Annotated in this window: 99 protein-coding genes, 11 tRNA genes, 6 rRNA genes, 1 other RNA gene and 2 riboswitches (2 of these 119 cut by a window edge); of the genes, 103 read left to right on the forward strand and 14 right to left on the reverse strand. The window is 46.3% G+C overall.

The window, feature by feature from the left end:
• The 45 genes from MKZ16_RS00265 to MKZ16_RS00485 all read left to right on the forward strand — a co-directional run.
• Positions 1-707 carry the 3' portion of a peptidylprolyl isomerase gene (locus MKZ16_RS00265; protein WP_036678785.1) on the forward strand. Its footprint begins 334 nt before the window's first position, so 707 of the gene's 1,041 nt are visible here — the last part of the coding sequence; its start codon lies off the left edge, out of view; its stop codon occupies positions 705-707.
• 255 nt (positions 708-962) lie between these two features.
• The gene (gene spoVT, locus MKZ16_RS00270; RefSeq protein ID WP_036678783.1) at positions 963-1,505 is read left to right on the forward strand and encodes a stage V sporulation protein T; all 543 of its coding nucleotides are present in this window, start codon (positions 963-965) and stop codon (positions 1,503-1,505) included.
• Between the two features lie 147 nt (positions 1,506-1,652).
• Positions 1,653-3,335 carry a polysaccharide biosynthesis protein gene (locus MKZ16_RS00275; protein WP_036678782.1) on the forward strand — a complete coding sequence of 561 codons (1,683 nt, stop codon included), beginning with the start codon at positions 1,653-1,655 and terminating at the stop codon, positions 3,333-3,335.
• 27 nt (positions 3,336-3,362) lie between these two features.
• Positions 3,363-4,862, forward strand: coding sequence for a nucleoside triphosphate pyrophosphohydrolase (gene mazG, locus MKZ16_RS00280; protein ID WP_076105838.1), 1,500 nt, complete (start codon positions 3,363-3,365; stop codon positions 4,860-4,862).
• Positions 4,863-5,151: 289 nt separating this feature from the next.
• On the forward strand, positions 5,152-5,424 hold the full coding sequence (locus MKZ16_RS00285; protein ID WP_036678778.1) for an HU family DNA-binding protein: 273 nt from the start codon (positions 5,152-5,154) through the stop codon (positions 5,422-5,424).
• Entirely contained in the window at positions 5,424-5,702 is a 279-nt protein-coding gene (locus tag MKZ16_RS00290; RefSeq protein WP_036678775.1) for an RNA-binding S4 domain-containing protein, read from the forward strand. Before MKZ16_RS00285 ends, MKZ16_RS00290 begins: the two co-directional genes overlap by 1 nt.
• A 158-nt stretch (positions 5,703-5,860) precedes the next feature.
• Complete coding sequence (yabP, locus tag MKZ16_RS00295; RefSeq protein WP_036678773.1) at positions 5,861-6,145, forward strand: sporulation protein YabP; 285 nt, start codon at positions 5,861-5,863, stop codon at positions 6,143-6,145.
• Positions 6,142-6,705, forward strand: coding sequence for a spore cortex biosynthesis protein YabQ (yabQ, locus tag MKZ16_RS00300; RefSeq protein WP_036678771.1), 564 nt, complete (start codon positions 6,142-6,144; stop codon positions 6,703-6,705). Before yabP ends, yabQ begins: the two co-directional genes overlap by 4 nt.
• A gap of 24 nt (positions 6,706-6,729) precedes the next feature.
• Positions 6,730-7,065: a septum formation initiator family protein gene (locus MKZ16_RS00305; protein ID WP_036678769.1), complete on the forward strand. Its 336-nt coding sequence runs from the start codon at positions 6,730-6,732 to the stop codon at positions 7,063-7,065.
• Between the two features lie 124 nt (positions 7,066-7,189).
• Entirely contained in the window at positions 7,190-7,690 is a 501-nt protein-coding gene (locus MKZ16_RS00310; RefSeq protein ID WP_036678766.1) for a S1 domain-containing RNA-binding protein, read from the forward strand.
• Positions 7,691-8,033: 343 nt separating this feature from the next.
• Positions 8,034-10,541 (forward strand): stage II sporulation protein E, encoded by a 2,508-nt coding sequence (gene spoIIE / locus MKZ16_RS00315; RefSeq protein ID WP_076105840.1) that lies wholly within the window; start codon positions 8,034-8,036, stop codon positions 10,539-10,541.
• Positions 10,542-11,149: 608 nt separating this feature from the next.
• Entirely contained in the window at positions 11,150-11,896 is a 747-nt protein-coding gene (locus MKZ16_RS00320; protein ID WP_038568031.1) for a VWA domain-containing protein, read from the forward strand.
• The gene (locus MKZ16_RS00325) at positions 11,880-12,824 is read left to right on the forward strand and encodes a serine/threonine protein kinase (RefSeq protein WP_094902328.1); all 945 of its coding nucleotides are present in this window, start codon (positions 11,880-11,882) and stop codon (positions 12,822-12,824) included. The genes MKZ16_RS00320 and MKZ16_RS00325 overlap by 17 nt, the downstream gene beginning before the upstream one ends.
• 45 nt (positions 12,825-12,869) lie before the next feature.
• Positions 12,870-14,303, forward strand: a complete 1,434-nt coding sequence (tilS, locus tag MKZ16_RS00330) for a tRNA lysidine(34) synthetase TilS (protein ID WP_076105862.1) — start codon at positions 12,870-12,872, stop codon at positions 14,301-14,303.
• A gap of 46 nt (positions 14,304-14,349) precedes the next feature.
• Entirely contained in the window at positions 14,350-14,889 is a 540-nt protein-coding gene (gene hpt, locus MKZ16_RS00335) for a hypoxanthine phosphoribosyltransferase (RefSeq protein WP_036678757.1), read from the forward strand.
• Positions 14,890-14,998: 109 nt separating this feature from the next.
• On the forward strand, positions 14,999-17,053 hold the full coding sequence (gene ftsH / locus MKZ16_RS00340; RefSeq protein WP_036678755.1) for an ATP-dependent zinc metalloprotease FtsH: 2,055 nt from the start codon (positions 14,999-15,001) through the stop codon (positions 17,051-17,053).
• 259 nt (positions 17,054-17,312) lie between these two features.
• Positions 17,313-18,251 (forward strand): quinolinate synthase NadA, encoded by a 939-nt coding sequence (gene nadA / locus MKZ16_RS00345; protein WP_036678753.1) that lies wholly within the window; start codon positions 17,313-17,315, stop codon positions 18,249-18,251.
• Between the two features lie 39 nt (positions 18,252-18,290).
• Positions 18,291-19,907 (forward strand): L-aspartate oxidase, encoded by a 1,617-nt coding sequence (gene nadB / locus MKZ16_RS00350; RefSeq protein WP_076105842.1) that lies wholly within the window; start codon positions 18,291-18,293, stop codon positions 19,905-19,907.
• Entirely contained in the window at positions 19,897-20,772 is an 876-nt protein-coding gene (gene nadC / locus MKZ16_RS00355) for a carboxylating nicotinate-nucleotide diphosphorylase (protein ID WP_076105844.1), read from the forward strand. The genes nadB and nadC overlap by 11 nt, the downstream gene beginning before the upstream one ends.
• A complete protein-coding gene (locus MKZ16_RS00360; protein ID WP_076105846.1) occupies positions 20,769-21,536 on the forward strand; it encodes a type III pantothenate kinase in 768 nt (255 codons plus the stop codon). Before nadC ends, MKZ16_RS00360 begins: the two co-directional genes overlap by 4 nt.
• Before the next feature lie 48 nt (positions 21,537-21,584).
• A complete protein-coding gene (gene hslO, locus MKZ16_RS00365) occupies positions 21,585-22,469 on the forward strand; it encodes an Hsp33 family molecular chaperone HslO (protein ID WP_036678742.1) in 885 nt (294 codons plus the stop codon).
• 9 nt (positions 22,470-22,478) lie between these two features.
• Entirely contained in the window at positions 22,479-23,423 is a 945-nt protein-coding gene (locus MKZ16_RS00370; RefSeq protein WP_081393440.1) for a peptidylprolyl isomerase, read from the forward strand.
• A 141-nt stretch (positions 23,424-23,564) separates the two neighbouring features.
• Complete coding sequence (gene cysK / locus MKZ16_RS00375) at positions 23,565-24,503, forward strand: cysteine synthase A (protein ID WP_036678737.1); 939 nt, start codon at positions 23,565-23,567, stop codon at positions 24,501-24,503.
• Between the two features lie 338 nt (positions 24,504-24,841).
• Complete coding sequence (locus MKZ16_RS00380; RefSeq protein ID WP_076105851.1) at positions 24,842-26,455, forward strand: anthranilate synthase component I family protein; 1,614 nt, start codon at positions 24,842-24,844, stop codon at positions 26,453-26,455.
• Positions 26,452-27,033, forward strand: a complete 582-nt coding sequence (pabA, locus tag MKZ16_RS00385; protein ID WP_036678733.1) for an aminodeoxychorismate/anthranilate synthase component II — start codon at positions 26,452-26,454, stop codon at positions 27,031-27,033. The genes MKZ16_RS00380 and pabA overlap by 4 nt, the downstream gene beginning before the upstream one ends.
• Positions 27,030-27,911 (forward strand): aminotransferase class IV, encoded by an 882-nt coding sequence (locus tag MKZ16_RS00390; RefSeq protein ID WP_076105853.1) that lies wholly within the window; start codon positions 27,030-27,032, stop codon positions 27,909-27,911. Before pabA ends, MKZ16_RS00390 begins: the two co-directional genes overlap by 4 nt.
• Complete coding sequence (gene folP, locus MKZ16_RS00395; protein ID WP_076105856.1) at positions 27,908-28,765, forward strand: dihydropteroate synthase; 858 nt, start codon at positions 27,908-27,910, stop codon at positions 28,763-28,765. Before MKZ16_RS00390 ends, folP begins: the two co-directional genes overlap by 4 nt.
• Positions 28,766-28,795: 30 nt before the next feature.
• Complete coding sequence (folB, locus tag MKZ16_RS00400; RefSeq protein ID WP_036678726.1) at positions 28,796-29,158, forward strand: dihydroneopterin aldolase; 363 nt, start codon at positions 28,796-28,798, stop codon at positions 29,156-29,158.
• A gap of 11 nt (positions 29,159-29,169) precedes the next feature.
• Entirely contained in the window at positions 29,170-29,721 is a 552-nt protein-coding gene (gene folK, locus MKZ16_RS00405; protein ID WP_076105858.1) for a 2-amino-4-hydroxy-6-hydroxymethyldihydropteridine diphosphokinase, read from the forward strand.
• Positions 29,673-29,882: a helix-turn-helix transcriptional regulator gene (locus MKZ16_RS00410; RefSeq protein ID WP_076099929.1), complete on the forward strand. Its 210-nt coding sequence runs from the start codon at positions 29,673-29,675 to the stop codon at positions 29,880-29,882. Before folK ends, MKZ16_RS00410 begins: the two co-directional genes overlap by 49 nt.
• A gap of 33 nt (positions 29,883-29,915) precedes the next feature.
• Complete coding sequence (gene dusB / locus MKZ16_RS00415; protein WP_036678722.1) at positions 29,916-30,932, forward strand: tRNA dihydrouridine synthase DusB; 1,017 nt, start codon at positions 29,916-29,918, stop codon at positions 30,930-30,932.
• A gap of 201 nt (positions 30,933-31,133) precedes the next feature.
• Complete coding sequence (gene greA, locus MKZ16_RS00420; RefSeq protein WP_036678719.1) at positions 31,134-31,613, forward strand: transcription elongation factor GreA; 480 nt, start codon at positions 31,134-31,136, stop codon at positions 31,611-31,613.
• 248 nt (positions 31,614-31,861) lie between these two features.
• Entirely contained in the window at positions 31,862-33,379 is a 1,518-nt protein-coding gene (lysS, locus tag MKZ16_RS00425; protein WP_038573979.1) for a lysine--tRNA ligase, read from the forward strand.
• A 406-nt stretch (positions 33,380-33,785) separates the two neighbouring features.
• A 16S ribosomal RNA gene (locus tag MKZ16_RS00430) occupies positions 33,786-35,343 on the forward strand.
• A 257-nt stretch (positions 35,344-35,600) separates the two neighbouring features.
• Positions 35,601-38,527: ribosomal RNA gene (locus MKZ16_RS00435) — 23S ribosomal RNA — on the forward strand.
• A 128-nt stretch (positions 38,528-38,655) separates the two neighbouring features.
• Positions 38,656-38,772 (forward strand): 5S ribosomal RNA (rrf, locus tag MKZ16_RS00440).
• Together the 16S, 23S and 5S rRNA genes form the textbook arrangement of a ribosomal RNA operon.
• 431 nt (positions 38,773-39,203) lie before the next feature.
• Positions 39,204-40,661: an IMP dehydrogenase gene (guaB, locus tag MKZ16_RS00445; protein WP_036679982.1), complete on the forward strand. Its 1,458-nt coding sequence runs from the start codon at positions 39,204-39,206 to the stop codon at positions 40,659-40,661.
• A 125-nt stretch (positions 40,662-40,786) separates the two neighbouring features.
• Positions 40,787-42,181, forward strand: a complete 1,395-nt coding sequence (locus MKZ16_RS00450) for a D-alanyl-D-alanine carboxypeptidase family protein (protein ID WP_036679981.1) — start codon at positions 40,787-40,789, stop codon at positions 42,179-42,181.
• A 112-nt stretch (positions 42,182-42,293) separates the two neighbouring features.
• Entirely contained in the window at positions 42,294-43,175 is an 882-nt protein-coding gene (gene pdxS, locus MKZ16_RS00455) for a pyridoxal 5'-phosphate synthase lyase subunit PdxS (protein WP_036679980.1), read from the forward strand.
• 18 nt (positions 43,176-43,193) lie between these two features.
• Complete coding sequence (gene pdxT / locus MKZ16_RS00460; protein WP_036679979.1) at positions 43,194-43,790, forward strand: pyridoxal 5'-phosphate synthase glutaminase subunit PdxT; 597 nt, start codon at positions 43,194-43,196, stop codon at positions 43,788-43,790.
• A gap of 74 nt (positions 43,791-43,864) precedes the next feature.
• Positions 43,865-45,151, forward strand: a complete 1,287-nt coding sequence (gene serS, locus MKZ16_RS00465; protein WP_076100088.1) for a serine--tRNA ligase — start codon at positions 43,865-43,867, stop codon at positions 45,149-45,151.
• A gap of 67 nt (positions 45,152-45,218) precedes the next feature.
• Positions 45,219-45,307 (forward strand) — tRNA-Ser (locus tag MKZ16_RS00470).
• 146 nt (positions 45,308-45,453) lie between these two features.
• Positions 45,454-45,795 (forward strand): hypothetical protein, encoded by a 342-nt coding sequence (locus MKZ16_RS00475; RefSeq protein WP_036679977.1) that lies wholly within the window; start codon positions 45,454-45,456, stop codon positions 45,793-45,795.
• 11 nt (positions 45,796-45,806) lie between these two features.
• Positions 45,807-45,959 carry a small acid-soluble spore protein P gene (locus MKZ16_RS00480; protein WP_036679976.1) on the forward strand — a complete coding sequence of 51 codons (153 nt, stop codon included), beginning with the start codon at positions 45,807-45,809 and terminating at the stop codon, positions 45,957-45,959.
• Positions 45,960-46,064: 105 nt separating this feature from the next.
• Positions 46,065-47,156, forward strand: a complete 1,092-nt coding sequence (locus MKZ16_RS00485) for a hypothetical protein (RefSeq protein WP_038568046.1) — start codon at positions 46,065-46,067, stop codon at positions 47,154-47,156.
• A 105-nt stretch (positions 47,157-47,261) separates the two neighbouring features.
• Here the strand turns inward: MKZ16_RS00485 and MKZ16_RS00490 are convergent, their stop codons facing one another.
• Entirely contained in the window at positions 47,262-47,831 is a 570-nt protein-coding gene (locus MKZ16_RS00490; RefSeq protein WP_036679973.1) for a GNAT family protein, read from the reverse strand.
• Complete coding sequence (gene tadA / locus MKZ16_RS00495) at positions 47,832-48,353, reverse strand: tRNA adenosine(34) deaminase TadA (protein WP_051491099.1); 522 nt, start codon at positions 48,351-48,353, stop codon at positions 47,832-47,834.
• 304 nt (positions 48,354-48,657) lie between these two features.
• Between tadA and MKZ16_RS00500 the strand changes: the two genes are divergently transcribed.
• Positions 48,658-50,985, forward strand: a complete 2,328-nt coding sequence (locus MKZ16_RS00500) for a sensor histidine kinase (RefSeq protein ID WP_076106040.1) — start codon at positions 48,658-48,660, stop codon at positions 50,983-50,985.
• Positions 50,975-51,676 (forward strand): 23S rRNA pseudouridine(2604) synthase RluF, encoded by a 702-nt coding sequence (gene rluF, locus MKZ16_RS00505; RefSeq protein WP_036679985.1) that lies wholly within the window; start codon positions 50,975-50,977, stop codon positions 51,674-51,676. Before MKZ16_RS00500 ends, rluF begins: the two co-directional genes overlap by 11 nt.
• Before the next feature lie 112 nt (positions 51,677-51,788).
• Here the strand turns inward: rluF and motB are convergent, their stop codons facing one another.
• Positions 51,789-52,604: a flagellar motor protein MotB gene (motB, locus tag MKZ16_RS00510; RefSeq protein ID WP_036679969.1), complete on the reverse strand. Its 816-nt coding sequence runs from the start codon at positions 52,602-52,604 to the stop codon at positions 51,789-51,791.
• A complete protein-coding gene (gene motA, locus MKZ16_RS00515; RefSeq protein ID WP_036679967.1) occupies positions 52,588-53,388 on the reverse strand; it encodes a flagellar motor stator protein MotA in 801 nt (266 codons plus the stop codon). Before motA ends, motB begins: the two co-directional genes overlap by 17 nt.
• A 206-nt stretch (positions 53,389-53,594) precedes the next feature.
• Between motA and MKZ16_RS00520 the strand changes: the two genes are divergently transcribed.
• Both MKZ16_RS00520 and MKZ16_RS00525 read left to right on the forward strand, forming a co-directional pair.
• On the forward strand, positions 53,595-53,888 hold the full coding sequence (locus MKZ16_RS00520; RefSeq protein WP_036679966.1) for a hypothetical protein: 294 nt from the start codon (positions 53,595-53,597) through the stop codon (positions 53,886-53,888).
• Positions 53,889-54,116: 228 nt separating this feature from the next.
• Positions 54,117-54,404: a 4a-hydroxytetrahydrobiopterin dehydratase gene (locus tag MKZ16_RS00525; protein ID WP_036679964.1), complete on the forward strand. Its 288-nt coding sequence runs from the start codon at positions 54,117-54,119 to the stop codon at positions 54,402-54,404.
• A gap of 81 nt (positions 54,405-54,485) precedes the next feature.
• Here MKZ16_RS00525 and MKZ16_RS00530 read toward each other — a convergent pair whose 3' ends face one another.
• The 6 genes from MKZ16_RS00530 to MKZ16_RS00555 form a co-directional block, all read right to left on the reverse strand.
• Entirely contained in the window at positions 54,486-54,842 is a 357-nt protein-coding gene (locus tag MKZ16_RS00530) for a cytochrome c (RefSeq protein ID WP_036679962.1), read from the reverse strand.
• Between the two features lie 127 nt (positions 54,843-54,969).
• Positions 54,970-55,455 (reverse strand): GNAT family N-acetyltransferase, encoded by a 486-nt coding sequence (locus tag MKZ16_RS00535; protein WP_036679960.1) that lies wholly within the window; start codon positions 55,453-55,455, stop codon positions 54,970-54,972.
• A 189-nt stretch (positions 55,456-55,644) separates the two neighbouring features.
• Positions 55,645-56,097, reverse strand: coding sequence for a C40 family peptidase (locus MKZ16_RS00540; RefSeq protein WP_232061490.1), 453 nt, complete (start codon positions 56,095-56,097; stop codon positions 55,645-55,647).
• A 44-nt stretch (positions 56,098-56,141) separates the two neighbouring features.
• Positions 56,142-56,284: riboswitch (cyclic di-AMP (ydaO/yuaA leader) on the reverse strand.
• 362 nt (positions 56,285-56,646) lie between these two features.
• A complete protein-coding gene (locus MKZ16_RS00545; protein ID WP_052097401.1) occupies positions 56,647-57,075 on the reverse strand; it encodes a C40 family peptidase in 429 nt (142 codons plus the stop codon).
• Positions 57,076-57,132: 57 nt separating this feature from the next.
• Positions 57,133-57,271, reverse strand: a riboswitch (cyclic di-AMP (ydaO/yuaA leader).
• Positions 57,272-57,488: 217 nt separating this feature from the next.
• Entirely contained in the window at positions 57,489-58,319 is an 831-nt protein-coding gene (locus tag MKZ16_RS00550; RefSeq protein ID WP_036679984.1) for a hypothetical protein, read from the reverse strand.
• Between the two features lie 11 nt (positions 58,320-58,330).
• Complete coding sequence (locus MKZ16_RS00555; protein ID WP_076106039.1) at positions 58,331-60,337, reverse strand: M1 family aminopeptidase; 2,007 nt, start codon at positions 60,335-60,337, stop codon at positions 58,331-58,333.
• Positions 60,338-60,440: 103 nt separating this feature from the next.
• On the opposite strand from MKZ16_RS00555, the gene MKZ16_RS00560 reads away from it, so the two are divergent.
• Complete coding sequence (locus MKZ16_RS00560; protein WP_036679953.1) at positions 60,441-60,947, forward strand: YwhD family protein; 507 nt, start codon at positions 60,441-60,443, stop codon at positions 60,945-60,947.
• Positions 60,948-61,025: 78 nt separating this feature from the next.
• Here MKZ16_RS00560 and MKZ16_RS00565 read toward each other — a convergent pair whose 3' ends face one another.
• Both MKZ16_RS00565 and MKZ16_RS00570 read right to left on the reverse strand, forming a co-directional pair.
• Positions 61,026-61,499, reverse strand: a complete 474-nt coding sequence (locus MKZ16_RS00565; protein WP_076106037.1) for an AbrB/MazE/SpoVT family DNA-binding domain-containing protein — start codon at positions 61,497-61,499, stop codon at positions 61,026-61,028.
• 205 nt (positions 61,500-61,704) lie between these two features.
• Positions 61,705-63,771 (reverse strand): PBP1A family penicillin-binding protein, encoded by a 2,067-nt coding sequence (locus MKZ16_RS00570; protein ID WP_076106035.1) that lies wholly within the window; start codon positions 63,769-63,771, stop codon positions 61,705-61,707.
• A gap of 181 nt (positions 63,772-63,952) precedes the next feature.
• Between MKZ16_RS00570 and MKZ16_RS00575 the strand changes: the two genes are divergently transcribed.
• The 3 genes from MKZ16_RS00575 (at position 63,953) to argS (ending at position 67,892) form a co-directional block, all read left to right on the forward strand.
• On the forward strand, positions 63,953-65,137 hold the full coding sequence (locus MKZ16_RS00575) for a YCF48-related protein (RefSeq protein WP_076106033.1): 1,185 nt from the start codon (positions 63,953-63,955) through the stop codon (positions 65,135-65,137).
• A gap of 629 nt (positions 65,138-65,766) precedes the next feature.
• Positions 65,767-66,210: a DUF1934 domain-containing protein gene (locus tag MKZ16_RS00580; RefSeq protein ID WP_036679946.1), complete on the forward strand. Its 444-nt coding sequence runs from the start codon at positions 65,767-65,769 to the stop codon at positions 66,208-66,210.
• Positions 66,207-67,892: an arginine--tRNA ligase gene (gene argS, locus MKZ16_RS00585; RefSeq protein ID WP_076106030.1), complete on the forward strand. Its 1,686-nt coding sequence runs from the start codon at positions 66,207-66,209 to the stop codon at positions 67,890-67,892. The genes MKZ16_RS00580 and argS overlap by 4 nt, the downstream gene beginning before the upstream one ends.
• A 127-nt stretch (positions 67,893-68,019) precedes the next feature.
• Here the strand turns inward: argS and MKZ16_RS00590 are convergent, their stop codons facing one another.
• Complete coding sequence (locus tag MKZ16_RS00590) at positions 68,020-69,186, reverse strand: S8 family peptidase (RefSeq protein WP_038568071.1); 1,167 nt, start codon at positions 69,184-69,186, stop codon at positions 68,020-68,022.
• A gap of 460 nt (positions 69,187-69,646) precedes the next feature.
• Here MKZ16_RS00590 and rpoE point away from each other — a divergent pair, with 460 nt between their 5' ends.
• From rpoE to MKZ16_RS00765, 35 genes are all read left to right on the forward strand, one after another.
• Complete coding sequence (gene rpoE / locus MKZ16_RS00595) at positions 69,647-70,195, forward strand: DNA-directed RNA polymerase subunit delta (protein WP_038568074.1); 549 nt, start codon at positions 69,647-69,649, stop codon at positions 70,193-70,195.
• A gap of 325 nt (positions 70,196-70,520) precedes the next feature.
• The gene (locus tag MKZ16_RS00600; protein ID WP_036679937.1) at positions 70,521-72,128 is read left to right on the forward strand and encodes a CTP synthase; all 1,608 of its coding nucleotides are present in this window, start codon (positions 70,521-70,523) and stop codon (positions 72,126-72,128) included.
• A 271-nt stretch (positions 72,129-72,399) separates the two neighbouring features.
• Positions 72,400-72,786: a response regulator gene (locus MKZ16_RS00605; RefSeq protein WP_036679935.1), complete on the forward strand. Its 387-nt coding sequence runs from the start codon at positions 72,400-72,402 to the stop codon at positions 72,784-72,786.
• 207 nt (positions 72,787-72,993) lie between these two features.
• Positions 72,994-73,848 carry a class II fructose-1,6-bisphosphate aldolase gene (fba, locus tag MKZ16_RS00610; RefSeq protein ID WP_036679934.1) on the forward strand — a complete coding sequence of 285 codons (855 nt, stop codon included), beginning with the start codon at positions 72,994-72,996 and terminating at the stop codon, positions 73,846-73,848.
• 188 nt (positions 73,849-74,036) lie between these two features.
• Entirely contained in the window at positions 74,037-75,290 is a 1,254-nt protein-coding gene (locus MKZ16_RS00615; RefSeq protein WP_036679932.1) for a UDP-N-acetylglucosamine 1-carboxyvinyltransferase, read from the forward strand.
• A 164-nt stretch (positions 75,291-75,454) separates the two neighbouring features.
• The gene (gene rho / locus MKZ16_RS00620; protein WP_036679930.1) at positions 75,455-76,807 is read left to right on the forward strand and encodes a transcription termination factor Rho; all 1,353 of its coding nucleotides are present in this window, start codon (positions 75,455-75,457) and stop codon (positions 76,805-76,807) included.
• Positions 76,808-76,832: 25 nt separating this feature from the next.
• A complete protein-coding gene (locus MKZ16_RS00625; protein ID WP_038568079.1) occupies positions 76,833-78,110 on the forward strand; it encodes a radical SAM protein in 1,278 nt (425 codons plus the stop codon).
• A gap of 121 nt (positions 78,111-78,231) precedes the next feature.
• Entirely contained in the window at positions 78,232-78,429 is a 198-nt protein-coding gene (rpmE, locus tag MKZ16_RS00630) for a 50S ribosomal protein L31 (RefSeq protein ID WP_076106028.1), read from the forward strand.
• A gap of 118 nt (positions 78,430-78,547) precedes the next feature.
• An RNA gene (gene ffs, locus MKZ16_RS00635) (signal recognition particle sRNA large type) lies at positions 78,548-78,816 on the forward strand.
• Between the two features lie 137 nt (positions 78,817-78,953).
• Positions 78,954-80,723, forward strand: a complete 1,770-nt coding sequence (dnaX, locus tag MKZ16_RS00640) for a DNA polymerase III subunit gamma/tau (protein WP_036679925.1) — start codon at positions 78,954-78,956, stop codon at positions 80,721-80,723.
• A 47-nt stretch (positions 80,724-80,770) separates the two neighbouring features.
• Complete coding sequence (locus MKZ16_RS00645) at positions 80,771-81,082, forward strand: YbaB/EbfC family nucleoid-associated protein (RefSeq protein ID WP_036679924.1); 312 nt, start codon at positions 80,771-80,773, stop codon at positions 81,080-81,082.
• 38 nt (positions 81,083-81,120) lie between these two features.
• The gene (gene recR, locus MKZ16_RS00650; RefSeq protein WP_036679922.1) at positions 81,121-81,720 is read left to right on the forward strand and encodes a recombination mediator RecR; all 600 of its coding nucleotides are present in this window, start codon (positions 81,121-81,123) and stop codon (positions 81,718-81,720) included.
• Positions 81,721-81,857: 137 nt separating this feature from the next.
• On the forward strand, positions 81,858-82,109 hold the full coding sequence (locus MKZ16_RS00655; RefSeq protein ID WP_036679920.1) for a DUF2508 family protein: 252 nt from the start codon (positions 81,858-81,860) through the stop codon (positions 82,107-82,109).
• A gap of 33 nt (positions 82,110-82,142) precedes the next feature.
• Positions 82,143-82,409 carry a pro-sigmaK processing inhibitor BofA family protein gene (locus MKZ16_RS00660; protein ID WP_038568084.1) on the forward strand — a complete coding sequence of 89 codons (267 nt, stop codon included), beginning with the start codon at positions 82,143-82,145 and terminating at the stop codon, positions 82,407-82,409.
• Positions 82,410-82,711: 302 nt separating this feature from the next.
• Positions 82,712-84,269 (forward strand): 16S ribosomal RNA (locus tag MKZ16_RS00665).
• 124 nt (positions 84,270-84,393) lie between these two features.
• A 5S ribosomal RNA gene (gene rrf, locus MKZ16_RS00670) occupies positions 84,394-84,510 on the forward strand.
• 46 nt (positions 84,511-84,556) lie between these two features.
• A tRNA-Ile gene (locus tag MKZ16_RS00675) sits at positions 84,557-84,633 on the forward strand.
• 24 nt (positions 84,634-84,657) lie between these two features.
• A tRNA-Ala gene (locus tag MKZ16_RS00680) sits at positions 84,658-84,733 on the forward strand.
• A gap of 138 nt (positions 84,734-84,871) precedes the next feature.
• Positions 84,872-87,798 (forward strand): 23S ribosomal RNA (locus tag MKZ16_RS00685).
• Positions 87,799-87,880: 82 nt separating this feature from the next.
• Positions 87,881-87,972, forward strand: a tRNA-Ser gene (locus tag MKZ16_RS00690).
• A gap of 30 nt (positions 87,973-88,002) precedes the next feature.
• Positions 88,003-88,079 (forward strand) — tRNA-Met (locus MKZ16_RS00695).
• Positions 88,080-88,087: 8 nt separating this feature from the next.
• A tRNA-Val gene (locus MKZ16_RS00700) sits at positions 88,088-88,163 on the forward strand.
• 32 nt (positions 88,164-88,195) lie between these two features.
• Positions 88,196-88,271, forward strand: a tRNA-Thr gene (locus MKZ16_RS00705).
• A 14-nt stretch (positions 88,272-88,285) separates the two neighbouring features.
• Positions 88,286-88,363 (forward strand) — tRNA-Asp (locus tag MKZ16_RS00710).
• A 62-nt stretch (positions 88,364-88,425) separates the two neighbouring features.
• Positions 88,426-88,498: transfer RNA gene (locus MKZ16_RS00715), tRNA-Phe, on the forward strand.
• Between the two features lie 8 nt (positions 88,499-88,506).
• Positions 88,507-88,592 (forward strand) — tRNA-Tyr (locus MKZ16_RS00720).
• Positions 88,593-88,597: 5 nt separating this feature from the next.
• A tRNA-Lys gene (locus MKZ16_RS00725) sits at positions 88,598-88,670 on the forward strand.
• A gap of 149 nt (positions 88,671-88,819) precedes the next feature.
• Complete coding sequence (locus MKZ16_RS00730) at positions 88,820-89,914, forward strand: helix-turn-helix domain-containing protein (RefSeq protein WP_076105195.1); 1,095 nt, start codon at positions 88,820-88,822, stop codon at positions 89,912-89,914.
• Positions 89,915-90,025: 111 nt separating this feature from the next.
• Positions 90,026-91,147, forward strand: coding sequence for a sn-glycerol-3-phosphate ABC transporter ATP-binding protein UgpC (gene ugpC / locus MKZ16_RS00735; RefSeq protein ID WP_036687044.1), 1,122 nt, complete (start codon positions 90,026-90,028; stop codon positions 91,145-91,147).
• A gap of 210 nt (positions 91,148-91,357) precedes the next feature.
• Complete coding sequence (gene hprK, locus MKZ16_RS00740; RefSeq protein WP_036687047.1) at positions 91,358-92,296, forward strand: HPr(Ser) kinase/phosphatase; 939 nt, start codon at positions 91,358-91,360, stop codon at positions 92,294-92,296.
• A gap of 12 nt (positions 92,297-92,308) precedes the next feature.
• The gene (lgt, locus tag MKZ16_RS00745) at positions 92,309-93,340 is read left to right on the forward strand and encodes a prolipoprotein diacylglyceryl transferase (protein ID WP_076105196.1); all 1,032 of its coding nucleotides are present in this window, start codon (positions 92,309-92,311) and stop codon (positions 93,338-93,340) included.
• 5 nt (positions 93,341-93,345) lie between these two features.
• Positions 93,346-94,002, forward strand: a complete 657-nt coding sequence (gene ppaX / locus MKZ16_RS00750; protein WP_036687051.1) for a pyrophosphatase PpaX — start codon at positions 93,346-93,348, stop codon at positions 94,000-94,002.
• A complete protein-coding gene (locus tag MKZ16_RS00755; RefSeq protein WP_170914218.1) occupies positions 93,999-94,508 on the forward strand; it encodes an acyltransferase in 510 nt (169 codons plus the stop codon). Before ppaX ends, MKZ16_RS00755 begins: the two co-directional genes overlap by 4 nt.
• A 293-nt stretch (positions 94,509-94,801) precedes the next feature.
• Positions 94,802-96,010, forward strand: coding sequence for an acyltransferase (locus MKZ16_RS00760; RefSeq protein WP_038568095.1), 1,209 nt, complete (start codon positions 94,802-94,804; stop codon positions 96,008-96,010).
• A gap of 111 nt (positions 96,011-96,121) precedes the next feature.
• The gene (locus MKZ16_RS00765; RefSeq protein WP_076105197.1) at positions 96,122-97,279 is read left to right on the forward strand and encodes an acyltransferase; all 1,158 of its coding nucleotides are present in this window, start codon (positions 96,122-96,124) and stop codon (positions 97,277-97,279) included.
• Between the two features lie 72 nt (positions 97,280-97,351).
• On the opposite strand, the gene gntK is transcribed toward MKZ16_RS00765, so the two are convergent.
• On the reverse strand, positions 97,352-98,881 hold the full coding sequence (gntK, locus tag MKZ16_RS00770) for a gluconokinase (RefSeq protein ID WP_076105220.1): 1,530 nt from the start codon (positions 98,879-98,881) through the stop codon (positions 97,352-97,354).
• Between the two features lie 280 nt (positions 98,882-99,161).
• Between gntK and MKZ16_RS00775 the strand changes: the two genes are divergently transcribed.
• From MKZ16_RS00775 to MKZ16_RS00845, 15 genes are all read left to right on the forward strand, one after another.
• Complete coding sequence (locus tag MKZ16_RS00775; RefSeq protein ID WP_036687060.1) at positions 99,162-100,379, forward strand: ATP phosphoribosyltransferase regulatory subunit; 1,218 nt, start codon at positions 99,162-99,164, stop codon at positions 100,377-100,379.
• A gap of 69 nt (positions 100,380-100,448) precedes the next feature.
• The gene (gene hisG / locus MKZ16_RS00780; RefSeq protein ID WP_036687062.1) at positions 100,449-101,087 is read left to right on the forward strand and encodes an ATP phosphoribosyltransferase; all 639 of its coding nucleotides are present in this window, start codon (positions 100,449-100,451) and stop codon (positions 101,085-101,087) included.
• Positions 101,088-101,125: 38 nt separating this feature from the next.
• Complete coding sequence (hisD, locus tag MKZ16_RS00785) at positions 101,126-102,436, forward strand: histidinol dehydrogenase (protein WP_036687064.1); 1,311 nt, start codon at positions 101,126-101,128, stop codon at positions 102,434-102,436.
• Positions 102,423-103,031, forward strand: coding sequence for an imidazoleglycerol-phosphate dehydratase HisB (gene hisB, locus MKZ16_RS00790; RefSeq protein ID WP_036687073.1), 609 nt, complete (start codon positions 102,423-102,425; stop codon positions 103,029-103,031). Before hisD ends, hisB begins: the two co-directional genes overlap by 14 nt.
• Before the next feature lies 1 nt (position 103,032).
• Positions 103,033-103,650, forward strand: a complete 618-nt coding sequence (gene hisH / locus MKZ16_RS00795) for an imidazole glycerol phosphate synthase subunit HisH (RefSeq protein WP_038568103.1) — start codon at positions 103,033-103,035, stop codon at positions 103,648-103,650.
• 147 nt (positions 103,651-103,797) lie between these two features.
• Positions 103,798-104,535 (forward strand): 1-(5-phosphoribosyl)-5-[(5-phosphoribosylamino)methylideneamino]imidazole-4-carboxamide isomerase, encoded by a 738-nt coding sequence (gene hisA / locus MKZ16_RS00800; RefSeq protein ID WP_076105198.1) that lies wholly within the window; start codon positions 103,798-103,800, stop codon positions 104,533-104,535.
• 1,120 nt (positions 104,536-105,655) lie between these two features.
• Entirely contained in the window at positions 105,656-106,414 is a 759-nt protein-coding gene (hisF, locus tag MKZ16_RS00805) for an imidazole glycerol phosphate synthase subunit HisF (RefSeq protein ID WP_076101059.1), read from the forward strand.
• A complete protein-coding gene (gene hisIE, locus MKZ16_RS00810; RefSeq protein WP_076101061.1) occupies positions 106,411-107,124 on the forward strand; it encodes a bifunctional phosphoribosyl-AMP cyclohydrolase/phosphoribosyl-ATP diphosphatase HisIE in 714 nt (237 codons plus the stop codon). The genes hisF and hisIE overlap by 4 nt, the downstream gene beginning before the upstream one ends.
• Positions 107,125-107,137: 13 nt before the next feature.
• Positions 107,138-107,965: a histidinol-phosphatase HisJ gene (gene hisJ, locus MKZ16_RS00815; RefSeq protein ID WP_076101063.1), complete on the forward strand. Its 828-nt coding sequence runs from the start codon at positions 107,138-107,140 to the stop codon at positions 107,963-107,965.
• A 26-nt stretch (positions 107,966-107,991) separates the two neighbouring features.
• Complete coding sequence (locus MKZ16_RS00820) at positions 107,992-108,942, forward strand: ribose-phosphate pyrophosphokinase (protein WP_036687083.1); 951 nt, start codon at positions 107,992-107,994, stop codon at positions 108,940-108,942.
• A 232-nt stretch (positions 108,943-109,174) separates the two neighbouring features.
• A complete protein-coding gene (locus MKZ16_RS00825) occupies positions 109,175-110,914 on the forward strand; it encodes a tetratricopeptide repeat protein (protein ID WP_076105199.1) in 1,740 nt (579 codons plus the stop codon).
• Between the two features lie 151 nt (positions 110,915-111,065).
• Positions 111,066-112,019 (forward strand): thioredoxin-disulfide reductase, encoded by a 954-nt coding sequence (gene trxB / locus MKZ16_RS00830; RefSeq protein ID WP_036687084.1) that lies wholly within the window; start codon positions 111,066-111,068, stop codon positions 112,017-112,019.
• Positions 112,020-112,370: 351 nt separating this feature from the next.
• Complete coding sequence (uxaC, locus tag MKZ16_RS00835) at positions 112,371-113,798, forward strand: glucuronate isomerase (RefSeq protein ID WP_076105200.1); 1,428 nt, start codon at positions 112,371-112,373, stop codon at positions 113,796-113,798.
• A gap of 57 nt (positions 113,799-113,855) precedes the next feature.
• On the forward strand, positions 113,856-114,860 hold the full coding sequence (locus MKZ16_RS00840) for a LacI family DNA-binding transcriptional regulator (protein WP_076105201.1): 1,005 nt from the start codon (positions 113,856-113,858) through the stop codon (positions 114,858-114,860).
• A 157-nt stretch (positions 114,861-115,017) separates the two neighbouring features.
• Positions 115,018-115,343, forward strand: partial view of a tagaturonate reductase gene (locus tag MKZ16_RS00845; RefSeq protein WP_076105202.1) — the 5' portion only. It continues 1,144 nt past the right edge of the window; only the first 326 of its 1,470 coding nucleotides appear in the window; the start codon lies at positions 115,018-115,020; the stop codon falls past the right edge of the window.

Below are 115,343 nucleotides of genomic sequence, written 5' to 3' on the forward strand. Positions count from 1 at the left end.
AGGAACAATTGGGCGATACCTATAAGAAGACACTGAAAGATGCTGACGTTACAGAGAAAGATATTCGTACTTATATGGAGCGTGTGCTGTCAGTTTATCAGGATATGCTGCTTAAAGTGACTGATGATCAAGTTGTCAAAGAATTCGAAGCGACTAAAGGCGACTTTACGGTTGCCACACTGCGTCATGTGCTAATTGGTCTGACAGATGCAGACAACAAAGAGCGTACCAGCGAAGAAGCGCTTAAAATAGCGAAAGAAGTTAAGGCGAAGCTGGATGGCGGTGCTGATTTCGCAGCCATCGCTAAGGAATATTCTGACGATACTGGCTCTAAAGAGGCAGGCGGAGAATATAAAGATAAAGCTGTAGGCACTTATGTGGATGAATTTAAGAAGGCTGCACAGACCTTGCCTCTAAATACCATCAGTGATCCTGTAGAAACTTCTTACGGTTACCACATCATCAAGGTGGAGTCCCGTACAGACAAGACTTTCGACCAGTTAACGGATGAGCAAAAAGAAGGCATTAAGAGCTCAATTGTATCCAAGAACCTAGAAACGTTCATGGAAAAGGATCTGGAAGGCATTATTGAGAACATCAATCTGCCAAAAAGCTCTGCTTCCGCAGATGAAACCGGAACAAATAGTGGAACAGAAGCCACTACAGCTCCAAGCGCATCCCCAAGTGCTACAGATGCCGCTGAATAAACATCGGTAAATATGGACAAGCTTACCTTAGAAAAGCCATCTTCACTTAAAGTGAAGATGGCTTTTTATTTCGCAGAAACGGTTGTAGAACTACCTTTATCTTGATGCAGATATTAATACATGTCAGCTTATGTATAAGGATCTGGGAAGAGATGAATACTATGGTCAGATATTACGATAAATCACTGGGATTATCCTTTCCCATAATGGACAGTAGTAAGACCATACTTCTTAAGAAAGCGGGGCACATGTGAAATGAAAGCTACTGGAATTGTTCGCCGTATTGATGACCTCGGACGCGTGGTTATTCCCAAAGAAATTAGACGTACTCTTCGTATTAGAGAAGGAGACCCACTGGAAATATTCGTCGATCGGGACGGTGAAGTCATTCTCAAGAAATATTCTCCGATTGGTGAGTTGGGTGACTTTGCAAAAGAGTACGCGGAGTCATTGTTCGAAGGTACTGGGCACATTACGATGATTGCTGATCGTGACACCTTCATTGCCCTTGCAGGCGGCTCCAAAAAAGATTATTTGGAGAAACAGGTGGGAGTGCTGTTGGAGAAAGTCATGGACAGCCGTAAGACTGTGTTAGAAACCAATGAAGGCAGTTATGAAATCGCTAAAGATCATCCGGATTTGGTGTCCTCATATGTAGCCTCACCGATCATTTCCGGTGGAGATCCTATTGGTTGTGTAGTGATGGTGAGCAAGGATGATTCGGCGAAGATGGCGCAAATGGAAATAAAAATGGCCGAAACGGCTGCCGCTTTCCTGGGCAAACAAATGGAGCAGTAATCTTAATTTAGACCCCGGTTTCCTTTTGGTAAGATATACAAAGGGCAAACGGGGTTTTGTTGTTTACACAAACCGTTTCTACTTGTGGGCATACATAAGTTATAATATAGAAATTCATCCCATCAAAGTTGTAGAAGCAGGTATTATATGAAATCCAATACACAAACATCACGATTGCTGCAAGGCGCATTTATCCTTAGTGCCGCGGCCATTATCTCAAAGCTTATTGGCACACTCCAAAAAATTCCGCTGCAAAATCTAGGCGGAGATGCTGTATTTGGTATATACAACACAGTGTATCCCTTGTATACAATGCTGTTAACGGTAGCTATGCTAGGTCTGCCTGCGGCGATCTCCAAATTTGTCGCCGAAGCTTCGGCTGGGAGACGCGATGAAGAAGGCCGGCGGATTCTACTATTATCCGCGCTAATTACAGGCATCAGCGGCTTGATTATCGGCGCCATCACCTATGCAGGTGCACCCATCATTGCCGAATGGGTAGGTAACTCACATGTAATGCCTGCCTTGCGGACAAGCGCCTGGGGTTTGGCAGTTGTCCCTGTCATGTCGGCCATACGCGGGTATTTTCAGGGGCTGCATAATATGGTTCCTACTGCCGTGTCACAGATTGTAGAGCAGTCTGTACGGGTTACAGTGATGATTGTTCTTCTTTTATATCTCACTTCGCAGGGAGCAGGAGCTGAGAGCATCGCTGCTGGCGCGCTGCTTGGTTCTGCCGGAGGGGGAGCCGCAGGGCTTGTAATTATGCTGCTGTACTTGAGACGTCACCGCCGGAGGGTAAAACAGGAAGCTGCTGCTGAAGTAGCTGCTGCTGTCGAAAGTCAGCGTGTAAGAGCGCTGGATGCAGGACATGGACTAGGTTCCAAGCAAGGGTTTATGGGCATTAAAGCAGGTACACTGCTGGCTTATGGAATTCCCGTAATGCTAGGTGCACTGGCTATGCCTCTTATCGGTCTTGTAGATGTATTCACTGTGCCTCGACTGCTGTCGTCTGACGGAAGTGAAGTAGCTGCGATGGCCCAGTTTGGTGTGTACAATCGGGGTTTGCCACTTGTGCAGATTATAACGATGATTGCCACCTCACTGTCTGTTGTGTTCATTCCCGCTTTGGCGGAAGCGAAGTACAAGGGAGATATGAAGCTGATTGAGACCCGCTGCAGCTTGTCGCTGCGTTGGTTCTGGCTGTTAGGTCTAGCGGCCTCAGCGGGCCTTGCAGTGCTTGCTGAGCCGATTAATATGGCTCTTTACGGCGATACCGCTGGCAGCAGCACAATGACTTGGCTGGCTTTTACCGCTGTTGGCGGTACAGTCAGCATCATCTCTGCTGCGCTCCTGCAGGGCCTCGGCTACGTGCGCGCCCCGGCCCTGCACCTTTTGGCCGCCGCGCTGCTCAAGGCGGCCCTGAACCTGCTGCTGGTTCCGCAGCAGGGCATTACCGGCGCGGCCATCGCTGGCGTGGCCGCGCATTCGTTGGCAGCAGCGCTTAACGTGCTGCTGCTGTACCGCCAGGGCCATCTGCGGCTTCGCCTCGCAGATGCCCTGGCACGGCCCGCGCTGCTCACAGCGGGCCTGGCTCTTGCCGCCGCAGCTGCCAGCTGGGGCACTGGCGCCGCGGCTACGGCCGCTGGCATCGGCGGCGGACGCACCGCCAGCTTGGCGCAGAGCCTGCTTGGGGTGCTCGCAGGCTGCGTTGTCTTTGCCGTAGGCGCGGTGGTGCTGCGGCTGCTCAGCGAAAGCGAACTTCGCCAGCTTCCGGGCATCGGCCCGTCTCTGGCGGACAAGTTCAAAAAGCTGCGGTTATTTCCATAATTAACTCGCTTAAAAGGAGGAACACATATGAGTGCAACATTAACAGTTGTTGGTCTCGGGTCAGGTAATCCCGATCGGCTGACACTAGGAATTATAAAAAAACTGAAGGCAGCATCCGTTGTCTACGTTCGTACCCAAGAGCATCCAGTCATGGCTGCTCTCACCGAGCTTGAAATCGCCACGCAATCCTTTGATGGACTGTATGAAGCATTAGCTTCGTTTCCTGAGGTCTATGCGGCAATTACTTCAAAATTGATTGAAGAGGCTCGCTCTGCCGCAGACGGTACAGATATTGTCTATGCGGTTCCGGGGCATCCCATGGTTGCAGAGTCAGCTGTTTCACAGCTGCGTCAGCGTTGCCCGGAAGAAGGAATAGAACTGCAAATATTAGGCGGGGAGAGTTTTCTGGACGAGGCGTTTGTACGACTGGGGTTTGACCCTATTGAAGGGTTCCAGTTATTAGATGCTTCAGGCATTCGCAGCGCTCAGCTTCAACCTGAATTGCATACTCTGATTGGCCAGGTTTATGACAGCTTTACAGCTTCAGAGACAAAGTTATGTCTGATGGAGCTGTATCCGCCGGAATATGAAGTGGTGGTGGGTCATGCCCTTGGCGTGGAGAACGAAGAAAGCATTGTGACTGTTCCTCTATACGAATTGGACCGGCTTGAGGGTTATGGAAATTTGTCTCTGGTCTATGTACCTGCGAATCGTGATGAGAAGCTAAGAAGTCGTACTTTCGCTCGCTTGCATGAGATTGTCGATATTTTGCGCAGTCCGGACGGTTGTCCATGGGATCGGGAGCAGACTCATGAATCTTTGCGTAAAAATCTAATCGAAGAAACCTATGAAGTGCTTGAAACGATTGATGAGGATGACCCAGACCATATGAAAGAGGAGCTGGGCGACCTTTTGCTGCAGATCATGCTGCACTCCCAAATGGAAGAGGAGCTTGGCACGTTTAACGTTTTTGACGTCATAGAAGGACTGAATGATAAGCTTATCTTCCGCCATCCTCATGTATTTGGTGACAAGAATGCGAATGACGCTGAAGAAGCTCTGATCAATTGGGAGGGCATGAAGGCAGAGGAGAAGCGGCGGAAAGGCGTAAAGCCCGAGGAACTATCCGTACTCAGTGGAGTTCCGCGTGATTTGCCTGCTCTTATGAAGGCGTACAAGCTTCAGAAAAAAGCATCCAAGGTGGGCTTTGATTGGGACAACGCTACGGATTGCTTAGCTAAGGTTCGTGAAGAAATAGAAGAGCTGCAAGAAGCCATCGATACTGACGCAGCCGCGGAGGATCAAATCCTGGAGCTGGGCGATCTATTATTTGCTGTTACCAATGTTGCCCGATTTATTGGTGCAGATCCGGAAGAAGCTTTAACCCGGACCAACCGCAAATTTGTGCGTCGGTTTCAGTATATCGAGCAAAGTTTGCGAGCCAAGGGTGTGAGTGTAGAGGATAGCAGCTTGGAAGAGATGGAAGAGTTGTGGCAGGAGGCAAAGACTGAGGAACGAAAAGTATAGTGATTTTCTCAGACTATGTACGGTATACGGACCTTAAGATGAGGCAATGCTGTGAAAGTAGCATTCATCTCTGATTTAGATTATGGCGAGTAGTTTAATAGTGCTATAGAATAGATTCTGCGACGATTTCTGAGAAATAACTGTTTCTTTTTTAAAAAAACGACGATTCGTGGCAGGATTTTAAGATGACATCAAGAATATCATAAAGACGAAATGACGACTTGCCCCATAATATGGCGGTGAATCTCGTTTCATTTATTTTTTCGTATCCTAGGAGGAACTTTAAATTATGAACAAGACAGATTTGGTAAACAACATTTCCGAGAAAAACGGATTGGCAAAAAAAGATGTAGAAGCAGTATTGAACGGATTCTTGGGTGAGATCACAGAAGCTTTGGCAAAAGGCGATAAAGTCCAACTGATCGGTTTCGGTACATTCGAAACTCGTAAACGTGCAGGACGTACTGGTCGCAACCCGCAAACGGGCACAACGATTGAAATTCCAGAATCAACTGTACCGGCATTCAAAGCTGGTAACAAGCTTAAAGAAGCCGTTAACTAATGCGTCTTGACAAATTCCTGAAAGTGTCCCGATTAATCAAGCGCCGGACAGTGGCCAAGGATGTGTCCGAACAAGGCCGGGTGCTGATTAACGGGCGGGAATCTAAACCAAGTAGTGCAGTTAAGATCGGTGACGAGATTACTGTGCAATTTGGACAAAAGCTTGTAACGGTCAAAGTCGAAAAGCTAGTCGAAACGACGCGCAAGGACGAAGCCGCTGGTATGTATACTCTACTTCGGGAAGAGCCTGTTGCCAAAAGCAGCGGATTGGACTGGTAGGAGTAACATAATGAATAGTAAATAAGAAGGTGCAACTTTACATATTGTAGAGTTGCACCTTCTTTTTTTCTTTTTGTCTCTCTTATTTTAGTGGATTGGAATGTTCTATAACTTCTTCTACTGCCATAGATTAGAGGTAAGAAGGAGGGGTACATGCTATGATCGAGCCAGGAAAGGTAAATAAACAGCATGATCTGCACATGCGCAGTCGTAAACAGCTAGAGTTGACGGGCGTGCAAAATGTGGAGAGCTTTGATAGCGAGGAATTTTTGCTTCGTACAGAACTCGGCCATCTCACCATTCGCGGGAATCATTTACATATCAAAAATTTAAGTCTGGAGAATGGACTGTTGTCCTTGGAGGGCAATGTACATTCCCTGATTTATCTAGATCCCGGATCGCAGGGCAAAAATAAAGGTCTACTCGGTAAGCTATTTAAATGAATCCTGCAGTTCAGTGGCTGACGCTGTTCTACATGATATTGGCCGGGGTGACAATGGGACTGGCCTATGACAGCTACCGGGTGCTGTCGCTCAAGTTCAATTTTCCCAAATGGTTGAATGCCATGCTTGACCTGCTGTATTGGCTTTGTGCTGCTTTGTTTGTTTTTAGAATGCTCTATGCCGGAAATCAGGGGCAATTGCGATTTTATGTCTTTTTAGGTTTATTTCTAGGAATATGGATCTATTTTTTGATCTTCAGTGTTACGGTGCGGCGTTTTGTGTTAATGTTAATTCAATCGGTTCAGTATATGTGCAGATTGCTATGGAGACTTATGGAGATTATGATAGGTAAACCTCTTCGCTGGCTTTGGCGCCTTATTATAGGGTTGCTAGTGCTGCTAGGTCGTATTCTATTATTCATCCTTAAGCTTCTGCTGCGTCTAACGAAGCCAATTTGGGTATTACCTGTAAGGTGGATTTCTCCATGGTTATCACGGCTTAAGCATAGCGCCTGGATCGTGAAGATCACTGGATGGATTACCAAATGGCGGAAACGCTGACCTTTGAATTAGGGGGTACGCTGCATGAACAGATTCACTGCGGAAGAGAAAAGTAATCCTAGCAAAAATTCGGCCGCAGGCGCGAAGAGAAGAAGATTCATGTGGATTCTCTTTGTGGCAGTATTTTTTGGCTGGGCGGGTTATACTTACTTCAATCAAAGTGCAGTTATTGCGGACAAGGGCGAGCAACTCGCCAAGAAACAAAAGACTAGCGAGAGTGTCACGTCATCTTTGAATCAACTGAAATATGAAGTGTCCAGACTTAATGATGATGAGTATATTGGCCAATTAGCGCGTAAATGGTACAATATCTATCCTCAAGGGGAAACTCCTATTCGAACAGAGCAATCAGAGCAATAATACTGGCTAAAAGAGGCTTTTACTCTGTTGCCTTGCTTTGCTCTTTACTGTATAATCAAATCACCGCAGACAGGATGACCTTAATATTCGTCTGTATATTTTTAAGGGAGGATCATTTTATTCTATGGCAATTGAAGTGGGCACCAAGTTAGAAGGCAAAGTGACAGGCATCACGCATTTCGGAGCATTTGTGGATCTGTCAGGAGGTGTCACAGGTCTCGTTCACATCTCGGAAATCGCCGATAATTACGTCAAGGATGTTAACGATCATCTGAAGATTAGTGATGTAGTAACCGTCAAGGTGATCAACGTCGATAAGGACGGCAAGATCGGACTTTCCATTAAGCAGGCTGTTGACAAGCCAGCATCGGAAGTACGTCCGCCTAGAGCTCCAAGACCAGAACGTCCTAGCGGCGGAGACCGTTTCGGCGGCGGTGGCGGCAGTGGTGGAGGCGGCGGTGGATTCAATCGTGAACGGGGTGGGCGTCCATTTAAGCCTGCAGCCGGTAAACCTTCATTCGAGGATAAAATGTCGCGATTCCTGAAAGACAGCGAAGAACGGATATCTTCGATTAAGAAGAACACAGAAGGAAAGCGCGGAGGCCGTGGAGCCAAACGCGTATAATCCAATACCTGTACATCATAAATAACCGCAAGGGCATTTCGCCCTTGCGGTTTTTTTGTCGTGTCATATAAACTTGCCGACAGCATCCATGTCATTTTCACATAACTCTAGGGCAATCGCTGGCGAATGACCGCCAGGCTTGCGCCTAAAACTGCACTGGAATCAAGCTTGAGGAGAAGCAAACTACTGCGCCGCAAGGGATCGCTCTATTTTTTTAGGAATAATGAACAAAGGCTTTTTTGTCGGAAATTTCTTATGACTGTCCCTCCATTTCTGACAAACTTTCTCAAATGACCCGCTATATAATGAGAACCATAAATTCTTAAACGGGTGGTGTAGGGTAATGAGTAAAAGCAATGTGGTGAATTTGCCAGAGTGGACAAGAGTGGGAAGCGAAGATAAGAAGCAGAGACAAGCCTTAGGCACGCGTATTATAGCTTGGGGTCAGAAGCAGCGTTATATTCAGCTTATAACAGCGAAGAAGTGGATGCTTCTGTTAAGCTTTATGGGGTTTCTGCTAGGTAGAGCTATGATTCTGGACGAGCTGTCCCCTTTTGCTGTCGCATATTTTGCCGTCATTGTGTTTATGCGTCGAGACTCTATGTTACCTGTAGCAGGTGCTATTATAGCTGGAAGTCTCTTCACTCCGTTTCCGGGTGCCTTGGTTACTACGGCTGAACTGATTATCTTCTTTCTTGTTTATAGAGGGCTTGAAAGTTTCGAACGAATAGATTTGTCCTATGCACCCCTTATGGTATTCGTATCCTCGTTTATGGTTGGCCTGTTCAAGATTGTTCTCGGACCTTCTCTTTCCTGGTACCCCTTTATGATGACAACTCTGGATGCTTTACTTGGGTTTGTACTTACTCTTGTGTTCATTCAGGCACTTCCTCTACTAACTTACAAACAAAAGAGCAGATCGCTGAGGAACGAGGAGGTTTTATGCCTTATTATTCTGTTAGCCTCCGTAATGACAGGCCTTGTGGGATGGACCCTTAATGGTTTGTCATTAGAGCATATATTGTCTCGTTATTTAATTCTGCTCTTTGCCATGGCAGGGGGCGCTCCCCTCGGTGCAGCTGTTGGGGTGGTGACGGGGTTGATCCTTAGTCTAGCCGATATCAGTGCTATCTATCAGATGAGTCTGCTTGCTTTTTCCGGAATGCTAGCGGGAATGATGCAAGGTGGGCGAAAGGGTGCGGTATCTATTGGCATGCTGCTAGGATCAACGATCCTTTCCGTCTATTTTACGGGTCCGGGTGATATGATGGCCTCAACATGGGAGACCTGCGCAGCAGTAGTGCTGTTTCTAATAACACCTAAGGCGATGATATCAGCGATTGCAAAATATGTACCGGGCACGTCAGATCATAGCCGATCTCAACATGAATATGCCCGCAGGGTCAGGGATCTGACTGCAGAACGGGTCACTCAATTCTCACAGGTATTCCAACAGCTCTCCAGTAGCTTTGGTCAGATTCCACGTGCCGGAGAAGTGGGCAAATCGGATCGTGAAATGGAAGATTTTATGAATACGGTCACAGAAGGAGCCTGCGCTGGCTGCATTCGCCGTACTCACTGCTGGGATGCAAAATTCTATCAGACATATAGATACATGACAGATATGATGACAACTGTTGAGGAGTGCCCTGATATTACGGCTGCTCAGCTGCCACCGGAATGGAGCCGTATTTGTGGCAAAACCGGTGAAGTGCTTGAGGTCATGAAGGGACAATATGATCTCTACCAACATGATATGCGGTGGAAAAGACAAATATACGATAGTCGGCAATTTGTTGCCGAGCAGCTGTCCGGCGTGTCACAGGTTATGGAAGACTTGGCCAAGGAAATTAAGCGTGAGGGGCAGGCCATGTATCGGCAGGAAGCGCAAATCCGCGAGGCTCTTGAGAAATTGGGACTGTCTATTCATGGCATTGAAATTTTAAGTCTGGACCCCGGGCGCGTAGAAATAGAAGTAGTGCACGCTTATAATCGCGGTTTTGATGAATGCCGTAAAATGATCGCCCCACTCCTCTCCGACATTCTGGATGAGAATATTGCTGTCATGAGTGAGACGGCGGTTCATCCCCGGGAAGGACTCTCGATGGTTACCTTTGGTTCAGCCAAAGCCTTTGAGGTAAATACGGGTGTGGCAGTTGTTTCTAAAGGTGGAGATATGCTATCTGGCGATAGCTTCAGCACCGTAGAGCTTGGAAATGGCACCTTTGCAGTTTCCATCAGTGATGGAATGGGGAATGGTGAACGGGCAAGGATGGAGAGCAGTGCCGCACTCGGCATGTTAGAAAAGCTGCTGCAATCCGGAATGGATGAGAAGCTGGCTGTAAAGTCGGTCAACTCAATTCTTTTATTACGCTCCCCTGATGAATTCTATGCTACTGTCGACATGGCTTTAATCGATCAATATTCTGCGCAGACAACGTTTATGAAGATTGCTTCAGCACCAAGCTTCATCCGGAGGGGGAGTGAGGTCATTCCAATAACCTCTAGTAATCTGCCGATAGGAATCATTAAAGATATTGATGTGGATTTAATCAGTATGCAGCTTCGCCCCGGCGATATTTTAATTATGATGACCGATGGTATTTATGATGCGCCTGGATATGCCGTTAATAAGGAGATATGGATGAAACGGATGATCCAAGAGCTTGAGGGTGATGATCCTCAAGATTTAGCGGACAGCCTGTTGGAGAAAGTGATCCGTTACCAGGGCAATGAGATCCTTGATGACATGACTATTGTCGTCAGCCGTCTTGATCATTTCCATCCGGAATGGTCCAGTCTGCATATGCCGGGCATCGGCCGTATGGAGCGCCCGCGTACGGTAAGTTAGTTATTTTAGGTTTAGGTTTAGGTTTAGTAGGTTTTAATGTTGGGTACGCGCGAAGCGTCGTACTGCTTGTATAGTTTAAGGCACGCGTAAGATATCGTGCTGCTTGGGAGGCACGCGCGAAGCGTCGTGTTGCTTGTATAGTTTAAGGTACGTGCAAGATATCGTGCTGTTTGGGGGCATGCGTGAAGCGTCGTGTTGCTTGTGAGTTTGTAGCACGCGTAAGGCGTCGTGCTAATGGAGGCAGTCAAGGCGAGTCCGTGATGTGTAACTCGCCGGCCTCTACTATTCTCGTTTCAATGGTCGGCTGACTTGGGACGGAATCTGTAGATCTAAACTGTTTACTAGTGAAGGTATGGAACGGAGAGAAAGTTTGGAGCTGTAGAAGCGGAGCGTTCGCCTTTGTCCTCGGATTCCAACCGCGAGAGGCGGTTCTAATCAAGGAATCTGAGGACAACAGCGATCGAAAGCCCAAACATTTCTCGTAGTTCCCCTATTCACTAACCCCCTCTGTTTTGATCTAGACTCCTCACTTAACATCGACCGTTTGAAATCTCTCATTTCTGGATATGCTAGAAACAGAGGTTCAAACAAAGGGGGAGTTGAGGGTTATGAAGCAAATTATGCTCATTACTGACGGTTGTTCGAATGTAGGAGAAAGTCCGGTGTTGGCAGCGGCGCATGCCCTGCAGGAGGGAATCACCGTAAATGTGGTCGGTGTAGTTGATTATGGTACGATCGGTGAAATCGGCAGCCGGGAGATTGCCGACATTGCCAAGGCCGGGGGAGGCCTTAGCCGCATAGTCGGAACACCACAACTGGCGCAGACGATTCAGATGATGACACGCAAGACCGTGGTTCAGACGATCCAGCAGGCGGTTAATAAAGAGGTAAAAAAGATACTAGGCGACGGCTCACTGGATCAGCTGCCTCCTGTTCAACGTTCACAGGTTGTTACAGTTGTAGATGAACTGACAGAAACAACGCCGCTGCGCATTGCACTTCTTATCGATGCCAGTGCCAGTATGAAGCCTAAACTGGGTGCTGTGGAAGATGCAATCCGCGATTTGGCACTCAGTTTAGAAGCACGGGAAGGCAAGAGTGAGATCGCTGTGTTTCATTTTCCCGGAAATAACAGCAGTGAAGATGCCAAGCTTGATCTAGATTGGACGCATGACATGTCAGGTATTCGTACGCTATTCTCTAAATTACACATGAGAGGCGCAACACCGACTGGCCCAGCTATTTTCAAGGTGCTTGAACATTATCGTTATGATACACTGGATGAACATCGTGGACGCCGACTAAGCGATGACCACGACGAAAGAGAAGGGATGATTGGTGGGTATGTCGTCTAATCCGTCCTATCCTACTGGTACCTTAATTAACGGCAAATGGCGGGGTAACCGTTATGTCGTTGAGCGGATGCTGGGAAGGGGCGCGAACGGAACCGTATATCTTGTGCAAAGAGAAGGCAGACGGGAAAGGTACGCGCTAAAAATCGGATACGATACACTTGAACTTCAATCGGAGATCAATGTGCTGACCTCGCTGCAATCGCGACGAAAGCGGAATGAACATCGGGCTCGTCGTGAGAATCCATTGTCTTCTTATTTTTTGGAAGCGGATGATTTCGCGAATGGGGATAATATCCCCTTCTATGTGATGAGGTATGTTGAAGGCAAACCGCTGCATCATTTTTTATCGAAAAACGGTCCCGATTGGTTAGGCCTGGTAGGTCTTGGTCTGCTTGAAAAGCTGCGCACACTGCATGAATGTGGATTTGTGTTCGGTGATTTGAAGCCCGAGAACGTCATGGTATCGAAATACGGTGAAGTGGAACTGATCGACTTTGGGGGCACAAGCCCTATTGGTCGTAGTGTGAAGCAGTTTACCGAATGGCATGATCGTGGTTTCTGGAATGCGGGCAGTCGAATCAGCGATGAGGGTTACGATCTTTTCGCATTTGCTGTGCTGTGTCTTCGTTTGCTCAATGAAGAAGGGCTCAAAAAGGCAGCCTTACAGCTGCCGCAGACGAGAAGTGTGGACGAATTATTTAAGCTGGCTAGAAATTTACCCAATAAGAAACTATCCTCCTGGATTTGTATGGCGTTAAAAGGGGGGTTCTCAGGCTCTGCGGATGCTACTGAGGTCTGGCGAAACCATATTTATAACTCGCGCAGAAAGCGCCCGGATAGTATGGACACCCCCCGGTGGTTAAAAAATGCATTCGCATTGTCTTTGTTTTTGCTCGCCTTTACGATTTATTGGGTATTCCGTTTTTGAACTCATACATATAGTTGGAGAGAGAGGGGGGCGCATGTGGAGCAAATGAATGGACTGGTGGAGTCTGTATTGGAGTCAGCAGCCGAGCATGAGCTGTGGGCGCCCCATGACACCATTGTAGTCGCAGTTTCCGGCGGCCCGGATTCTGTGGCTCTTTTGCATGTTTTACATGAAATATCTTTAAAATTTATTCCGCTTACCTTAATATGTGCTCATGTGAATCATGGATTTAGACCGGAGTCGAAGGAAGAGGCAGAGCTCGTACGTGGTATGGCTGAAGAACTGGGACTGCCCTTTGAGTTTGCGGAATTCGATATTCCCTCCTTGGCTAAAGAGAGTGGACTTGGTCCTGAGGGTACTGCACGTGAGAAGCGGTACGAATTTCTGATTGATACGGCACACCGATATGGGGCGCGTTCTGTTGCTCTGGCTCATCATGCTGATGATCAGGCAGAAACTGTAGTTATGCGTCTATTACGCGGAAGTGGCTTATCTGGACTGTCGGGTATCAAGTGGAAAAGAACAGAAAAAAAGGTGGAACTCATTCGCCCATTCCTACGTATTAACAAAACAGCACTTTTAGGGTTATGCCAAAATGAAGGTTTCACTTATGCTGAGGATGCCACCAATCTGCTGACGAAATACAAGCGGAATGCCATTCGTTTGGAAGTTCTTCCTTTTCTGGAAAAGTATAATGGCAGAGTGAGGCAATCCCTCGTACAGCTTGCGGAAATTGCCGGAGCTGAAGATGAGTATATGGAGACGTCTGCGGCAAAATGCTTTGAAGAGCTAGTTTCGGAAGGGGATGGGAAATACACCTTTAACAGAGCTTCATTTGCTGCCATACCCTCCGCTTTACAACGGCGTTTGATTAAACTAATATTAAATTATCTGTCGGCGGATTTATCTGCCCTTGATTTCCCCAAGATCGAAACTGTACGTCGGGGAACGCTGCAGAGCTATCCCACCACCTGGAGCTTGGATTTGGGTGGAGGCCTGACTTGTGTGCGGCAATATGATAGTATCTTGTTCTCGTCCAAGCCCACGACGCCACAGGCAAGCTATACATATCGTCTGTTTTTACCGGACTCTGAGCTTAAATTGGAGGAAATAGGTAAGGTGATGTCGATGGCGGTACTGGAGAGAGAAAACTTTTTTGTACAGGGGGAGGATTATGGGAAGATGTCGGCTTGGTTTGACCGTGATGAACTGGTCTTTCCACTGACGATACGATCCCGATTGCCTGGAGATACCATAAGGATCATGGGATTAAACGGAAGCAAAAAGGTAAAAGATATTTATATTGATGATAAAATACCTGCTTCCGAACGGTCATTGATTCCCCTCGTTTGTGATGGTTTGGGCAATATCGTCTGGATTCCGGGCGTAAGACGCTCGATGCATGCCGCAGTAGGGCGGCACACGACCTCCGTACTTCTATTGTCTCTGGCAGAGCTGGATGACCGCGAAGAAACGTAATGGTCGAAGTAAGTCTTTCATAGTATAACTTAGGAGGTTTCGCAAGTTGCAAAACGATATTCAAGAAGTATTGATCACCGAAGAGGAACTTCAGCAGAAAATTAAGGAGCTCGGTCGAACACTGAGCGAAGAATACGCAGGTCGTACCCCTTTAGTCATTTGTGTACTAAAAGGTGCGTTTATATTTATGGCAGATTTGGTTAAAGCCATTACAGTACCTGTTGAGATGGATTTCATGGCAGTGTCCAGCTATGGAGCATCCACCAAGTCCTCTGGAGTAGTCAAAATTATTAAGGATTTGGATGTATCGGTAGAAGGCCGCGATATCTTGATCGTTGAAGATATTATTGACAGTGGTCTTACACTCAGCTATTTAATTGAGTTGCTCCGCAACCGGAATGCTGCTACTATCTCTGTGGTTACCTTGTTTGATAAACCATCAGGCCGCACTGTTAATCTTGAAGCCAGCTACACAGGCTTCGTGTTACCTGACGAATTTGTAGTAGGCTACGGATTGGATTACGCCGAGCGGTATCGGAACCTCCCATATGTTGGAGTACTGAAACCTGAGATTTATTCCAATTGAACTAAGGACTGCCTCGATCATACGGATCGGATACCCACAACTTCCTTTATTTGAGGTGTCCCAAGAGGCTATGGTACAATAACTTGAGTGTTGTGAGAGGAGGTAGGGGATGAATCGGTTCATCCGGAATTCTGGTTTTTATTTGATTTTATTTTTAGTCGTGGTGGGTATTGTCCAGTTTGTGAGCAATGGAAATGAAGCCGCCGATTTCCCTAGATACGACGAGTTACGGCAGGAGATCAAGAACAACAATGTGAAGGATTTGACGGTTCAGTTTGAGGGTAATGCCTTTCTGGTCACAGGCGAGTATAGAGAGCTGCCTGCCGATACTAAATCGAAAAGCTTCTCCACATATATTCCTCCTACAGATGCCGCTATCAATGAACTGATTCAAGCCAGTGATGTTAATGGGATTGAATTAACTCAGAAGAAAATGGAAGGTACCAGCATTTGGCTGACATTCCTTTCTTCAATTATCCCACTGGTAATTATGTTCATCTTGTTCTTCTTCCTGTTTAATCAGGCGCAAGGTGGCGGCGGTAAAGTCATGAATTTCGGCAAGAGCAAGGCTCGGTTATATAATGAAGAGAAGAAGAAAATCAGCTTTGAGGATGTTGCAGGGGCGGACGAAGAGAAGCAAGAGCTTGTCGAAGTCGTTGAGTTCCTGAAAGATCCACGCAAATTTGCAGCTGTCGGCGCACGTATTCCTAAGGGCGTATTGCTTGTAGGTCCTCCGGGAACAGGTAAAACATTGCTTGCCCGTGCGGTAGCAGGTGAAGCTGGCGTTCCTTTCTTTAGTATTTCCGGTTCTGACTTTGTGGAAATGTTCGTGGGTGTTGGTGCTTCTCGGGTACGTGATTTGTTCGAGAATGCTAAGAAGAATGCTCCATGTATTATCTTCATTGATGAAATTGATGCTGTGGGTCGTCAGCGTGGTGCCGGTCTTGGTGGCGGACATGACGAGCGTGAGCAGACGCTTAACCAATTGCTGGTTGAGATGGATGGATTCGGTGGTAACGAAGGCATTATTATTGTAGCGGCGACTAACCGCGCTGATATACTTGATCCGGCATTGCTTCGTCCAGGACGTTTTGACCGTCAAATTACGGTTGACCGTCCTGATGTGAAAGGCCGTGAAGCTGTACTTAAGGTGCACGCTCGTAACAAACCGCTTACGAAAGATGTAAGACTGGATGTTGTTGCTAAACGCACAACCGGATTCACAGGTGCTGATTTGGAGAATCTGCTGAATGAGGCAGCTTTGCTAGCTGCACGCCGTAACCGTAAAGATATTTCCATGATTGAAGTGGATGAAGCTATCGACCGTGTTATCGTAGGTACTGAGAAACGCAGCCGTGTGATCAGTGACCGCGAGAAACGTATTGTAGCTTATCATGAAGCAGGCCATACTATTGCTGGTTACTTCCTTGAGCACGCCGATATGGTGCATAAAGTTACTATTATCCCACGCGGACGTGCAGGCGGATACGTTATTATGCTTCCGAAGGAAGATCGGATGATCGTTACCAAGCAGGAGCTTTTAGATAAGGTTACTGGATTACTTGGTGGACGTGTTGCCGAAGAATTGTTTATTGGTGAGATCGGTACGGGTGCATACAGTGACTTCCAACAGGCTACGCGCATCGTGCGTGCCATGATTATGGAGTACGGTATGAGCGATAAGCTTGGACCTATGCAGTTCGGATCTTCTCAAGGTCAAGTATTCTTAGGTCGTGATATTGGGCATGAACAGAATTACAGTGACTCCATTGCTTATGAGATTGATCAGGAAATGCAGAACTTTATTACTTCGAGTTACGAACGTTGTAAAGATCTGTTGATCAAACACTCCAAAGAAATGCACTTGATTGCCAATACATTACTTGAGAAAGAAACACTTGAGCTTGATCAGATCACACAACTGATTGAACAAGGATTCCTTTCCGAGGATGGTAAACCAGAGGGTGGCGAAGGTGTTGCCCATGAAGTTGGCGAGCCTGTCATCGACAATATCGGTGATGTGCGAGTTCGCATTCAAGGCAAGCCTGAGGACGAACAGTCCACACTTCCTGACTTATCAAAGGATATCCCGAATAACCCTGATTCTGAGGGTAATGACGGTTCCGGTGATGACAACAAAGGTGGGGGCACTAGCCTTACCTAATTGGGTCCACCATTCATATGATGTAAATTTATCCGGAGAACGTAACTGTTCTCCGGATTTTTTATTTTAATTTTTAAGGGATTCTATGCCTTAAAGCCTGTCCAGTTACATTGACAGGGGCTGGAACGTTGTGTACATTAGTGATTAATATTACTTACTATTTATATCAGCATGTTCATTTTTTCACCATGATGGCGCATGCCATTTGATAACATCATGTCGGCGAAAAGCCGCGAGGATTTAAGGGGGAGAACAATCGGTGGAAGCTCTGGCGCTTGAGCGCAAGCAGGAACAGAATCGAGAACTTCGTATACGTCTTGAACAGCTTAAAAAGGAACGAAACGCAATCATTTTAGCTCATTATTATCAGCGTGATGAAATTCAGGAGGTTGCCGATTTCCGGGGCGACTCTTTTTTACTCGCTCAGAAGGCTGCAGAGACAGATGCGGAAGTTATTGTATTCTGCGGTGTTCATTTCATGGGGGAAAGTGCAAAAATTCTAGCCCCGAACAAAACCGTTCTTATTCCTGATGAACGTGCAGGCTGTCCAATGGCAGATATGGTCAATGTAGACGGTTTGCGTAAGCTTAAAGCTCAACATCCAAATGCTAAAGTAGTCACTTATATCAACTCGTCTGCCGAGATTAAAGCAGAAACCGATATTTGTTGTACCTCAGCTAATGCTGTGAAAGTAATCGAATCCCTTGATGCTGAAGAGATTATTTGGGTCCCAGATAAGAATCTTGGTCAATATGTACAAGATCAGACGGGCAAGAAGCTGATTATTTGGGAAGGCTATTGCAACACTCACGACATGTTGACCGTCAAAGATGTAGTAGAAATGAGAGCAAAATATCCAGATGCGGAATTTGTAGTTCATCCAGAGTGCCGTCCTGAAGTAGTGGCCATGGGTGACTATGTAGGCAGCACTACATCAATTCTGGAGTATTGCCGGAAATCGGATCGTAAGCAATTTATCGTTGGAACGGAAGATGGTACCGGATATCAGCTTCGTAAGGATAGTCCAGATAAAGAATTCCATTTTGCTACCAAATTTCTTGTTTGTCCTAATATGAAAGTTAATAATCTAAAAAAACTGGTGAAATGCCTGGAGACGATGAAGCCACAAATCTATGTACCGCCTGCTGTCGCCGACAAAGCCAGAACATCCCTAGAGCGCATGCTACAAGTCCGGTAGCATGCGCTACTCTTTCGTTGAAACAGGTGAAAAGCGGTCATGATTCCACAATATTTGGTTGATTTTGATCTTCGGGATATTCCTACGGTAAAGACAGATTGTATTGTTATTGGTTCAGGGATTGCCGGACTATTCACGGCTATTAAAGCCAGTGAAGATCGGCGTGTCATAATGATCACAAAGAAATCAGTAATGGAAAGTAATACTCGCTATGCACAGGGGGGGATCGCAGCTGTTATAGCTGAGGATGATTCCCCTGCATACCACCGGCAGGATACCTTAATGGCCGGTGCAGGTCTTTGCTCCTCAACAGCTGTCGATGCACTTGTTAATGAAGGGCCGGAAGGCGTTCATGAGTTAATTCGCTTAGGAACCCTGTTTGATAAGGAAGATGGGGTACTGGCTTTGACTCAGGAAGGAGCGCACAGCCACCGCCGTATTTTGCATGCTAATGGGGATGCTACTGGTTATGAGATTGTTCGTGCATTGGCGGAACAGGTAGCGGAACATGAGAATATTGAGGTCTGGGATGATCATTATGTTATCGATCTCATCACTGAAGGTGGCGAATGTGTAGGCGCATTATTGCAGCGGCCCGGTGGTGGACGGTTGTTCCTGCAAGGGGATGCGACCATTTTGTGCTCTGGTGGAGCAGGACAATTATATCGATACACTACCAACCCTGAGGTAGCTACAGGAGATGGTGTAGCGATCGCCTATCGCGCTGGTGCTCATATACGAGATATGGAATTTATTCAATTTCATCCTACAGCACTTAGTTACCCAGGAGCTCCTAGATTTTTAATCTCCGAAGCTGTGCGTGGGGAAGGAGCAGTCTTGCGCAATATTAATGGAGAGCGGTTCATGGAGCGTTATCATAACCTGCTTGAACTAGCCCCGCGGGATATTGTAGCGCGAGCTATTGTAAGTGAAATGGAACTTACTAAATCAACGTTCGTTTATTTGGATATTACACATGAATCTCCAGAGATGGTGAAGCATCGGTTTCCCACAATATATGAGACATGTATGGGCTATGGACTGGATATTACAAGTGATTGGATTCCAGTGGCTCCTGCTGCGCATTATATGATGGGGGGGATTAAGACCGATCTGAATGGAGAGAGTACCGTCCCGCGTCTGTTTGCTTGCGGAGAGGTTTCCTCCACAGGCCTGCATGGCGCTAACCGTTTAGCTAGTAATTCTTTATCTGAGGCCATTGTATTTGGACAGCGTATTATTGATCGGATTCATGAGCTTTCCCCGCTGGACCGTGATGTTTTATCGGTTATCAGTAACGAGGGCCGTGTAGATTCGCCAACTCAAGCTATTGTGGAACGTCGTTTGAAGCTACAGAAGGTAATGGTTCGATATGCCGGACTACGTCGTAACGAAGAGATGTTACTTAAAGGATTAGATGAATTAAAACGACAGCTGCCAATCTTTGGATCAGCTTTGTCCAAACGTGAGGAATATGAATTTGCTAATATGCTGACCTGCTGTTTGCTTGTGACAGAGTCTGCTCTGGCACGGGAAGAGAGCCGTGGGGCGCATTACCGTGAGGATTATCCGCAGCGGGATGATGATCAGTGGCGTAAGCACCTGCTTCAAATTCGCGAACTGGGAATAGTGGAGGAATTAAGCGATGATGTTTAATGGTTACAATGAAGAACTAGTACAATCTATCAAGGCTTGGTTGCGGGAAGATGTTGGTTCCGGAGATGTAACCACGCAGATGACGATTCCAGTGGGCCATGAGTCCAAAGGGATTATTCATGCCAAGGAAGACGGGATAATTTGTGGCATCCCAATTGCAGAGCTGGTCTTTGAAATTGTGGATCCGGCGCTTAGTTTTACAGCTCTTGTCGAGGAAGGTCAAGCTGTAACCAAAGGGACTGTAATTATTGAGGTTGAGGGCAGCACACATGCGATTCTAACAGGTGAGCGGCTTGCGCTTAACTTGATGCAGCGTCTTTCGGGTGTGGCATCACGTACAGCTTCTTTCGTGCAGGTGCTGGAGGGATTACCGACTCGCTTAGTGGATACACGTAAGACAACACCAGGTCACCGGATGCTGGAGAAATATGCTGTTCGTATTGGTGGAGGCTTTAATCACCGTTTTGGCTTATATGATGCAGTTATGATCAAGGATAATCATATCAAAGGCGCGGGTGGTATTCGGCAGGCTGTAGGTCGTGCCCGGAAGAACATCCCGCATACGATGAGCATCGAAGTGGAGACCGAAAATTTAGAGCAAGTCGAAGAGGCGCTGGCAGCAGGTGCCGACATTATAATGCTCGATAACATGTCTAACGATATGATGAAGCAAGCCGTGGTTAGGATTAAATCCCAAGCTCCGCATGTTAAGACAGAGGCTTCTGGAAATGTATCGTTAGAAACCGTACGCGGGATTGCTGAAACGGGTGTGGATGTGATTTCTGTCGGGCGCCTTACGTACTCCTTCTCCAGTCTGGATATCAGTCTAGACCTTAATGCTAAGAAGGAAGGGCCTTTGTCATGATGCTTGCTGTCGATATCGGTAATACCAATATTGTTCTCGGTGTATATAGAAAACGCGAATTGCTGCATCATTTTCGGCTAAGCACTGCGCGCCAATCGACCGTGGATGAATATGGAGTAATGATACACAATCTTTTTCACATGTCAGGTATATCTGTCAAAGAGGTTGAAGGTGTAATTATATCTTCGGTTGTTCCGCCACTGGTTAAGACTATTGAGGATATGTGTATTAAATATATAGGGAAAGACCCATTAATTGTAGGACCAGGGATTAAGACGGGGCTTAACTTACGTTATGAGAATCCGCGTGAAATTGGCGCAGACCGGATTGTTAATGCAGTTGCTGCGATTGAACAATACAAATGTCCACTTGTGGTTGTTGATTTTGGTACGGCTACGACTTTTGATTGCATTGATGCAGGTGCTAATTATCTTGGTGGCGCGATAGTTCCTGGTCTAGGCATTTCAACAGAGGCATTATACCAGCGGGCATCTAAGCTGCCGCGAATTGAATTGGAGAAGCCTAAAAAGGTCATCGGGCGTAATACGGTGCATGCGATGCAGGCCGGAATTATTTTTGGCTATGCGGGTCAGGTTGAGGGCATCGTTAAACGAATTAAAGTCGAGATGAACGCTCCCGAACTGAAGGTTATTTCGACCGGAGGCCTCGCCTCGCTAATTGCGGGTGAAACGGACTGTATTGATGAAGTAAATCCTATGTTAACGCTAGAAGGATTAAGAATTATTTACGATCGTAACCAATAAAGATAAAGAAGCCTAAAAAGGCGAAGAGATAGGAGGGCTATGCACCCAATGGAAAAAAAGAAGGATCGACTAATCCGCGGCACGGCTCTTAATGGTAAAGTGAGAGCGTTTGCTGTCCGCACAACTGAATTGGTTGAAGAACTGAGACGCAGACACGATACGTATCCAACGGCTACAGCCGCAATGGGACGTACAGTTACCGCTGCAGCCATGATGGGCGCTATGCTCAAGGGTAGTGAGAAGCTGAGTATTATGGTTAAAGGGAATGGACCGATCGGACAAATCGTTGCAGAATCCAATGCATTGGGAGAAGTGCGTGGTTATGTGCATAATCCACACATTCATTTACCGAGCAATAGTATGGGGAAACTGGATGTAGCTGGAGCGGTGGGAACTGAAGGGTTCATTGATGTTATAAAAGATTTAGGCATGAAAGAGCCGTACCGAGGTAGTATTCCTATTATCTCCGGGGAGCTTGGCGATGATTTTACTTATTATTTTGCGGTTTCTGAGCAAACTCCAGCTGCGGTTGGCCTAGGTGTATTGGTAGATACCGATGAGTCGGTAATTGTGGCTGGAGGGTTTATTGTTCAACTTCTTCCTGGTCTGACAGATGCGGAGATTACTGAGATTGAAAAAGCTGTAGGGGCGATGCCTTCTGTAACAGCACTTCTCGATCAGGGGCTGGAGCCAGAAGAAATGCTGCGCTACCTGTTGCCGGATGCAGTGGTTATGGATGAACTGGATATTAACTTTGCTTGTCAGTGTTCGCGTGAGCGGGTAGAGCAGACATTGGTTAGCTTAGGGCGGGATGAACTGGAGAGATTAATTGCAGAAGATGAACAGGCTGAAGTCGTATGCCATTTTTGCAATGAGGCTTATGTTTTCAATAAGGACGATTTACAGGTCATTTTAGAACAAGCGAATTCGTAGGGCATTGGGATGATGACGAGACAGGAACGTGCACTTCGCAATACGGTTATTATTCTAGCTGTTGCAACTTTAATGCTCGGGGGTCTATTATTCTGGAGTTTGCGCGCCATGGCCCTACTTAAAGGAGATACAACAGACAATGAATCACCGGATGTAGCGACTGCAGGCGGACAACCGATAACGGATCAGCAGTGGATGGATGAGCTCAAAAAAAAGCATGGAGAAGAAGTGTTAATCAGTATGCTTAACCATATTGTCGTGGACATGGAAGCTAAGGCTTTAGGAATTACCGTGACAGACGATGAGGTTAAGCAGGAACTGGCACGCACTATAGTTGGATACGAATCAGAAGCGCAATATTATGCTCAAATGCAATCTCAGCTGGGATTATCTCGTCAGGAAGTGTTCGCAGAGACAGCTTATCGTCTGTCCTTACAAGCGATAGCCACGGTGGGCATTACAATCAGTGATGCCGATATAGATGCTTATTTAGAGCAAAATGCCGAGCGCTTCGTTCCAAAAAAGGAAATGCAGCTTTCTATGATCAAGGTTTCATCCTATGAGGAAGGTCAGCAGCTAATGGATCGCTTGGAACAGGGTGAGGATTTCGCTGATTTGGCTAGGGAAGTGTCTATTGATGAAGAGAGTCGGCAGCATGGAGGCAGTTTAGGCAAAGTAGAGGAAGACGACCCTTTTTGGCCAGAGGGAATGTTAAAGACTGCGGCTGGATTGGATGTGGGTGATATAGCCGGTCCGATCGAGACAGGGGAAGACTTCGCCATTATTCGCTTGGAGAGTATTCACTCTCCAGAAATGCCAGATCAGAAAGAAATTCGGGCGCTTGTACGTCAAGAGCTGGCTTTGGAGCAAGCCCCTCCCTTGCAGCAGGTGGAAAGCAATTTACGCAATAAATATGAGGTGTCAATAAATATTGACAACAGCCTGCAAGATTGATAATATGATATTAACGTAAACCCTACCGTTTTAGTCGGAAATAACTGACGGTGGTCAACAATTTAAACTCCACACACAGAAGCATAAAGTCACAATTTACGTTCTTATATCGCATTTATCATTCTAAGGAGGTTTTTGCTCATGGCTAAAGTCGTTAACAACGTAACAGAATTGATCGGAGGTACTCCGCTCGTTCGTTTGAATCGTCTGGCACAGGAAGGCTCCGCAGATATTTATTTGAAATTGGAATATCAGAACCCGGGATCAAGCGTAAAAGACCGGATTGCAATCAGCATCGTGGAAGAAGCTGAGCGTGAAGGTCTACTGAAACCAGGAGGTACGATTGTAGAAGCTACTAGTGGTAACACTGGTATCGGCCTGGCACTTGTAGCTGCTGCTAAAGGTTATAAGGCAGTTATCGTAATGCCGGAAACAATGAGCTTGGAGCGCCGTAATCTCCTTCGCGCATATGGAGCGGAATTGGTGCTGACCCCAGGATCGGAAGGTATGAATGGTGCGGTTAAGAAAGCAGACGAAATTCTGAAAGAGAACCCAAGCTATTTCCCATCCGAGCAATTCAAGAATAAAGCGAACGTGAAGATTCACCGTGAGACTACTGGACCTGAAATCATTGACGCTATTGAATCCATCGGCGGTCCTTTGGATGCTTTTATTGCAGGTATCGGAACAGGCGGAACGATCACTGGTGCGGGTGAAGTGCTGAAAAGCCAATATCCTGATATTAAGATCTATGCTGTGGAGCCTGCTGCTTCCCCAATCTTGGCTGGAGGCAAACCAGGCCCTCACAAAATCCAAGGTATCGGAGCTAACTTTATCCCTGAGATTCTGAACCAAGATATCTATGATGAAATCATCCACGTTGAGAATGATGAAGCTTTCGAAACTGCACGTCGTGTAGCTAAAGAAGAAGGCGTCTTGTCTGGTATTTCTTCAGGTGCTGCTGTATTTGCCGCACTTAAAGTAGCCAAAGATTTAGGCCCTGGCAAAAAAGTAGTAGTCATTATCCCAAGTAACGGCGAACGTTACCTGAGCACACCACTTTACAATTTCGAAGCGTAATTGTTTGCAATAACGTAAATCTATAAGAGTCTTCATACCACTTTTTTGGTGGTGATGGAGACTCTTTTCGTTGATTTAAAAGGCATTAGGTACTGTGCATATATGGCAGGCTAGACGTGGTAATTTTATTATTGTTGAAAAAAGCTCTGGTTTTTGCAGAAAACGAAAAAATCATAATAATTTCCTATCGCTGAGGGCTTTTCAATAATGCCTTAAGTACAGTATACTGACAGGCAATATACTACTGATGATTGGACAAAACTAAGCAAATGCTTACGAAGCGAGTTTTGTCTCGAAGATTAAACTGTAAGATGATGCTAGACAAAACTTTTAGGAGGATGGCTTTGGAAATCATAACAACCTGGAACGAGTGGGAACAATGGGCTGCAGAAGACTGGAGCATGTTTCCCTTGATTATAAAATCTCCCCGGTGCACAAACGAATTACCCGCGTCCTGGGAGAAAGCCTGGGAGTTAGCTTCCCAGTATTCTGTAGTTTTAGAAAGTGGTAAGGGTGGCCGTTATACGTACTTGGGCTTGAACCCTGTTTCGATATTGAAGGGCAAGGAGGATAATGCGGAAGTATTTAGCTTCCCTACTGAATCTTTGGAATCAGCATCAGTGGACGAGGAGAGGATACCTGAGGCAACAACACTGCATGGACAACCGCTGGAGCTACTGCAGCAATGGATGTCGGATTTTACGTCGCCTAAGTTAAAGGATGAAGATGTTCCTCCTTTTTCTGGTGGATGTATTGGTTTCCTTGGTTATGATGTGGTTCGTTCTTTGGAACGATTGCCGTCTCTTGCCCAAGATGATCCTGGTTTTCCTGATTTTCTTTTTATGAGGTTTGACGAGATATGGATCTATGATCACGAAGAGCATGTGCTTTATTGTGCTGTTCACGTTCCAGTTCCAGCAGACTGTGGGATGGAAGAGCTGCAAAATCTTTATCTTGGCAGTATAGAACAGGCTGGACAAATGGTAGAGCAGTGGCAGCTGATATCTTCAGCCGCAGGATTGGATGATGAGGCTGTGGGCAGCATTGAGGCCCTTACAGTTTCATCAGGAGAGTGGCCGGGCATGGCTTCCGCTTTTTCGCCTGAGAAGTTTCAGCAGGCAGTGCTGGACGTTCAGGAATACATCCGCCAAGGTGATGTCTTCCAAGTGAACCTCTCGCTGCGCCAGGAGGCGCAGCTGAAGTCCCCGCCGGAGGATGTTTACGAGTGGCTGCGCAAGCTCAACCCGTCCCCGTACATGGGGCTCTTGCGGTCGCCCGGCTTCGCGCTGTCCAGCGCTTCACCGGAGCTGCTCGTCAAGCTGCACGGGGACAAAGTGAGCGCCCGGCCAATCGCCGGCACCCGGCGCCGGGGACTCACTCCCGCGGAGGATGCCGCCATGGAGGCGGAGCTTCGCGGGAGCGAAAAAGAGATCGCCGAGCATATCATGCTTGTCGATCTGGAACGCAACGACATCGGGCGTGTCGCTGCATACGGTTCCGTCAGCGTGCCGGAGCTGATGACGGTGGAGCGCTACTCTCATGTGATGCATCTGGTTTCGCAGGTAGAGGGCCAGATTGCGCCGGATAAAGACGCGTATGCGGTTATTGCAGCTTTATTCCCCGGGGGGACTATTACAGGGGCTCCCAAGGTAAGGACAATGGAGATTATTGAAGAATTGGAGCCGGTTCGACGTGGACCCTATACAGGATCGATGGGTTTTATTGACTATAACGGCAATATGGAATTAAATATTATTATAAGAACGCTGGCTGTAAAAGACGGGGTCGGATATATTCAGACAGGTGCCGGCATAGTGATCGATTCCGATCCCTACCGTGAATACCGTGAATGCCATAATAAAGCCAAAGCGGTAGTGAAGGCAGTACTCTGTAGTGAACTGCAGCAGGAATTGCCAGCTACCAGCGGAGCCGAAGGGGGAGTAGCACTGTGATCTTGGTCATCGATAATTATGATTCCTTTACGTATAACCTCGTACAGTATTTAGGTGAGCTTGGGGAAGAGGTTAAAGTGCACCGCAATGATGAAATTACCATCGAAGAGATTGAAAAGCTGGCACCTGACCATATTCTAATTTCACCAGGCCCATGTACGCCAAATGAAGCGGGAATTAGTCTGGAATTGTTGCATCATTTCAAGGGGATCATTCCGATCTTCGGCGTATGCCTTGGACATCAAGCGATTGGACAAGCATTTGGTGGCAATGTCATCCGTGCTGAGCGTTTGATGCATGGGAAGACATCGCCTATTTACCATAACGGGACCTCAGTTTTTGAAGGTCTGGAGTCTCCATTTACAGCTACCCGATATCATTCACTGATTGTAGAGCGGGAGAGTCTCCCAGATTGCTTGGAGATTACGGCTGAGACTGAAGAAGGGGAGATTATGGCATTGCGCCATAAAGAATACCCTATTGAAGGTGTGCAGTTCCACCCGGAATCTATTATTACGGATCATGGTCATACGATGCTGCGTAATTTCTTGAAACGGAGAGCCGGAGAAACGGCATGAAATATATAGGATTTAACAATGGTGTCATTGACGCCCGAGAAACCGTGGTTTCTACCTTGGATCACGGCTTTTTGTACGGCATTGGCTTGTTCGAAACCTTTAGGACCTATGGGGGAGTTCCCTTTTTGCTGGAGCGTCATTTGAAGCGTATGGCAGAGGGTTGCAAGGCACTGGGCATTCCATTTGAAGCAGAAGCGGCACATCTACTTGACTGGATTAAGCGCGTTATGGACAAAAATGAATTAAAAGAAGCTTATATACGCTATACCGTAACAGCCGGTGAGGATATTCTCGGATTACCTGCTGGTGATTATCAAAAGCCTAATCATTTGTTGTACATCAAAGCGCTGCCGAAAGTACCAGATAAACTCTATAGTGAAGGCAAAGAGCTGCAGCTGTTGTCCTTGCGGCGTAATACTCCTGAGGGAACAGTGCGATTCAAGTCGCTGCATTATATGAATAACATTCTGGCTAAGCGAGAGCTTAGAGGGTATACTTCTGCGGCAAATGGTGCTGAAGGACTAATGCTGACGGCAGAAGAATTTATTGCCGAGGGCATTGTCAGCAACATCTTTTTTGTAAAAAACAACAGGCTCTATACCCCAGATCTTACAACAGGGATACTTCCGGGAATTACCCGGGAAATGGTAATGGAGCTGGCTCTTAGTGCAGGCCTTAGTGTTGAAGAAGGAACATATCACTGGGAGCAGTTAAAAGCTGCTGATGAAGTGTTTCTTACCAATTCCGTACAAGAAATCGTTCCTGTTACCGGGATGTGGCATGGAGATGCAAGATTTACTATAGGTACTGGCCAGTGTGGAACAATTACTGCTGGCTTGATTTCATCATATAGAGATAGGACGGCGATTGCGAAATGAGACCAGTCCTCTTTAAGCGGACATACCGTTGTGGAAATACAGACTTGGAGTTAGGAAATCGAACATTGATTATGGGCATCCTTAATGTGACCCCTGATTCTTTTTCAGATGGAGGACTTTGGGATCATCCGGACAAAGCAGTTGAGCATGCGCTGCGTATGGCTGCAGAGGGTGCTGATATTATTGATATCGGCGGTGAATCTACTCGTCCTGGTCATCAACCGGTGGGAATTGAAGAGGAGTTAGCTCGTGTATTGCCTGTGATCGAGAGTATTCATAAGGCGGCACCTCACCTTCCGTTATCTATCGATACCTATAAAGCTGAAGTAGCCCGCCAAGCTATAGCTGCGGGTGCCCATATCATTAATGACATATGGGGTTGTAAGGCCGATCCGGAAATGGCGGCAGTGGCCGCTGCTGCTGACTGTCCTATTATTTTGATGCATAACCGGCAGGACCGTAATTATACGAATCTGAGTGCGGATATGTCGGCTGACCTTAAGGAAAGTATTGATCTTGCGGTAGCCGCAGGTGTTAAGCCGGCCAATATCATATTGGATCCAGGTATCGGCTTTGCTAAGGATTATAATGAAAACCTGCAGGCAATGACGCTTTTAGACGGGTTGACTGAGTTAGGTTATCCGTTGTTACTGGCGACTTCCCGCAAAAAATTCATCCGCACGGTACTTGATTTGCCGTCTGATGATGTTGTGGAAGGCACCGCAGCTACAGTAGCTTTTGGGATAGCTCAGGGTTGCCAGATCGTACGTGTACATGATGTATCTCTGATTAAACGAACGGTTAAGATGTGTGATGCGATGTTGTATGCTGCACCTCCAGTGGTGCGTGAATAGCTATATTTTACGAAAAAGGGCGGATTAATCATGGATAAAATGACAATGCATCGCATGGAATATTACGGATACCACGGTGTATTTGAGGAAGAACGTAAGCTGGGACAACGTTTTTACATTGATTTAGAGCTGGAGCTTGATTTGCAGGGTGCGGGCTTGAATGATGATTTGAGTCAAACCGTGAATTATGCTGAAGTTCATGAATTAGTCAAAAACATTGTCGAAATAAAGTCTTTTAAGTTGATCGAAGCTTTGGCAGAATATATTGCATCCTCCGTACTGGACACTTATACTGTTATCAATGCAGTAACGGTTAAGGTAACTAAACCCCATCCGCCTTTCGACATTCATTTTCAGGGAGTGACTGTAGAGCTGCGCAGAACTAGAAAGTGAGAACAAGGTCCATGAATATACATTCCACCTCTGAAGAATCAGAGGCTTATATTGCTTTAGGGGCTAATTTAGGTGACCGCGAGGGCACGCTGTCAGAGGCTTTGAACAGACTGGACGCTCATGATGAAATATCGGTGGTCCGCTGCTCCAAAGTTTACGAGACAGAGCCAGTAGGTTATTTAGATCAGCCGCAGTTTCTCAATATGGCAGCAGCTTTGCGAACGACACTTGCGCCCGAGTCCTTGCTGGAAGTGATGTTGGGGATTGAAACGCAGTTGGGTCGTATCCGGGATATCCGCTATGGACCGAGAACGGTAGATTTGGATTTGTTGTGGGTTGAGGGTCAGGTGCTCGATACACCACATTTAACGTTACCGCATCCACGCATGTTAGAGCGTGCTTTTGTATTGTTTCCGCTCAGTGACATCGTTCCACAGAATGAACAATCTTCCGGACTTCGCAAGCTGATTACAGCAGTGCTTCAAGACATAGATGGGAAGGAAGGAATTCGGTTGTGGACAACAAGCGTTTGGGACGGAGGGTCAGGGCATTCCGTAAGCTAAAAGGGTATACTCAACAGGATCTTGCGGATCTTGCCGGAATTTCCTTGGCTGTGCTTGGTGCAGTCGAGAGGGGTAACAGACGATTAGAAGATCAAATTTTAGATAAAATTGCGAATGTCCTAGGGGTTACAACAGAAGAGCTTGTGGATCCCAACTCATAATTTTTAAGAATTAAAAGGCAGGAAGTGATACGAATGCTGAAGATTGGCGATATCGAGATGAAAAATCAGGTTGTTCTGGCACCTATGGCTGGCGTGTGCAATCCGGCTTTTCGTCTGATCGCTAAGGAATTTGGTACAGGTCTGGTCTGTGCGGAAATGGTAAGCGATAAGGCCATTATTCACGGAAATACACGTACTCGCGAAATGTTGTTTGTAGATGAACGGGAGAAACCGCTTAGTTTGCAGATTTTTGGCGGGGATAGAGAATCACTGGTGCAAGCAGCAAAAGTGGTTGATAAAGAAACCAATGCTGATATTATCGATATCAATATGGGATGCCCAGTGCCTAAAGTAACTAAATGTGATGCGGGAGCCCGCTGGCTTTTGAATCCCGACAAAATCTATGAAATGGTCTCTGCGGTTGTCGATGTTGTCGATAAACCCGTAACCGTGAAAATGCGGATTGGCTGGGATAGCGAGCATATTTTTGTCGAAGATAATGCGCGTGCGGTTGAACGTGCCGGGGGTAAGGCTGTCAGCGTACACGGTCGTACCCGGGAGCAGCTTTACACAGGCCATGCGGACTGGAACTATATCAAGATGGCAAAAGAAGCAGTTTCTATTCCTGTTATTGGCAACGGGGATGTTAATACACCTGAAGATGCTCGGGCTATGTTGGATCAGACTGGCTGCGATGGCGTAATGATCGGGCGTGGAGCACTCGGCAATCCTTGGATGTTGTATCGTACGATTCAATATTTGAGCACCGGCGAGCTTATGCCTGAACCTGGCTTGGATGAGAAGATTAAGGTTGCTATTCTTCATATGGATCGACTGGTAGCTCTTAAGGGAGAAGCTGTAGCTGTCCGTGAGATGCGTAAGCATATGGCCTGGTACTTAAAAGGCTTGAAGGCTGCCGCTAGAGTGAAGGATGTTCTCATGACAGAAACAAAACGCGATGGAATGGTGAGGATATTGAATGATTTTGTCGTTCAATTAAAGCATGAAGAAGAGAGCAAGGGCATTGAAATGTCTTCTTCTGCTGTATAATCACCTTTTTTCTGCTGATATTTGAACACATCTGACTTTATATGTGGTGTCATTGACATTTTGTAGCGGTTCCAATATAATTTCACAGTATAAAATCGCCGTTACAGTAAGAGCAATGCAGCAGGGAGGGTTCTTATCCTTCTAGATTAGCATATAGTATGGTGTTTTCAATAATTGTATACGACAGGAGAATCGGTTGAGATGAGCGATAAAGAAGTCATCCTTACGCCGGACGGGCTAAAACGTCTGGAAGATGAGCTGGAGACCCTCAAATCCGTAAAACGCCGTGAGGTTGCTGAACGGATTAAGGTAGCGATTGGCTACGGAGATATCAGTGAGAACTCGGAGTATGAAGACGCGAAGAATGAGCAAGCTTTTATCGAAGGACGCGTTCTAACTTTGGAGAAGATGCTTCGCAACGCGCGTATCATCAATAGCGACGAGATCGTTACTGACGTAGTAAGTATTGGTGTTACTGTAAGTGTCGAGGATTTGGAATATGGGGACACTATGGAGTATACGATCGTAGGTACAGCAGAGTCTGATCCACTGAATAACAAGATTTCCAATGAAAGTCCGGTAGGCAAAGCTATTATCGGGAAAAAAATAGGTACGGTTGTTGATGTTTCTACACCTGCAGGAGTTATTCAATATAAAATTCTCGATATCAGAATGAAGTAATATACAGACCTTAATGTCTGTAAATAGATGTGCTGCCGTATGTATTAGTCATTTCACTGTACATAGGTAGATAAGGGAACATGTTTGGGAAAGCTTCCTTAGGGAAGCTTTTTTCAAATCATCCAGAAACGATAGGTAAAACAAACTGCTTATATTTTGAGCTGGAACGGGACTGTCCTCTAACTATGGAGACGGAGCCGTTTCTTCTTGTGTATATGATATTACTGAGTTATAAGGGGATGAATCGCATGACCGAGGAAATGAACAATGTGGACAATGCAGAGAACGAACTTAGTGAGCTTTTGCAGATCCGCCGTGCCAAACTGGACGAGCTAAGAGGACTTGGTATTGATCCTTTTGGCAAAAAATACGAGCGCACAGCTAACGCTGGCGATATCGTAGCTAAGTATGATGGACTTTCCAAAGAGGAATTGGACGAGCTTTCTGTTGAAGTGAGCATTGCTGGACGTATTATGGCAAAACGCGTTATGGGTAAAGCCAGCTTTGCGCATATCCAGGACCTTAGTGGAAGAATTCAGCTTTATGTTCGTCAAGACAGCATTCCTGAAACTCAATACGCGGCGTTTAATGTTCTCGATCTGGGAGATATTATTGGCGTTCGTGGAACAGTATTCAAAACCAAAACAGGCGAGACCTCCATCAAAGTGCATAATCTCGAAGTCTTGTCCAAATCCCTGCTGCCACTTCCTGAGAAATATCATGGTCTTAAAGATGTAGAACTGCGTTATCGCCAGCGCTATGTTGATTTGATTATTAATCCGGAAGTTCAACAGACCTTTATTGCCCGTTCAAGAATTATTCAATCGATGCGTCGCTATTTGGATTCACTTGGTTATCTTGAAGTTGAAACACCTACACTTCATACGATCGCCGGCGGAGCAGCTGCGCGTCCGTTTATTACTTACCACAACACACTTGAAATGCAGCTGTATATGCGGATTGCTATCGAGCTTCACTTGAAACGCCTTATTGTTGGCGGTTTGGAAAAAGTGTACGAAATCGGCCGTGTATACCGTAACGAGGGAATGTCGACTCGTCATAATCCAGAGTTTACTATGATTGAGTTGTACGAAGCATATGCTGACTACAAGGACATCATGAATCTCACGGAGAATATGATTGCACATATTGCCCAAGAGGTATTAGGTACACAACTGCTGGATTACCAAGGCAAAGAGGTAAATCTGTCTCCAGGATGGCGTCGTGTAACTATGGTTGATGCTGTTAAAGAAGTAACCGGTGTTGATTTCAGTGTTCACATGACAGATGACGAAGCACAAGCTTTGGCAAAAGAACATCGTGTGCCTGTTGAGAAACATATGACGTTCGGTCATATCCTTAACGCTTTCTTCGAGCAATTTGTAGAGGAAACTCTAATTCAGCCAACCTTTGTAATGGGACACCCTGTTGAAATTTCACCACTTGCGAAGAAAAACGATGAGGATCCACGCTTTACCGATCGTTTTGAGCTGTTTATTGTGGGTCGTGAGCACGCTAATGCATTTAGTGAATTGAATGATCCGATTGACCAACGTCAACGCTTTGAGGCACAGATCCAGGAGAAAGAGCAAGGTAATGACGAAGCTCATGAGATGGACGATGATTTCATCCGCGCCCTGGAATATGGTATGCCACCTACTGGCGGACTGGGAATCGGCGTAGACCGTCTGATCATGCTGCTTACCAATTCTGCATCGATTCGCGATGTATTGCTGTTTCCACATATGCGTAACCGTACTGAATAGTATCTATACAACACAGGGCTTAAGGGAGCTGTCTAAGGACAGTTCTCTTGGCTACTGTTGATTAGAAGCGGTGCTTTCACTTCATTGCTCCTATAGAATGTAGAGATTTAATATTAGTTTCAAAAAAACTCTTGCAATGAATCTCTATACATGATATATTCTAAGTCCGGCCAAGAAATACACATGCCGAGCTCGAAAATGAGGTTAAAAAAAGAGCTTGACATTAAATAGCCGAACATGATATAGTATAAGAGTTGCTGCTGAGACATTAAACGGCGCCAACGAGAACTTGATCTTTGAAAACTGAACAACGAGTGAGTAGGAAATCACGTAAGTGAAATCCAAAATTAGAGAATTAATTTTCTCGTCAGATGTTTCAAAATGAGCATATCGCTCTTTTCAATACTAATTGGAGAGTTTGATCCTGGCTCAGGACGAACGCTGGCGGCGTGCCTAATACATGCAAGTCGAGCGGAGTTACTTTGAAAGCTTGCTTTCAAAGTAACTTAGCGGCGGACGGGTGAGTAACACGTAGGCAACCTGCCCTTCAGACTGGGATAACTACCGGAAACGGTAGCTAATACCGGATAATTTCTTTTTTCTCCTGAGAGAAGAATGAAAGACGGAGCAATCTGTCACTGAGGGATGGGCCTGCGGCGCATTAGCTAGTTGGTGGGGTAACGGCCCACCAAGGCGACGATGCGTAGCCGACCTGAGAGGGTGAACGGCCACACTGGGACTGAGACACGGCCCAGACTCCTACGGGAGGCAGCAGTAGGGAATCTTCCGCAATGGGCGAAAGCCTGACGGAGCAACGCCGCGTGAGTGATGAAGGTTTTCGGATCGTAAAGCTCTGTTGCCAGGGAAGAACGTCCGGTAGAGTAACTGCTACCGGAGTGACGGTACCTGAGAAGAAAGCCCCGGCTAACTACGTGCCAGCAGCCGCGGTAATACGTAGGGGGCAAGCGTTGTCCGGAATTATTGGGCGTAAAGCGCGCGCAGGCGGCTATTTAAGTCTGGTGTTTAAACCTTGGGCTCAACCTGAGGTCGCACTGGAAACTGGGTGGCTTGAGTACAGAAGAGGAAAGTGGAATTCCACGTGTAGCGGTGAAATGCGTAGATATGTGGAGGAACACCAGTGGCGAAGGCGACTTTCTGGGCTGTAACTGACGCTGAGGCGCGAAAGCGTGGGGAGCAAACAGGATTAGATACCCTGGTAGTCCACGCCGTAAACGATGAGTGCTAGGTGTTAGGGGTTTCGATACCCTTGGTGCCGAAGTTAACACAGTAAGCACTCCGCCTGGGGAGTACGGTCGCAAGACTGAAACTCAAAGGAATTGACGGGGACCCGCACAAGCAGTGGAGTATGTGGTTTAATTCGAAGCAACGCGAAGAACCTTACCAGGTCTTGACATCCCTCTGAATCTGCTAGAGATAGCAGCGGCCTTCGGGACAGAGGAGACAGGTGGTGCATGGTTGTCGTCAGCTCGTGTCGTGAGATGTTGGGTTAAGTCCCGCAACGAGCGCAACCCTTAACTTTAGTTGCCAGCAAGTAATGTTGGGCACTCTAGAGTGACTGCCGGTGACAAACCGGAGGAAGGTGGGGATGACGTCAAATCATCATGCCCCTTATGACCTGGGCTACACACGTACTACAATGGCCGGTACAACGGGAAGCGAAGCCGCGAGGTGGAGCCAATCCCATCAAAGCCGGTCTCAGTTCGGATTGCAGGCTGCAACTCGCCTGCATGAAGTCGGAATTGCTAGTAATCGCGGATCAGCATGCCGCGGTGAATACGTTCCCGGGTCTTGTACACACCGCCCGTCACACCACGAGAGTTTACAACACCCGAAGTCGGTGGGGTAACCCGCAAGGGAGCCAGCCGCCGAAGGTGGGGTAGATGATTGGGGTGAAGTCGTAACAAGGTAGCCGTATCGGAAGGTGCGGCTGGATCACCTCCTTTCTATGGAGAATCGTCTTCTGCAATGAAGACATTCAAATCGGAAGCTCAGCTTCCAAAACTCAGGTTTAGGCCTGTTACTCACTCGTTGCTCAGTTTTGAGAGTTTAAGCTCTCAGTAAGACTTGATCCTTGAAAACTGGATACCGAAACGAATTTGCGTTTTAGAACATCTTTTAGCAACTTGTGCAAACAAGTAAATGTTATTAGTGAGATTTTTCAAAGAAGATATCGTTCGATATTTTCCTACGGAAAAATCAAGGTTAAGCTAATAAGAGCACACGGAGGATGCCTAGGCGCCAGGAGCCGACGAAGGACGTGGCGAACAACGAAACTGCCTCGGGGAGCTGTAAGCAAGCTTTGATCCGGGGGTGTCCGAATGGGGAAACCCAGCTGTGGTAATTCGCAGTTACTCATACCTGAATACATAGGGTGTGTAGAGGCAGACCAGGGGAACTGAAACATCTAAGTACCCTGAGGAAGAGAAAACAATAGTGATTCCGTCAGTAGCGGCGAGCGAACGCGGAACAGCCTAAACCTAAGAGCTTGCTCTTAGGGGTTGTGGGACGTCTCACATGGAGTTACAAAGGAATATGGTAGGTGAAGAGGTCTGGAAAGGCCCGCGATAGAGGTAAAAGCCCTGTAACCTAAACTGTGTTCTCTCCGAGACGGATCCCGAGTAGTGCGGGGCACGTGAAACCCCGTATGAATCCAGCAGGACCATCTGCTAAGGCTAAATACTACCTGGCGACCGATAGTGAAACAGTACCGTGAGGGAAAGGTGAAAAGCACCCCGGAAGGGGAGTGAAATAGAACCTGAAACCGTGTGCTTACAAAAAGTCAGAGCCCGATCTATGGGTGATGGCGTGCCTTTTGTAGAATGAACCGGCGAGTTACGTTTAACATGCAAGGTTAAGCCGAGAAGGTGGAGCCGCAGCGAAAGCGAGTCTGAATAGGGCGATTGAGTATGTGGACGTAGACCCGAAACCGTGTGATCTACCCCTGTCCAGGGTGAAGGTGCGGTAACACGCACTGGAGGCCCGAACCCACGTACGTTGAAAAGTGCGGGGATGAGGTGGGGGTAGCGGAGAAATTCCAATCGAACTCGGAGATAGCTGGTTCTCCCCGAAATAGCTTTAGGGCTAGCCTCGGTATAAGAGTAGTGGAGGTAGAGCACTGATTGGGTGCGGGGTCCGCAAGGATTACCAAGCTCAGTCAAACTCCGAATGCCATATACTTATTGCCGGGAGTCAGACAGTGAGTGCTAAGATCCATTGTCAAAAGGGAAACAGCCCAGACCATCAGCTAAGGTCCCCAAGTGTGTGTTAAGTGGGAAAGGATGTGGAGTTGCACAGACAACCAGGATGTTGGCTTAGAAGCAGCCACCATTGAAAGAGTGCGTAATAGCTCACTGGTCGAGTGACTCTGCGCCGAAAATGTAACGGGGCTAAACACACCACCGAAGCTATGGCTAGATACGTATGTATCTGGGGTAGGGGAGCGTTGTGTAGGGGTTGAAGGTGTACTGAAAAGAGCGCTGGACACTACACAAGTGAGAATGCCGGTATGAGTAACGAAAAGATCAGTGAGAATCTGATCCGCCGAAAGCCCAAGGTTTCCTGAGGAAGGCTCGTCCGCTCAGGGTAAGTCGGGACCTAAGGCGAGGCCGAAAGGCGTAGTCGAAGGACAACAGTTTGAAATTACTGTACCACCGTAATCCGCTATGAGCGATGGGGTGACGCAGGAGGGTAGTGACGCGGACTGATGGATGTCCGTCTAAGCAGTGAGGCTGATGTGTAGGCAAATCCGCACATCATTAAGGCTGGGCTGTGATGGGGAGCGAAAATTATAGTAGCGAAGGTCATGATCTCACACTGCCAAGAAAAGCCTCTAGCCAGGAGAAGGTGCCCGTACCGCAAACCGACACAGGTAGGCGAGAAGAGAATTCTAAGGCGCGCGGAAGAACTCTCGTTAAGGAACTCGGCAAAATGACCCCGTAACTTCGGGAGAAGGGGTGCCCCGGTAGTGTGAATAGCACGAGGGGGCCGCAGTGAAAAGGCCCAAGCGACTGTTTAGCAAAAACACAGGTCTGTGCGAAGCCGCAAGGCGAAGTATACGGGCTGACGCCTGCCCGGTGCTGGAAGGTTAAGGGGAGTGGTTAGGGGTAACCCGAAGCTATGAACCGAAGCCCCAGTAAACGGCGGCCGTAACTATAACGGTCCTAAGGTAGCGAAATTCCTTGTCAGGTAAATTCTGACCCGCACGAATGGCGTAACGACTTGGGCGCTGTCTCAACGAGAGATCCGGTGAAATTTTAATACCTGTGAAGATGCAGGTTACCCGCGACAAGACGGAAAGACCCCATGGAGCTTTACTGCAGCTTGATATTGAATTTGGGTACGATCTGTACAGGATAGGTGGGAGCCGTAGAAATCGGAGCGCAAGCTTCGGTGGAGGCGCCGTTGGGATACCACCCTGATCGTATCTAGGTTCTAACCTAGTACCCTTACCGGGTACGGGGACCGTGTCAGGCGGGCAGTTTGACTGGGGCGGTCGCCTCCTAAAGAGTAACGGAGGCGTTCCAAGGTTCCCTCAGAATGGTTGGAAATCATTCGCAGAGTGCAAAGGCATAAGGGAGCTTGACTGCGAGACCTACAAGTCGAGCAGGGACGAAAGTCGGACTTAGTGATCCGGTGGTACCGCATGGAAGGGCCATCGCTCAACGGATAAAAGCTACCCTGGGGATAACAGGCTTATCTCCCCCAAGAGTCCACATCGACGGGGAGGTTTGGCACCTCGATGTCGGCTCATCGCATCCTGGGGCTGAAGTAGGTCCCAAGGGTTGGGCTGTTCGCCCATTAAAGCGGTACGCGAGCTGGGTTCAGAACGTCGTGAGACAGTTCGGTCCCTATCTGTCGTGGGCGCAGGAAATTTGAGAGGAGCTGTCCTTAGTACGAGAGGACCGGGATGGACGTACCGCTGGTGCACCAGTTGTTCCGCCAGGAGCATGGCTGGGTAGCTACGTACGGACGGGATAAGCGCTGAAAGCATCTAAGCGTGAAGCCCCCCTCAAGATGAGATTTCCCAATTAGTAAGACCCCTTGAAGACGACGAGGTAGATAGGTTGGAGGTGGAAGTGCAGCAATGCATGGAGCTGACCAATACTAATCGGTCGAGGGCTTATCCTATACTTAGAATGCAAATTCGTTTCGGATTCAGTTTTCAGGCATCAAGCCTGTAATACGCTTAGAAATTCATTGTCACTTCTGGTGATGAACTGAATTTCACGCGGCAGCGTCTGTTTCACAGACGCATGTTTGGTGGCGATAGCGGAGGGGTTCCACGCGTACCCATCCCGAACACGACCGTTAAGCCCTCCAGCGCCGATGGTACTTGGACCGAAGGGTCCTGGGAGAGTAGGACGTTGCCAAGCACACAAGACCACTGTTGAGTAATAGACAGTGGTCTTTTTGTTATGTAAATAGAGAATTCATTAGGCTATATTTTGAAATACTATGATGGAGATAAGCGTGGGTAATAAGATGAGCAGAAATGCATTGTGGATTTTTTATACACTATATGTCCACTGAGCACGGACTAACGTCCAATAATTCGCTTACTCGGGGGCCGTTTTTTGAATACCTACTCTGATGATGTAATGTTCTTGACAGTCCAAATGCCCTTTGCTAAGATGGCAATAATATATTTTTGGATAAGCATCTCAAACCTTAATTGAAGATCTACACTTGTTCAGCCCCCAGATGTACAGAATTGTCTGTCGTGAATGGACTGGAGTCAAAGGTTCTTCTTTCATAAAGTTTGTAGGCGGGTATAATTTAAAACAACCGAGGAGGAATGACCCAGGTGTGGAAAGATAAGTTTGGTAAAGAAGGTCTAACTTTTGATGATGTGCTGCTGGTTCCGCGTAAATCTGAGGTACTGCCTAAAGAAGTGGATTTGACCACAGTTCTAAGTAAGAATGTGAAGTTGAATATTCCACTTATGAGTGCAGGTATGGACACAGTCACAGAAGCAGCCATGGCCATTGCAATTGCTCGTGAGGGTGGCATCGGGATTATACACAAGAATATGCCTGTAGAGCAGCAAGCGGAAGAAGTAGATCGTGTGAAGCGTTCCGAGAGCGGAGTTATTACGAATCCATTCTCACTTACGGCAGAACACATGGTATCTGATGCAGAGCTTTTAATGGGTAAATATCGCATTTCCGGAGTGCCGATTGTAGACAGTGACAATAAACTTGTCGGTATTCTAACTAATAGAGACTTACGCTTTATTCATGATTTCAATATTCAGATTAAAGAAGTTATGACACATGAGAATCTTGTAACAGCTGCTGTGGGTACAACCCTTCAGGAAGCAGAAGGTATCCTGCAACGTCATAAGATCGAGAAGCTTCCCCTTGTGGACGAGAATAATATTCTTAAGGGTCTCATCACCATTAAGGATATTGAAAAAGCTATTCAATTCCCTAACGGAGCCAAAGATGCACATGGCCGTCTACTTGTTGGAGCAGCTGTTGGTATCTCTAAAGACACGTTCGAACGTACTGCAGCATTAGTAAAAGCTGGTGTGGATCTGATCGTCGTCGATTCTGCACATGGTCACCACATTAATATTATTGAAGCGGTTCGCCAAATTCGTGAGTTGTATCCTGATCTTACGATTGTTGCTGGTAACGTAGCTACAGGCGAAGCAACCCGTGAACTTATTGAAGCTGGTGCATCTGTAGTTAAAGTAGGTATTGGACCAGGATCGATCTGTACAACACGCGTTATCGCTGGTATCGGCGTACCTCAGGTTACAGCCATTTATGATTGTGCGACAGTTGCTCGTGAGTATGGAATTCCTATTATCGCTGATGGCGGTATTAAGTATTCTGGGGAGATCACAAAGGCTATCGCAGCTGGTGCTCATGCTGTAATGATGGGAAGTATGTTTGCGGGTACAGAAGAAAGCCCAGGGGAATCTGAGCTTTATCAAGGCCGTAAATTTAAAGTATATCGTGGTATGGGCAGCATGAGTGCCATGAAACAAGGAAGTAAAGACCGTTATTTCCAAGATGATGATAAAAAGCTCGTTCCTGAAGGAATTGAGGGACGTATTGCTTTTAAAGGGCCTCTTTCTGACACTGTTCATCAATTGATCGGCGGATTGCGCTCAGGTATGGGCTATTGCGGTACGAAGTCATTGGAAGAACTGCGTAACGATACTTCATTCATTCGCATCACAAGTGCTGGACTTCGTGAGAGCCACCCGCATGATGTGCAAATTACAAAAGAAGCACCAAACTATTCCGTATAATGGACTAACCGTATTATTTTTTGGACAGACAGGACTATTTCGTCCTGTCTGTCTTTTTTTGCGGGTACCCCTGTGTTAGAATAGAACAAGCTATTGATATGAGATTTAAAGGAGAGTCGTAATCATTGAAGCACAAACGAAAATTTAATGGTAAGCAAATTGTAATTAAGACAGCGACTGTAGGTCTGCTTTTAAATATGTTAATGAACCCAGTAATTCCAGCATTGGCTGAAGCGGGCAAAACTCCGGTTACAACCGAAGGTGCCGCAACTACTACTGAAACTGCACCCAAGACCAACGCAGTTAAGATCCCTTCTGTGGAATCTCTTAACTTGGAATTGAGTTCTGCTATTCTAATAGAACCAACTACAGGCCAAGTACTTATGGCTCTAAATCCAGATACACCACTCCCACCTGCGAGTATGACCAAGATGATGACTGAATATCTTGTATCTGATGCCGTGAAAAAAGGAGACATCTCTTGGGATCAGAAAGTTATCATTCAAGAGAATGCTTCCAAACAGGTCGGATCACGAATTTTTCTGGCAGCTGGAGATGAACATACGGTTAAAGAGCTATACATAGCGATGGCCGTAGGATCGGCGAATGATGCCACAGTTGCTTTGGCAGAATTGGTATCGGGTTCAGAAGAACAATTCGTAGAACTAATGAATCAGACTGCACAGAAGATGGGCATGAAAAATACCTATTTTATTAACTCAACTGGACTTGATCGGGCAGACATGCCGAAGAAATTCCGTCCTGATCTTGATAAAGAGACTGTAATGTCAGCTAGAGATGCAGCTACTCTTGCTAAATTTATAGTTACTGACCACCCGGACTTCACTGAATTTACAACGATTCAGTCTTATAAATTCCGTGATCGGGATACAGCGCCGATCATTAACTACAACTGGATGCTGGAAGCTAACAAAAGTATTCCCAACTTTAAGGCATATGCTTATCCAGGTCTAGATGGACTGAAGACTGGCCATACCACAAATGCAGGTAACTGCTTTACCGGTACTGCTGTGCGTGATGGAATGCGTCTAATCAGTGTTGTTATGGGTGCTAACTCGGAGGCACATCGATTCACAGAAACAAAAAAAGTGCTCGACTACGGATTTAACAACTTTGAAATTAAACAGGTTGTAGCTCCGAAGGCTGTTATTGCTGGCACGGAAACAGTTCCGGTACTGAAAGGCAAGAATAAAGATGTTTCTATAGTTACTGATGAAGGAGTTTCTTTCATTGTTCCTAAGGGAACTGTTTCTCCTGAAGTTACTACAACTGTTGTAACAAATGACCCTGCAACTTTGGTTGCTCCTATTGCTCAGTCCTCTAAAGTAGGTAAAGTTACTTATTCCTACAAGGCTGAAGGCATGCAAGCGGCACAGGAGAAAACAGTTAATCTGATCACTGTAGAGGAAGCTGAGAAAGCTGGCTGGTTCAAGTTGTTCCTTAGAGCGATTGGCGATTTCTTCGGCGATTTATTTTCAGGGATCAAGAACTTGTTCTAATGCAGTTTGGTGTCGAAATCAGCAGTAAATCCGAGTAAATGGGTTGTAGATTTCCCTTCATTGGGGTAAAATTACAAGTTAGATTAAGATAGATCATTCGGGGGGTTAGGACATGGAAACAGGTACATCGCGAGTTAAAAGAGGCATGGCAGAAATGCAAAAAGGCGGCGTCATTATGGACGTCATGAATGCAGAGCAAGCAAAAATTGCTGAGGCTGCTGGTGCAGTTGCTGTTATGGCTCTGGAACGCGTACCTTCTGACATTCGTGCAGCTGGCGGTGTAGCACGGATGGCCGATCCTACAATTGTAGAAGAGGTTCTCAAAGTGGTAAGTATCCCTGTTATGGCTAAGGCTCGTATCGGCCATTATGTAGAAGCGAAAGTTCTAGAATCTTTGGGTGTTGATTACTTGGATGAGAGTGAAGTTCTTACTCCTGCTGATGAAGTATTCCATATTGATAAACATGAGTTCACCGTTCCTTTTGTATGTGGAGCGAAGGATCTGGGAGAAGCACTGAGACGTATTAACGAAGGTGCCTCCATGATCCGTACAAAAGGTGAACCAGGAACAGGCAACATTGTTGAGGCCGTGCGTCACATGCGCTTTATCAACAGTCAAATCCGTAAAGTAACGAATTTGTCCAAGGACGAGCTATATAATGAAGCGAAGAACCTGGGAGTTTCCTACGAGCTGTTGCTCGAAGTGCATGAGCTTGGCAAACTGCCGGTTGTTAACTTTGCCGCTGGGGGTGTAGCTACTCCTGCCGATGCTGCTCTTATGATGCATTTGGGTGCTGATGGTGTATTCGTAGGCTCGGGTATTTTTAAATCGGACAATCCTGAGAAATTTGCGCGTGCGATTGTTGAAGCCACTACACACTATACTGATTACAAACTGATTGCTGAAGTATCCAAGAACCTTGGTGCACCAATGAAGGGGATTGATATTGCAACTCTCACCCCGGCTGAACGTATGTCGGAGCGTGGCCGTTAATAGAGAGAAGGTTGTAGGATGAAGATAGGAGTATTGGCGCTTCAAGGCGCTGTTACGGAGCATATTGTTAGTATAGAGAAGACCGGTGCAGAAGGCGTGCCTATCAAGCGTGTGGAGCAGCTAGAAGAAGTTGAAGGCCTGATTATCCCCGGCGGAGAAAGTACAACGATTGGAAAGCTAATGCGGAAATATGGTTTCATAGAAGCCATCCGTGATTTTTCTGATCAGGGCAAGCCTATTTTTGGCACATGTGCGGGTATGATCGTGCTGGCCAAAAAAATTGCCGGTGGTGAACCGGGGCATTTGGAGCTGATGGATATTACCGTAGCCCGGAATGCATTCGGCCGCCAACGGGAAAGCTTTGAATGTGATCTGGAGGTTAAAGGCATTGATGAGCCGGTTCGTGCTGTATTTATACGTGCACCGCTTATCAACGAGGTAGGACCGGGAGTTGATGTGCTTACAGTCTATAATGATGAGATTGTAACCGCGCGCGAAGGGAACTTGCTGGTGTCTTCTTTTCATCCAGAACTGACCGATGATTTCAGACTGCACCAATATTTTGCCGATATGGTAGAGGCGAATAGGGAAGTCCAACAACAAAATTGCATATAAAGAACATCCTGACTCTTTCAAAGCTGTAATCAGCATTTTGAAAGAGTTTAGGCTGTTTTCAGGAGGGAAACATTGTGTTAGATGTAAAAATACTACGTAGTGATTACGCAAGAGTGGAAGAGGCTTTAGAAAAACGGGGCAAATCGCTGGACTTAATTGCTGATTTTCCACAACTTGATTTGCGTCGACGTGAATTACTGCAAGAAACCGAAGGTCTTAAGAACCGTCGTAATACAGTTTCGGGTGAAGTAGCGAAAAAGAAAAAGAACGGCGAGCCAGCAGATGATCTAATTACAGAAATGCGTACAGTATCTGACCGAATTAAAGAGCTTGATGATGAAGTACGTGAACTGGAAGCTCAGATTGCTGATCTTACTATGAATATCCCTAATATTCCTCATGATTCAGTTCCAGTAGGGAAGTCTGAGGATGATAACGTTGAATTACGCCGCTGGTCGGAGCCCAAAGAGTTCGGATTCACTCCGAAATCACATTGGGAGCTTGCGCAGCAGCTTGATATTATTGATTTCGAAGCTGCAGCAAAGGTTACAGGATCCCGGTTTGTTTTCTATAAAGGACTTGGAGCACGTCTAGAACGGGCGCTGATTAACTTTATGATGGATCTTCACAGTGGTGAGCATAACTATGAGGAAATGCTGCCGCCTTACATTGTGAACAAAGACAGCCTGTATGGTACAGGACAACTGCCTAAATTCGAAGAGGATCTGTTCAAGCTGCGGGATACCGAATACTATTTGATTCCTACAGCTGAAGTACCGGTAACGAACTACTATCGCGAAGAGATTTTGACGGCAGCTGACCTGCCTAAATACCATGTAGCTTACAGCTCTTGTTTCCGTTCTGAGGCGGGCTCGGCGGGCCGTGATACTCGCGGTTTGATTCGCCAGCATCAATTCAACAAGGTAGAGTTGGTGAAGCTCACCACCCCTGAATCCTCTTATGAGGAATTAGAAAAAATGACAGCAGACGCTGAACGTGTGCTGCAGCTGTTAGGACTGCCTTATCGTGTACTTGGGTTATGTACGGCTGATATGGGCTTTACATCGGCTAAGACGTACGATTTGGAAGTGTGGTTGCCTGAGAGTGGGATGTACCGTGAGATCTCCTCTTGCTCAAATACAGAAGACTTCCAAGCACGCCGGGCAAATATTCGTTTCCGTAAGGATCCAAAATCGAAGCCTGAATTTGTTCATACGCTGAACGGCTCTGCTTTGGCTGTTGGACGTACGGTTGCTGCAATTCTTGAGAATTATCAGCAAGAGGATGGCAGTGTTCTGATTCCAGAATGCCTACAACCTTATATGCGCAATGTAAAATCGATACAACCAAAAACTATTTAAAGATATAGTTGCTTTTTCTTTGCATTGTATGGTACAATCCTAATGCATGTGAAATTTAAATGCATTTGGAGAGGTACCGAAGCGGTCATAACGGGGCGGTCTTGAAAACCGTTAGGGTGCAAGCCCACATGGGTTCGAATCCCATCCTCTCCGCCATTCCTTTATGAACTTAAAGAATAATTAGATAGAAACCGTTCCCTCTGGGGGACGGTTTTTTTGTTTTGTTTGGTAGACCTAGTTCTATTGAGAATAAAAAGCTTCATTTCTCCGCAATGTATTAGAGAAGGAGGATGATCATAATCATGGATAGATCATTAGAAGTTGATCAGCATAAGCTTGTCTCAGCCTGGCAGGAGCGTTTGCCGGCGTTGATGGATGATGGGGATAGTTTCAGTGTGCTGGCAGATAATGGGGATCCGAATAGCTTGCTGATTCATTTTAATGCGGCAGGTCATCAAGGCTATTCACTGGATTTTCGCTGCAAGTATGTAGATAGCAGAGAAGTGGCAGTGGATCTGCTGGATGTGGAACAGAGCGGTCTCCATATTGATGAGCGTAGTGATGCCGTACAGCAGTTGGCACAGCAATACTCACGGCAAATTCATGAATGTGCTCAGGCTCTTCAGAACTTGACCAATCCTTAGGAGGAATGAAAATGTCGAAACCAAAAAGTATCCCTGTTCCTGGGGCAGAGCCAACAAGTGGTGAGCGGAGAAAAGACCATGCTCCTTCAGGTCCAGAACCGCTTTCAGGTTCTAAAAAGGTGAAACAAGCGAACCATGTTGACCACCATAATCCACAAGGTTAACAAATAAAAACGTTAAGAATTTTAAAGAAGTGTTTCTTGATTTTTACAAATGGTTTATCATAGGAGGGGGAGAGATTTCTTTTACAATGGGAGAGGAGAACAATAATGAACAAAAAGTGGGGTTTGTCGGCCGCTGCATTGCTGCTTACAGCAGCAGTAATTCTGCCGGGATGTGCAAGTAAACAGGAGGCGCCAAAAGAGGCCTTAAAATCAGCCGCTACTAAAGCGACTACAATGTCATCTTATGAGATGAAGAGTAAATTCACGATCAACGATCTTACGATCGAGACTTCTGACGCTGAATCTGCTGCAATGACTACACAGGTACTTAGTATGCTTAAGAATGCTGATATTACCATTGATGGGGTATATCAAGCTGAGCCAATGCAGACAGAACTAACTATGGTTCTGAATCTGAAAGGCGATATGAGCATGAGCTTTAATGTTCCTATGGTAATGACTGCCGAGAAGTTGTATGTTAAGATTCCATCTATTCCTTTCGTACCGATTCCTGAGACGATCCTCAATAAGTTTGTAGAGGTTGATCTGAAGGCGTTGGCAGAGCAGGAGGGTGCAGAATTTAACCCAAGTACGATGGATACTCAAAAAATGCAGAAGCTGTCTAATGAAGTGGTGGACACTGTCCTAGCTGAATATGACGAAGAAAAATATTTTAACGAGATTGATCCCAAAGATGCTAATTTACCAGAAGGTGTGGAAGCTAAACAAGTCGTTCAGTTCCAAGTGACTAACGATAATGTTAAAGAAGCAATCACTATCTTGGTGAATAACGCCCTGCCTAAAATCATTGATATCGTAAGCAAGGAAGAATACAAGGATATGCTGCAGATTAAAGATGCAGATCTAGCTAAGGCTAAAGAAGAACTGACATCAGGTGAAGCTAGAACTGAATTGGATAAGGGCTTAGCTGATCTTGATAAGTACCTTACCATCAACCAGTTCCACTATAATACTGCGATCGATAAAGATGGATACGCTGTGTATCAGGATTTATTGATGGATGTTAAAGTAAATGATCCGGAAGATGGCACAAAAGTGGCCTTCTCAGTAAATGGAACGGGCCAATACAGTAAAATCAACGAGAAGCCGGTATTCAAGATTGGTATCCCTCAAGGTGATGATGTAATTACAATGGATCAACTTGGAGAAGAATTCGGTGGTATGGGAACTTATTAATCCCAGTTAGCAAGATTAAGACCCGCATGATGCGTATATTATACGCCCATGCGGGTCTTTTTTTAGGAAAAAAAGTAGCACTCATTCCTGCGACAATGCAGAATCTTATTTCCGTTCCTCAGTCAGCACATCTTCGGTTAAGATTGCGTAGGTTTGGTGATCCTGCCACTGTCCATTTATTTTAAGATACTGACGGGCGATCCCTTCAGGTTTGAACCCACTCTTCTCCAGGACTCTTCGGGAAGCTTCATTATGCAATAAAATAGCTGCTTGAACTCTATGTAGACCTAAGGCCCGGAACGCATAGCCGAGGACTAATCCGACTGCTGCTGTCATATAACCTTGTCCTTGCATCCGATGATCCATTAAATATCCTAAATCAGCATATTGTGCTATACCTCGTGAGACGTTGGACAATGTGATCTGTCCGATTAGCTGTCCATCCAGCAGATAAATGCCGAACATATAAGCTCTGTCCTGTAGGGCGTCCTCAATACGCTGATTGATGATCTGTTGTTGACTCTCCAGGGTAAAGAAGTGCTCATCACGTTTTGGCTCAAACGGTTCATGGGTTACCCGGTTATTTAAACGAAGCTCCAGCAGGCTCTGTGCATCCTTAAGCTCAAGTGGAGAAATATAGATGCCTTGAGAGGTATGATATAGAGTAAGGGTCATTTAGGAGTCCTCCTTTTGTTTTATTGGCTTTTTACGTAAACGGCGAAAGAAGGAGGTGAGTAGATCTGCACATTCTTCTTGTAAAACACCCTGTATTACCTCAGTTCTATGATTAAATCGCGGCTCTTCAAGCAAGTTCATGAGGGTGCCGGCACATCCAGCTTTAGGGTCAGGCGTTCCATATACCGTGAGAGGCACTCTGGACTGCACTATTGCTCCTGCACACATCGGACAAGGTTCTAGGGTGACGTACAGCTGGCAATCCAGCAGACGCCAAGAATTTATGACATTGCTGGCCTCACGAATGGCTACCATCTCAGCATGGGCTGTCGAATCCATTGTCGTTTCTCGTAAATTGTATCCACGTCCTATAATTTCACCATGTCGAACAATGACAGCGCCAATAGGAACCTCACCTAATGCCTCAGCTTTACGTGCTTCTGCGATCGCCTGCCTCATCCAATATTCATGAACCGCTTGTATATCTTCTGGCGATTCACTGGCTTTAATATTCAAGATCATCTTCCCTTCTTCTATAACCATTGTACAACGAACAAATATTCGTTCTTAACAAAATGTGCATAACTCTGTGGATAACAGCCTACTTATACACATTTTTGTACACACCGGACTTTAATAATTTGTTTATATGTGCATAAGATGTGGATGGTTTCTTATATATTGTAGAGAAACACCTTTTGAATTTCAATATTTGGTGAATTAATAGGCTTGTTTTAAATGTCCTTTTCAAATGAGGGGGCAAAAGGTATGATGTTTATTATAGGCTCCGCAAGGATTTACCAGTGGATAAGAGGTGAATAACAGTTTGTCCATAAAGACAAAACTATCTGCTATTATTTTTGGAGCGGTACTGCTAATTTTAGCATTGAATCTGACATTTAACCTTTATGCCGCTCAGAATAATCTAAGAAATGAAAACGTAAATAATATGCAGATCACCGCTATGCAAATGGCTGTTTCTGTAGAACAAAGTAACTATAGCTCTAACTATGTAGAATATCAAATCGCGCATAACTTAAGAATGGCTGCCATCTTTGCCTCTAAGGAATTGGGTCCGGATTATAAGAATATAACCAACGTTCAACTAAAGGCCCTAACTTCCAAGTTGGGCGTGTCTAATATTTCAATTCTGGTAAAGACTGATAATGATATCGTGGTGACAAGGGCATCAAATCCGATTGATATTGGAATGTCCACTCAAGGTTGGGGTTACTGGTACCTTGCCCTTTTGGAGTTATTTGATAATCAGGAAGTCACTGTGGGACAAGGTCAGGCATTGGATCATTTTTGGTCAGGCCCATTTGAATATTCAACCTACAATCCCGATTTCATTGAGAAGTGGGGTTATTATCATGATGAAGCAAGTAACTACATCATTAATCCTGTTATTCTCAATACTGCGGCTAGTGAATATGTCAAAATCACCAATCCCGATCAAATTGTAGAGCGAACCAAAGAAGTTAATCCAGGGATTTTAGAGCTTACAGGATTTAATCCAACAACATTTGGTTTAGCGAGTATGGCGGGCGATGGAAGCGATGCATTTAAAAAGAAACTTGGCAACCGCCCAATTAAGTTCGGTACCTATACTTATGGTAATGTGGAGCAAGATAAAGCGGCCATTCTATTAGCTCAGCAGAAGCAGAAGCCAGTTACACTGGAGACGAGGGTACATGGGAAAAGAGTGCTCAAAAGCTTCATTCCTATTCAGAATCCTAAAATGGAGCCTTACGTAATCGGTGTAGTTTTGGATTATTCTGTGATTTCATCCGTAGTTCATGAACAATTAGCCAATTATTTGACTACGTCTCTGTTGTTGCTGGCATTATTTTTGCTATGTAGTTACATACTTTCAGGTTTTATTACTCGTCCAATTCAGGCTATACTTGCCAAAGTCAATGATGTAGCGCGAGGTAAGTTCGAACCTCCATTAAAGGTAACCTCTCGTGATGAGTTAGGTCAATTAGCCTTGCGGATTAACGCTATGACTTCTCATCTTATGCAACGCACCAATCGTCTCAAGCAGACGCTAGAAGAGAACCGGGCGGTTAAGGAACATTTGGAATCCGTAATTAACGGTACGTCTGATGCGATTCATACGTTGGATATGGAGGGACGAATCACTAGCACTAACAGGGCCTTTGAGGAGCTGTATGGATGGAGTGCAACAGAAGTGATAGGCAATATGCCATATCTTGTACCCGCGACAGCGCTTAAGCAAGAGGAAGAGCGGCTTGACGCGTTAAGAAATGGTGCAGTTCTGCCGCCGATCGAGACAGTGAGACTTAAACGGGACGGATCATTAGTTGAGGTTAGCGTTAGTACCTCGATAATTCGAGATGAAGAGGGTTACCCCCATTCCTTTATTCACGTTTCTCGTGATATGACGGAACGCAATCGAATGGAGGAGCTGCTTAGACGCTCTGAGAAACTAACTACAGTCGGCCAATTGGCCGCAGGAGTAGCTCATGAGATTCGTAACCCTCTTACCACATTAAAAGGATTTCTACAGCTTCAACAGGAGAAGGAGCTCTTGGTTCCGCTTCATGTAGAGCTGATGTTATCCGAGCTGGAGCGGATTAATCTTATTGTCAGTGAATTTTTAATCCTGGCTAAGCCGCAAGCCGTTCATTTTCAGGAAAAAGATCTTCGCTACATATTAGGTGATGTAGTTTCTCTATTGGATAGTCTGGCTCATCTACATGATATTCAATTTAGTACGAAATTCTCTGAACAACCTGCTACTGTACATTGTGAAGAGAACCAGCTGAAGCAGGTATTCATTAATATTGTTAAAAATGCAATTGAGGCTATGCCTGAGGGTGGCGTCATTTCAATGGAACTGTGGAACTCTGTGGATTGCGTCTTTATAGTAATCAAAGATCAGGGTGAAGGGATTCCAGAGGACGTGCTGCCTAAGCTGGGTGAACCGTTCTTCACGAATAAGGAATCGGGGACTGGTCTTGGGTTAATGATTAGCCAGCGTATTATTCAGGCTCATAAGGGTCATTTGGAAATACAAAGTGAAGTTGGCCGGGGGACAACCGTTATGATTAAGCTGCCTGCAGCTGGAGGGGGTACACCTTGGCTTAACATTAAGGATGAACGGAGTGAAGAACAACGTGAGAATTAATAAATTCATCAGTGAGACAGGGTACTGTTCACGCCGAGAAGCAGACAAGCTTGTGGATGCCGGCAGAGTTACGATCAACGGAGAGCCTGCTGTGCTGGGCAGTCAGGCTGTTCCGGGCGATGATGTGCGAATAGATGGTATAGCGCTTGAAACCTCAAGCCAGACGGTCTACATTGCTCTAAACAAGCCGGTAGGGATTACATCAACCACAGAACAGCATATCAAGGGGAATATTGTCGATTTTGTAGGTCATCATGAGCGTATATTCCCGATTGGTCGTCTCGATAAGGATTCGGAAGGATTAATCCTGCTTACCAATGATGGCGACATCGTTAATAAAATTTTGCGGGCGGAAGGCCGGCATGAAAAAGAATACGTGGTTACCGTGGACAGACCCATTACGCCTTCTTTTATTACCGGCATGTCCAGCGGTGTGAAAATATTAGGCGAGAAGACGCTGCCCTGTGAGGTAACGCGTATTACGGAGCGTGTCTTCCGTATTATTTTGACAGAGGGCAAAAATCGCCAGATTCGTCGTATGTGCAGCGCTTTTGGGTATGAGGTTCGAAAGCTGCAACGCATTCGGATTATGAATATTCGCCTGGGGGCATTGCAAACGGGAGAATGGCGTGAGCTGTCTGCTGATGAGAAGAAAGAGCTTGGAGCTACGCTGAACTACGAGTTACTGTAGGAGTGTCATTACAATAATACAGTTCCATATAGAATGTAGTACTGCAACAAAAAAAGAGCTGTCCGGGGTCTAAGACCTTTGGACAGCTCTTTTTATTACCTTACGAAATCACTTATTCAGCAGAGGGAACAATCCCTGTAAACTCTTTGGTTTCTTGATATTTTCGAATAATGGAAACCTCTACCCGGCGATTCTTGCTTCGACCGGTAGCTGTGTCATTATCGGAAATAGGATGATACTCGCCGTATCCAATCGCACTAAATTTGCGTGGATTTAAATTCGTGTTCTGCAGCAAAATCTTCATGAACTGAAGTGCCCGATCCGCACTCAGATCCCAGTTGGATGAATAGTTGCTATTAGAAATCGGAATATCGTCGGTGTGCCCCTGCACTACTACATCATAATCCGGGAATTGCTGCAGCATCGTTGAGATGGATTTAGCTAATTGCCGCGAATCATCCTTAACAATGGCTTGGCCAGAAGCGAACAATGCGTTATCACTGATCGTAATCATTAGCTGAGATTGATTAAGCTTCGTACTGAGCAGATCAGTTAGGCCGTTGCTCTTAATATATTGATCGAATTGTTTCTTAAGCTTCTCTAAATCCTCTTGTTCCTTTTGTCGTAGCTTTGCCATTTCTGCTTCTTCAGCTTTCTTGGAAGTAGAGCTACCCATCTTATCATTTTTCCCTAGATCTTCTTGAGTCTTACTAGGCATTGCTGCCCGCTCTTCAAGAATACCTGTACCGCCATTAAGTGCGGAACTGAAGGCCTGACTCATCTCTTCAAATTTCTTGGCATCCGTTGCACTCATAGAATACATAACGATGAACAGAGCCACCAGAAGAGTCATGAGGTCGGAGTATGGTAACAGCCACGATTCATCGGCATGTTCTTCATGCTCTTCGTGTCTAGTCTTTTTGCTCACCTGATCCACCGTCCTTCTCATTTAACTTAACGCGTTGCGAAGGTGTTAGGAATACAGCAAGCTTCTGATTGATGGCAATAGTAGATACACCGGACTGTATGGACAAAAGACCTTCGACCATCATCATTCGAACTTCGATTTCTTGTTTGGAGAGACGTTTCAGCTTATTAGCAATAGGATGCCATAATACGTAACCTGTAAAGATACCAAGCAATGTGGCGATGAAGGCAGCCCCGATTGCCGCAGCCAGTTTGTTCATATCACTCATATCAGCCAGAGCGGCGATGAGACCGATAACCGCCCCGAGCACCCCGAGGGTAGGAGCATACATACCTGCCTGTGAGAAAATGAGGGCTCCTGCTTTATGTCTATCCTCTGTGGCGTGGATATCCTCCATGAGGACATCGCGGACAAAATCCTGATCATTTCCATCAATAATCATCCGCATGCCGTTTCTGAGGAAGTTATCTTCTATTTCATCGACCTTTGATTCTAGAGCCAACAGACCTTCACGCCGTGTGATAGAAGCCCATTCCATGAACATAGTGATTAATTCGGGTTTACTGATTAATTTCTTTTTGATAAAAATCATTTTGAACAGACTTGGAATCTTTTTGACCTCGTTGAAAGGAAAGGCCATGAAAATAGAAGCTGCCGTACCCACCAAGATAATAACGTAAGCAGCGGGTGTGGCCAAAGCATGAAGTGGAGCGTGCTTGAGGATCATGCCCCAGATTACAGCAACCAAACCAAAAATTAAACCAATTATTGTTGAAATTTCCATTTTGCACCTCGTCCGTGAGATTTAAGATGTGTTCCGACAATGCCGCGTATATCATCCTTGAAACAGCGGCAGGGCACTCTGTGCGAAACCGAATTAACGTATATTCTTATTTATCGACATCATTCGGTTTTTTGTGAAGTCATTTTTTCGGCTATAATGGATAAGGTAAGTAATTATTCATCTGTGAAGAAAACGGAGTGATATACGTGGGTGTAAAGCATGGTAGAGATTACGGTGAAATTCTAACCGATTTGACCGAAGCCGTCGGACGAATTTCCGATGGATATTTATTTTTTGAGATGGATCCGGACGAGTGGCAGGAACTACCCCAAGAATCAAAGCTGGAGGTATGGGAAGCATTGGCTGAGGATCTTTTCTTCGCGCTGGGTAATGAACCTATGATTGAAGTGGGGAGCGGCGTAATTATTTACGATAAGGACACTCACCGCATTAATATTTTAGTTGGCGAAGAGGATTTGGCTTCAGTAGTTTTGATTTAGGCAGAGGAGACGTCTGGACTTAATTTGCCCGTAGTTAGTAGCCCGTGTTAAAATTGATAAAGCCGAGTTATAATCGCTGGGATTTGTGAATACATTTAATCGAAAATATCGCCTTTATCCTGGCACATCCCTTGGACCTCAGAAGCTAAGGGATGTTTTGTTTAACGCCTAAGACAAGTAAAGGGAACTACGCACTTTACTGCAATTTTTTGTAAGGGAGGAAACGAATTGTTATTTACGGAAGAGGAACTGCGTGAGGAGATCACCAAGCTGGAGGGCTGGAAACTGGAAGATAATGTTATGGTGCGAAAATATATGTTCAGCCAATATATGAAGGGCATTGCGTTCGTTGATGAAGTAGCCACGATTTCAGAAGCCTTCGATCACCATCCACATATTACGATTGATTATAAAACAGTTACCCTGCGCCTGAAATCTAATGAAGAAGATGGGATTACAGCTCTAGATCTTCGAGAGGCGCATGAATTTAATGAAGCCTTTGAAAAAAATCATTAGTTTAGCCAAAATCATAAAATAAACGCCCGTGCACAGATAGTCACCTATCTCATACACGGGCGTTTTTGGTTGCTTGGCTGGTTACTTTTTCTCTGAGAGCCAGAGTGCGACGTTGGCGATCTCTTCAGGAGCTAGCTTCTCCTTAAAGGAAGGCATTTGGCCACGTCCTTTGGTGACGATGCTGTAGATTTCCTCAGCGTCATGCTGACCGCCTTCATTCTGAAGACTTGGTCCAACTCCACCTTGAAGCTGATCGCCGTGACAGGTGATACAGCTGGCTTTCACGGTTGCTTCTGCCTTTGCCGCGTCCAGTTGAACTACCGGCATCGTGGGCTTATTTTCTTCTGCTACCTCTTCTTTACCCGGAAGTGTAAACATGAGTACTACCGCAAAGGCACAGGCGGCAAAAAACAAACCGCTCATGATCCATTTCTGCATCCCAATTCGTCCCTTCTATGTAAGCTGCTCCCTACATTATAGCTTATGGTGAAGCGTTATCATAGGGTTTGTGACAAAAAAATGAACGAGAATACAATCATTCTTATGAAATATCTGGTATTTAATATCATTTGTCATAGACCATGCAATAAAAAGGTTTGTCTCCTGTAGGTGTGCGGCGTTCATACGTATCTGTAATCGTAAATCCACATTTTTGATAAGTTCGAATGGCGCGTTGGTTCCAGGTCAGGACTTCCAGATCTATCTCACGATCAGGATAACGATTCAAGGCTGTCTGGACGATGGCATCTACGAATAGTTTGCCTAAACCATGGCCGCATAGATCGGGGCGCATCCCAACTCCTAAACGGACGACTCCTTCCATCGGGAACAACTGTGCGAATCCGCACAAAACCTCATTTTCATTTAATATGGAGATATATTGTTCCTCCCGGAGCTGCGGATCACCAAACTCGATGCCAAGAGCCTGCATCTGCTCCCACGGCATCCAGCCATAAATATTATATGGGGGCGTATAGCTCCACTTACAAATAGCTTCTCCGTGAATTGCCTCCATAGGAACAACATGAAAAGTTACCGAGGGATTTATCATAAGGTCAACGATCTCCTTTCACGAGGACATTGCTATATTACTAATTATATACAAAATGGGGGAGGTTCGACTCAGAAACTTTATATGAGGGGGAATGTTTTACAAATTATGAGAGGGGTAAATAAGTAATAAGACAAAAAAACAAGCTCTCCTCCAAGAGTACCTTGGAAAAGAGCCTATGTACGTTATTTATTGCACATCATCATTGTCTTCCGATTCAGCAGCAACCGATTGGTAAGCGTCTGTGCTCATAATGCGCTTGGCACCAACGTAGCGTTTCACGTAGTAGCTATCACTCAGAGAGCTAATCGTAACACCGCGTGAGGTAGAAGCGTGTGCGAACTTACCTTCACCGACATAAATGCCGACATGGGAGACACCTTTGCCACTTGTATTGAAGAATACAAGATCTCCGGCTCTTATATCATCACGGGAGATTGCTGTGCCCATTTGATATTGGGAACCTGATTGGTGTGGAAGGTTAATGCCAATCTTATCAAACACATACATTGTAAATCCGGAGCAATCAAATCCGTTAGTGGATATACCGCCGGATACGTATTTAGTACCGATGGCCTTGTCAATCACTTTATCCATTTTGGAATCTGCGAAAGCGCTTCCTGCTCCGATGGTGAGGATGATGGAAAAGCTTAGTACTGCTGCTGCTAACTTCTTCTTCAAAAGTGTATACCCCTTCCAAATGCCTACGAGGTTAGCTTAAGGGTTCGGTTGAAGGTCCCCTATGACCCCTCTATATAATGGAGGTCAATTCACCCAAAGTTGGTTCCCCCGTTTTCCTAATAGTTAGGAAACTCGGCTCATACTGTTGATTAGGATTAGCTTGTAATCAATACATGACAAAACCTTTGTAAATAACAACTTAATGATTACAAAAATGTTACTAAAATCTCACTGCGCTAATTGTAACAAACAGAAAGCCGCTTGGCAATCGTTTTTAACATATTAATGCAGAAAAATTGGAATTTTTACGGTAGAAAGGCATATGTAAGCGTTAATAATGACCTAATTTTTAATATAATTGCAATTTTTATCAAATAAACGTGTTTCAATTGGGCTCTAATAGTGTAAAAATATATTATGGAATAAAGAAAAACCCGAATTTGATTACGGGCATAATCAGATTCAGGTTCATATAGTTGTAATTGTGAGGTTATAGTTGTGAGGAAGGTTTCAATCGAAGGCTACAGCTTGATAAGCTGAAGTACTCATTACTCTTTTAGCGCCAACATAACGATTGGCCCAGTAGGCCTGACTGAGTGAAGTGATGGTCACTCCACGCGAAGAGGACGATTGTGCGAATTTTCCGTTTCCAACATAAATGCCGACATGGGATACTCCATTGCCAAGTGTGTTAAAGAACACTAGATCACCAGAACGCAGATTGCTTTTGGATACAGCAGTTCCAACGCTATATTGAGCTTTTGATGTACGAGGTAAAGTAAGACCCACATTCTTGAATACATACTTTGTAAATCCAGAGCAATCAAATCCGGCAGTGCTTGTACCTCCGGTTTTATAGGCAACTCCAATAGTCTTTGAGATTACAGAGTCCATTTTAGAGTCGGCAAAGGCGCTTCCTCCACCAATAGATAATGCCATTACAAGTCCTAGCGCCGCAGCGACGCATTTTTTTCTTAAATTATGTCTTTTCAAAAGATGTACTCCTTCCAAGGCCTGCGAGGTTAGCTTAAGGGTTCGGTAGAAGATTCCCTATGATCCCTGTAAAGCGAGATCAATTCACCCAAAATATGGTTCCCCCACTTCCCGGTGCAAAGGAATTAGGCGTGTTAAGCACCAGAGAATGACGTTTCGACAGTTACACTTACGATAAATACATTTAGTTATGTAGGAATCGTTTCAATTGATTACAAAATTGTTACTAATAGCACAGGACTTATTGTAACAGAGCTTTTACGATTTTGCAAATACTCTTAAGTTATCCGTAATGAGAAAAAGTCCCAGCTCCTGAATACAGGAATTGGGACCTTTTTATTATGTCAAATAAGGTTGATTTATTGTGGAAATGCTTTGCTACGCCATAGATGATATTGTGCAGAGATTCCCCACATTTTTAAGAGCGTAGAAGGTAGTGGTGAGATTTGCCGTATTATAAGTGCCGGTAGGCCGGGACAGAACAGACCCGTCAGTCCGCACACTAGCAGTAAGAGCAGGCCTCCCGCCCCAAGTACAATGGAAACACCTATAGCAGGAATCAGTGACCGCAAGCAGATGATCAGTGAGGAGAACATTCCTGTACCGCCGGTGTAACCAAACTGCATATATAGAAGAAACAGGCGCACGATAAAAATATATATAAGCCATGCCAATACGTATGGTACTAAATGAAGTAACAAAGCGTAGTTAAACAAAGAGGATAAGAACAGCCCGTACATTTTTGGAGCAAGCCAGTAAAGCGGCAGCAGGGTCAGCACCCATTCGATTAGGCTAAAGACTAAGACAGGTAGTCCATAGATCTTCATGCCAGGGAAAAAGAACAGTCCACGCTCGCCCTTTCGCTCCTGGTGGAGCTCATGCAGCAATCCTGCCCTTATGAAAGGGGAAAGCAGAAGTCGCAAGACAACAAGCGCCAGAAGCATCCATAACCAAGTGCGTATCGCAGGGTCCGTATTCAAGCTGAACTGTCCCTCGATATAATACAACAGTCTGCCCATACCGCTGCCTCCGGCGTCTTTATCCGGATAGCGCAGTAGAATTGGAATAATAGCAGATCGGATGAAACCATACATAAAGTAGCCCCAGAGCAGTCGGTAGATGAAGAGCAGAATTAAAATATAAAATTGCTCCTTCATGCTTTGCCAGCCGCGGGTTATCGATGTTCTCACAATCATTCACCTCACCAGACAAGAGTTCCGAGCACGGTTTCAAGTAGTTTAGTTACACTTAATGTCCAGCGAGAGAGCGTCTTGGGCTCTATTTCCGCCAGCCTAAAGTTGTTTAGATGTTTGCTCTCCAATAAGATGGAATGTTCAGGGTCAATCTCAGCAGAGAGAAGAGGCTTATCGCTTAACAATTGAAACGTAGTCTCTGCTCCTTCACCGTTCCAGACCCGCTGCACCGAAGAGCTGTCGGCGAATGTGAATTTCACGGGAACATCAACGTAATGGCTCCCTTTGTTTGAAATCTTCACTAATGATTCGTAGCTTGGGGCATCGCCGCTGTTATTTTTTTTAAAAGTAATCGTATCTACTGAGAAGTCAGGCGCTCCATCACCATAAATGTAATCATCGAAATAGGCCTGCCATGATTTTTTGGTTACCTTCTCAACGACTTTCTGAAAATCTGACGTAGCAGGATGCTCGAAACGGAACTTACGAGCGTAGGAGGACATGATGTTGTTCATTGCTTTGGTACCTACCTGGCGTTCGATATCTTTAAGTACAAGCTTGCCGCGGATATAAACATTTCGGCTATAGGAATCCGCCCCTGCATATTTCCACGTTTCCAGATTTAACGGCTCAGGTATAGTTACCAGGCTGGCCTGTAAAGGCAAATTAGACTTGATACCGTATTCTTGCTCCATAAGTCTGTCTTCGGCATAGGAAGTGAAGCTTTCATCCAGCCAGGCCTCCTCGAATTCATTACTGGCTATCATACCGTAGAAGTATTGATGGCCGATTTCATGAATGACGGTTCTTTCAAGTGAGGTATCTGGAGAAGAATCCGCGGCCCCAAAGGCTGTAATAAGGGTAGGGTATTCCATTCCTCCAGCACCGTTGCCCTCCTTAGGTGGGACGACAATAGACAGCGTAGAGTAGGGATAAGGACCATACCATTTGCTGAAGTAGGTCAGGGCAGCCTTGGCAGCCTGAAGGTAACGCTCTTTTAAATCTTTGTGTAGTGGGTCGAGATACACCTTAATTCGTACTCCAGGCACCTCCGGCGTAGAGAAGGCTTCCTCAGCTACTGTAAAATCAGGGGAAGCGGCCCAAGCGAAATCGTGGACATCATCGGCGTAGAACTGATATATTTTCTGATCTTGTTTGAGCTTGGCATTTTTTACAGGAAATCCGGTCGCAGCCACCGTATAGTTGGAAGGGACGGCAATCGTTACATTAAAGATGCCAAAATCACTGTAAAACTCAGAGGTTCCGTGATACTGATGCAGGTCCCAGCCTTCTTCTTTAACTCCGCGTGTGCCCCTCGGCTCGTATACACTAAGCTTAGGGAACCATTGCCCAGCCATAACGAAGTTACCTGAAGCACCCATGCGTGCAAAGATTTTGGGAAGCTGGACTTCATACTGAAGCTTAAGTGTTACACTTTCCCCACCATTAACAGGCTGAGGAAGATGTACCTTTAGGAGCGTCTTATCGTTGATATTGCCGTCATCAGGTTGGACATATTGCACTCTTTGCATTAGCGAAGTTCCTTCTGTCGTGCGCAGATCGGTCAGCGTCATATTTCCGAAGCCATTCTCAGGCATACTGTCGCCTCTGAGCGTCCCCCCGGATTCCTTCATAAAGGTGGTATCTGATGAGGCAAATGCATTTGGATACATGTGAAAATATAAATCACTTACTGGCTTTACTCCGGGGTGTGTCCAGGTTACTGTCTCAGAAGCTTTTAAGGTTTCTGTGTCAGGAACAAGCTGGACATCAATGTGATACTCGACTACCCGCTGGCTTAAAGCCTCCTCTGCCGGGACGGGCGCGCTCTCAGGCAATACCTGCTGTGGTAGGGCTGCAGGCGCTGTGCCGCTGGAGGACTTGGCCTCTTTTGAAGCAAAGCTAGTAACAGAAGCTGTAGAGCTATCCCCTGAAAAGGCCCATATTCCTCCTCCCAGCAGCGCGAGGATGGCCAGGGTCGCAAAGATGATGTACTTTAATGACAGTGACTTCATAGTGTGATTCCTCCCGTGACAAGCATCTACGGGATGTATATGTTTGCAATCGCCGCATTATTAGCTAAAATTAAATTATTCGTAAGAGGAAGGGTGTGCACTCGTGGACAACATACAACCGGAGGGCAAGAAACAGATTGCCTTAAATATTGTGAACGCTAAAAGTAAACATAAAGGCTTTGGAGCAGGCTCTATAGATCTCAACAACGTTTCACCTGTCATTATTGATGGTGATGTGGCGGTTATTGATATCGGTGCCATGCATGCCAAGAGCAAAGTGGAAAAAGGAATTAAATTTTCCATGAATCGTGAAGATGTACCGAATGGAAGACAGGTTTGGGTGGTATGGGTAGCGGTAGACCGTACATTGGAAGCTCAATTTTATGGTGGAATCACAGCCTGTGAAATGTGGATTGATACAGAAGCGCGCCGCGGATGGAAAATTCTTGCCGAGCATGTCAATAAGCTGGATGCAGCTCTTAAACGCAAGATCGATGTGGCAGGGCTTGGAGCCATTGAGAAGTCGGCGCTCAAATCCCTTCTGATCTCTCATAATGAAGCATGGTGGAATGCATCCTCAGATGAGCTTAAAGCTGCACTGACTGAATAGTATAGGAGCCTCCAGAAGGGTTATCCGATATAGAAAAAGCTTCGACCTCCGGAAATAGGAGCGTCGAAGCTTTTTAATTTATGATTTGCTTGTGCTGCTAAGCTTGCGTTTGAGCTGACTCACTCTGGCTTGGCTAATCCCGAGGATTTCTGCAAGTTCTTTTTGGTTGGCATAGGGATGATCTTCAATAGCTTGTTCCAGACGTTGGCACATTTCCTCTGTCTTCGACTTTCGGATGCTGGTGTTGTGCTCAGGTGCCTCAACAACAAAATCCTCACGTGACTCTGGCAATTGAGACATGCGTTCAGGATCGACAATTTCTTTTAGACAGTTGCTACAAATAAACTGCTCTTTATAGTAGGTGACATGGTCGTGGCTTCTGCAAAATGTACACTCTGTCGAGGTGTACTTCCTAAGGACGATGATTTTTTCGTCTAAAACAAAAAATTCGATAGGATCACCAATGTCAATATTACGCGTCATACGGATTTCTGCGGGAACCACAATTCTCCCAAGACTGTCTAAACTCCGGATCATGCCTGTATCCTTCATCCCATGTCCCTCATTTACATCATTATATTTTGGTTTCTAATAACTATTATAGCAGTAATTGAGAGTTAAGAGAATGGGGTAAGCATAATAAATAAAACGGTTACATCCCTTGTGCGATAAGTGATATTTGAGTTTGGCAATCCTGTTGTTACTACAATATATAACTTATAAAAAAAGAAAAACCCCTTCAATATAAATGAAGAGGCTAATTCAACCACCAGCGTTTAATGTTCTTCCACAGGGAACGGTTTTCTTCAGCAGAATCTACCTTACTTTGTGTGTCATCCACAGCAGGAGCGGAGCCTGTGCCATGCAGTTCGCAGTATTCGGTGGGCTCAGTTCCACTAATAAAAGTTTCCAGTTCTTTGTCGGGACATGCTGCTGTAGCAAGTTTGCCGGATTGCGGATTGACGTATACGCTGACTATTCCATCTGGAATAGGGAAAATTTTTGGAGGGACATTTTCCAGCGCTTTTTCAGTAAATTGGGCGAAAATGGGGGCTGCGCGCCGTCCGTCGGTAGTTGCGATGTCGCGCCCCTTGTCGTAACCAACCCAGACTGCAGTTGATAGCTCCGGGGTGAAACCTACCATCCAGCCATCTGTATCCGTGGTGCCGGTCTTGCCGGCTACCGGACGTTTAATTATGGAAGCCACACGATTACCCGTCCCCCCAGTCTCGAATACTCCCTCCATTAAACGAGTCAGTACATAGGCAGCTGAAGGTTCTACGACGGTTACTCCTTTGGGTTGAGGTGCTTCATACAGGACCATGCCATTTGAATCGGTTATTTTTAGAATGGCTGTGATCGGCATTTTCTGACCGCCGTTTCCAATTACAGCGAAAGCTGCAGCCATTTCAAGCGGACTGATCGGTGAAGTGCCTAGGGCCAGTGATGGTACGCTTTGAAGTGGACTGTCAATGCCCATCTTCGCAGCCATTTCGCTTACTTTATCCGCGCCGATCTTCATAATTGTATTAACAGCATAGATATTGTCGGATGCTGCGATAGCTTGCCGCATATTAATTTCACCCAGATACTTATCCCCAAAGTTTCGGGGCTGATACGTTTTGCGGTTGTTATCATAATGAAACATCGTTGGCTGACTATTAAAGACCGAAAGTCCTGTCATCTCTTTGGATGAGAGTGCGGCCAAATACATAATCGGCTTAAAGGAAGAACCCGGCTGGCGTGTGGTGGCCAAAGCATGATTGTACTGGTTGGTACGATAATTTTTTCCGCCGACCATTGCTTTGATGTAACCGGTGCGAGGATCGATGGATACAAGTGCAGTCTCCAGATCACTAGTTTGATCCATCTCTTTGTCAACGGCATTTTCTGCGGCATGCTGCATGTCAGGGTCAAGGGTGGTATAGACATTTAATCCGCCTTGCTCCAGCTCATCATTACTGATGTGGAGAGACTCTATGGCCAAATTGCGGATATAATCCCGGAAATAAGGCGCAGCTACAAGCGTATCCTTTTGTCCTTGCGGCTTGAAGTTTAAGTTCTCTTGGACGGCTTGTCCCGCTTCTTCCTGAGTGATATTGCCTAAATTGGCCATGACGGTCAGGATGATTCTCTGGCGCTTTTTAGCATTGTCCATGTGGTTGTAAGGTGAATAATAGGTAGGTCCCTTTGGAATTCCAGCCAGCATGGTACTCTCTGCCAGGTCTAAATCCGCTGCAGATTTACCAAAATACATCCGTGAGGCTGCTTCAATGCCGTAAGCACCGTGGCCATAGTAGATATTATTTAAATACATGTTCAGGATTTCATCTTTGCTGTATTTCATCTCCAGCTGCATCGTATAGACAGCTTCTTTAGCCTTGCGCGTCCATGTTTTTTCATGGGATAGGTAGAGGTTACGTGCGAGCTGCTGAGTTAGCGTACTAGCACCCTGCGACCGGTTTCCCTCTTCCAGATTGACTAGAACAGCTCGCGCCATCCCCTTCAGATCAAATCCGGAATGTTCATAAAATTTACGATCCTCGACTGCTAGTGTAGCTTCAATGAGCAGGGGAGAAATTTGACTTAATTTGACGGGTTCGCGGCTGCGGCCGTCTGAGGTAAAGGTGGCAAGAACATTGCCCCGGGAGTCAAACAGCTTGGAGCGCACATCATCGCTAATCGGTGGAAGATCTTTTTGATATAGATAACCGAGCAGAGCTCCGGTGGTTATTACAAATAATATGATCAAGGCTGCCAGCAGCCGAAATAAACGCCGGAAGCGGCTTTTTCGTTTCGGTGGATTCGTTGATTCGCGTGTCATGGCACCAGACTCCTTTCTCTCATATTATGGGGAAGGATCTGGAAGGATATTCATTAGGGATATGGAGGGTAACAAATTGTTTCTATTTTGTGATTGTTTAAGGTAGATAGGCCATCATCTCTGGCGGTATAACAGAGTAGGGATTGTAAGTAAGGGTATATACATATTAGGAGGTGTCATCATGAAATGGACGAAAAAGATTCATAAGACGACAATAACCGCCCTCTCGGCGACGCTTATTATGGTATCAGGCTGGAGTGCACCAGTAACTTCTGTACATGCTGCGGCTGCACCAGCACCAGCGACTTGCGGCACAGGAGATCACGGCTTGCTACAGGCCCTGCAAAACAAGCACTCAGGTGATATATCCACACCGCTTAGCTTTTCTGATGTTCAGTTTTTGAAAGGGAATACCGGACGGGCAGCAGGTAATGGATTTATGATTGGTACCTCTGACGGAGGCTGCCATTTTCAAGAGATCTATCAAGGCCAATGGAGCTTCAAACAATTCGATTTTCCCGATAATGTACATGGCTTTGCGCTTGCTTCTGTAGAGGAGGGGCAGGCTCAATATTTAATCGGTACCTCTAACGGTGGCTCGGAGTGGAAGAGACTTTCGAACAAAGCCGTCAGCTTTGAAAGAATAAATTTTATCGATAGTAAGAAAGGTTTTGCTTATGAGAGAGCCGCAACGTATCACACCAAAGACGGGGGGCTGAGCTGGAGTAAGATTTCCACCCCACCCAATACAAGAGGTGCTTATTTTAGTGACCGGAATACCGGCTGGGCGGTTGTAATCGTGCCGGGAAGCGGGTATCGGGTAATGAAGACCACAGATGGAGGGGCAACTTGGAGCCTTTCACTTAAGGCGGCTTTTGCCGAGCCCGAGTTTGGACAAATCTCCGCTAAGGGAGATCAGGTCGCTGTAGTGCTCTATGGCGGTACGGGGATGAGTCAGACCTCCTACTCGCTGTATGAAAGTGCGAACAGGGGGGGAAGTTGGAATCGTGTGATCGCTCAGGAAACTGCGGGCGGCGGACCTGCGCCAGGAAGTGGCAAGGCTGAATTCAATAAAGGGCCAGCTGCTGGCAAACCTGGGAACCTGCAACTTGTGGGAAACAGCACCTCCTTTTTAGTGGGGTTTTCCCCAGCAGCAGAGAAAGTGGCGGTTGGACGCTCTTATAACGGCGGTAAGCAATGGACTAATCTTCCGGCGCTCGCTGGTTATGAGGGGGTAATCTCCTTCACTAGTAATAAAGAGGGCTGGCTCGCCATCCGTGAGCTTGATTACTCTTCCTTGTATGTGACCAAAGACGGCGGAGCTTCATGGGAACGCAGGTTTTCTTTGAAAGTGATGACCCAATAATTCTTTACAGTGCAAGAATATAAGTTCCGATGTATTGTGAAAATCGCAAATAGACAGCAGAGCAGCGATTCTCCGGATACTTGGGGAATCGCTGCTCTGTATTTTTGTCGTTGGTATCTTTGCTTGCTTCAATAGTACCCTTATCAGTGCCCTAATCAGATCCCTCATCCTCGGAGGGTTACGGACCCAGATGACGTTATTTGCAAATTTTCGGCCTTTGGGATAGAGTTTCGGACTCCAGTAACACTATTCTCTAGAAAGAGGTTCACATGGGTTGTTTTTTAGGCTAATAGCGACTATGAAGTCCGTTATCGCACCAAATATGGAATCATACTGCGCATAGGGTCATTTATGTCCGATAGGTGCTTGGTAGGTGCAAATATTATCGAAGTAAATGATATACATAGAGAATGGACGTTCAAAGTGTGCTTTTAATCATCAATATGGTAATATTTTATGTGCTTATGAAGATATGCTTGATTCTGTATTGAAATGCTTCTTTGAACTGGATTATAGTGTACAATGGGAAAGCGAAATAGGCCTTTGATTAATATAAAAATGTTTAAGCTTTGCCATTAGACGTTTTTCTTATGCAGAATGCAGAGGCTTGCAGAATGGAGGAACGTGTGATGCCTGAAATACAGTCTGACAAATATGATGTCTCTATTACGCTCGTGAGCCTTCAAGATGGTCAGCGAAATGTTATGGAAGCGAATGGAGAAGTAACATCCAAAGGACCGCATCTATATATTCAATATGAAGAATTAGAGCAGGGTCCTCGCGGGGAGGAAGTTTCTGTTCGTACAACGATAAAGATTGCAGGTAATCAACTGAAGCTAATCCGCCATGGCGGGATTCAGTCAGAGCAGAGCTTTGAAGCTGGACGGCGTCTGCCAGGATTCTACCGCTCGCCATATACGCAGTTCAATCTTTCTACGGAAACGAACAAGCTGGAAGTTGTGCGCGAAGGGCGCTCTTTAACGGTTGCCTGGGAATATGATTTGTACGTTTACGAGGAATTGACAGGAAAGTTCGCTATTAGTTTGCATATACAGGAGGAACCGAAATTATGACACATAGTAAGAATCCGTTAGAGCTTGTAAATGAACGGGTAAAAGAAGCCATCGCCGATGCGATTGTGAATGCTGGGCTGGTTGCACCGGAAGAGGTTCCGGATATTGTACTGGAAGTACCAAGAGATAAGGCGCACGGTGATTTGGCTACGAACGCTGCTATGCAGCTGACCAAAATTGCTAAACGTAATCCACGCCAGATTGCTGAAGCTATTATTGAGCATTTGGATACGAGCAGAGCTTCTATTGAGAAAGCGGAAATTGCAGGACCAGGCTTTATTAACTTTACCCTGTCTAAGAACTACTTGTACCCAATCATCAGCCTTGTTGCTGAGCAGGGGGATGACTATGGCCGTATTAATCTGGGTCAAGGTCAGAAGGTTGAAATGGAGTTCGTCAGTGCCAATCCAACAGGTAGCCTACATTTAGGGCATGCCCGTGGTGCTGCTGTCGGTGATGCGCTGTGTAATGTGCTTGATTATGCAGGTTATGAGGTGACCCGGGAATATTATATTAATGATGCCGGTAACCAAGTGGCTAATCTGTGTAAATCCATTGAAACCAGATACCTGCAGGAGCTGGGTCAAGAGGCAGAAATGCCGGAAGATGGTTACCATGGTGAGGATATTAAGGGTTTTGCGAAGGAGCTTGTGGCAGAAAAGGGCGATACCTTGCTCGAGATGAGCCCTAGTGAGCGTGCTGCTTTTTTCCGGACCTATGGACTTAATAAAGAGTTGGATAAAATCAAACGTGATCTAGGTCTTTTCCGTGTAAACTTCGATATCTGGTTCAGTGAAACCTCGCTGTATGAGAACGGAGAAGTACTGCGCTCGCTGGACGAGCTCCGTGATCGTGGAGAAGTGTACGAGCAAGATGGGGCAACCTGGCTGCAAACGACAAAATACGGCGATGATAAAGACCGTGTCTTGATCAAAAATGATGGCACATATACCTACCTTACCCCGGATATTGCTTATCACAGCGATAAGTATGGCCGCGGTTACGATAAAATGATTAACATTTGGGGCGCTGATCACCATGGTTATATTCCGCGGATGAAGGCGGCAATGTCAGCCCTTGGCAATGATCCTGAGAAGCTAGTGGTTCTGATTGCTCAGATGGTCAGCCTGTTCCAGAATGGTGAAAAGGTCAAAATGTCCAAACGTACCGGCAAAGCGGTTACGATGGAAGATTTGATGGAGGAAGTAGGAATCGATGCGATTCGTTATTTCTTCACCATGCGCAGCATGGATTCTCATCTTGATTTCGATATGGATTTGGCGATCTCTACTTCTAATGAAAATCCTGTATTCTATGTTCAATATGCGCATGCCCGTATTTGCAGTATTTTCCGTCAGGCAGAGGAGCAAGGGATTTCTATCCCTGATTACGCTAAAATTGACTTCTCCAAGCTGACAGCAGTGCATGAATATGACCTGCTGCGAAAAATTGGTGAGCTCCCGGCAGAAATCGCTGTTGCGGCTGAAGGTTATGCTCCACATCGCCTCATCCGTTATGTATATGAGCTGGCTGCGATGTTCCACAGTTATTACAAAGCTGAACGTGTAATTACTGAGGATGCTGCTCAAACCGTGGCGCGTCTTGCATTGCTTGGCGCAACGCGTACTACTATTGCCAATGTACTGCGTCTTGTCGGAGTTTCTGCACCGGATCGCATGTAAATCAACAGCAAACGACAAAAAATCCGCCTTCCGGTTTCCGGGGGGCGGATTTTTCTTTGCTGCCGTTCTTCGCACCGGCATCAGCTGCGCTCACGTCAGAGTGACCCACCCGGTGCCCGGGCGGGGTCTACACGTTCGCGGAGACCGAACGCTTCGCCCTTACTCCTGCTCTCAGCAGTCGCAGGGCATCGGCAGAGCCGCCGCCTAGGGATGCGCGGCGTTGCCCCTTGCGTAGCCGCACCGGGGACGCGGTGCGGCGCAAGAGCAGCTTCAGCTCCCTTGGCGTGAGGCCCGGTCGCAGTGCGAGCAGCAATGCGGCGGCTCCCGTGACATGCGAGGTCGCCATGGAGGTGCCGCTCATTTCTTTGTAGCCCTCCTTCAGCCAGCAGGAGGGCACGCCTTCGCCGGGCGCGTATACATCGATATATGAACCGCGATTGCTGAAGCCGGCAACCCGGTGTCTTTTATCGATGGCGCCCACGGCTATCGTCTCGGGATAACGTGCGGGATAGTCCCCGCCACGTTTGCCGTCATTCCCAGAGGAGGCAATGACGGCGATTCCGGCCCGATATGCTTTTATAACCACATTGTGGAGCGCCTTGCTTCTAGTCTTCATTCCAAAGCTCATATTAATGACGTCGATTCGGTTCTGCACACACCAATCAATACCTAGCACAATATCGGACACATAGGCTGATCCACTATGATCAAAGGCCTTGACTGGATATAGCAGCGCTCGAGGCGCCACTCCCATCATTCCGCGATTTCCCCCTGCTGCCGCTAAGGTTCCGGCGATATGAGTTCCGTGCCCGTTATCATCCAGCGGCAGCATCCCGCGGTGTAGTAGGTTGACTCCAGAGGCTAATGAATGCTTCAGATCGGGATGACGGTAATCCGCGCCGGTGTCAATGACGCCGATTTTGACGTGAACTCCGGTTGATTTAGACCATGCCTGAGGAGCATGAATCGCTTTCACCCCCCAAGGGAGCGCGGCGATTCCGCTTTTTTCGTTAGCTATGGAATGAATTTGAATCTGCAGATCGTCTTCGACGTTTAGAAGGTCTGCAAATCGGTTCATCAGCTTTCCGGCGGCAGCGGGCACGAAGAAGGCCCGAATCAGCGGAGATACCTGTACTTGACGCAGCTCGGGCTGCTTTGCTTTTAGAGCCTTCCATTGGGAGAAAGCTCCGGCATACTGGCGGGGATCGTTGAAGGTAAGAATACGCCGCTCACCATTTTTTGGGGCAACCGATATTTCTTCAAGAAGCATGTTCCAAAATTTGTAATAGTCCATAGGTTTCGCTGTCCCCCCTCGGTGCCCTGCTGCCATATTGTATGAGCGGAGGGAGGGGTCCGAATGGGAACTTGCCCTTTTTTAAGGAAATGGGCTGCCCAGCGTGTCAAAAGACGGCGCTTTACATAAAATAAACAGAAGAGATTAAAACTCTCTTTGTAACATCCCGTAAGGAGCCGATCCTTGGCGTGGATACAGTCATGCGCGGAGGTCTTCCTCCGCCTTTTTAAATCCCATTTCTGAAAACTTTGGGTGCGGCGACCCTTGCTACAATTACATATCAACTCTTCTTGATGAAGACAGGTTTCCTGTATGGATAATAAGCAGGAGGCTTTTTCTGTTGGGAGGTTCTTGCATTTGACTTGCATTTTGTTGTTAAATAGGTTTTACTTAGTTTTGTTAATGGATATTATTGAAATAAACCGTAATGTGAACAATGCGTGAGAGGAAGTGTCCTTTAGTGAGTACGCCACTCAATTTAAAGCTAGACCCTGAGAAAGTTAAAGAAATGCCAATGGTGGATCTTGCCTTTCTGGTGCTTAAAGCAGCCAATACACCGTATTATTACCGTGATCTGATGGTCGAGGTAGCCAAGTTACGCGGTATGACCGATCAAGAAAGCCAAGATACTATTGCCCAGTTATATACCGAGATTAACATTGACGGGCGTTTTGCCTGTGTCGGAACCAACCTTTGGGGACTGAAACGCTGGTATCCTCTAGAGCGCTCCGATGATCCGGTTGGTAACACTAAACGGGTGCGCATCATCAACGATGAAGACGATGATTTGGAAGATGACGATTTTGCTGATGAAGAAGAAAACTACACAGCTGAAGAAGAGGATTTCGACGCTATCGATGAAGATCGCGACGACCTCTATTCTGACGACGACAGCGAAGAAGAAGTCGACGAAGATGTCGTGATCGATGAAGATGACATAGACGAAGACGATACGGACGAAGACGATGCAGAAGATAGCGACGATGAAGATTCCGAGGATGACAAGTAAGATCAATAATCAGAAGAGTCTTGTCTGTGGCATAATTCCTCCCTTGACAGTGGGGGATCGTCAGAGTAAACTATTGCATGGGCTTATCATGTAAGTTAATAAACGTGTTTTCTAAAATAAAAAGTGCCCCGGTTCTACGGGTGTCACTTTTTTGTTTTTTTAGATGCAAAGTAGCTGTAGATTAATGGAATTTGCGGGATGACGTTTTATGTTTTCCCCGGTGAATTAAACTTTTGATTTCCCCTGTTTTGATGATAGTAAAACGGGTTACGATAAACACCATGTGCCGCTTTTATGTTTGGACTTTATTTAGGAGGGTTTTACAGTGACAAAGTATATTTTTGTAACGGGTGGCGTTGTGTCTTCCCTGGGTAAAGGCATTACCGCCGCTTCGCTGGGCAGGCTGCTCAAGAACAGAGGTCTAAAGGTAACGATTCAGAAATTTGATCCGTATCTTAACGTAGACCCTGGAACAATGAGCCCTTACCAGCACGGAGAAGTCTTCGTAACGGATGACGGTGCAGAGACTGACCTTGACCTTGGGCACTATGAACGGTTTATTGATATCAATCTGTCGAAGAACAGCAATGTGACGACAGGTAAGATCTATTCATCCGTAATCAGCAAGGAACGTCGTGGAGAGTACTTGGGTGGAACTGTACAAGTTATCCCGCATATTACGAATGAGATCAAAGAACGCGTGTTCCGCGCGGGCCGCGAGACTAACTCTGATGTTGTTATCACAGAGATCGGCGGTACTGTAGGGGATATTGAAAGTCTTCCGTTCCTGGAAGCGATTCGTCAAATCAAGAGTGATATTGGCCGGGAAAATGTGATGTATATCCACGTAACCTTGATTCCTTATATCAAGGCTGCTGGAGAAGTGAAGACGAAGCCGACACAGCATAGCGTTAAAGAGCTGCGCAGTATCGGTATTCAACCGAATGTCATCGTGTGCCGTACGGAATATGAGCTTTCCGCAGATATGAAAGCCAAAATCGCACTCTTTTGCGATATTGATGCTAATGCTGTTGTGGAATGCCGCGATGCTTCGACGTTATATGAAGTTCCATTGAACCTTCGTGATGAAGGATTGGACGAGATTGTTGTTAATCATTTGAAGCTTACAACACCTGCGCCAGATATGCGCGAATGGGAAAGTATGCTTAGCCGGATTCAGAAATTAGAGAAGACAGTAGAAATAGCAATTGTAGGTAAGTACGTAGCACTGCATGATGCTTATCTGAGCGTTGTTGAATCACTTTCACACGCAGGTTTTGCTGCGAATGCAGAGGTTAAGATCCGCTGGGTGAACGCAGAGGAAATTACGGATGAGAACGTGGACGAAATGCTGCGTGGCATTGGCGGTATTCTTGTTCCTGGTGGTTTCGGTGATCGGGGAATCGAAGGTAAAATCTCCGCTATTCGTTATGCCCGTGAGCAATTGATACCTTTCTTTGGTATTTGCCTTGGAATGCAGGTTTCTGTAATTGAATATGGCCGTTCTGTTCTTGGACTACAAGGTGCAAACAGCTCCGAAATCGATCCAAATACACAATATCCATTGATTGATTTGCTTCCTGAGCAAAAAGATATTGAAGATATGGGTGGCACTATGCGTCTTGGGTTGTATCCTTGTAAGATTATTCCGGACTCTCTGGCAATGTCTTGCTATGATGATGAACTGGTATATGAGCGTCATCGTCACCGGTATGAGTTCAACAATACTTACCGTGATGAAATTGAAAAAGCGGGACTGGTTATCTCCGGAACTTCTCCGGATGGCCGTCTAGTTGAGATCGTAGAGCTTCCAGAGCATCCGTGGTTCCTCTCGGTTCAATTCCACCCGGAATTCACTTCACGTCCGAACCGTCCGCAACCGCTATTCCGTGAATTTGTCAAAGCCTCTTTGACGCATTCCGAGCAGCAATAATTTATACACAGACAGAAAGAACCCATCGGTTCTTAAATAGTCTAAGAGAGCCTTCATCCGAAGGCTCTCTTTTTGTATTACCCTTTAATAGAAATATTGTAACTGACATTTATTTCATTTTAGACTCTTTATTTACCCATTTTATCCAATTAGCAGGATTTGGACAGTAAAGCACGAATAATAGGTTTCGTATGGAGTAGTTTCTAAAGGGGCCGGTCGCTGTGGAGAGCGCGGTATAGTCAATCTGCCTTAATTTCTGGGAGGGTATCGTATGGAAAAGAAGAAAGTATTAATTGTCGATGATCAGAACGGGATCCGGATTCTTCTTATGGAAGTGTTCAATAGTGAGGGATATACAACATTTCAAGCGGCTAACGGAAAATTGGCATTAGACATTGTTCGCAGCGAGTCACCCGATTTGGTCTTACTCGATATGAAAATACCGGGAATGGATGGACTCGAGATCCTGAAGCATCTAAAGGAGATCAATCCGTCCATTAAGGTCATTATGATGACGGCATATGGTGAACTGGACATGATTAAGGAGGCGACCAAGCTAGGGGCGTTAATGCATTTTACAAAGCCGTTCGACATAGACGAAATGCGCGTAGCGGTAAACATGCATCTTCATAACAAGTCTGTGGATCAATGCAGTTAGAACGGTGATTTCTGTATCGGTCCTATTTCGCGTGGTGACTCCGAAGAGGATGAGTCTAATTGCTATATGGGCTGGATAAAAATCGTCCCACCGGGACATTTTTTTGTTTACCCTATTTAGTATTTGACACAGGATGTGCTATAATAAGCCTGTATGTGATGTCGGTTTAAAAACATAGCCAACCAACATTCTTAGGAGGATGAAACCATGCCATTAGTATCTATGACAGACATGTTGAACAAAGCACTTGAAGGAAAATATGCAGTAGGTCAGTACAACATTAACAACTTGGAGTGGACTCAAGCTATTCTTGGTGCCGCTGAACAAGAAAAATCACCAGTAATCCTTGGTGTATCTGAAGGCGCAGCACGCCACATGGGCGGCTTCACTACTGTTGTTAAAATGGTTGAAGGTCTAATTATTGACATGAATATCACTGTTCCTGTAGCTATCCACCTTGACCATGGATCTAGCTTTGATAAATGTAAAGCAGCAATTGATGCTGGATTTACATCCGTAATGATCGACGGTTCCCATCACCCAATCGATGAGAACATCGATATGACTAAAAAAGTCGTTGAATATGCTCACGCTAAAGGCGTTTCTGTAGAAGCTGAAGTAGGTACTGTTGGTGGACAAGAAGACGACGTTATCGGCGGCATCATGTATGCTAAGCTTGATGAGTGCGTACGTATTGTGAAAGAAACAGGTATCGACACCCTGGCTCCTGCACTTGGTTCCGTTCATGGACCTTACCATGGCGAGCCTAACCTCGGATTCAAAGAAATGGAAGAAATCCGTGACGCTACTAACATCCCAATGGTTCTTCATGGTGGTACAGGTATTCCTGAACATGACATCAAGAAAGCCATCTCCCTGGGTACTTCCAAAATCAACGTGAACACTGAGAACCAAATCGTGTTCGCAAAAGTGGTTCGCGAAGTTCTAGCTGCTAAACCTGATGCTTACGATCCACGTACATTCATCGCACCAGGTCGCGATGCAATCAAAGAAACCGTTATTGGTAAAATTCGCGAATTTGGATCCAACAACAAAGCCTAATCATTGTAGCTTCCGCCTCAGGTGGACAAGCAATTTGTTAAAGGATAGGGCTATTACTCTGTCCAGTTGAATAGTTTGATGAGGAAAGCACACCGCTTAGCCGGTGTCTTTCCATTTTCATCACTAAAAGTCCACAGCACGTATTGCCCACCCAGCTGCAATACACGTAGGGGGAAATTGATAAATCTATGGAAAAATTAATGATTGGCGGTGGACGTCCGCTAGAGGGCGTTGTAACCATCAGTGGAGCAAAGAATAGTGCCATTGCGCTTATTCCTGCGGCAATTTTGGCCGAATCTGAAGTTGTTCTGGATAATTTACCGTCCCTTAGTGATGTAGCCGTTTACTCCGAAATCTTGCAAGAGCTTGGCGCTAATGTATCCTGGTCAGGCAATCAGATGAGAATTGACCCTTCACGTATTGTATCTATTCCAATGCCCAATGGGCCGGTTAAGAAACTTAGAGCTTCGTATTATATGATGGGAGCTCTGCTTGGAAGATTCAAAGAAGCGACAATAGGTCTTCCTGGTGGCTGTAATTTTGAACCTCGTCCAATTGATCAACATATCAAGGGTTTCGAGGCTTTAGGAGCAACAGTTACCAACGAACATGGTTCTATCCATTTATATGCAAAAGAGCTACGCGGTGCGAAGATTTATCTGGACGTATCAAGCGTAGGTGCCACTATAAACATCATGCTGGCGGCTTCACGAGCCAAAGGCTCTACAATTATTGAAAATGCGGCTAAAGAGCCTGAGATTATAGATGTAGCTACCCTATTGAACTCTATGGGCGCTGTTATTAAAGGCGCTGGTACAGAAACCATCCGGATCGAAGGGGTCTCGGAAATGCACGGTTGCCGTCATTCCATTATTCCCGATCGGATTCAAGCAGGAACTTATATGATTGCCGCTGCGGCTACGCGTGGTAATGTGTTGATAGATAATGTTATTCCTAAGCACTTGGAAGCCTTAACAGCCAAGCTTTTAGAGATGGGCGTGGATATTGAAGAGCTTGATGAAAGTATCCGAGTTATAGGTAGAGCTAATTATGAACATGCAGATGTTAAAGCACTGACCTATCCTGGATTTCCTACAGATTTACAATCTCCTATGACAAGTATGCTGACACAGGCAGAAGGGGTTAGTGTGCTTAGCGATTTCGTTTACAGCAACCGCTTCAAGCATGTGCCAGAGTTGGTAAGAATGGGCGCAAAGATTCGTGTTGAGGGCCGATCTGCAATTATTGAGGGCAGTAAACTTAATGCTGCAAAAGTAAAAGCAGCTGATCTGCGTGCGGGTGCAGCCCTTGTCATTGCCGGGTTAACAGTAGAGGATGGTATTACTGAAGTGACCGGCGTAGAGTATATTGATCGTGGTTATGATAATTTAGTGAGCAACCTTCGGCAACTTGGTGCTCATGTTTGGCGTGAGAATGAATAATATTAGGATATCCCGCTTGGAAGGAGTATTAATTTGCGGCCAAACCGCATATTTCCTTCCATTTGGGGTAATACTAACCTAATGAGCATTTTAATAGAATCATATTTTTGCCTAGTAGATAGACTAGGAAGAACTCATTTAAAAATTGAATAGGTGGTTATTACATGGATCTTCAAATTTCCGATCTGGAAGAAATGAAGCTGACCGAGTTATATAAGCTGGCCAAGAAATACCAGATCCCTTATTACGGACAGCTGAAGAAACGGGAACTGATCTTTGCGATCCTTCGGGCACAGGCAGAGCAGAGCGGTCTCATGTTTATGGAAGGCGTGCTAGAAATTTTGCCTGAGGGCTATGGATTTCTTAGGCCAATTAACTATTTGCCCAGTGCTGAAGATATTTACATCTCAGCTTCACAAATTCGTAAGTTTGATCTCAGAAGCGGAGATCTTGTGTCTGGTAAATGTCGGACACCAAAAGAAAATGAACGATATTTTGGCCTGCTTCAAGTCAATGCCGTTAATGGCGAGAACCCTGCTAGTGCAGCGGAGCGTCTTCATTTTCCAGCATTAACACCACTTTATCCGCAAGACAAGCTACCGCTTGAAACATCCCCTACTCATTTGTCTACCCGAATAATGGATTTGCTCGCTCCTGTAGGTTTGGGGCAGCGGGGTTTGATTGTAGCACCTCCAAAAGCAGGAAAAACGCTCCTCTTAAAAGAAATTGCCAATAGTATTTCCACTAATAATCCTGAGATTGAGCTCTTTGTATTGCTGATTGATGAACGTCCTGAAGAAGTAACCGATATGCAGCGTTCTGTAAAAGGCGAAGTGGTTGCATCGACGTTTGATGAGCTTCCAGAGAATCATATTAAAGTGGCTGAGCTTGTGTTGCAAAGGGCACTTCGTTTAGTTGAGCACAAGAAGGATGTAGTTATTCTTTTGGATAGCATTACGCGTCTGGCGCGTGCTTATAATCTGGTGGTTCCACCCTCTGGACGTACACTTAGCGGGGGGATTGACCCGGCGGCTTTTCACCGGCCGAAGCGGTTTTTTGGTTCTGCACGGAATGTGGAAGAAGGCGGCTCATTAACTATTTTGGCAACAGCATTAATAGATACTGGCTCGCGTATGGATGATATTATATATGAAGAATTTAAGGGTACCGGTAATATGGAGCTTCATTTGGACCGCAAATTGGCGGAACGCCGGATATTCCCAGCTATCGATATTCGTCGTTCAGGTACACGTCGCGAAGAAGTGCTCTTGAGCAAAGAAGAACTGGATACGATTTGGGCGATTCGCAAAAATATGAACGAATCCTACGATTTTGTGGAGGGATTCATCAAAAAGCTGCGTGATACGAAGACTAATGCTGAGTTCTTGGCATCCTTTGACGTTGCTGGGGCAAAAACAACACCAAACGGGACTGCAAGTAACGGGGGCACTTCCAACAGTGGTACAGCTGCTCGTCGTACCACGCGGGCGAAGACACCTTCAGTACCTACAACTTGAGAATTGATAATAAGAGGAGACTAACATGTATTTGGTATATGCCGACGGGCAAGGAAACGTATATGATCATCCTGAACTGTACGGGCTAGCCCGAAGTGGGGATATGATTGTTGAAATGCTGGAGGAAGAATTAATTCCATTACCAGAAGGTGCTACGCTCGTGGGGTTGCCTAGTACACGTGCTGTGGGTATGAATCCTGAGACGGGTGAAATGATGTCTTTGCCGGAAGGCTCGCAGGCTGTCGGAGCGCTGCTGCCGCAAGGCTACACTCGTCTATGTCTTCCTGGTTATGTGAAGACAGATAAGTCTTATAAGCTTCCTCTGTTTGGGTATTCGGCTGTAGTGTGGAAGGATGGCGGGTTCTATGTTGCGGCAGACCCTACCGATAATCCGGAGAAATGGAATCCACTTAATTGTGACAAAGAAGATCTTGAAGTCAGTGTTGGTGAGATGACAGCCAAATATCCTGATAACCGCCTCTATGAGCATCTTTCTAACTGTGCGCTTGGCTATGAATGCCTGACTTCCTCCAATACCTTTTTAGGGCGTTGGGAGGGCGGTGTACCCGTCTCTTATTCATGTAATGCTGGATGTTTTGGCTGTATTTCTGAGCAACCTGATGATAGCGGCTTTGTATCTCCGCAGACTCGCATGAATTTCCGGCCTACGGTCAACGAAATTTCACAAGTTATGTTGGAGCATTTAAAGACGCCTGAATCGATTATCAGCTTTGGACAAGGCTGTGAAGGGGAACCTTCCACGCAGGCAAAACTTATTATAGAAGCTATTCGTGAAGTGCGCTCGATTACTGATATGGGCTATATCAATATCAACACCAATGCGGGATTAAGCGATCATATGCGAGGAATCGTTGATGCTGGGCTCGATTTGATGCGTGTCAGCACAATCAGTGCCCTTGATGACCATTATAATGCTTATTACAAACCACGCGGTTATACATTGGCCAATGTAGAGAAATCTTTGAAATACGCTGCTTCGCAGGGGGTTTACACATCGATCAATTATCTAATCTTCCCTGGAGTGACTGATCGCGAAGAAGAGATTGAAGCGATGCTGGAGTTTGTAAGACGTACTGATCTGAAGCTTATTCAGATGCGTAATCTAAACATTGACCCGGAGAGCTATTTAGAGTTGATTCCTCCTGCCCAGGGTGAAATCCTTGGGATGAAGACGATGCTTGATATTTTCCGCGATGAACTGCCGGATGTAGTTATAGGCTCTTATACACATGTGCCACCAGCAGATATGGCGCGGGCTAAGCGGCGGGGAATCAATATTTAAGCGGCTAAAATGTAAAAATGAAACATATTGCCCAATTCGATATTTCGTGCTAAAATACCACAGTGTAATCATATAACTCTGGGTCCGCATGAGGCTTAGGGCATGAGAGGTGAAATTCAAAATGCAAGAAGCAATTCAACCAAAGTATAATTTAACTAAGGTAACCTGCGCATGTGGCAACACTTTCGAAGCTGGCTCTGTTAAACAAGAGCTTCGTGTCGAAATTTGCTCCAACTGCCATCCGTTCTTCACTGGCAAGCAGAAGTTCCTGGATGCCGGCGGTCGCGTAGATAAATTTAAGAAGAAATATGGTATCTAATTTGAACAGTCGCTTTGCGGCTTAACGGTTAGATTGAGCCCCCCAGCTGTATAGCTGAGGGGCTCATTTTATGTCTTGGAGTTGATTTTTGTCCGAGCGTGAGCTATACTTATCTTCGCCGTGCTAGACGGGGAGGTAGCGGTGCCCTGTAACTCGCAATCCGCTGTAGCGAGGTTGAATTCCTGTTAGAGGTGCTATCGATGTGAGGCCTTGGTTCCTATGGGCTGTGTTGACAGTTGGGTCCTCCGCAATGAGTGCTTATGAACCTGGTCAGGTCCGGAAGGAAGCAGCCATAAGTAAGATTACTCTTGTGCCGGAGGGTGGCCTAACTCGAGCAGTCATGTAGGGTTGCCGCTTGGATCGTAGCCATCAATAACAGGTGCACGGTTTATAATTCTGTTTATCATAGCATCTTTGCCACAAGCAAAGATGCTTTTTGTTTTTGGTCAATAGCCGATGAATATAGTATAATAAATTTGCGACAAATGCCGGGAAAGCGGCAGCTTAAGAGAGGGTAATGCATAGTGGAACATATCGCGCTGTACCGTGCTTGGCGGCCGCAGTCGTTTCAAGACATGGTTGGACAACAGCACATTATCCAAACGCTGCAGAACGCAATTCGTGAACAGCGGGTTTCGCATGCCTATCTGTTCAGCGGTCCGCGGGGAACTGGTAAGACAAGTGCTGCTAAAGTCTTAGCTAAAGCGGTTAACTGTGAACGTGGGCCAGGTCCGGAACCTTGTAACGAATGTCCATCCTGCCTGCGAATCGCTGCGGGTAATGTAATGGATGTGCAGGAAATAGATGCGGCATCAAACCGGGGCGTAGAGGAGATCCGTGATCTGCGTGAAAAGGTGAAGTATGCACCTACCGAGGTACGCCGTAAAGTGTATATCATTGATGAAGTGCATATGCTGACTACAGAAGCTTTTAATGCTCTATTAAAGACGTTGGAGGAACCTCCGTCACATGCGATGTTTATTCTTGCGACAACGGAACCTCACAAATTGCCAGCGACAATAATTTCCCGTTGTCAGCGTTTTGACTTCCGTAGAGTGGCGTTAGAAGAACAGACCGCCCATCTGACTGCTATTTGTGAGAAGGAAGGGATTACAGCGGATAACAACGCATTGCAGTATATTGCCCGTCTATCTGATGGTGGTATGCGTGATGCATTGAGCTTGCTGGATCAGATTTCATCCTTTACAGATGGTAATGTTACGTACGAACAAGTGTTAGGAATGACAGGAGGAATTCCCTCCGAGCAATTTGCACGTCTTGCCACTGCCATATTGGAAGGTGATATGGGTCTTCTTCTGGAGCTCGTTGAGCAGCTTATGCATGAAGGTAAAAGTGCAGATAAATGCTTAGAGAATCTCATGTATTATTTCCGTGATTTATTGATGATTAAGATGGTACCCGAGGCCGATCAATTAACAGAGCGGGTGCTGAATCCTGCTGAATTTAAAGATATGGCCACCGCATTTTCTCGGGAGCGTCTATTTCAGATTGTAGATACAATCAATAAATACCTAGGTGAAATGAAATACGCAACACATCCTCAGACACTGTTTGAAGTGGCGCTGATGAAGCTTTGCAGCTTGCAGCAAGAGGTAAGTCAGAGCGCCGCATTTGCTCCGTTAGGTGAAACAAATGCCGGAGTAGGCGCGAATAATTCGAGCGTTGACTCTGGTGAATTGGATCTTCTCAAAAGACAGATCGCAGCACTGGAGAAGAAGCTGGAACAGGCTATGCAATCCGGTGGTATTTCCGGAGGAGGGCGTGATGGTGCTCCTGCACCGAAATCGCATGCGGTTCCAACACCGCGGGTTTCTTCAGCCTCAAAAATGCCTCCTAACGTAGATAAGTTTATTGCTGGTAAAGATAGTCCCGATTTTGCAGCAATCTATAAACAGTGGAGCCTTGTCCTGCAGGGAGTAAAAGAGGAAAAGGTAACGGTTCATGCATGGTTTGTAGACGGTGAGCCAGTATCGATTATGGAGGATGCGGTGCTTGTTGCATTCAAGAACACGATTCACCGCGATACTACTGAGAAGCCGGCAAACAGACAGGTTATTGAGAGTGTGCTTGCAGCGCGTCTAGGCAAACCTTATAGACTTGTAACCATGATGCTTCGTGACTGGAATGAAGCTGCCCAGAAGTCTGTGGGACAGACTGGCAAAGAAGAACTGCAGCTGGAGCATGAACACGATACTGCAGAAGCTAAACCTGAACCTTGGATTGATGAGGCTATCCAGCTTTTTGGAGAAGACCTTGTTGTCATAAAAGAGTAATATAAACATACTAGCGCTAATTGCGCATTCCAAAGGAGAGACGAAGTATGAATAATATGAACCAAATGATGAAGCAAGTTAAGAAAATGCAGGAGCAAATGCTCAAAGCTCAAGAGGAACTCGGAGGCAAGGTTATTGAGGGTTCATCAGGTGGCGGCGTAGTTACTGTCCAAGTAAACGGCCACAAAAAATTGCTGTCTATTCAAATTAAACCGGAAGCCGTTGATCCGGAAGATGTTGAAATGTTGCAAGATCTTGTAATCACTGCTGTAAATGATGCATTGACTCAAGCTGAAGAGCTTGCTAACAATGACATGGGTAAATTCACTGGTGGAATGAAGATCCCAGGCTTGTTCTAATAGCCCACTCCACTTCAGTCTAAAGGAGAATTATTAATTTGTATTATCCCGAACCGCTAGCTAAGCTGATCGATGCTTTTACGCGTTTGCCCGGGATTGGACCGAAGACAGCCGCCCGGTTAGCTTTTCATGTGCTTAACATGAAAGAGGATGAAGTCATTGATTTTGCAAAAGCGCTAGTAAGCGTCAAACGCAATCTTCACTATTGCTCGGTCTGCTGTAATATTACGGATACGGACCCATGTAAGATATGTCAGGACAAAACTAGAGATCCTTCAGTGATATGTGTGATACAAGACTCTAAGGATTTGGTGGCTATAGAACGAACCAAGGAGTTTAATGGATATTACCATGTTCTTCAGGGCGCAATTTCACCTATGGAAGGTATCGGCCCTGATGATATTCGCTTGAAAGAATTATTGACCCGTCTGAGTGATGAGAGAGTAAGCGAGCTTATTATGGCGACCAACCCCAACATCGAGGGAGAAGCAACGGCGATGTACATTTCTCGTCTTGTTCGGCCGTTTGAGATTAAAATCACCAGGATAGCTCATGGCTTGCCTGTAGGTGGCGATCTTGAATACGCTGATGAAGTTACCTTGTCCAAAGCGTTGGAAGGCCGTCGCGAGCTATTCTAGCAGCTCTATAGTGGTATTTTTCAAAAAGGAAGCCCTCGGGTTTCCTTTTTTTTGTTCTAAGTTTGTCCCTATCCCGATATGAATGAGAATAACGAGATGTGTATTTTGCATCAAAATTATTCTGAGGAGGAATTGAAATGGGATGGTGGAGAGAGCTGTGGCGGGGAGTGGATAAGGAACAAGGCAAAAAGGAAAGTGAGGGATGGGAAACCCTCTTAGAGGTCCGTAAGGCGCATTCAGAGTGGGAGAGAGCATATCTAATGTTCGACGAGGCATTGGGACAGGATCAGATAGATTACGCGATATATATTCTGGAGGCTGCAGAACGTAAATATCAGATACATCTCAAACATGCAAAAAGCTTGGGGTTGAACAGTAGTCAAATATAAGGGCTTATAAATAAATGTATAAGGGGGATCTACATGCTTAGAATGATAGCTATGGGCGTATTGATATTATCCGTTATCTTATTAGGTTTAGTTGTATTTAGAAAAAAGCTGGGTTTTGGGTGGCTAAGCTTATTTGGGGTTCATTTGGTATTGGCTGCACTCGGGATATATGTAGTGAACTTCTCGGGTTTGCTCACGCAGGTGTATATCCCTTTGAACCCTGCAACTATAGGCGCAGTAACGGTTCTTGGGCTTCCTGGCGTGGTTATGTTACTCGGATTAAGAATAATTTTATTTTAATGCTTGACGTGGCTTTGAAAAATATGATACATTAAGTCTCGCCCGTTTGGACAAGCTGTTGATTAACAACTTGCTGAAATGGTCAAGCAAAAAAAGAAATTAAAAAAATGCTTGACGAAAACAAAGGCGCTGTGATATATTATAAAGGTCGCTGCTGACAAGCAACGACGACGAAAGATGAGACATTGATCTTTGAAAACTGAACAACGAGTGAGTGGGAAATCACGTAAGTGAAATCCAAAATTAGAGAATTAATTTTCTCGTCAGATGTTTCAAAATGAGCATATCGCTCTTTTCAATACTAATTGGAGAGTTTGATCCTGGCTCAGGACGAACGCTGGCGGCGTGCCTAATACATGCAAGTCGAGCGGAGTTATTTTGAAAGCTTGCTTTCAAAATAACTTAGCGGCGGACGGGTGAGTAACACGTAGGCAACCTGCCCTTCAGACTGGGATAACTACCGGAAACGGTAGCTAATACCGGATAATTTCTTTTTTCTCCTGAGAGAAGAATGAAAGACGGAGCAATCTGTCACTGAGGGATGGGCCTGCGGCGCATTAGCTAGTTGGTGGGGTAACGGCCCACCAAGGCGACGATGCGTAGCCGACCTGAGAGGGTGAACGGCCACACTGGGACTGAGACACGGCCCAGACTCCTACGGGAGGCAGCAGTAGGGAATCTTCCGCAATGGGCGAAAGCCTGACGGAGCAACGCCGCGTGAGTGATGAAGGTTTTCGGATCGTAAAGCTCTGTTGCCAGGGAAGAACGTCCGGTAGAGTAACTGCTACCGGAGTGACGGTACCTGAGAAGAAAGCCCCGGCTAACTACGTGCCAGCAGCCGCGGTAATACGTAGGGGGCAAGCGTTGTCCGGAATTATTGGGCGTAAAGCGCGCGCAGGCGGCTATTTAAGTCTGGTGTTTAAACCTTGGGCTCAACCTGAGGTCGCACTGGAAACTGGGTGGCTTGAGTACAGAAGAGGAAAGTGGAATTCCACGTGTAGCGGTGAAATGCGTAGATATGTGGAGGAACACCAGTGGCGAAGGCGACTTTCTGGGCTGTAACTGACGCTGAGGCGCGAAAGCGTGGGGAGCAAACAGGATTAGATACCCTGGTAGTCCACGCCGTAAACGATGAGTGCTAGGTGTTAGGGGTTTCGATACCCTTGGTGCCGAAGTTAACACAGTAAGCACTCCGCCTGGGGAGTACGGTCGCAAGACTGAAACTCAAAGGAATTGACGGGGACCCGCACAAGCAGTGGAGTATGTGGTTTAATTCGAAGCAACGCGAAGAACCTTACCAGGTCTTGACATCCCTCTGAATCTGCTAGAGATAGCAGCGGCCTTCGGGACAGAGGAGACAGGTGGTGCATGGTTGTCGTCAGCTCGTGTCGTGAGATGTTGGGTTAAGTCCCGCAACGAGCGCAACCCTTAACTTTAGTTGCCAGCAGGTAATGCTGGGCACTCTAGAGTGACTGCCGGTGACAAACCGGAGGAAGGTGGGGATGACGTCAAATCATCATGCCCCTTATGACCTGGGCTACACACGTACTACAATGGCCGGTACAACGGGAAGCGAAGCCGCGAGGTGGAGCCAATCCCATCAAAGCCGGTCTCAGTTCGGATTGCAGGCTGCAACTCGCCTGCATGAAGTCGGAATTGCTAGTAATCGCGGATCAGCATGCCGCGGTGAATACGTTCCCGGGTCTTGTACACACCGCCCGTCACACCACGAGAGTTTACAACACCCGAAGTCGGTGGGGTAACCCGCAAGGGAGCCAGCCGCCGAAGGTGGGGTAGATGATTGGGGTGAAGTCGTAACAAGGTAGCCGTATCGGAAGGTGCGGCTGGATCACCTCCTTTCTATGGAGAATCGTTCTCTGCAATGAGGACATTCAAATCGGAAGTTTAACTTCCATAATAGAACCTTCGGGTTCGAACACTCACTCGTGTTCAGTTTTGAAAGAGCAAGTCTCTTTCGCATGCGTTTGGTGGCGATAGCGGAGGGGTTCCACACGTACCCATCCCGAACACGACCGTTAAGCCCTCCAGCGCCGATGGTACTTGGACCGAAGGGTCCTGGGAGAGTAGGACGTTGCCAAGCGGACAACCAATTCATTGGTTGATTCACAATGTTATATATGTTATATGGGCTTTTAGCTCAGTTGGTTAGAGCGCACCTCTGATAAGGGTGAGGTCGGTGGTTCGAGTCCACCAAGGCCCACCATATAACATTATAGAGTAATTTTATGGGGCCATAGCTCAGCTGGGAGAGCGCCTGCCTTGCAAGCAGGAGGTCAGCGGTTCGATCCCGCTTGGCTCCACCATAAATTTTTAAATGAATAACTTTTTTACTTGATCCTTGAAAACTGGATACCGAAACGAATTTGCGTTTTAGAACATCTTTTAGCAACTTGTGTAAACAAGTAAATGTTATTAGTGAGATTTTTCTTCGGAAAAATCAAGGTTAAGCTAATAAGAGCACACGGAGGATGCCTAGGCGCCAGGAGCCGACGAAGGACGTGGCGAACAACGAAACTGCCTCGGGGAGCTGTAAGCAAGCTTTGATCCGGGGGTGTCCGAATGGGGAAACCCAGCTGTGGTAATTCGCAGTTACTCATACCTGAATACATAGGGTGTGTAGAGGCAGACCAGGGGAACTGAAACATCTAAGTACCCTGAGGAAGAGAAAACAATAGTGATTCCGTCAGTAGCGGCGAGCGAACGCGGAACAGCCTAAACCAAGGGGCTTGCCTCTTGGGGTTGTGGGACGTCTCACATGGAGTTACAAAGGAATATGGTAGGTGAAGAGGTCTGGAAAGGCCCGCGATAGAGGTAAAAGCCCTGTAACCTAAACTGTGTTCTCTCCGAGACGGATCCCGAGTAGTGCGGGGCACGTGAAACCCCGTATGAATCCAGCAGGACCATCTGCTAAGGCTAAATACTACCTGGCGACCGATAGTGAAACAGTACCGTGAGGGAAAGGTGAAAAGCACCCCGGAAGGGGAGTGAAATAGAACCTGAAACCGTGTGCTTACAAAAAGTCAGAGCCCGATCTATGGGTGATGGCGTGCCTTTTGTAGAATGAACCGGCGAGTTACGTTTAACATGCAAGGTTAAGCCGAGAAGGTGGAGCCGCAGCGAAAGCGAGTCTGAATAGGGCGATTGAGTATGTGGACGTAGACCCGAAACCGTGTGATCTACCCCTGTCCAGGGTGAAGGTGCGGTAACACGCACTGGAGGCCCGAACCCACGTACGTTGAAAAGTGCGGGGATGAGGTGGGGGTAGCGGAGAAATTCCAATCGAACTCGGAGATAGCTGGTTCTCCCCGAAATAGCTTTAGGGCTAGCCTCGGTATAAGAGTAGTGGAGGTAGAGCACTGATTGGGTGCGGGGTCCGCAAGGATTACCAAGCTCAGTCAAACTCCGAATGCCATATACTTATTGCCGGGAGTCAGACAGTGAGTGCTAAGATCCATTGTCAAAAGGGAAACAGCCCAGACCATCAGCTAAGGTCCCCAAGTGTGTGTTAAGTGGGAAAGGATGTGGAGTTGCACAGACAACCAGGATGTTGGCTTAGAAGCAGCCACCATTGAAAGAGTGCGTAATAGCTCACTGGTCGAGTGACTCTGCGCCGAAAATGTAACGGGGCTAAACACACCACCGAAGCTATGGCTAGATACGTATGTATCTGGGGTAGGGGAGCGTTGTGTAGGGGTTGAAGGTGTACTGAAAAGAGCGCTGGACACTACACAAGTGAGAATGCCGGTATGAGTAACGAAAAGATCAGTGAGAATCTGATCCGCCGAAAGCCCAAGGTTTCCTGAGGAAGGCTCGTCCGCTCAGGGTAAGTCGGGACCTAAGGCGAGGCCGAAAGGCGTAGTCGAAGGACAACAGTTTGAAATTACTGTACCACCGTAATCCGCTATGAGCGATGGGGTGACGCAGGAGGGTAGTGACGCGGACTGATGGATGTCCGTCTAAGCAGTGAGGCTGATGTGTAGGCAAATCCGCACATCGATAAGGCTGGGCTGTGATGGGGAGCGAAAATTATAGTAGCGAAGGTCATGATCTCACACTGCCAAGAAAAGCCTCTAGCCAGGAGAAGGTGCCCGTACCGCAAACCGACACAGGTAGGCGAGAAGAGAATTCTAAGGCGCGCGGAAGAACTCTCGTTAAGGAACTCGGCAAAATGACCCCGTAACTTCGGGAGAAGGGGTGCCCCGGTAGTGTGAATAGCACGAGGGGGCCGCAGTGAAAAGGCCCAAGCGACTGTTTAGCAAAAACACAGGTCTGTGCGAAGCCGCAAGGCGAAGTATACGGGCTGACGCCTGCCCGGTGCTGGAAGGTTAAGGGGAGTGGTTAGGGGTAACCCGAAGCTATGAACCGAAGCCCCAGTAAACGGCGGCCGTAACTATAACGGTCCTAAGGTAGCGAAATTCCTTGTCAGGTAAATTCTGACCCGCACGAATGGCGTAACGACTTGGGCGCTGTCTCAACGAGAGATCCGGTGAAATTTTAATACCTGTGAAGATGCAGGTTACCCGCGACAAGACGGAAAGACCCCATGGAGCTTTACTGCAGCTTGATATTGAATTTGGGTACGATCTGTACAGGATAGGTGGGAGCCGTAGAAATCGGAGCGCAAGCTTCGGTGGAGGCGCCGTTGGGATACCACCCTGATCGTATCTAGGTTCTAACCTAGTACCCTTACCGGGTACGGGGACCGTGTCAGGCGGGCAGTTTGACTGGGGCGGTCGCCTCCTAAAGAGTAACGGAGGCGTTCCAAGGTTCCCTCAGAATGGTTGGAAATCATTCGCAGAGTGCAAAGGCATAAGGGAGCTTGACTGCGAGACCTACAAGTCGAGCAGGGACGAAAGTCGGACTTAGTGATCCGGTGGTACCGCATGGAAGGGCCATCGCTCAACGGATAAAAGCTACCCTGGGGATAACAGGCTTATCTCCCCCAAGAGTCCACATCGACGGGGAGGTTTGGCACCTCGATGTCGGCTCATCGCATCCTGGGGCTGAAGTAGGTCCCAAGGGTTGGGCTGTTCGCCCATTAAAGCGGTACGCGAGCTGGGTTCAGAACGTCGTGAGACAGTTCGGTCCCTATCTGTCGTGGGCGCAGGAAATTTGAGAGGAGCTGTCCTTAGTACGAGAGGACCGGGATGGACGTACCGCTGGTGCACCAGTTGTTCCGCCAGGAGCATGGCTGGGTAGCTACGTACGGACGGGATAAGCGCTGAAAGCATCTAAGCGTGAAGCCCCCCTCAAGATGAGATTTCCCAATTAGTAAGACCCCTTGAAGACGACGAGGTAGATAGGTTGGAGGTGGAAGTGCAGCAATGCATGGAGCTGACCAATACTAATCGGTCGAGGGCTTATCCTATACTTAGAATGCAAATTCGTTTCGGATTCAGTTTTCAGGGAGTCAAATTCCTGTTTGGATTGCTGTGGTACTGATATCGTTTGGAGAGATACCCAAGTGGCTATAAGGGGACCCTCTGCTAAGGGGTTAGACTGCGTAAGCGGTGCGTGGGTTCGAATCCCACTCTCTCCGCCATTTTCAATCCATAGCAATACTAATTATTGTGGCGGTGTAGCTCAGCTGGCTAGAGCGTACGGTTCATACCCGTGAGGTCGGGGGTTCGATCCCCTTCGCCGCTACCATAATACCTGGAGGCTTAGCTCAGCTGGGAGAGCATCTGCCTTACAAGCAGAGGGTCGGGGGTTCGATCCCCTCAGCCTCCACCATTTTCATCTTTTTAGAATTGCTTTTACACCGTGCCGGTGTAGCTCAACTGGTAGAGCAACTGACTTGTAATCAGTAGGTTGGGGGTTCAAGTCCTCTCGCCGGCACCATTTTTAATTAATGCGGAACCGTGGTGTAGTTGGCCTAACATGCCTGCCTGTCACGCAGGAGACCGCGGGTTCGAATCCCGTCGGTTCCGCCATTTTTTCCACAAAATGAGTGGGAAGTGTAAGACTTTTCCGCTTAATTGTCATGCAATCTTATGGCTCGGTAGCTCAGTCGGTAGAGCAGAGGACTGAAAATCCTCGTGTCGGCGGTTCGATTCCGTCCCGAGCCACCTTTTTTGGGGGATTAGCGAAGTGGCCAAACGCATCAGACTGTAAATCTGCTCACGTACGTGTTCGGTGGTTCGAATCCATCATCCCCCACCATTTATGAGCCATTAGCTCAGTTGGTAGAGCACCTGACTTTTAATCAGGGTGTCGAAGGTTCGAGTCCTTCATGGCTCATCCCAAACACAAAGTCATCACCTTAGGGTGGTGGCTTTTTTTGTGTTTTTATGTCGTATTATAGTAGCGCGCTGCTGTAGTGATTAACATAATATTAGAGAATATGCTAAAATAGGCGAAAAGAGCAAAAGTGGTGGAGTATGGTGACTATGGATAGCGAAACATTGCGAAAAAAGTTAGAGCAGCTCACCGGAAAGAAAACCGGAATCAAGCAGTTAGGGAGGCAACATTCAGCTTCTCTTTTTAGCCTGGGATTGGAAGCACAAGAACAGCCGGTAATCCATGAAGGTCATCTTTGGGCACCATTATATGATACTGATGGACGTGTAACCGCTGTCTGGGTGGAATTGGATGGACTTAACTCTTTGGAAATTCAATTAGTGAATTATGCGGTTCGAAACTTTGCAATTGCACTAAAAGCTACTGGGGTTAGAGAAGAAGGGGAGGCGGAGGCTCGGCAGCTGGGAACCTGGTTGAACACCGAACTGGAGCAAGAGAAAAATGACTCTGAGATACCCGATGAGATGGCTCTAAAGGGACGTTTATTCGGAGATATGGTTCCATTCCTACTTAGCAGTGAGAATGCACATAGCCCGCAGATCACTTATCGTTCCTTAATGAAGCTGCTGCGCAGCTATTTTGAGAACGAAATTCTGCTTATACCTCTTCAAGAAAAAGAATGGTTAATATTGGCCCGGAAAGAATTACTCACGGGCGGAGATGATAAGGATGAGGAAGAAGAGAGTGTAGATGAAATTCTGGCTCAAACCAGCATGGGTTTACACGAACTGATAGCCAGCGAATGGGTAGGTGTTTTCCATTTGGCAGTAGCTCCGGCTATAGTTCCTGTTAAGGGATTGACGGGATCCGTGGCCTTGCTGAGGGAGACTATTGTACTCGGTCGTATTTTCCAAGTGGGTGAGTATATTCATTTACCTTGGGAGCTGCATTTGGAACGATTGGTTAACAGCATTCCTGATGCACGGCGTAAACAGTTACTTGGACAGATTGGCGACTATTCTTCCGTATTATCGGATAAAGAGATGCTGATGACCCTGGAGACGTTTTTTGAGATGGATTGTAATGTAAGTGAAACAGCCAAGAAGCTATATATTCATCGCAACACGCTTTTATACCGTCTGGACAAGATCAAACAGGAGACTGGTGCGGATGTGCGTAGCTTTGGGGACGCTGCTATTGTGAAGCTTACTATGCTTTTGTATAAAGTGACGAAAAGGAAATAGGTTTTTTGTGAACGTTACAAATAGCCACCGTGTCCCGTCTAGGGTAATATAAATGTACAAGGAAAAAAGAATTTTTCAATTAATCAATAATTAACTCGAGGGGGAAATACAATGGCAGGCGTACGTTTAGAGCATATTTTCAAAAAATACCCGGGTTCAGATAAAGCAACAGTAATGGATATCAATCTTGATATTAAAGATAAGGAATTTCTAGTATTGGTTGGACCATCCGGTTGCGGTAAATCCACAACTTTGCGTATGATCGCTGGTCTGGAAGAAATCTCCGAAGGTAAAATGTACATTGGCGATCGTGTAGTCAACGACGTTGCACCTAAAGACCGCGATATCGCGATGGTATTCCAATCCTACGCCCTGTATCCGCATATGAGCGTATACCAAAACATGGCTTTCGGTTTGAAACTTCGTAAAGTGAAGAAAGATGAAATCGACAAGAAAGTACGTGAAGCTGCTAGAATTCTCGATATCGAGCATTTGCTAGATCGTAAACCAAAAGCACTTTCCGGTGGTCAACGCCAACGTGTCGCTTTGGGACGCGCTATCGTACGTGATCCACAAGTCTTCTTGATGGATGAGCCTCTTTCCAACTTGGATGCTAAACTTCGTGGTCAAATGCGCGCTGAAATCACTAAACTGGTTAAACGCCTTGAAACCACTTGTATCTACGTAACGCATGACCAAACAGAAGCTATGACAATGGGTGACCGTATCGTAGTTATGTATGATGGTATCATTCAACAAGCAGCTTCCCCTGAAGAGTTGTACAATGAACCAACTAACCTGTTCGTAGCTGGATTTATCGGATCCCCTACAATGAACTTTATCAATGGTACTTTGTCCGAAGCAAACGGTTCTGTCCGTTTCCGTGCTGAGAACCTTGATGTTGAAGTACCAGGCGGAAAAGCTCAAATCATCCGCAGCAAAGGCTACATTGGCAAAGAAGTAATTATGGGCGTTCGTCCAGAAGATATCCATGAAGAGCCAGTATTCTTGGAAGCTTCCCCGAACACAATCTTTACTTCATTGGTTGATGTAACTGAAAACCTTGGTCACGAAATGCTCCTTTACTTGAGCGGCCTTGGTAAATCTACTGTAATCGCTCGTGTAGATGGACGTTCCACTACTCGCGAAGGCAGCAAGCCAAAATTGGCTATCGATATGAACAAAGTTCACTTCTTCGATAAAGAATCCGAAGTAAACATTCTGTTGGGATAAGATCGCAGGATCTTTTCTCTCTTGATAAAGCCACCCGAAAGGGTGGCTTTATTGTTTAATTAGGGTCGTAATGGATAGGCGTTAAGATTGCATTCACAAGCGTTATCAATTAAGATAGCAGGAGAATTACCTCCGGAATTGTAATGAGATCGCTGTCAACCGGACGCAGTAAGCGGACATATACCGCAGGTGACGAAAGGACGAATTTACATGGCTAAGAAAGTAAAAGTATCTGAATTGGTACAACATTTTCAATTAGAGGTTATTTCCGGCCAGGAAGGTCTAAAGCGACCTATTACGGTCGATGACCTGAATCGCCCTGGACTAGAGATTGCTGGTTATTTCGAATATTATCCGGAAGAACGTGTTCAACTATTAGGTAAGACAGAACTCGCATTCTTCTCCATGCTGCCTGAAGCTGAACGTAAAAGTAGGCTTCGTGGAATCTGTAATGACAATACACCTTGTATCGTAATTACCCGTAGTTTGGATGTGCCACAGGAGTTAATTGATATAAGTAATGAAAAGGGACTTCCTGTGCTGCGTAGCTCGATGGCTACGACTATTTTCTCCAGCCGTTTGACGAGCTTCTTAGAAGGGAGATTAGCCCCTACAGCAACGATTCATGGTGTACTCTGTGATGTATATGGTGTAGGTATGCTGATTACTGGCAGTAGTGGTATTGGTAAGAGTGAGACAGCCCTTGAACTTGTAAAACGTGGACATAGACTGATCGCTGATGATGCCGTGGAAATCCGCCAGACTTCAGATAACCAGCTGCATGGTACAGCCCCTGAGTTGATCCGTCACTTGTTGGAAATTCGCGGAGTAGGTATCATTAACGTAATGACACTTTTTGGTGCGGGTGCTATCCGTAATCATAAACGGATTACACTTGTCGTTAGATTAGAGGCTTGGCAGCAAGACAAGCAGTATGACCGGCTTGGACTTGATGAGGAAACGACGCGGATTATTGATACCGATGTTCCACTTGTAACCATTCCTGTACGTCCAGGACGTAACCTTGCCGTTATTATTGAGGTTGCTGCGATGAACTATCGCCTGAAGCAAATGGGCTTTAATGCAGCCCTGCAGTTTACGAATAAGTTAACTGCGACCATATCTGAGGATATGGACGATCTCGATTAGGAGTGTGAGACAATGTTCCCATTAGCAATAGATCCTATTGTATTCTCAATTGGATCACTGCCTGTACACTGGTACGGGTTAATACTAGGGGTCGGTGCACTCGCGGGATTATTTCTTGCGATCCGCGAGGGCAAACGGTTCGGAATCCCGCAAGAATTCTTTATGGATATGCTGCTACTGGGTGTACCCTCGGCAATTATTGGGGCACGGATTTATTTTGTAGCTTTTAAATGGGACGATTATAAGCATAATCTGATAGACGTCTTTAAGATCTGGAATGGCGGCATCGCCATTTACGGCGCATTAATAGGAGCGATTATTTGCGGAATTATTTATTTCCGTTATAAGGGTTACCCTTTCTGGCGTATTGTTGATATTTGCGCACCTGGACTACTGGCGGGTCAAATGATTGGCCGCTGGGGAAACTTTGTCAACCAAGAGGCATACGGCAGCGTAGTTGAGGAATCTTTTTTACGGGATAAACTGCATTTACCTGACTTCATCGTTAATCAAATGTACATAGGGGATGCTTTTCATCATCCGACTTTCCTGTATGAATCTCTTTGGAGCTTACTAGGGATTGCGTTATTGATGGTTCTCCGTCGTCAGAAGTTTGTACGTGCTGGAGAAATCTTCATGTCTTACTTTATATGGTATTCCATCGGTCGGTTCTTCATCGAGGCTGTGCGTACTGACAGTTTAGCTTTTAACGGAAGTGAAGGACTGGCTTCGTTTATAAATGGCTTATGGAGTCCGATGGAATGGTTAGGTTTTGAACAAGGATATCTGGATCCTGCCTATGGTAATATTCGTATTTCTCAGCTGCTTTCTCTACTGATTATTGTGGCAGCTATATTGCTGATCGTTATTCGCAGAGTAACCGGAGAGCCTAAAGCACATTATTCTGACCCTATCGTATGTACTAAACCGATCCAAGCAGATACTGTAGTGCCAGAAAGCGCAGTAAATACACCGCAGAAAACTCGTCAAGGAACACAACCTGAGCAAGGACAGCCAGCGGATGGAGATAAGAAGGAGCAGTAAAACTTATGATAGAATGCGTTCTTTTTGATCTGGATGGAACGATTGTCGATACGAATGAGCTAATCATTAGTTCATTTATGTACGCGCTGAAGGACAATGGTCTGGCTCCACTGACCAGAGAAGAGATAATTCCGCATATGGGAACAACCCTTCAGCAACAGATGAGAGTATTCTCTGGACTAGAGGATGTAAATGGTACGTTAGAAAAGTCCTATCGTTCTTATAATAATGAGCATCATGATGAGTTAGTGCGGTCCTTCCCGCTTGTAAAGGAGACCATTGAGGAGCTCTCGCGTCGTGGGATCAAACTTGGGATTGTAACTACTAAGATCCGTCCAACAACGATCAAGACTCTGGAAAGGTTCGATTTGCTTAAGTACATGGATACGATTGTGACTGTGAACGATGTTACTGAACCAAAGCCACATCCGGAGCCCGTTCTGACAGCGGTCAAAAACCTTGGCGTTGATCCTCGTAAAACCTTAATGATAGGTGACAGTGCGGTTGATATTCAATCAGCCAAAGCTGCCGGTGTATACGCTGTTGGAGTATCTTGGTCTTTGAAGGGCGAGGATACGCTCCGCAAGTATGATCCGGACTTTATCATCCATAACATGAAGGATATTATAGAAATTATGGAGCGAGGAACGAATGAATCGTGAGAAACGTAACCCGTTATCCAGTAGAAGGTCATAACTCACTTTGGTATATTTACCGTACGGTCAGCCCTTGGAAGGGTGTCCGCAACTTTATTTTTATTCAGATTGCCCGCTATTGTCCGATTCTACCGTTAAAGAATTGGATCTATCGACGGATGCTGGGGATGAAGGTTGGTAAACACACGGCTTTTGGTCTTATGGCAATGGTGGATGTGTTTTTTCCGGAGAAAATAACGGTAGGTGAGAATTCTATTATTGGTTATAACACGACGATTCTAGCGCATGAGTATCTGATCAAGGAATATCGCCTGGGCGAAGTGGTGATCGGTGAAAATGTATTGATCGGCGCGAATACAACGATTCTTCCCGGTGTAACCATTGGAGATTGGGCAGTTATAGCTGCTGGCTCCGTGGTGCACAAAAATGTGGCAGCTGGCTCTTTTGTCGGGGGCAATCCACTGCGAGAGCTGCGCCCCTCTTCAACGGAAGAACATGCGGAACAAGTGTAAACGATGCTTTTTTAACCCTGCAGTTACATATTGCGTTTTTTTAGCGCAGGTTCTGCAGGGTTTCTTGCGTCTTAGAGAAGATTATTAAGGAAACTTTAAGTTCTTCTTAAGTTTTTAGAACAGATACATTCGATATAATTAGCGTTAGTGATAAGGCGAATCCCACGCTAGGCATTCAGCTTCAAATATCAGAATGTAAAATCAGCAGGTGCAGGCTTCCTGGTATTTTCAGTTTCCACATTCCGCTTAGCGTCTCTATGAACAACCATCATAGTAGAGAAGAGGAATATAATATGAACACTGCGAGACAGGAAAGGCTGCCCCAGCTGGATATCTTCAGAGCATTAGCGATCTTAGGTGTACTGCATGTGCATTCCTCATCTTTTGCCGCTGGAGAGCAGGCACTGCATTCACCTTATTATTACTGGCTGAACTGGATCAACATTTTCTTTAAATTCGGTACGCCCTCATTTATTTTTCTGAGCAGCTTTGTATTGTTTTATAATTATTATGGGCGCCCTGTGACACGCAGCTTGATTATTAATTTCTACCGTCGTCGATTAAAGTATATTTTATTGCCTTATCTGCTAGCCTCTATGGGCTATTACGCACTAACCTTATATGTGAACGGACGATTGACCCAGAACCTCGGTGGCAACCTGTACAGCTTTATTAGAGCGTTATTCTCAGGTTCCGCATATGCGCATTTGTATTTTGTATTTATCAGCATTCAGTTTTATTTGCTTTTTCCAGTACTGCTTAAGCTACTCCAGAGTTCCCGCTTTTTAATAAAATGGGCGATTCCACTCGGATTGGCACTTCAGTGGGGGTTTATTTTCTGGAATAAATACGAACTGCACATTGTTGAAAAAGGGAGCTTGGCGATCTCTTATCTGGCTTATTATATGATGGGCGCTTATATCGCGATTCACTTTGAGAAGGTGAAGACGTGGCTGATGAAGCCATGGAGGCAGCTAACTGCCAAGCAAAAAGGATGGACTGCCCTGTTAGTGAGCGGGTGGTTAATTGCAGCCTTTATCCATGTGCAGCTATGGTATGTGGCCCGCCATTTTGGGGTGTGGACGGATTCGTTGTGGTACGAGCTATTATGGAATGTCCATACGATGTTATCTGCATTGGTTCTGTTGTATGCTACATTTCTGATCTATCGTAAGGCTCCTCGCGGGATTGTTGCTTTTTTTACTCGTTTGGGTGAACTCTCCTTTGCGATATATTTGATTCATCCGCTATTGCTGGCGGTATATCGCAGGTTCAGATATCATATTCCCCTAGAGTCGCTAACATATGTTTTGTTCATCTACGGAGGGCTTGTGGTCGCACTGGGAGGGAGCTGGCTTATTGTGCAGTTTGCTTTCCGGCGAGTTCCGGGTTCATGGATTATTTTTGGAAGCGTGCCTCGCTCTTTGGAGTCCAGTCCGCAGGAAAAGTCAGGTTATATCCCTGAGGAACGGGCAAAGGGGTTCGTGCAGCAGGAGAAATAACGTTAAAAGAAGGTCTCATACACGCACACGCTTAAACGTGGGGAGGTAGCCTTCAATAATACTTGATTAACAGGCATCACTTCGATGCGGAGCTTAACAGGAGGAAAGATTATGAGACAAAAAGAAAGAATTCCGCAGCTGGATATTTTTCGGGCAATTGCTATTTTTGCAGTGCTGGCTATTCATGCTACTTCACGAACGTTGGCGGAGACACTAGGCACAAACATGTTTCATCCGTTCTTATTTATTAATAAATTCAGCCAGTTCGCCGTACCTTCATTCATATTTTTGAGTGGGTTCGTGCTCTTCTATAACTATATTGACCGTCCGCTGGGTGGCAAAACGCTAGGAAAGTTCTACTCTAGAAGGCTGCTTTATATTATAGTGCCTTATGTAGTATTTTCACTGCTGTATTTTGCGTTAAAAATGAATGCCGGGAATACTTGGGGCTTACCTCCAGGGGAGATGGCTTCTAAGCTATGGAAGTATTTATGGACAGGAACGGCATATACGCATCTGTATTATATTATTATCATTATTCAGTTTTACGTGTTATTTCCGCTTATTTTGTGGTGCTTGCAAAAGGTTCGTCATCTGGCTGCTTGGGCGCCGCTGATCGGGTTATTATTACAGTGGGGTTTTGTGCTGCTGAATAAATACATGACCAATCATGGGTATTGGCAGTTATCCAAGGGGAGTCTGGCGATCACTTATTTCTCGTATTTCCTGCTGGGTGCTGGGATTGCGGTGTATTATTCTTCTTTGAAAAAATGGCTAGTGCCTTCACGTGAAGGCTGGCGCGCCGGTAAAGGTCCGGTTTGGATTACGTTGTGGTTGTTATGGATTGTAGCAGGGGTTATTCATGTTGAGCTATGGTTTAATAACTACACGAAAAAAACTGTCATCAACAGCTTATGGTATGAGGGTTTCTCTAATCTGCATGCGCTGCTCTCTTGTGTGGTGCTGTTGCAAATCTCCTTCTTGCTCTATGGAGCAGGTCGAAGCTTGCTGACAAGACTCTTGGTTTCCGTGGGAGCATGCTCCTTCGGGATTTATCTATTACACCCTATGTTGCTGTATTTCTATAGAAAATTACAGTTTCACGGGGGTTCTCTTGCGTACATCGCAGCAATTGCAGGAGGATGGCTTGTTGCGCTGCTGGTTTCATGGCTGGCAGTGGCTCTCGTCTTCCGGTATGTGCCTGCGTCTTGGATTGTTTTTGGATCGGGCGCACCAAAGAAAGCAAAAACAGGTTCCAAAAGTGCATAGTCTACTGCTAGGTAATATAAAAGCGTCGGTCTCCCGTATGTGCGGGTTGACCGGCGCTTTTTATTTTTTGCTCTATTCTCCAGCCTGTTCCCGCTGAAACTCCGCAATAGCTTGATACTGGCTTTCCAGACTACGGTAGACGGAAATATAAATCGGCAGCAGCTGCTTGTACACTTTGGTATGTTCATCAATCGGATCATGCTGGTAAGTTGAGCCGATCATGTCGAATACAACATCGAAGGAGTCCACACGGCCCGTTGCGTAAAGACCAAGCACTACTGCTCCGAGGCAGGAACTTTCGATACTCTCCGGAATGATGACCTCTTGATCAAAAATATCAGACATCATCTGCCGCCAGACTGAGGAGCGGGCGAAGCCGCCTGTAGCCAGAATTTTGCTAGGACGCCCGATTTGCTCTTCCATAGCCAGCAGAACCATATACATATTGAAAATTACGCCTTCTAGTACCGAGCGAATCATATGCTCCTTATGGTGATTCATAGAAAGGCCGAAGAAGGAGCCACGAGCATCAGGATTCCACAGCGGTGCCCGTTCACCAGTTAAGTAAGGATGGAACAGAAGACCACCGCTACCTGCCGGAACTTGTTCCGCGATGCGAGTTAGAACCTCGTAAGGGTCAATGCCAAGACGTTTGGCGGTTTCGACTTCAGAAGCAGCGAACTCATCCCGTACCCAGCGGAACAACATACCGCCGTTATTAACGGGTCCTCCGATCACCCAATGTTTTGGGGTTAAGTTATAACAGAAGGTCCGTCCTTTAGGGTCGGTAAGCGGGTGTTCCACTACGGTGCGAATCGCTCCGCTTGTTCCAATCGTAGCAGCCACTACACCGGGTTTAATCGCGCCTACGCCAAGGTTGGACAAGACGCCATCACTGGCTCCTACGACAAAAGGTGTCGTCGGGAGCAGTAACAGCTCCTCTGCTAGACCGGGAAGCAGGCCTTGCATGATCTCTGTGGTGGGAACAAGCCGTGAGAGTTGATCTGGTGAAATATGGGCTATCTCCAGGGCCTCTTTATCCCACTCCAAAAGTTCAAGGTTGAGCATGCCTGTAGAAGAGGCAATGGAATGATCGATGATGTATTCGCCGAACAGCCGAGCGAATATGTATTCTTTTATAGAAATGAATTTATAGGCTTGTTGGAACAACTCAGGCTGCTCATCCCGAAGCCACATTAGCTTGGTAATCGGTGACATAGGATGAATAGGCGTTCCTGTGCGCAAATACAACTCATGTCCGTTAAACTCGTTCTTCAGGCGAAGTGCAGACCCGGCACTACGGTTGTCAGCCCAAGTGATGCAGGCAGTAAGTGGTTTACCCAGCTGATCAATCGCAATGACACTGTGCATGGCTGAACTGAAGGAGACGAATAGGATCTTATCTGGAGATACAGCGCTTTGCCGCATGACATTAGAGATGGTATGAAAGACTGCACGTAGGATTTGCTCTGGGTCCTGCTCCGCTATAGAAGGGGAGGGTTGATGCAAGGGATAACCCATATTAGCTTGTGCAACTATGGCTCCATTCTCCTCGAAGAGAACTGCCTTTGTACTTGTAGTACCAATATCAACGCCAATCATATAGGATTTAGTCAAGCGTTAGCCCTTCTTTCTAGGTGAAAGTATATTTTTAGAACACCAATTACAAAATTATGAAGTACAATCGTATTAGCTCATTATAGTATTCGATAAGCGGGGAGGCAAAAATAAAGAAAATGCCAAACGCTCGACTAAGGGTTTGATTGACGAAAAAGCAGTGAACATGATACGATATTGAAAATACTTTAATTTGCTACCACTTTACCATAGTAAAGTAAACATAAACAGTATCTAATGATAACTGACGAGGTGAACAATGAAGATGTCCAAACCAAAGGGATTTGAGAAGCCGTCTGGCGTTCGGGACTATCTGCCCCGGGCCGTAACGAAATTGCGCAAAATTGAGAACGATGTACTGCATTGCATGAGTCGCTGGGGATATCAGCAAATGATGACTCCAACGTTGGAATATTACGATACAGTTGGCGTGGCTAGCTCTACGTCCGACCAGAAGCTCTATAAATTACTTAACAATCGTGGTCAGGCTTTGGTGCTTCGATCAGAAATGACTGCCCCGGTTGCCCGTGTTGTTGCCTCTCTATTGAAGGATGAGCCACTGCCATTGCGTCTGTCATATCACGCGAATGTATTCCGTGCCATTGAGGAAGAAGCGGGGCGGGAAGCGGAGTTCTTCCAGACAGGTGTAGAGCTGGTAGGTGATGATTCACCAGAGGCCGATGCGGAGGTAGTGGCGCTTGCTATTTCTTCGCTGCAAGCCGCGGGTGTGAAGTCTTTTAAGATCGCTATGGGGCATGTAGGCTTTCTGAATGGGTTATTTCAAGAGGCACTTCCTGAATTACCCGAGGCTCAAGAGGAGCTGAAAAGTCATTTGCTGGGCCGTGACTATGTTTCTTTCCGGGAGACTTTACGGCGGCTGGATCTTACAGAAGCGCAGAAGAACGAACTGGATGGGCTGCTGCGTCTGCGCGGAGGCAAGGAGATTTGTGGACAGGCGCTAGAGCTGAGCAATCATCCGCTCGCGCGTCATTCGATTGATCATTTGTGCAAGGTGTGGGAGGTGCTGGTCTCTTACGGCGTATCACAGCATGTACTGATTGATCTGACGATGATCGGGGACTTTTCCTATTATACAGGCATGACTTTTGAAGGTTATGCAGCGGAATTAGGATTTCCGGTATGCAGCGGTGGTAGATACGACAATCTGCTGCAACAGTTTGGGCGTCCGATCCCATCCACAGGATTTTCCTTAAAAACGAATCGCATCCTGGATGGTGTAACTGGAGTGGTCGAAGAGGAAGAGCTGCCTATTTTGATCCAATATGATGCGATTCGCAGAAAAGAAGGCTTGGAAGAGGCAACACGCCTGCGGTCAGAGGGTCATGCAGTCGTTACTAGACTTGCTGCAGGTCCAGAAGAGCTTGAAACGGTGAAGCGTTTGGATACGGACACGGTTGAAGCAGAGGGTGTACGGTACGGTGAAATCTATACATTCGTATCTTTTGTAAGTGAGCATGGCTGAGGATATCGCTAGTACAAAAAGCGATTAACATAAATTTTGCATGGAGATGGAAAAGGAGGCAACTTAACAATGGCACAGATATTGAAGGTGGCTATGCCAAAAGGCCGGATTTACGAAAAGGCTGCTGAGCTGTTCCGCCAGGCAGGTCTTCCGATTCCACCGGACGGTGAGGCATCACGCAAGCTTGTTATTCCGCTGCCTGAGGCAGGGATGGAGTTTATATTGGCGAAACCAGTAGATGTACCTACATATGTAGAATATGGCGTGGCGGATATTGGGATCGTGGGCAAGGATGTTTTGCTGGAGGAAGATCGTGATGTATACGAGCTGCTTGATCTTGGCATTGCCCGCTGCCGGATGTCTATCATCGGATTGCCGAACTGGCAGCCGGGGATTCAGCAGCGTGTAGCGACGAAATATCCGAATGTAGCTTCAAGGTATTTTAGGGAGCAGGGCCAACAGGTCGAGGTCGTGAAGCTGAATGGATCCATCGAGCTTGCACCACTGATTGGTCTGGCCGATCGTATCGTGGATATGGTAGAGACCGGGCAAACGCTGCGGGACAACGGATTAATCGAAATGAAGAGTATATTCGAAATTACAAGCCGCCTGGTGGCGAATCGTGTGAGCTATCGGATGAAAAATGAAGAGATACAGCAACTGTGTGACCGACTACAGGCAGTTATAGGGCAACCTAATTTGCGGTAGGCGGCAACAGATGTTAGGGGTAAAGGGAGGAACCAGCGATGAAGGTTGTGTCGAGCAAGGACTTTAAGCTAGAGCGGGAAGTGGAGTATGGTACGCCAGAGCAAAATCAGGCGGTAAAGGAAATTGTGGCCGCCATTAAAAAAGAAGGAGACACGGCGCTTCTTCGCTATACGGAGCAATTTGACCGGGTCGTACTTACGCCGAATCAGCTGCGGGTAACCCCGGAAGAGCTTCAGGCAGCATATGGCCGAGTAGAGCAATCTTTCGTATCCGCTATTCAAGCGGCTGCAGCCAATATCCGGGCGTTCCATGCCAGACAGAAACGGAATTCATGGATGGACTTGCAGCCGGATGGCACGATCTTGGGGCAGATTATTCGTCCGCTGAAGCGGGTAGGGGTATATGTACCTGGTGGCAAAGCAGCTTATCCCTCCTCGGTGCTGATGAACGTGATCCCAGCACAGATCGCGGGTGTGCCGGAGATCGTCATGGTGACTCCGCCATCCACCGGCGGCAAAGAAGGGATTGACCCTTATATCCTGGTTGCTGCCGCAGAAGCAGGTGTGAATGAAATCTACCGTGTGGGCGGAGCACAGGCGGTAGCTGCTTTGGCTTTTGGTACGGAGAGCATAGCGCCGGTAGATAAAATATGTGGACCCGGCAACATATACGTTGCGCTGGCTAAACGCGAGGTATATGGCGCCGTGGATATCGACAGTATCGCGGGTCCCAGCGAAATTGTCGTGCTGGCAGATGAGACCGCTGAGCCGGCTTATGTCGCAGCGGATCTGCTCTCGCAGGCCGAGCATGACGAGATGGCCTCGGCGATTCTGGTCACGCCATCGCAGAGCCTGGCGGATAGCGTGGCGGCCGAAGTGGAGCGTCAGCTGCAAGAACTGCCGCGTCAGGCGATCGCCCGTTCTTCCGTAGAGAATTACGGCGCGATCATTGTTGTGGAATCTATGGAGGAAGGGATCTCCGTAGTGAATAGACTGGCACCAGAACATCTGGAGATTGTTGTCGAAGATCCTATGGGCCTCGTAGGCAGCATTGAGAATGCTGGAGCCATCTTCCTGGGAGCGTATAGCTCCGAGCCCGTGGGTGATTATTTTGCCGGGCCAAATCATATTATCCCAACCAATGGGACCGCACGTTTCTCGTCACCAGTGGATGTGGATGATTTTATTAAAAAATCAAGTCTGATCTATTACAGTAAGGAAGCACTCTTGCGTGATGGGAAGACCATTATAGAGCTGGCACGCCGCGAAGGGTTAGAAGGCCACGCACGAGCCATTGAGATTCGACTCAAGAACGAAGGAAAAGGTGGAGACGGATATGGAGAACAATAACGAACAGGCCTTGCGCCAAGCTGGATTAAGCCGCAAAACAAACGAGACGGATATAAAGTTGTCTCTTAATGTAGATGGAAGTGGAGTTTCAGAGCTGGAGACGGATGTTCCTTTTCTGAATCATATGTTGGATCTGTTCACGAAGCACGGACAATTTGACCTGTCTGTACAGGCGCGTGGAGACATCGAGATTGATGACCACCACACGGTTGAAGACATTGGGATCTGCCTAGGGCAGGCGCTGCACGAAGCACTGGGTGATAAAAAAGGAATCAAACGTTATGCGAGTGTTTTTGTACCGATGGATGAAGCTTTGGCGCAGGTTGTGATCGATATCAGCAATCGCCCGCACTTTGAATATCGTGCAACCTATCCTTCACAGCAGGTAGGCAGCTTTTCGACGGAGCTTGTTCAGGAGTTCCTGTGGAAGTTCGCGCTCGAAGCACGGATTACGTTGCATGTTATCGTACACTACGGTTCTAACACTCATCACATGATTGAGGCTGTATTCAAAGCGCTTGGACGGGCGCTGGATGAGGCAACTTTGATTGATCCACGTGTGAAGGGTGTGCCTTCTACGAAGGGAGTGCTGTAGGATGACTGTTGCAATCGTCGATTATGGCATGGGCAACCTGCACAGTGTGAGCAAGGCGGTAGAACGTCTCGGTTATGAGTGTGTAGTGACGGGTGATGCCGAGCAAATTCTCGCTGCTGATAGTGTCATTCTGCCAGGTGTCGGTGCATTTGGCGATGCGATGGGGCATTTGCGGGAGAATGGTTTGGATCTTGTCGTCAAACAGGTAGCCGCTGGAGAGCAGCCTCTGCTTGGGATCTGTCTTGGCATGCAGCTGTTGTTTAGCACCGGTGAAGAGCATGGCAGCCATGAGGGGCTAGATATTCTTTCGGGTTCAGTGGTGCGGTTCGCTCCTAGAGATGGCTATAAGGTGCCGCATATGGGGTGGAACAAGCTCAGCTTTAGACAGCCGGAGAATCCGCTTTTTGTTGGCCTTGAGGAGGGGCATGTGTATTTTGTCCACTCTTATCACGCGCTTGTAGCAAAAGAGAGTGATCTGCTGGCTGTCACAGATTACGGTTACCCAGTCACGGCTATTGTCGGGCAAGATAATGTGTTCGGTATGCAGTTCCATCCGGAAAAAAGCGGAGAGCTGGGAATCAAGCTGTTGGGTAATTTTTTGAAATATAAGAAAGTATAAGTTTCACAATACACTTTATCCTTATATTTCTCGCTTAAACGCTTACCGTCCTTATAAGGACGACGAAGGCGTTTATACTTGAAGATTAAGAGAGAGCGGGCGTAAGCCACGCTATAAATATAATGTAACGAAAGTGGGGAGCGCCAAATGTCTTCTTTTATTGTATATCCGGCGATTGATATCCGGGATGGAAAGTGCGTCAGGCTGCAGCAGGGGGATTACAATCAGGAAACGATATACAATGATAGTCCACTAAAGGTGGCAAAATCATGGGAAGAGCAAGGTGGAAAGTTCATTCATTTGGTGGACTTAGATGGTGCGAAAGCAGGTCATCCTGTGAACGATGCGATCATCGGGGCTATTGCTGCTAATGCTAACGTTCCTGTGCAGGTGGGCGGCGGTCTTCGCAATCTTGCGGACGTAGAGAAATTGCTCGGACTTGGCGTTAGCCGCGTTATTATTGGTACTGCTGCGATTAACGATCATGCTTTTACCGAAGAGGTATTGGCAAAATACGGCGATAAAGTAGCGATCGGCATTGATGCGCGCAACGGTTATGTTGCGACACACGGCTGGTTGAACACTTCCGAAGTTCGTGCTGAAGCTCTTGCCAAAGAATTGGCGGCAAAAGGAGCCGAGACGTTCATTTACACCGACATCTCCCGAGACGGGATGATGCAGGGGCCGAACGTGGGCGGTATCCTGTCCATGGCGCAAGCCAGTGGTAAAACAGTGATCGCCTCCGGCGGAGTCACCAGTCTTGATGATCTGTTGCGTCTGAACGTGCACAGCGGCAGTGGTGTAGGTGGAGCTATTGTTGGCAAGGCGTTATACACGGGCAATATTGATCTTTCTGGAGCTTTGCGAGCGCTTGGGCAGAAGTAGCGTTGGGCGAACGCGCTAATTGATGAGCGGATGAACAAAAAGACGACATGGGTTAGCCAAGGAATAGTGGATCAATGAAACAGACAGAACCAACAGTGGGTTAAAGAAATAGACTTAACAGTAACGTAGTGAACACATATCACCAAATCACCAAATCACCAAACTAAATTAATAGACGAGCGAATGAACAAAAAGACAACAGTTGAGCAATCCAATGAGCAGTGGATAAAAGAAATAGACGTAACAGTAAATGAGTAACTAATAATAATTAAATGAACGCCCAGAGAAGCAAACTAGCAAAAGTTAAACGAACAAACTAGTAAACCAGCAAAAGGGCTAAACAACAAAGCAACAAAAGAGCTAAAACAAACCAGCTGACCAATAAAGCAACAAACCCAACTAGCTAATGTGTTTCACTTTGTACAATCAAAACTGGTTAAAAATCTCCTTTTCGTGAATTCTAAAGGAAATTATTGCACGAAATGCAACACACTGCTCAACTAGAGGGTATGAGTTCGATTCTATTGCACTGAGTGCAATAGAATGTTGAACTAAGCTGATTATCGGCTAAAACCCGCTGCACAATCTGCTACAATAGGCGTAATTAGGCGGCGGGAAGGGTGTTTTTCCTCGGATGAGGACTTAAGTGTACTTTATACAGCTATTTTTCCTTTTTAGAGCTGATTAGCTAATTTAGTTGTATTTCGTGCAGCTATAACTCAGAGATGAGTTGATTTATAAGCTCATCCCCAGATTTAGTTGTACGAAATGCAGTTAAAAGAGTGGCTTGCAAAAAGGCTGATAAAATAACTGCACGTTGTGCAACTAAATACTCGTGGGCTTGCAGGTGGCGCGAGCTCTTCCGACCACATAAGGGCCAAAACCGCGGAACATGAAGGTGTTATGGATCTAGGAAGTGGCCCCGAAGGGGTTAGCGATCATAGCACATGTTCAGTAGTGTGGGCTATGGTTCAGCCGGGTGGGCTATGATCCGCCATGCCAACAATCAAGGTTTCCAAAGGGCAGGGGCCCTTGGGCTCCCCCTGGGCTAAGAGGGCTTTAGGGGGACCGACACACTTTAGGCGCTTGAAACGCTTTTTAAAGAAAGGGGGATTTCATAATGTTAGCAAAACGTATCATCCCTTGTCTTGACGTTAAGGATGGACGGGTAGTCAAAGGCGTTAACTTTGTGAATCTGCGTGATGCTGGAGATCCGGTAGAGCTAGCGGCACTGTATGACCGCGAGGGCGCAGACGAGCTTGTGTTTCTAGATATATCGGCTTCCGTAGAAGGTAGAGCAACGATGATCGAGGTTGTGCGGCAGACCGCCGGTGAGATTGCCATTCCTTTTACAGTGGGTGGAGGGATCTCTACAACTGATGATATGAAAAGGATTCTTCGTGCAGGCGCAGACAAAATCGGCATTAATACGGCAGCCATCACTAATCCTCAGTTAATTTTGGAGGGTGCTCGCCGATTTGGCTCCCAGTGTATTGTAGTAGCGATAGATGCTAAATATAATGAGGCTTTTGGTGAATGGGAAGTGTACACTCATGGCGGGCGTAAGCCCACCGGCATCCGTGCTCTGGCTTGGGCTAAAGAAGCTGAAAAGCTGGGCGCAGGCGAGATTTTGCTCACTAGTATGGATGCAGATGGCACAAAAGACGGCTTCGATCTGAAGCTAACCTCGGCAGTATGCGATTTGCTCAGTATTCCTGTGATTGCTTCTGGCGGCGCTGGGAAGAAGGAGCATTTTTACGATGTATTTACGGAAGGGAAAGCCGATGCGGGACTTGCGGCGACCATTTTTCACTATAAAGAGATTGCAATTAATGATTTAAAGGCAGATTTGAAGCAAAAAGGGGTAGAAATCCGATGAGCGAAACACAAAAGAATACAACAATAAGCCAAAAAGAAGCTCTGGCAGGCATTCGCTGGAATGAAGCCGGTCTGGTGCCTACGGTTGTTCAGGATGCTAGCAGTTTAGAGGTACTGATGGTTGCTTATATGAACTCCGAATCATTACAGCTTTCACTGGAGAGTGGTCAGACTTGGTTTTGGAGCCGCTCACGCAGCGAACTTTGGCATAAAGGCGGAACCTCAGGCAACACACAAGCTATTACCTCCATATCCTATGATTGTGATAGCGACACACTACTCGTGAAGGTTGTGCCTGAAGGACCAGCTTGCCATACTGGAGCTACGTCATGCTTTTTCCGTGAGATTCCTTTGAATAACCCAATAACAGATGCTTCGAAACCAGTGTCTAGTTTGACAGATGGTGAGCGTTTTGCTGTTCTTGGTGAGCTGGAGCGTGTGATTGCTGAGCGGGAAGTGGAACGCCCGGAAGGCGCGTATACCACTTATTTGTTTGATAAAGGCGTGGATAAGATCCTCAAAAAGGTAGGCGAGGAAGCTTCCGAGACCATTATTGCCGCCAAAAATAAAGATAACGCCGAGCTGCGTCTTGAGGTCAGTGATCTGATCTATCATCTGTTGGTATTGCTGCAAGAACGTAAGCTTCCACTGGATGAGATTATGGAAGAGTTGAGTACCCGTCACGAACGCCCACGCCGGGATCAGTACTAAGGGGGACTGAGTGATGCATATTGATTACCACACGCATCATGAACGCTGTGGCCATGCCGTGGGTAAGCTTGAGGAGTACGTGCAGCGCGGGATAGAGCTTGGACTTCAGCAGCTGGGGTTATCCGACCACTTGCCGCTTATCCACGTAGATCCCGCCAGCTATTATCCTGAAATGGCTATGCCAATGGCTGAGCTGCCTCGTTACGTGGAGGAATGTCTAACCCTAAAGGAGCGTTACCGTGGAGTCATAGATCTGCGGGTGGGGCTGGAAGCCGATTATATCGAAGGCTACGAAGAGCAAATCCGCGAGATTTTGTCGCCGTATCCATGGGATTATCTTATAGGTTCTGTGCATTTTCTTGGGGAGTGGGATATTACGGATCACCGCCAGGTTCATGGTTGGGAAGGCAGAGATGCGCTAGAGGTGTATCGTCTTTATTACGATGCGGTAAAGAAGTCGGCGTTATCGGGATTATATGATATTATAGGACATATGGATGTTATTAAACGGTTCGGTTATGGTCCACAAACACCGGAGGGCAAGGCTGAGGTGAAGGCGCTGGAGCTAGAGACCTTAAAGGTTATAGCGGATAGTGGAATCGCCATGGAGCTGAATGCTTCCGGACTTACGAAGCCTTGCGCTGAGATGTTCCCGGCAGAGCATCTGCTACAGGAGGCCCTAAGGCTCGGCATACCGCTGACATTAGGCTCCGATGCACATGATCCTGCCAAGCTGGGGGACGGGCTGCAAGAGGCGCGTAGCATGCTTTGGCACACTGGTTTTCGTGAGCTGGCTGTATTTGAGGGACGCCGCCGTACCACTGTTCAGTTCAAACTATAATAATTTATAATCCGCAGGAGGGTATTATGCATCATCAACAATTACGTATTTTTTCCGGTTCGTCGAATCCAAAGTTAGCGGCTGATATTGCGGAGCGACTTGGTGTTGAATTGGGGCAGATAAAGCTGACCCGCTTCATGAGCGGCGAGATTTACGTTCATTACGAAGAAAGCATCCGGAACTGCGACGTATTTTTGGTGCAATCCCTTTCGCATCCCATTAATGAGATGTTCGTGGAACTGCTGGTGATGATAGATGCTGCCAAACGGGCTTCAGCTCGCACAGTGAACATTATTGTGCCGTATTATGGATATGCTCGGCAGGAGCGGAAGTCCGCACCTCGTGAGCCGATCTCGGCTAAGATGGTGGCTGATGTGCTGACGACCGCTGGAGCAACCCGCGTGATCACTATCGATTTACACGCAGCGGCGATTCAAGGCTTTTTCAACATTCCGGTCGATCATCTGACTGCACTCGATTTGATCAGCAGCCATTTGAAAGCCAAGGCAATGTCTGATCTGGTCATTGTTTCCCCGGATGCAGGGCGTGCGTCTATGGCTGAGAAGCTGGCGAATAAGCTGGACTCACCTTTTGCCATTATGATCAAGAAGCGTCCAGCCCATAATGAATCGGTAATCACTCATGTGATTGGTGATGTCGAGGGACGGACACCAATCATTATTGAGGATCTGATCGATACTGGGACGACCATTGTGAATGTGGTAGAAGGTCTGAAGGAGAGAGGTGCGAAGGACAGTATTGTCTGCGCGACGCACGGATTATTCTCAGGGCCCGCGCTACAGCGGCTGGACCATCCTTCTATTCAGGAAGTGGTTACGACAGATTCTATTGCACTGCCTGATGACCATTCAAGTCGGTTTACGGTATTATCTGTTGCACCGATGCTTGCCCAGGCTACGCACATCATCCTTGAGGGTGGTTCAATCGATAAGCTATTTAGAGACGCGGGAATTTAATTCCCCGTCTTTTTTATTTTTTGTCAAAAAAGATGTTGTAAGCAGAGTGGTAGAGTCTTTCTCAACTTGAGATTCTCGCTGTCACATGTGGTATACTGTGTGGAGATACCCGCGCCCAATAAGGGAACGGAATAGCGATTAAGGATGGAGCTCCGGCATACCCCATAGGGCGCCGCCCTCCTATTTTTCGTTAGTATAAGGAAGCTTCTTATAAGGGAGGTGCCTTGCTTCCATGATTGAGAGAACTTCAGAGTATGAACTGGGGAATGATAATGTGATTCCTGTAACTCTGAATGCCAATTTTTTCTTTGAAAGAGCCGTTCGGTCCTTGGATCGCTTTCAATATGATAAGGCATTAAAGAATTTTCGCAAAGCTGTAGAGTACGAGCCGGAGAATCCGGTCAATCATTGCAACGTGGCTGGCGTATTATCAGAAATGGGTAATTATGAAGCGTCCAATGACATTTTAACCCATGTACTGGAGAATATTGATCCGGCAATGACGGAATGTTATTTCTATATGGCTAACAACTTCGCCAATATGGAAAGCTATGAGGAGGCAGAACGCTCACTCGTCACTTATCTCGAAGAAGATGTGAACGGTGAATTTCTGGCCGAATCGGAAGAATTGATGGAGCTGCTGCAATATGAGCTGGACCGTCCTGCTCCACTTATCCGGATTAGAAGCCGGGAAGGTGTAATAGAGCATGAGCGAGCCCGAGCACTGTTGGAGGAGGGCAAGTTTACACAAGCCGTCACTTTGCTTGAAGAGATTGTGAGCAATACGCCTGACTTCCTGGCGGCACATAACAACCTAGCCCTAGCGTATTTTTACATGGGTCGTTTTACCAAAGCTAAGGAATGTATTATGCGGGTGCTGGAGCAGGACTCCGGGAATTTGCATGCACTCTGTAACTTAGCGATCTTCCTTCAGTATGAAGGTGACCGCGGACAACTGGATGGATTGTTACGCCTTCTGGAGACCACTATTCCGTTTCATCAGGAGCATCTGTTCAAAATGGCCACCACCATGGGGATTCTGGGACGCCATAGAACCGCCTATGGCCATTTTAGACGTCTGTTGAAGGATGAAGAGGTCGGTGGCGACGCCAGTCTCTATCATTATTGTGCGGCTGCTGCCAGCAATAGTGGCCTGTATACAGAAGCCCAGCGCTGCTGGCAGAAGGCGGCTAAGCTCGATCCGGAATCGGCTGTGCCGAGATTTTTTCTAGCTCAGCTGCAGCAGGCGCAGGGGGAAGGCAAAACGCTGTCGCTGGTCAGCTACAACTATCAGCTTCCTTTTCAGGAGCAGCTGAAGCTGTGGAAGGACAACAAGGGCAGCTTTACCGAAGAGGTACGGAACAATCCGCTGCTTCGCTCTTCCTTCTTCTGGGCGCTCCGCTACGGGGATGCCAATACGAAGCTTCAGGTTACAGAAGCTCTGCGGTGGATTGAAGATGAAGAGATGTCCGAAATTCTGCAAGGACTTCTGAAGCAGCAGCCCTTGCAGGAAGAAAAGCTGCAAGAAGCGGCACTTCTTAGTCTGCAGCGGCTGATTGGAAGTGTTCCTGAAGAGAATGTGCTTCAGGAAGTCAAAGAAACCTCTTCCCTGCGTCTGAAGGGACTGCCGGAATGGAGAGAGGATTGGCAGAAAGTTATCGATCAGACCCTTAGTATGATGGATCGAAGATATGATGCAATCCACAAAAAAGATGCTGAATTACTTTGGAAGCAATTTCTGAGCAGCCTTTATCCGGATATTCCGTTTATCCGTCATGCGAATGGCTGGTGTGCTGCCTTAGAATATCTAATTGCTAAAACGCATAACCTGCCGGTCACCTACCGTGAAGTAGCTCAGCGTTACAATGTTTCTGTATCTATGGTCAGTCGTTATGCTCGGCGCATAGATGAGGAATGTAGTTTCGAGGGAAGTGTGAGCGACAGTCTTCCGCCATTTACCGAGAATATCTAAATCGATCATGTAGTATTTCGTAGAAACGGAGCCCTTTTTATATGTCTTGCGTAAACGCTAATGTTCCTTATAGGGGCACCGAAGGCGGCTATGCATGCCAAAAAAGGGCCCGTTTCTTCTAAATAAACCCTATTGTGAGGAGGCCACTGTTATGTACAAAACGATTGTAATCGGAACAGGCCCAGCCGGGCTTACTGCTGCAATTTATTTGGCACGTGCCAACCTAAACCCACTTGTGATTGAAGGTATGCAACCAGGTGGACAACTGACAACGACAACAGAAGTCGAGAACTTCCCAGGCTTTCCTGAAGGAATTCTAGGCCCGGATTTAATGGACAACATGCGCAAGCAGGCTGAACGTTTTGGAGCTGAATTTAAGAATGGCTGGGTGGATTCAGTTGATTTTTCACAGCGTCCATTTAAAGTGACTGTAGATGGATTGGGAGTATTAGAAGCGGAGTCAGTGATCATCTCAACCGGCGCATCTGCCAGATATTTAGGAATCCCCGGGGAGCAGGAGAATGTGGGCCGTGGGGTCAGCACTTGTGCTACTTGTGACGGATTCTTTTTCCGTGGCAAAAAGATTATTGTCGTCGGTGGTGGAGATTCAGCGATGGAGGAAGCCAGCTTTTTAACCCGATTCGCTTCCAATGTAACATTGGTTCACCGTCGTGATGAGCTTAGAGCTTCGAAGATTATGCAGGCTCGCGCACGGGATAACAGTAAGGTATCGTGGGCTCTTAACCGTACACCGCTTGAGGTTACAACCGACGAGTCTGGCGTTAAAGGGCTGACGGTTCGCAACAATGAGACGGGAATTGATGAACTCATCGAAGCGGACGGAGTGTTTGTCGCGATCGGGCACACGCCGAACACCGGATTTTTAGGGGGACAAATTACGACCGATACCAACGGCTACATTGTGGTCAACCCTGGAACGACAGAAACGAACATCCCGGGCGTATTCGCTTGTGGCGACGTGCAGGATACCCGTTATCGTCAGGCAATTTCTGCAGCGGGATCTGGCTGTATGGCAGCAATGGATGCCGAGAAGTACCTAGAGGGCACGATGGTGCATGACTGGAGCGAAACACTGGATAGTTAATTTTGCGAGAAATCGTAGTCCGATGACATATAAGCAGGTGATCCTTTTTCTAAAAGGTTGCCTGCTTTTTTTATAATGGTGGGGCCGTGTCCGGAAATTAAATATGTTGTTTATTTATTACCGCTCGGAAGTTAAAATAACTGTAACAATGTCCTTATAAAAAGACTTGCGCATTTTAAAAATACGTTTACAATGAAGATATAATGTTAACGTGAACAATTTATATTGATACCTATTACAAGCAATAATTTTAAGTTTAAAATATTTATTAGGAAATCAACTGATTGAATAAATGTTCACGTTAAACTTTGTGTAACTCCCATTTGAACTTAAAGGAGAGCAGCAAACCTCATGAGTAAAAAATTCATGGATGAGAACTTTCTATTGTCGAGCGAGACCGCAATTAAGCTGTTTCATAATCATGCGAAAGACATGCCCATTATCGATTATCATTGCCACCTCAGTCCAAAAGAAATTTATGAGAACAAAACGTTCAACAATATTACCGAAGCTTGGCTGTATGGCGACCATTATAAATGGAGAGTGATGCGCGCTAACGGTATAGAAGAGAAATTCATTACTGGCGATGCAAGTGATTATGATAAATTTATGGCCTGGGCTAGAACGGTTCCGATGATTATCGGGAATCCGCTATACCATTGGACGCATCTGGAGCTGCAACGTTTCTTCGGTGTATATGAGTTGCTGAATGAAGCTAGCGCACCAAAAATTTGGGATGAAGTGAATAGACAGCTACAAAGTGAAGGATTCGGAGCAAGAGATTTGATCATTAAATCGAAGGTGACTACGGTTTGTACTACCGATGATCCTGTAGATAATCTGGAATATCATGAGAAAATCAGTAATCTGAGTGGGTTCAATGCTAGCGTTGTGCCGGGATTCCGGCCAGATAAAGCGCTTGAAATCAACCGTCCAACCTTCCAGCCGTGGGTAGCCCAGCTAAGCGAAGTTTCGGGAATGGCTGTTGAGAATTACGGACAGTTTCTTGCAGCATTGGAGAGCAGAGTGAGATTCTTCCACGCGAGAGCCGGCCGTGTATCTGACCATGCTTTGGATGCGGTAATGTTTGAGCCAACTACCTTGGAGGAAGCTACAGCTATATTCGCTAAAGCACTTCATGAAGGCACTGTAAGTGAGAGTGAAGAAAAGAAATATAAAGGATTCACGCTAGTATTCCTCGGCAAATTGTATAACGAGCTGGATTGGGCGATGCAATTCCATATTCATGCGCTACGGAATAACAACAGCGTAATGTTCGGACGTCTCGGACCTGACACGGGTTATGATTCTATCAATGACGGCGTGATTGCTAAGCCTTTGGCGGGTCTGCTCGATGCGCTGGATCGTGAGAATGCGTTGCCTAAGACCATTTTGTACTCACTGAACCCTAATGATAATCATGTGATTGCCAGTCTAATGGGCAGCTTCCAGGGCGGCGGTATTCCAGGGAAAATTCAATTCGGAACCGCATGGTGGTACAACGATAATAAAGACGGCATGCTGGAACAGATGAAGACACTTGCTAATCTAGGCGTACTTAGCCAATTTGTTGGGATGTTAACAGACTCCAGAAGCTTTTTATCGTATACCAGACATGAGTACTTTAGAAGAATCCTGTGTGACCTGGTAGGCTCTTGGGTAGAAGCTGGAGAAGCCCCGGATGATATGGATTTACTGGGCAGTATGATTGAGAACATCTGTTACAATAACGCTGATCATTATTTTAATTTCTCGAAACAGGCATTGGTGACTAGGTAATCGTTATGATATCCTTACATGGAAGAGCCAAACCCGTTTGATAAGGAAGGTTGACCCATGGCACCTACAATCAAGGATATCGCCAAATTGGCGAATGTATCGCATACAACTGTATCGAGAGCACTTAACAATAGTCCACTAATTAAAGAGGTCACACGTAAAAAAATTGCCGAGATCGCTGCGCAAGTGGGTTACGTCCCTAATTACAATGCCAAAAGCCTTGTGATGCAGCGATCCTATACCATTGGTCTGTTCTTCACGAGCATTGCCAACGGCACAACTTCTGGTTTCTTCTCTGATACGATTCGTGGTGTAAATAGGGTCATAGATGTAGAGTACAATCTGTTCATCCGTGGGATCGACGATTATGCGGATTACTCCTCTATTCATCGCAAACGTTTTGATGGAATTATTCTAATGAGCCAGAGTGAAGCTGATAATAAATTCATTTACCATGTTGTCCAGCAAGGCATTCCAATCGTTGTGCTGAACCGGGAAATTGATGACCGCTCCATTATCAACATCATCTCGAACGACCGGGAAGGTGCTTATAATGCAGGCAAATACCTGATCGAAAACGGGCATCAAGACATTGCAATTATTGAAGGTGTGGAGGGCTTTAAATCCACGCAAGAACGCAGAGATGGCTTTATAAAAGCTTTGATTGACCATAATATCCCTGTTCGTAATGACTACATGATAAGCGGTAGTTATGATATGCAAAGTGGATATGAGGCGATGGGCAAGCTGCTGGATCTCGAGAAGCCACCGACTGCTGTATTTTGCTCCAATGATGATATGGCGATCGGGGCTATGAAAGGCGTGTTTGAGCGAGGGCTGCAGGTGCCAAATGATATCTCTGTTGTTGGTTTTGACGACATTGGGTTTTCACTTTTTGCCAATCCTTCACTCACCACGGTCAAACGTCCTATTGAGAAGATTAGTGAGCAAGGCGCTCGCCAGCTGTTAAGCTTGGTCAAGGAACCCTCAGAAAAAGACGGGCGGATCTCGATCGAGACAGAGCTTATTGCCAGAGAATCAGTCAGGAAGTTGCAGAAGTAGAGGCTGCGCATAGCAGCCTAATCCTTTACCTTCGTAAAGGGTTGCTATCTAAAATTTTCACGTGTGCATGTATTTAATCAATTAGTAATATAAATATGATTTTATATAGTTTATTTAACAAGTTTATCGTGTGCATTTACTATTAGGAGGCGTTAATATGAAAAGATTAAATAGTGATAATTGGACAGCTTACAAGCAGTATCCTGAGAAGGTTCTACAATTTGGCGAAGGCAATTTCATGCGCGCCTTTGTAGATTGGCAGATTCATACTATGAATCAAAAAACGGATTTCAATGGTGGAGTGGTTGTTGTACAGCCGTTGGCTAACGGACTGGCGGAAATGCTAAATGATCAGGATGGGCTGTATACCCTTTATCTGCAAGGCATTAAAGACGGAGCGGCTGTAAAAGAACACGAGGTAATTAATTGTATTACGCGGACGCTTAATCCCTATTCACAGCATGAGGAGTATATGAAGCTGGC

The organism is Paenibacillus sp. FSL R5-0928, from assembly GCF_037970385.1.
Taxonomy (GTDB): Bacteria; Bacillota; Bacilli; order Paenibacillales; family Paenibacillaceae; genus Paenibacillus_AQ; species Paenibacillus_AQ odorifer.

Bases quoted from the DNA above. Each gene is read 5' to 3' on its own strand.
- spoVT (WP_036678783.1), top strand. From the start codon at position 963: ATGAAAGCTACTGGAATTGTTCGCCGTATTGATGACCTCGGACGCGTG.
- MKZ16_RS00275 (WP_036678782.1), top strand. From the start codon at position 1,653: ATGAAATCCAATACACAAACATCACGATTGCTGCAAGGCGCATTTATC.
- mazG (WP_076105838.1), top strand. From the start codon at position 3,363: ATGAGTGCAACATTAACAGTTGTTGGTCTCGGGTCAGGTAATCCCGAT.
- MKZ16_RS00285 (WP_036678778.1), top strand. From the start codon at position 5,152: ATGAACAAGACAGATTTGGTAAACAACATTTCCGAGAAAAACGGATTG.
- MKZ16_RS00290 (WP_036678775.1), top strand. From the start codon at position 5,424: ATGCGTCTTGACAAATTCCTGAAAGTGTCCCGATTAATCAAGCGCCGG.
- yabP (WP_036678773.1), top strand. From the start codon at position 5,861: ATGATCGAGCCAGGAAAGGTAAATAAACAGCATGATCTGCACATGCGC.
- yabQ (WP_036678771.1), top strand. From the start codon at position 6,142: ATGAATCCTGCAGTTCAGTGGCTGACGCTGTTCTACATGATATTGGCC.
- MKZ16_RS00305 (WP_036678769.1), top strand. From the start codon at position 6,730: ATGAACAGATTCACTGCGGAAGAGAAAAGTAATCCTAGCAAAAATTCG.
- MKZ16_RS00310 (WP_036678766.1), top strand. From the start codon at position 7,190: ATGGCAATTGAAGTGGGCACCAAGTTAGAAGGCAAAGTGACAGGCATC.
- spoIIE (WP_076105840.1), top strand. From the start codon at position 8,034: ATGAGTAAAAGCAATGTGGTGAATTTGCCAGAGTGGACAAGAGTGGGA.
- MKZ16_RS00320 (WP_038568031.1), top strand. From the start codon at position 11,150: ATGAAGCAAATTATGCTCATTACTGACGGTTGTTCGAATGTAGGAGAA.
- tilS (WP_076105862.1), top strand. From the start codon at position 12,870: ATGAATGGACTGGTGGAGTCTGTATTGGAGTCAGCAGCCGAGCATGAG.
- ftsH (WP_036678755.1), top strand. From the start codon at position 14,999: ATGAATCGGTTCATCCGGAATTCTGGTTTTTATTTGATTTTATTTTTA.
- nadB (WP_076105842.1), top strand. From the start codon at position 18,291: ATGATTCCACAATATTTGGTTGATTTTGATCTTCGGGATATTCCTACG.
- nadC (WP_076105844.1), top strand. From the start codon at position 19,897: ATGATGTTTAATGGTTACAATGAAGAACTAGTACAATCTATCAAGGCT.
- MKZ16_RS00360 (WP_076105846.1), top strand. From the start codon at position 20,769: ATGATGCTTGCTGTCGATATCGGTAATACCAATATTGTTCTCGGTGTA.
- hslO (WP_036678742.1), top strand. From the start codon at position 21,585: ATGGAAAAAAAGAAGGATCGACTAATCCGCGGCACGGCTCTTAATGGT.
- MKZ16_RS00370 (WP_081393440.1), top strand. From the start codon at position 22,479: ATGATGACGAGACAGGAACGTGCACTTCGCAATACGGTTATTATTCTA.
- cysK (WP_036678737.1), top strand. From the start codon at position 23,565: ATGGCTAAAGTCGTTAACAACGTAACAGAATTGATCGGAGGTACTCCG.
- MKZ16_RS00380 (WP_076105851.1), top strand. From the start codon at position 24,842: ATGGCTTTGGAAATCATAACAACCTGGAACGAGTGGGAACAATGGGCT.
- MKZ16_RS00390 (WP_076105853.1), top strand. From the start codon at position 27,030: ATGAAATATATAGGATTTAACAATGGTGTCATTGACGCCCGAGAAACC.
- folP (WP_076105856.1), top strand. From the start codon at position 27,908: ATGAGACCAGTCCTCTTTAAGCGGACATACCGTTGTGGAAATACAGAC.
- folB (WP_036678726.1), top strand. From the start codon at position 28,796: ATGGATAAAATGACAATGCATCGCATGGAATATTACGGATACCACGGT.
- folK (WP_076105858.1), top strand. From the start codon at position 29,170: ATGAATATACATTCCACCTCTGAAGAATCAGAGGCTTATATTGCTTTA.
- dusB (WP_036678722.1), top strand. From the start codon at position 29,916: ATGCTGAAGATTGGCGATATCGAGATGAAAAATCAGGTTGTTCTGGCA.
- greA (WP_036678719.1), top strand. From the start codon at position 31,134: ATGAGCGATAAAGAAGTCATCCTTACGCCGGACGGGCTAAAACGTCTG.
- lysS (WP_038573979.1), top strand. From the start codon at position 31,862: ATGACCGAGGAAATGAACAATGTGGACAATGCAGAGAACGAACTTAGT.
- pdxS (WP_036679980.1), top strand. From the start codon at position 42,294: ATGGAAACAGGTACATCGCGAGTTAAAAGAGGCATGGCAGAAATGCAA.
- pdxT (WP_036679979.1), top strand. From the start codon at position 43,194: ATGAAGATAGGAGTATTGGCGCTTCAAGGCGCTGTTACGGAGCATATT.
- MKZ16_RS00475 (WP_036679977.1), top strand. From the start codon at position 45,454: ATGGATAGATCATTAGAAGTTGATCAGCATAAGCTTGTCTCAGCCTGG.
- MKZ16_RS00480 (WP_036679976.1), top strand. From the start codon at position 45,807: ATGTCGAAACCAAAAAGTATCCCTGTTCCTGGGGCAGAGCCAACAAGT.
- MKZ16_RS00485 (WP_038568046.1), top strand. From the start codon at position 46,065: ATGAACAAAAAGTGGGGTTTGTCGGCCGCTGCATTGCTGCTTACAGCA.
- MKZ16_RS00490 (WP_036679973.1), bottom strand. From the start codon at position 47,831: ATGACCCTTACTCTATATCATACCTCTCAAGGCATCTATATTTCTCCA.
- tadA (WP_051491099.1), bottom strand. From the start codon at position 48,353: ATGATCTTGAATATTAAAGCCAGTGAATCGCCAGAAGATATACAAGCG.
- motA (WP_036679967.1), bottom strand. From the start codon at position 53,388: ATGGAAATTTCAACAATAATTGGTTTAATTTTTGGTTTGGTTGCTGTA.
- MKZ16_RS00530 (WP_036679962.1), bottom strand. From the start codon at position 54,842: ATGCAGAAATGGATCATGAGCGGTTTGTTTTTTGCCGCCTGTGCCTTT.
- MKZ16_RS00535 (WP_036679960.1), bottom strand. From the start codon at position 55,455: ATGATAAATCCCTCGGTAACTTTTCATGTTGTTCCTATGGAGGCAATT.
- MKZ16_RS00545 (WP_052097401.1), bottom strand. From the start codon at position 57,075: ATGGCATTATCTATTGGTGGAGGAAGCGCCTTTGCCGACTCTAAAATG.
- MKZ16_RS00555 (WP_076106039.1), bottom strand. From the start codon at position 60,337: ATGAAGTCACTGTCATTAAAGTACATCATCTTTGCGACCCTGGCCATC.
- MKZ16_RS00565 (WP_076106037.1), bottom strand. From the start codon at position 61,499: ATGAAGGATACAGGCATGATCCGGAGTTTAGACAGTCTTGGGAGAATT.
- MKZ16_RS00570 (WP_076106035.1), bottom strand. From the start codon at position 63,771: ATGACACGCGAATCAACGAATCCACCGAAACGAAAAAGCCGCTTCCGG.
- MKZ16_RS00575 (WP_076106033.1), top strand. From the start codon at position 63,953: ATGAAATGGACGAAAAAGATTCATAAGACGACAATAACCGCCCTCTCG.
- MKZ16_RS00580 (WP_036679946.1), top strand. From the start codon at position 65,767: ATGCCTGAAATACAGTCTGACAAATATGATGTCTCTATTACGCTCGTG.
- argS (WP_076106030.1), top strand. From the start codon at position 66,207: ATGACACATAGTAAGAATCCGTTAGAGCTTGTAAATGAACGGGTAAAA.
- MKZ16_RS00590 (WP_038568071.1), bottom strand. From the start codon at position 69,186: ATGGACTATTACAAATTTTGGAACATGCTTCTTGAAGAAATATCGGTT.
- MKZ16_RS00605 (WP_036679935.1), top strand. From the start codon at position 72,400: ATGGAAAAGAAGAAAGTATTAATTGTCGATGATCAGAACGGGATCCGG.
- fba (WP_036679934.1), top strand. From the start codon at position 72,994: ATGCCATTAGTATCTATGACAGACATGTTGAACAAAGCACTTGAAGGA.
- MKZ16_RS00615 (WP_036679932.1), top strand. From the start codon at position 74,037: ATGGAAAAATTAATGATTGGCGGTGGACGTCCGCTAGAGGGCGTTGTA.
- rho (WP_036679930.1), top strand. From the start codon at position 75,455: ATGGATCTTCAAATTTCCGATCTGGAAGAAATGAAGCTGACCGAGTTA.
- MKZ16_RS00625 (WP_038568079.1), top strand. From the start codon at position 76,833: ATGTATTTGGTATATGCCGACGGGCAAGGAAACGTATATGATCATCCT.
- rpmE (WP_076106028.1), top strand. From the start codon at position 78,232: ATGCAAGAAGCAATTCAACCAAAGTATAATTTAACTAAGGTAACCTGC.
- MKZ16_RS00645 (WP_036679924.1), top strand. From the start codon at position 80,771: ATGAATAATATGAACCAAATGATGAAGCAAGTTAAGAAAATGCAGGAG.
- MKZ16_RS00655 (WP_036679920.1), top strand. From the start codon at position 81,858: ATGGGATGGTGGAGAGAGCTGTGGCGGGGAGTGGATAAGGAACAAGGC.
- MKZ16_RS00660 (WP_038568084.1), top strand. From the start codon at position 82,143: ATGCTTAGAATGATAGCTATGGGCGTATTGATATTATCCGTTATCTTA.
- MKZ16_RS00730 (WP_076105195.1), top strand. From the start codon at position 88,820: ATGGATAGCGAAACATTGCGAAAAAAGTTAGAGCAGCTCACCGGAAAG.
- ugpC (WP_036687044.1), top strand. From the start codon at position 90,026: ATGGCAGGCGTACGTTTAGAGCATATTTTCAAAAAATACCCGGGTTCA.
- hprK (WP_036687047.1), top strand. From the start codon at position 91,358: ATGGCTAAGAAAGTAAAAGTATCTGAATTGGTACAACATTTTCAATTA.
- lgt (WP_076105196.1), top strand. From the start codon at position 92,309: ATGTTCCCATTAGCAATAGATCCTATTGTATTCTCAATTGGATCACTG.
- ppaX (WP_036687051.1), top strand. From the start codon at position 93,346: ATGATAGAATGCGTTCTTTTTGATCTGGATGGAACGATTGTCGATACG.
- MKZ16_RS00760 (WP_038568095.1), top strand. From the start codon at position 94,802: ATGAACACTGCGAGACAGGAAAGGCTGCCCCAGCTGGATATCTTCAGA.
- MKZ16_RS00765 (WP_076105197.1), top strand. From the start codon at position 96,122: ATGAGACAAAAAGAAAGAATTCCGCAGCTGGATATTTTTCGGGCAATT.
- gntK (WP_076105220.1), bottom strand. From the start codon at position 98,881: ATGATTGGCGTTGATATTGGTACTACAAGTACAAAGGCAGTTCTCTTC.
- MKZ16_RS00775 (WP_036687060.1), top strand. From the start codon at position 99,162: ATGTCCAAACCAAAGGGATTTGAGAAGCCGTCTGGCGTTCGGGACTAT.
- hisG (WP_036687062.1), top strand. From the start codon at position 100,449: ATGGCACAGATATTGAAGGTGGCTATGCCAAAAGGCCGGATTTACGAA.
- hisD (WP_036687064.1), top strand. From the start codon at position 101,126: ATGAAGGTTGTGTCGAGCAAGGACTTTAAGCTAGAGCGGGAAGTGGAG.
- hisB (WP_036687073.1), top strand. From the start codon at position 102,423: ATGGAGAACAATAACGAACAGGCCTTGCGCCAAGCTGGATTAAGCCGC.
- hisH (WP_038568103.1), top strand. From the start codon at position 103,033: ATGACTGTTGCAATCGTCGATTATGGCATGGGCAACCTGCACAGTGTG.
- hisA (WP_076105198.1), top strand. From the start codon at position 103,798: ATGTCTTCTTTTATTGTATATCCGGCGATTGATATCCGGGATGGAAAG.
- hisF (WP_076101059.1), top strand. From the start codon at position 105,656: ATGTTAGCAAAACGTATCATCCCTTGTCTTGACGTTAAGGATGGACGG.
- hisIE (WP_076101061.1), top strand. From the start codon at position 106,411: ATGAGCGAAACACAAAAGAATACAACAATAAGCCAAAAAGAAGCTCTG.
- hisJ (WP_076101063.1), top strand. From the start codon at position 107,138: ATGCATATTGATTACCACACGCATCATGAACGCTGTGGCCATGCCGTG.
- MKZ16_RS00820 (WP_036687083.1), top strand. From the start codon at position 107,992: ATGCATCATCAACAATTACGTATTTTTTCCGGTTCGTCGAATCCAAAG.
- MKZ16_RS00825 (WP_076105199.1), top strand. From the start codon at position 109,175: ATGATTGAGAGAACTTCAGAGTATGAACTGGGGAATGATAATGTGATT.
- trxB (WP_036687084.1), top strand. From the start codon at position 111,066: ATGTACAAAACGATTGTAATCGGAACAGGCCCAGCCGGGCTTACTGCT.
- uxaC (WP_076105200.1), top strand. From the start codon at position 112,371: ATGAGTAAAAAATTCATGGATGAGAACTTTCTATTGTCGAGCGAGACC.
- MKZ16_RS00840 (WP_076105201.1), top strand. From the start codon at position 113,856: ATGGCACCTACAATCAAGGATATCGCCAAATTGGCGAATGTATCGCAT.